A 96,468-nucleotide genomic window follows, 5' to 3' on the forward strand; every position below is an offset into this window, starting at 1 on the left:
CCTCGCGATGGACACCTTTGCCTTCGGCTCGTGGTTCCGACTACTACGGCCCACAGCGGATTTTCACCGCCTAGTTAGCGCCCATGCCGGGCGCACAACCAAAACGGACCGACGCCTGAACAGGTCTCGGTCCGTCTCTATACGTTTAGTCTTTCTGATCGGTTACCGGTGCGGGTTTCTTGGCCCGTGGCCGCCGTTTGCGGTTGTGCCGGGGTTTGTTCGTCGGCTGATCCGCTTTAGCAGTCGCCGGTTGTGTCCCCTTACCCTTAGTCGACTTTGCCTTGGATTTAGCCGTCGTCTTCGCCTTTGGTGCGGCCTTAGGCTGCCCCTTTTCCTTGCTGCTGGAACGGCGGTGATGCTGGTTAACTTCCATAATCACGGGCAGAATAACCGGCCGTCTGTGCGTCTGTTCAAACAGGTAATGGCTCAGATGTTCCCGAACATCTTGTTTCAGGTGACCCCAGTCGAATTCCTTGTTATCCAAGTTATTTTGGACCGCCTTACGGATAATCTGGCCACTTTCCTGCATCAAATCTTTGTTGGCTTTAACGTAGACAAAGCCCCGCGACGTAATCTTGGGTTCGGCCACAATCTGTTTCTTCTTACGGTCAATCGTTACCACGGCGATAAAGATCCCATCGTCGGCCAAGACCTTTCGATCGCGTAAGACGATGTTCCCGATATCACCGACACCGATCCCATCGATCATGGTATCACTGACATCGATGCCTTCGCCCAGTCCCATGGTGCCCTTGGCGTAGGTCAACACGTCGCCCTTGGCCAAAATGAAGATGTGGTCGGCAGGCATGCCCAGTTCCATTGCGGCATTGGCATGGGCGTTTAACAAGCGATATTCCCCTTGAATTGGCACGAGATATTTCGGCTTCAACAGGTTCAACATGAGCTGTAGATCGCGCTTGTAGGCGTGACCTGAGGAGTTCATCTCGTCAGAAATGGCCTTGACCTCGCCACCGGCCCGGTAGACCATATCCCGCGTTTGAGCAACAGTCGTATCCATGGCGTGTGAGGGAGTCGTCGTAATGTAGACCAGATCGCCGGGTTGAATGTTCAGCGTCTTCTCTTGCTTGTTGGCCATCCGTTGAATGGACTTGATGGGTTCGCCCATCTTACCCGTCTGTAAAATAACCGTCTCGGCTGGCGTCAAACTATCCAGTTGTTCTGGCGTAACCAGCAGGTCATCGTCAAAAGACAGTTTTCCCAGCTTCATCGCCGTGTTGACAATTTTTTCCAGGTCTTGTCCCGTCAGGCAAACCTTACGGCCCGTCTTCTGTGCAGCGTCAAAAACCTGTTGAATTCGTAAAATATTCGAGGCGACACAGGCCACAACGACCCGGCCATCACGATAGTTAAACGTCTCCTCGATGGATTCAGCAATCGCCTGTTCGGACGCGTTCATGTTCGGATTCTCGGCGTTGGCTGAATCACTCAGCAAGGCCAATACGCCGGCCTGACCAATGGCCCCCAACCGGGCATAGTCCGTTTGGTACCCAGGCTTGGCCGTTTGATCGAACTTAAAGTCCCCGGTATAAACGATCTGACCCTCATCCGTCTTTAAATCAATCCCCAGCGATTCGGGAATTGAGTGGGTCGTTGAGAAGAAGGAAACGACCACGTCACCGAAGTCAATTTCCGTCTTTTCATCAACCACGTGAAAATCATCGTAATTCTTAACCTTAGGCTCGTCAGCGACGTTCAGCTTGGCCAACGCAATCGTCATTTCGGACCCGAATACTGGAACGTTGAATTCACTCAAGAAATAGGGCAAAGCGCCAATGGCATCGGCATGGCCGTGGGTCAAGAAGACCGCCACAATCCGATCCTTATTCTCACGGAGGTAACTCCAATCTGGAATCACCACATCAATTCCCAACAGTTCATTTTCCGGGTACTTTAACCCACAATCTAAAATATAAATACTACCATTAACGTCAACCGCATACATGTTTTTTCCGTTCTCGCGGACACCACCGAACGGCACAATCTTTATCTTCGCACTCATAAGTTCACCTCAAGTATCTTCACTAGTTTTAAGTTAATCACTGATCACAACCGACCAGTCTTTTCTTATAGGTATCGCTACCTAGATTCGTCCATGATTAAACTTACACCAGTGTAGCATACTTTGGACAATTACTGAACTATGAAGGTACGCCGCATAAAAAAAGTCCATCTCCCCTAAAGGAAATGGACTCGCAGGTGCGGCGAATTAACGACGCAGGCCTAAGCTCTTGATTAATTCACGGTAACGTTGAACATCAGTCTTCCGTAAGTAAGCCAACAGGTTACGACGGTGACCAATCTTCTTCATCAAACCACGTTGGGAATGGAAATCCTTACGGTGATTTTGCATGTGCACGTTGATTTCGTTGATATCAGCGGTCAAAACAGCAACTTGGACTTCAGTAGAACCCGTGTCGCCTTCGTGACGTGCGTATTGCTTGATGATTTCGTTCTTCTTTTCTGGACTAATAGCCATGGTAAATGTACCACCCTTCATATAAGTGCCCTAAACTGAGTAAGCCGACGGTGGTGGTCGCACCAACTAAGTTAAGGGTTTGTGCTTTTGCACAGTTACCTATCATACTGAACTCCCGGCAAAATAGCAAGTTTTTCTTCACAATTACCTATCAAGTAAAAATGCTTTACATTTATCGCGTGAAAGTATTGCATTCGGTCGGTGGGTTCTGTATAATTACATACGTTGAAATTAAGATTTCCGGTACAGGAATTCTCATTCGGAGGTGAAATTTTCATGCCAATTATCAAATCAGCAATCGAACGTGCCAAGACCAACGTTAAGGCCAACGAACGTAACTCAGCACAATTAAGCACGATGCGGACTGCCGTTAAGCGTTTTGAACAAGCTAAGACGGCCGGTGCCGACAATGCGGAAGAATTATACCGTTTAGCTAGTGCTGCTGTTGACCGTGCCGCTTCCAAGGGCTTGATCAAGAAGAACAAGGCTTCCCGTGACAAGTCACGGATGGCTGCACGTTTAGCTAAGTAATCAATTAATCAATCAGATTAGATGATGCAATTCAGGGGGTCGACCAATCATGGTCGACCCCCTTTTTTGTGCATTTAAGCGGTTTGACCACCGGCAAACTGCGTCATAAATAACGAAAACAACATTTCTGGTTCCATGGACGTGGACTTCATCTGCTTTTCCACCTGGAATAAACCTAAGTATGCCTGATTCAGATCGGTTAACCGAAAACGGCGTTGCGATTGCAGGGCCAACTTGATCCGGTACGGATGCACCTTCAGTAGGCTGGCCAGTTTTCCCTGACTATAGCCTTGCTTGGCCAAGACCTTGGTCTGGATTAGCAGGCGGAATTGGCCCTGCAAGATGGCATTAATCTTTAAGGGTTCTTCCTTAGCGAGTAACAGCTCACGATACAACGTGACGGCCTTAGCCGTGTCCTTGGCCAAAACCTGATTAACCAGGTCAAAGACGTTTTGGGTCAAGGTTTGCGCGACCAGCCCCGTCACCGCATCCGGTTGAATGGTCTTTTGCGGATAGGCAAAGAGCTCCAGCTTCGGGAGTTCCGCCATCATCAAGGTTAGATCCGCATCGGTTCGTTGAATCAGCGCGTTCAGGGCGGCGGGGGCCATCGTATAACCCTCTTGCTTGAGCTGTGCCGTCACAAATTGCCGAACGTCGCTCTCGGAGAAGTGGCCAATGTCGATGGTCGTAGCCACCTTTTTCAGCTGCTTAGAGACCTTCTTACGGCCATCCAGCTTCTCATAGGGCGCGAAGAAGACCAGTACCGTACTCTCCATCGGCGCACCCAGATAGGTCTGCAGGCTTCCCACATCGTGCTCAACCTTCTGTTTCTTGGTTTCGCCCGTCAGAAATTGGGGATTGTCGATGCAGACCACCCGTCGTTCTCCGAAGAACGGCGCCGCCATGGCATCGTCTAGCGCTACGGCTAAGGGCACCGTATCCATATCGTAGCTGGCATAGTTCATGGTCTGCTCCTCTGCCGGAACGGTGGCCTTAAACGCTGCCTTGAGCCGCCGTTGGAGGTAATCCGCCTGCCCCATAATCAGGTAGACCGGGTCAAGTTGTCCGCCCGTGGCTAAAGTTTTTAAAAGTTCGTTAATCGTCACGCTTTATTCCCCTTTTAATTTAGTCTGCCAGCTACCGTGGTCCCCCACATACACGTAGCGAATCATCCCACTGGTCTGTGTGCTGATTGCCGGCACCTTTGCGGCTTGAAGTGTCGCTAAGGTCTCTGCGTGCGGGTGACCATACCGGTTCTGCCGACCGGCCGAGATTATCGCCCAGTGCGGCTGTAGCTGCTGAATGAAGGCCGGTGCGCTGGCCGTCTTACTCCCGTGATGTCCTAATTTTAACACGTCCGTTCGGAGCTGTGGGTGATCGGCCAAGATTTTCTGCTCGCCGGCCCGATCGAGATCCCCCATGAATAGGAAGTTCAGCCCACCAAAGTCCCCTTGCAGCGCCAACGAATTAGCATTTTCCGCCGGCGCCGCCTCATAGGGGTGGCGCACCGTGAGTGGCACCGAACTGCCCACCTGGATGGGTTGCACCACCGTGGGCCAACGACTCTGCCGAATTAACCGTTGCCACTGTGGCTCACGTTCCATCCCCGCCGGAACGAGAAGTCGTTTAACCCGCAATTCCTTGAGAAACGCCGGTAAGTCACCGATGTGATCGGCATCGTGGTGGGTAAGATACAGGTCATCCACGTGGTCAATCCCCCGACTACGGAGATAATTAATGTTGGTATAGGTCGCGCCATAGCTCGGTGGCACGGCGGGTACCCATTTGGGCTGGGGCAGGGCCAAGCGACCTCCAGTATCAATCAGTGAGACGCGACGATTAAACGGTGTCCGCAACAAGATGCTATCACCTTGTCCCACATCGAAGTAGGCGACCTCCCCGTGGAGCGGGGCATGTATCAGGCCGTAGACGAGTCCATAGCTGGCCAAGAGTCCCACCAGCCAACGTTTACGCTGCGTTGGCGGCCGACGGAACATCCACCAACTAGCGGCGATCCATAGCCAACAAACCCACCACCAGGGCTTACCGAAGCTGACGTTACCAGGCAACTCGGCTAGCCTGGCCAAGAGCCCGTCCAGACCGCCCAGTAATTGCGCACTCCCCCGACTGAGCGCGGGTAGCCAAGGAAAACTAACCACCCCCATTAGCGTGAGTGGCAGCATGACCAGCGGAAACAACGGGACCAAGAGCACATTGGCCAAAATCGTCAACGTATGCCACTGAAAAATACCACTAAGCAGACTCGGCAGGCCCAGCAAGGTAAGCCCGATCTGACGCCACCAGCCCGATTCACCCGCTAGTAAAACCAGTCCCAGTGACAAACCGTAGCTCAATTGGCTTCCCAGCTCAAAGAGCAAGCCGGGATTCACGAGCAGACCGACCATCAGGGCCCCGGCCCAAGCATCCAGACCGGTAACCCTAAGCCGCAGCTTATGACCACCCAGTTGAAAGCCGCGCATGAGACACGCCCGAAGAACGCCGCTCCCACCACCGGCTAAGATCAAATAACCTGGCAATCCTAGGAGTAGCCCCCATTCCCAGTGCTCGCGTTGCACGCGTAAATGCACACACAGCCACTCCACTACGGTGAGTAGCAGGGCCACGTGCAACCCCGAGATGGAGAAGAGATGCAACAGGCCCAGCGTCTTCATTCCCTGAAGTTCCTGGGCGGCTTCTACCGACCTACTCCCGGGTAACAGCCCCAGGGCGTACACGCGTAACGCGCCCGGTAGTCGTTCACAGTATCGAATGAGCCGAACCCGCCACCCGTGCCACCAATCACCAAACCAGGTCAGTGGCGTGGTTGACGCTACCGCTTGCCGATTGAGGTGGCTGACCTTGAGCGTCTTGGTAATTCCGCGATGGGCCCAGTAATCAGCCGCTTCAAATTGATTAAAGTTTGTCGCTGGCAAAATCCCCGTCTGTTGACCGGTGAGCTGCCAGACTTGTGGTCGTCGCAGTTGCCGCAAACGGTGTAATTCCGTGGCCGACTTAGCCCAGCCATGAACCAGCAGGGGCTCGCCAGTCACCTGGTTCTTCGCCACCAACGAATAGCCGGCCCCGCGAAAGGTAAACGCATCGGGACGAAAGCGTAGGCTCAAGGTTACGGTCGTTGACTGAAATGGTGAAATCCGGCGGTGCACCACTTGCTGATGCCGCCACCCCAAATACCCACCGCCCGCCATCAATACCCCTAGCGTTATTAGCAAAGTTGCCCAATGCCGGAGTGCCACCACCCGACTGAGGGTCAGAAGCAGGAGTACCCCGCCGGCAACCGGATGACCACCTAGACTGACACTCAGAGCGGCCAGGGATAAGGCCACGAATAACCAACGATTTGTCACTAATCGTGCTTGGGTTGGTCAAAGGACAACTGCGTCAGCAACTGCGGATCGACCTGGACTTGATTCAACGTCACGTGTTTCAAGGCAATCAGCTTCTGGGCGTACGGGTCATTATGGTAATTTCGCATGTAAGTAATCTTACGGATTCCCGCCTGCAACAACATCTTCGTACACTGTAGACACGGGAAATCCGTCACGTAGATCTCCGCACCGTCTGTCGCCTCGCCAAACTTTGCGCACTGTAAAATAGCGTTCATTTCGGCATGAATTGTCCGCACGCAGTGACCATCCACGAGGTAACAGCCCTCGTCTAAACAGTGGTCATCCCCCGACACTGAACCGTTGTAACCGGCCGCAATGATCCGTTTATCCCGCACTAACGTCGCACCGACCGAGAGTCGATTACAGGTACTCCGGGTCGAAATCACCAACGCCTGAAGCATAAAATATTGATCCCAAGGAATTCGTTCTCGCTGCATCGTAAAGTCCCCATTTCATCTTTTTTCGATGCGGTCAGCCGACCACACCTTCACGCTAATAAGCTTACACCTACGTCATCGATTTAACGATACCCTTTTTCAAGTCGACAATCGCCCCCGCTCTAGGTCGTCAATTGATCCTGCAAATTAGCAACCGTCTTCTCGCCAAAGCCCGGCACCTGGGCCAAATCCTTCACCGTTTGAAAAGAGCCGTGGGCCGTCCGATAATCGACAATCTTCTGGGCCTTCTTCTCGCCGACGCCCGTGAGTTGTTGGAGATCCGCTACCGTCGCCGTATTCAGGTTAACCACGGTCGTCTGATCACCACTCTTCGCCGTGCCACTACTTGCTCCCGCCTTGCCCGTGGCAGTCGCTACCGAGCTACTGGCCGACGCCGCGGGGTGCTCCCCCTTTTGAGGAATGGTTAATTGCTGTTGATCCGTCAACCGACTGGCCAAATTCACCTGTTGGCGATCCGCTTTAGCCGTCAATCCACCGGCCGCCTTAATCGCATCGGCAACGCGCATCTCCGCGGCAAACTGGTAGAGTCCCGGATGCGCCACCGCCCCCTGCACGTCCACAAAGACACGCGTATCGTGGTGACTGACCTGACTCGCCAAACTGGCCCCCGTGGTCGACGACTGACTGACCTGCCTCTGAGCGGTCGGTTGCGGCGGTACCGCCACGGGTAAGGTCGTCGGCGCCGGTCGACTCAGGATAAGGCCACCCCACACGACTAATCCGACCACCAGCAGGCCGCCCGCCCCCAATATCACTTGATATCGGCGGGACAATCCGCACCACCACGTCATCACCTGTTGCATGTTATCTACCCCCTTTAAGCCTAACTCCGCAAACAATTGCCCAATAATTTTTGAAACGACAAAAAATTCCCCTTTTCTCAAAGAGGAATCTCGATTTAATGTGTTTTTAGGTAGTGAACCGCGTCGTTAAAGGACTTGACCGGTACGACCTTCATATTCGGTGCGTACTTCTTTGCCGTGGCCTTCGCCAACTGATAATTGGTCTGATGGTGTTCCTCATATTTGAGTAAAAGCTTCGAGGGCTTGACGTACGGTGCAAAAAAGACCGTAGCACCGGCACGCTTGGCCGCGATAATCTTCTTATCGATGCCCCCAATCTCGCCAACATCCCCATTGGCGTCAATGGTTCCCGTTCCGGCCACTTTCTTGCCGCGACGTAGATTCTGTCCCGTCACTTGCGTGTAGATCTGGAGGCTAAACATCAGCCCACCGGACGGACCGCCAATGTTGCCGGCGTCAACCGTAACCTTGGGCTGCGCCTTAACCTTGACGTTATCGGTCAGGGTAATCCCAATGCCCGCCTTCTTCGTCGGCAAGCGCATTAACTTCTGCGTTGCGGTGTGTGTCTTCCCGTTATGTCGGTAAGTGATGGTCGCTTTAGAGCCCACCTTTTGACGCTGAATGTACCGTTGGTAGCCGGTCATCGCGTTGAAATGGTGGCCATTGACCCGCGTCACCGTATCGCCAACCTTCAACTGGTGAGCAAACGGCGACTTGGCGTCCACACTCAGCACGTAGATACCGAGATACTGACGGCTCACAGACTTGTGGGCCGCCTTGTACGCCGTATAAATGGATTCATTAATGGCACTCTGCATATAAAAATCCTGAACCTTGTCGTAGGTCGCATTACTCTGGCCACCCGTGACCTCATCAACACTTTCAATGCTGTAGTAGGAATTTAACTTGGCATACAAATAGGTTGCCGGACGGGCCTGCGCCAGGGCCACCGAGGTAATCATATACTTACCGCTATTTTTATCTGGATGTCCCGGCATTTTCACAAATGTTTTCAGATTATCGGCCTCGCCCGGTCCCTCAATGTACTTGGGCAACGGCAGAAAGAAAAAGGCCAGCACGGCCAAGGCCGCAATCGCTGTGCCAATCACCTGCCACCACTGTTTGCGCGTTAGTTTCCACATGGCTTAATCACGCTCCAATCGCTCACGAAGGCCCTGCGCCACGGCGGGGGGAACCAACTGCGACAGATCACCGCCAAATTGGGCGACTTCCTTGAGCAGACTGGAGGAAACGAACTGGTATTTGGGCGCCGCCATTAGACAAACGGTGTCAATCTGATCGTCTAACGCCCGATTCATCCCGGCAATGCCCTGTTCAAATTCAAAGTCCGTCCCGTTGCGCAGACCGCGAACCAGCACGGTGGCATGAATCGACCGCATAAAGTCCACCGTGAGCCCCGTTTCAACCTGCACGGAAACATTGGGCAAGTCCCGCGTCCCAGCCTCTATAAAGGCCACCCGCTCGCTGGCCGTGAAGACGCCACGCTTCGACGTGTTCTGCCCCACCGCTACCACCAGGTGATCGAAGAGTCGACTGGCCCGTTGGATGAGATCCAAGTGGCCGTTGGTTAAGGGGTCAAAGCTCCCCGGAAAAACCGCAATGGTCATACACGTTCACTTCCCAACGCATAAATCGTCAGCTCCGTAATCCCGTAATCACGACGCTCCACCAGGTCAAATCCCGGTAAATCATCCGGTAATTGGGCGTGCTGGTCCGTCTCACAAATCACGCGTGCATTGGGCGCCAACAGTTTCAGCTCCCGTAGCGTCGCCATTTGATCGGCAATCTTCTGTAAGGCATAGGGCGGGTCAAAAAAGACCAGATTGAATTGATCGCCGCGACTCGCCAACGCCTTAATGGCTTGATTGGCATCGCGTTTCAAGATTTCGAAACGCTCCGGCGCCTTGGTCACGGCCACGTTATCTTTAATCGTCTTGATGGCCGCATACTGCTTATCAATGAGGACCGCCTGTGAGATTCCTCGCGAGACGGCTTCAATGCTCAGTCCACCCGAACCAGCAAACAGGTCCAGACTACGCCCACCATCGAAATACGGCCCAATAATATTGAATAACGCTTCTTTAACCTTATCCGTTGTCGGCCGCGTGGCCATGCCGGGAACCGCCTTTAACCGCCGGCCACCAAAATCACCTGCTACAATTCTCATTTCTCATCATCCTTTGCCGCCGCCATCTCTTCGGCGACACCGTTAAAAGTTTCGTTAATTGCTGGTCGCTGTGACGCCACGACCCGTTTCACGAAGCGCAAATGGTTCAATTGTTCCGTCAACGCCGGCACATCTTCGCGATTAACGTACAGCACCACGTAACGCATCTTTTTGGAGACATACATCACGGTACCATAGCGTTTTAGCTGCCGCGTTTGTTTCAGACTATACGTATACACGACCAGACTTTGGCGTGCTTGGATTTCAAATGCCATCGCTGTAACCTCCTCGTTCTAATGCGTGACCCGGTAACGTTTCTGCCGGACACTAATATTCATGACAACCCCCATCACGAGGGCTAACGTCCAGGTACTCGACCCCCCGTAACTAATGAACGGGAACGTCACCCCGGTAATGGGCAGTAAACCCAGGACGCCCCCTAGATTAAAGAGCGTCTGCACCGTCAAGTAGGTCGCCGCCCCATAACAGATCAGCGTATCGTACCCGGAATGACTGCGAATTCCCACCAATACCGTTCGACTGATGATCAAGAACAGCAAACTAATCACCGCTAGGGCTGTAATCAGGCCCAACTCTTCGGCCAGAATCGCCATGATAAAATCGGTGTTGGGTTCGGGCAGGTACCCCGTTTTTTGGATACTATTGCCCCAGCCAACCCCAAAGATCCCCCCATTACTTAAGGCGTAATAGGAATTGACCAGTTGTTGCCCAACGCCTTGTGAGTGTTTAAAGGGGTCTACAAACGCCACCACCCGTTGCAACTGGTAATTATTCTTCGCAAATCCCAGTTCAGAGACCTTGATGGCCAGCGGAAAGATAATCCCAATCACAACGACTATGGCCCCCAGGAAGTAGGTAATCGCACGTTTCCAGTTGAATCCGCTCGACAGCAGCATCACAAACACAATGCTGGCATTGATGGTCGCCCCGCCTAAATCGGGTTGGATTAGAATCAATCCAATTAAAACAGCACTGATTAACACCGGCCGCAACATGACCGCCCACCATCCCTCAAGGGCGATGGCGTCTTGACGACGATCAATGACGTGGGCTAACCAGACAATCAGATAAAATTTGACAAACTCCGCGGGTTGAATGCTCATTGGCCCCAGGCGAATCCATCCGGCCGCCCCGTTGATGGTTTTCCCAATTACCAACAGGAACAGCAGGGACGCTACCGCTAGAATGCTGGCATACTTTAAAACCTTCTTGTCACGGAGTTTATTTAGATTCATCAGAACCATAAAGGTGTAGATGGCCAGTCCTAGAAGAACATACATCAGTTGCTTGACCAAATAGCTACCGGGACTCCCCCCATTTTGCGTTCCAATATCGGCACTGGCGGAGTACACCATGACGATACCAAAGATGCTTAAGATTAAGTACGGCACAAATAGCCAATAGTCTAAATATTTTAACTTTCGCATACGGTTCACTCGCTCCAAGTCTACCGTCCGTAAACGGTAATCGAATGTTTACATTATAGCATAGCTTCCGGTTAAGAATATATAAAACTAGGTTGACCGCACCACCCAATCACACCGGCCCTTCTAACCATCCCCATCAAAAAAGTCGGTAATTGACGTGAATTCTCACGCCAACTACCGACTCAAATTAAGTTAAAGTTTAGAAATTACTTCCGTGCAGCGGTCTTCCGCTTCTTGGCAGCCTTTTCCCGTTCGCTGGTGTTCAGAATTTGCTTCCGCAGACGAACGTGTTCTGGTGTGATTTCACAGTATTCATCTTCGTTGATGAATTCCAGTGATTCTTCCAGAGACATCTTCAATGGCGTCTTAACCTTGGCAATATCTTCAGAACCGGCGGCCCGGACGTTAGTTTGGTTCCGGCCACGGGTGATGTTAACGGAGATATCGTTGTCCCGGCTGTTTTGGCCGATGATCATGCCTTCGTACACTTCAGTCCCAGCTTCGGTGAAGATGGTCCCACGGTCTTGAACGGCCATGATGGCATACGTCGTCACCTTACCAGAGTTGATGGAAACCAAGGTCCCGTTGTGACGACCAGGGTTCCAGTTCTTGATGACTGGCAGGTACTTGGAGAAGGTATGGTTCATGATCCCATAACCACGCGTTAAGGATAAGAATTCGGTTGAGTAACCGATCAACCCACGTGATGGGGCCAAGAAAGTCAAACGAGTTTGACCGTTACCTACGGCTTCCATGTTCTTCATTTCACCCTTCCGTTGGGAAAGCGTGTCAATGATAGAACCGGTGTATTCGTCAGGCGTGTCGATCTGAACGGATTCGAATGGTTCGCAACGCACGTTATCGATCGTTCTGTAGATAACTTCTGGACGAGAAGCTTGTAATTCGTAACCTTCACGCCGCATCGTTTCGATCAGGATGGACAAGTGAAGTTCACCACGACCAGAAACGATCCAAGCACCAGGGTTATCGGTGTCGTCAACCCGTAAGGAAACGTCGGTATGGAGTTCACGCTTCAGGCGTTCTTCCAATTGACGAGAGGTCACGAACTTCCCTTCACGACCAGCAAATGGTGAGTCGTTGGTCCGGAAAGTCATTTGCAGCGTTGGTTCGTCAATCCGCAAGATTGGAAGTGGTTCCAGGGTATCAGGCGCAACCACCGTTTCACCAACGTTGATTTCATCCATCCCGGAAACGGCAATCAGGTCACCAGCTTGGGCTTCCTTGATTTCCAACCGCTTCAAACCGAAGTAACCAAATAACTTGGTTACCCGGAAGTTTTGCTTAGAGCCATCCAGCTTCATAACGGTAACGCTATCGCCGACCTTAACCTTCCCACGGAAGATCCGGCCAATCCCGATCCGACCAACGAAGTCGTTGTAATCCAACATGGCAACTTGGAACTGTAAGGGTTCGTCCGTGTTGTCGATTGGGGCTGGGATGTGCTTAATGATCGTGTCAAAGACAGGCTTCATGGTGTGTTCTTGCGTGTCTAATTCTGGATCGTAGCTAGACGTCCCGTTCATTGCTGAAGCGTAAACCACTGGGAAGTCCAATTGGTCTTCGTCAGCACCTAATTCGATGAAGAGGTCCAAGACTTCATCAACGACCTCGGAAGGACGGGCGCCTTCACGGTCAACCTTGTTGATGACCACAATAGGGGTCAAATGTTGGTCCAAAGCCTTCTTCAAAACGAAACGGGTTTGGGGCATCGTGCCTTCGTAAGCATCGACAACCAGCAAAACGCCGTCAACCATGCGCATGATCCGTTCAACTTCACCACCGAAATCAGCATGTCCTGGGGTATCCAAGATGTTGATTTGCTTGTCGCCGTAACGCACAGCAGTGTTCTTGGACAGGATCGTAATTCCCCGTTCCTTTTCGATCGCGTTAGTATCCATGGCGCGGTCGCCAATGGACGTGTGTTCGTCTAACGTATCGGATTGTTTAAGCATTTCGTTAACCAGGGTCGTTTTCCCGTGGTCAACGTGGGCAATGATGGCAATGTTACGGATATCATCTCTGAATTTCAAGTGTATTTCTTCCTTTCGTGCTTGTTGAATTAGATGGATCACGGCATGCTTACGTCGTCAGTAAGTACGCTTATTGTAGCGTGATTGATTAATAAAGTCCATCTGTACCGACCGGCCGCATAAAAAAACTGTGACCGTGTCACAGTGAGACGTCATCTTCTTCAATTTGGAGAATATCACGTTGCGCTTGTTCCGTCGCTACTAGTACAAGGTTAGATGATAGCATATTGAGCGGCTGGCCGTCAATGGTTGAGACCCGAACACCCAAAAAGTTTAGCATAACTTGCCCGGCCGCAATGTCCCATGGCTTTAAGTATGAGATGTAGCCGAGGGTCTTCCCTAATAAAACATTGATCATTTCGATTCCGGCGCTACCGTAAATCCGCATCCCCGCACTGTCGTGAACAATCTTCTGCATGTGCGCCACATCATGCACCACCAATGGCGCGCTGGCACCAATCAGGCCATCAGCCAACGCCAAATTAGCCGGTGCACTGAGGCGCTGATCATTCGCCCAGACGCCATTAACTGCCGGGCCACCAGCGTACAAGACATCGTTCATGACATCATAGATAAAGCCCAGTTGTCCTTGACCATCCTGATAAATCCCGATCATCATCGCAAAATTATCGTGCTGTTTGACAAAATTCATGGTGCCATCGATTGGGTCCACAATCCAAACCCGGCCGTCCAAGCTGGTGAGTTGATCGCCAAAGCCTTCTTCACCTAAAACCTTCGCTGTGGGATCTAACTGTCGAATCCCTTCAATTAGAAATTGTTCATTGCTCTTGTCAATGTTGGTCACTAAATCCTTGCGACTGGACTTTTCACTGACCGTCATGGGACCCGCCATCTTGGCAATGACCTGTCGCCGTCCTTCGCGTAATAATGAAGAAACATCTCGTACTACCTGTTGCCAATCTTCTGCCATCGCTTAACGACCACCCTTCATTTTAATCCGACCGCCCTGTTCACGAGCCAGCTTCACCGTGCGATAGATGCTGTAGCCGGACGCCTGTTCAAACTCGCGACCTAATTGTTTTTCCTCGAACTTCTGTGGCACGACCTGCTGAAACGCACGGTATGCCGCTAGTAAAACGTCCGCCATAACGCCCTGATTCAGTTCATAGGCATCTTCCACGCGTTGATAAAGCGTGGTGACGGCCACGATGTCTGCGGTCGACCAATCGGCCTGCAATGGATATTCATAGTTACTTGATGATTGTGTCACGCGTTATTTTCCCTCCGTTTGTTGTGCTTCAATCGTTGTAATTTGCTCACGAACCGCCGCAATCTGACCGGCATAGGCTTGTTGTTCGTCTTCAGACAAGACCAGATTCGTTAAATGCCGGACGCCCTGATCGCCCACCAATACGGGTGACGCCGCCGCAAAGGCCGGATCTTCCTCGTGAATGTTGGTGACGGCGGCAATCACCGGCTGATGTGACAGCGTCGCGTGGAGTAGGCGAATGATCGCTAAGTGCCGTAGTGTCGCTTGTTGTTCGGCCGCTTCTCGCGTCAGCCACGTGCTCATCTTGTCCAAGTCGTCAGCATCAAAACCAGCATCGGCGTTGGCTAAGTACATGAGAAGTGGTGCGGGGCCGACATAGGTCCGACTCCACGCGATAATCGGCGACTGCGCTGTGCCAACCACCGTCGCTTGGATCATCGTCGCCCCAACGCCTAGTCGTTCGGCCAATCGGTACGTCAGTAGCCGGGTCAGTGGATACGTCCCCAGGCCCCAGATCTGACTGGCGGGTAACCCAGAGAATTTCCACGCAAAGTAGGTTAAAATCGCATCCTGCTTGCCGGAGAAGATCAGTTGGCCATTGAAGCCGTTCTCCACAATTCGTTTCATCAATAATCGCAGTTCCGCCACCATGCTCGCGACGGGCGTCTCCACCGTCTCACGGTCGAGCACCATCAGCCAAGTAGCCTGACCATAGTCGGCCGCAGTGCCTACCCGAATCGTCAGGCGCGGGCACAGAGCACTCGCCACAACCAATGGCTGATAGCGTGGCGCATCGTCCGTTGTATTCGGCATCACCACGCAATCGAGCGGCAGGTCAGTCACCAGTAGTTGATGTAACAGCTGACTCGCCTGATCAAAATTTCCCTGAATTAATAACGTTGGTTTCATGGGTAACCCTCCTTTTACCAAAACAATGGGGTATTTCCGCTGCCACAAGCACACCCAATTCACCGCGCACAGGGCGTCTTCCGACACATTTTCCCGGCGATAGTCCTGTCTGACCACCGCCAATTCCCGTTAAAAATAACCACATAATCCCATTATAAGTGAACCCTGTCGGATAGCAAGTTAGAACTCCCGCGACATAAAAAAGGTGACGCCAACTGGCATCACCTTTTTCAATCAAATTAGAGTTGTCGCAAGTCGCCTTAGACGTGGGTTGGGAACCCTAACGCAATGTCTGCGGTTTCTTGGATTGGTTCGTTTAACGTTGGATGTGGGTGAATCGTCAATGCGACGTCTTCTACATTTAACCCACCGTTGACAATCAAGGATAATTCCCCGGTCATCGTGCTGACTTCTGGGCCAACCGCTTGAGCACCGACGATGTTCTTGTTGTCATCATCCGTGTAGACGAAGCGAACGAACCCTTCAGGCGCATCCAGTGAAACGGCCCGGGCATTCCCGGCAAATGGGAACTTCGCCGTCTTGACCTTGATTCCCTTATCCTTGGCTTCGGCTTGGGTGTAGCCCACCGTTGCCAATTCGGGATCGGCGAAACATACGGCCGGCACACTCAACCAATCGTTGGCGGTCTTCTTACCGGCAATAGCACCAGCGGCCGTCTTGGCTTCAGCAAAGGCCTTGTGAGCCAATGCGGCACCAGGAACCACGTCACCTACGGCCCAGATGTGTTCCGAAGCCGTCCGACCTTGGTTATCGACTTCGATTTGACCATGGTCGTTCAACTTAACCTTGGTGTATTCCAAGCCCAAGTCGTCCGTATTTGGCTTCCGGCCAACCGTGACCATGCAGTAGTCCGCCTTGATCGTGGTTTCTTTGCCATCTACAGCGTAAGTAACATCGACACTGTTGTCATCTTGCTTCGAACTCTTAGCCATGGCGCTGGTAATGACGTCAACACCCTTCTTCTTCAAGTTCTTCAGCACAACGGAGACCATATCCTTTTCAAAGTTAGGCAGAATGGATGGCGTTCCTTCAATGATCGTGACGTGTGCACCCAGACTAGCGTATGCGCCCGCTAATTCGGTTCCCACGTAACCACCACCGATGACGACGAATTCTTTAGGAATTTCTGGTAAGTTGAGCCCACCGGTCGAGTCAATGACCCGGCCTTCAAACTTGAATCCAGGAATTTCGATTGGGTGGCTCCCCGTCGAAATAATAATGTTATTGTATTCGAAGGTTTGACCCGTATCCGTCGACATGAATTGCTTTTCACCGGTTGGCATGACCCGTAGCTGGGTATCGCTCAAGAAGACCGCTTCACCATTGACCACGTCAACGTGATGCTTCTTCATCAGCATCTTAACGCCACTGGTCATCCGATCAACAACCTTCTTTTGTTTCCAGTCCTGGGTCTTCTTGAAGTCGATCTCAGCCGAACTCGTCGAAATCCCGTAAGTGGACCCATCCTTGGCTTGTTCTAACCGGTGACCCGCTTGGATCAACGCTTTGGAAGGCACACAACCAACGTTCAGGCAGACACCGCCCAGCGTATCGGATTTTTCAACCAAAGTTACTTTTTGGCCTAATTCAGAAGCCCGAATTGCGGCAACATAGCCACCGGGGCCGGCACCAATGATGACGGTATCCTTTTTTTCAACATCTGCCATATTTCTGTCATCCTTCCATTAAGAGCATTTCTGGATCATGAAGCAATGCTTTCATTTCGTTTAAGATATTTTGAGCCAAGGCCCCGTCGATTAAACGGTGATCGTAACTCATGGAGAGCTTCAGCATCCGACCAACGACGATGTCACCATCTTCGTTGACGTAAGGTGCCTTTTCAATCCGGCCAACCCCCAGAATGGCCACTTCAGGTTGGTTAATGACTGGCGTGAACCAGCCGCCACCAATGGACCCAACGTTACTGATGGTAATGGACCCACCGGCCATGGATGCTGGCGACAACTTGTTATCGTAAGCGGCTTGGGTGTTTTCACTAATTTCCTTAGCGATTTCAAACATTCCCTTGGAGTCCGCATTCTTGATGTTTGGCACGTACAGACCGTGGTCCGTGTTCGTGGCAATCCCAATGTTGTAGTAGTGCTTCGTGACAATCTCTTGGGTCGTGTCGTCAATAGAAGCATTCAATTCTGGGAAGTCCTTCATAACAGCGACTAACGCCTTAACGATGTATGGTAAGAAGGTTAAGTGAATGCCCTTGTCGGCAGCGGCTTGCTTGTACTTCTTCCGGTTAGCCATCAAAGCTGAAACTTCAACTTCGTCAAACGAGGTAACATGTGGCGCAATGTCCTTGGAAGTCCGCATACTCTTGGCGATAATCTTCCGCATTGGCGACATTGGTTCGCGAGTTTCCAGTTCTGGCCGATCCGCGTTCCAAGGCTTGATTGCTTGACCCGTTGCTTTAGCGGCAGCTGGGGCAGCCGGAGCAGCCTTTTCAGCAGCTGGGGCAGCGGCACCATTGAAGTTATCAATATCAGCCTTCAAGACTTGGCCGTGGTTCCCGGTTGGCGCTACCTGGGTAATATCAACACCCTTGTCCCGGGCATACTGCCGAACCGATGGCATCGCCATGACTAACTTGTTCGGGTCAGCGGCAGCAGGCACACCGGTTGGCGCAGCAACTGGTGCTGGTGCGGCGGCTTCCGGTGCAGCGGCAGGTTCCGGTGCAGCTTCTTCAGCAGGTGCAGCATCGCCGCCCTTGCCTAAGTCAGGTGGTGTATCTGAGCCATCGTCAATCACAATCAATGGGTCACCGATCTCTACGGTATCCCCTTCTTGTGCGACAATCTTTGAAATCGTACCATCAACGGGTGATGGCAATTCTGAAACAGACTTATCGTTTTGGATTTCGACTAACGTGTCGTCTTCCTTAACGGCGTCTCCTTCTTTAACAAGCCATGAAGAAATTTCACCTTCAGCCATTCCTTCACCAAGCTCAGGGAGTTTGAACGTATAAGCCATGGGAAAACTTCCTTTCTTTCATTTAATGCAGGATGTTCCCACATCGATTTTTATCTTTTAAATAGAGCGGTTACATTTTAGTAATTAACGATTTCACGTACCTTGGCTTCGATGTCATCGGCATTTGGAATCCAGTCGTTTTCGGCTTGGGCAAATGGATAAACGCTATCCGGTGCCGCAACCCGACCGATAGGAGCATCCAAGGACATAATCTTTTCTTCGGCAATGTCGGAAGCCACAACGGCACCAACACCGGCCATCCGTTGTGCTTCTTGAACAACGACAACCTTGTGTGTCTTGTCGATGGAAGCAAAGATGGTATCCGTATCAATTGGTGACAGTGAACGCAGGTCAATCACTTCAGCTGAGATGTTGTCCTTAGCCAAAGCATCCGCAGCCGTCAGAGATTCGTTGACTTCGGCACTGTAGGCCACAATCGTAACATCGGTTCCTTCGCGAACCACTTTAGCGGAATCTAGCGGAACCGTGTACTTTTCGTCAGGAACTTCATCCTTCATTGACCGGTAAAGCTTCAGATTTTCCATGAATAAGACAGGATCGTCACTCTCTACCGCAGAGATGATTAAGCCCTTCGCATCGTATGGATTGGCTGGGGTTACAACCCGCAGACCTGGGGTGCTCGTGAAGTAGTTTTCCAAGTTATCGGCATGCATTTCGGCGGTATGCGTCCCACCACCAAATGGTGTCCGCACCGTAACTGGGAAGTTTTTCTGACCACCGAACCGGTAGTGGTCCCGTGCTAATTGGCCAACAATCCCATCCATCGCTTCGAACGTGAAGCCCATGAATTGGATTTCTGGAATTGGCCGCCAACCAGTCAGTGATAACCCGATAGCTAACCCTAAAATCCCGGATTCGGCCAATGGGGTATCGAAGACCCGGTCTTCACCATACTTGTCTTGCAGCCCAACCGTGGTCCGGAAGACACCACCGTTTTTCCCGACATCTTCACCGAAGATCAAAGTCTTGGGATCATCGTTTAAGACTTGATCCAGACCAGAAGTGATCGCTTTAATATACGTCATTTTAGCCATGATTACTTCGACTCCTTTGCTTCGAATTCTGCAATTTGCTTCTTAACCGCTGGAGTAGGAACATTGTAAGTCCACTTCAGGAAGTCGGAAACCTTTTGTGCTGGTGCAGCTTCTGCTTCCTTCATTGCTTCCTTAAATTCGTCTTTGTATTCGTCGACTAACTTATCTTCTTGATCTTGTGACCAAACGCCCTTGTCCGTTAAGACTTTCCGCATCCGAATCAGTGGATCGGCATCGAACCAAGGCTTTTCTTCTTCCTTCGTCCGGTAACGAGAAGGATCATCACCCGCCGAAGAGTGAGCACCATAACGGTAGGTTAAGGTTTCGATCACGACTGGACCGTTACCAGCAACAGCGAATTCACGGGCAGCTTTAGACACTTCGTGAACCGCCACAATGTCCATCCCGTCAACTTGAACGGAAGGAACCCCCATGGCAACCGCCTTTTGTGCCAAGGTTTCGGCACCGGTTTGCTTGTAACGTGGCACGGAAATAGCCCAACCATTGTTTTGAACAAAGAAGACGGCTGGTGCTTGGAAGGCACTGGTGAAGTTAACCCCTTCATACCAGTCCCCTTGTGAGGTCCCACCATCACCGGTGTAGACAAAGGCAACGCGGTCTTCATCTTTATTCTTCTTGATTCCCAGTGCAACGCCGGCAGTTTCAACGTACTGGGCACCGATAATAATTTGTGGGAAAAGCATGTTTGGATTTTCATGTTGGTTTCCTTGAACGTGGCCTTTAGACCATAAGAAACCTTTAGCAACAGTTGTACCGTGTTGAATCATTTGTGGTAAATCACGGTAAGCAGGTAACAGGAAGTCTTGATCCTTAAACGCAGTCACACTTCCCATTTCACTGGCTTCCTCACCGGCAGTTGGAGCATAGAAACCGAGGCGACCCTGACGGGAGAAGTTCATTGTTTGTTCGTGTAACGTACGCTCCCAAACCATTTTCTTCATGAAGTCGACAAGTTGGTCATCTGAATATTTCGCCAACGTGTCTGGATCTACGACCTTCCCTTCCCGGTCAATGACTTGCACCGGGTGCTTGTATGGGTCGGCCATCGTAGCTTTGATTTTGGCAAAGTCTACAATCTGTTTGCTTCCATTAGCCATAAGTAACACTTTCCTTTCACTTGATATGAAATTGTTAACAAGAGTGAGTTAACGTTGCGTTTCCTGACTACACCCCTAAAGTACCATTTTTTCACAACCGTTGCAAGCCCTTTCATTAACGTAAATAAAGGTTTAGTGCGAAATCTTTGACTATGCTTGTGATTATCAGCTTTCGCCTTTTTTAATGTATAGAAAACGTTTTCTTTCATTTCATTTTGTTTCGATGATATGTTAAAATGGTGATTAGTTATGAATAATTTGCGGAGGTAATGCTCTTGTTTCTCATGAAAGATATTGTCAGAGATGGCGATCCCGTACTGCGTAAGGAAGCGGCAGAAGTCACTTTTCCCTTGTCTGCAGAGGATCAACAGCTCGCTAAGGACTTAATGGAATACCTAGTGGTCTCCCAGGACCCTGAGCAGTGTAAAAAGTATGGGTTGCGGGCCGGTGTCGGACTGGCTGCACCCCAAGTTGGCGTCTCGAAGAAGATGGCCTCTGTCCTGGTCCCACCAGCAGAAGAAAACGGCAAGTCACCGTTCACCGATGTCATTATCAACCCCGTCATCGTGTCCGAATCCGTTCAACTGGGTGCCCTCACTGAGGGTGAAGGTTGTCTGTCCGTGGACAAGGATGTCCCTGGCTTCGTTCCCCGCCACGATCGGATCACGTTACGTTATTACGACGTTACGGGTGAAAAGCACCAGATCCGCCTCAAGAACTACCCCGCAATCGTGTGCCAACACGAGATTGACCACTTACACGGGACGTTGTTCTACGATCATATCGATAAAGATCAACCGTTCAGTCGAGCCGAAGATACGATTATGATTGAGTAATCACTTGCAAAAAACGAGTTGCTTTCACAATTTCTGCGAAAGCAACTCGTTTTTTCTTTACATATTTCGTTTACTTGACGACTGGATCGCCCAATTTTTTCAAATCCCTTAGGTATTCCACCGTTGACTCGTTCATCAGGTAGGCCACGTCTAAGTGAAGTTCCCCCGTGTAGACCCAGATATCGCTGACCACAAAGGCCGACCCCGTGACCACGGACTTGATGTCGTGATCGGCACTGAAGCTGGCCAACGCCCGATTAAACGCCTGTTCCAGCTCGGGTAAACGCCGCTCCGTATCCAAACCAGCCGGAAAACTGTATTCAAACGACATCACACCGCGCCCCCAGACATCGGCGACCGTCTCCGCCGCCTCAATCTGACACTCGGGTTCGGTCAGCACATCTTCGTTCACTAACCGCTGGAGGGCCGCTTTGACTGCCACATCCGTCTCGTCTTGGGCAGAACGCCGAACAATCCGGGTGGCCCGTTGAACGATGGTGCGGTGAATCATTTCATATATCACGATGGCAATGATAATCCCAATGATGATCTCTACTATTAATGCCATGGCGTCTCCTCCGTTCACTTTGCGTTACGTTAATCATAGCATGTTTTGTCGTCCAGTGGTAATTCTATACAATCGCCTGAAACTATGCTAAAATTGTGCTAATTGTTGTGTAAGCAACCCGCAGTTCGGATGGACCAATGACACGCCGCGAATCTGACGTGTTAAATTATTTTGTTAAAGGAGTTTTGTCAGTGATTTATAAAGTTTATTACCAAAACGATAAAAAGCGGAATCCTAAGCGCGAGGATACCCATTCTCTTTACTTGGAAGCGGACACCGAAGTTGAAGCTCGGGCCCAAGTAGAGGCACACACGGAACACAATATCGAATTCATTGAAGCGATTGAGGGCAACACGCTCGCTTATGAACAACAGAATCCGAATTACAAGTTAACGGAGTTTAATGAATGAACAAGTTAAACGTCAAAAATAACGAGACCGCTATCTTTGGCGTGGGTGGACTTGGTGAAATCGGGAAGAACACCTATGGCATCCAGTTTCAGGACGAAATTATCCTGATCGATGCCGGGATTAAATTTCCGGAAGACGAATTGTTAGGGATCGACTATGTCATCCCCGATTATCAATACCTCGTCGAGAACCAGGCCAAGATCAAAGCGCTAGTGATCACCCACGGCCACGAAGATCATATTGGCGGTATCCCGTATTTGCTAAAGGCCCTAAACGTCCCAGTGTATGCTGGCCCGCTGGCCTTGGCCCTGATTAAGAACAAGCTTGAAGAACACGGATTACTTAAATCGACTGAACTACACGCAATTGACGATGATACTGTGCTTAAATTCCGGAAGATGAGCATCACCTTCTTCCGGACGACCCACTCAATTCCCGATACTTTGGGGGTTGCGGTTCATACACCAGTCGGCACGATTGTGGAAACTGGGGACTATAAGTTCGACTTAACCCCCGTGACCAACCAGCCGCCTGATCTTCAGAAGATGGCCAAACTCGGCGAAGAAGGCGTCCTCTGCCTGATGTCAGACAGTACCAACGCCGAGCGGCCAATTTGGACCAAATCCGAAAAATGGGTGGGTAAATCCATTCGAAAGATTTTCGACCAAGTTGAAGGCCGGGTCATCTTTGCCACGTTTGCTTCCAACATCTCACGTATCGAGACGGCTTGTGAAGTTGCGTTGGCGCACGGCCGAAAGATTGCCGTCTTTGGCCGCTCAATGGAAGCTGCTATCGTCAACGGTCGTGAACTGGGCTATTTGAACATTCCTGACGACGCGTTAGTGGATGCCAATGCCATTCGTTCCCTCCCCGCTGAAAAAGTGATGATTCTTTGTACCGGGTCGCAAGGCGAACCCATGGCCGCCCTTTCACGGATTGCCAACGGGACTCACCGTCAAATTTCGATTCAACCCGGCGACACCGTAGTCTTCTCCAGTAACCCAATTCCTGGGAACACGATTTCCGTGAACCGGGTAATCAACGAACTGGAAGAAGCCGGTGCCAACGTCATCCATGGCAAGGTCAACAATATCCATACCTCTGGTCACGGTGGTCAAGAAGAACAGAAGCTGATGCTCCGGCTGATGCAACCGAAGTTCTTCATGCCGATTCACGGGGAATACCGGATGTTGAAGATTCACACCGAATTGGCCGAACAGTGTGGCGTGCCTCTGGATCACAGCTTCATCCTCCAAAATGGGGATGTGTTGGCTCTGACGCAGGACTCCGCACGGGTAGCGGGTCACTTTACCGCCGGCGATGTTTACATCGACGGTTCTGGTATCGGTGATATCGGTAACGTGGTCTTACGTGACCGTCAACTCCTGTCCGAAGAAGGTTTAGTCGTGGTCGTGGCCACGATCGATCTGAAGAACCAAGAGATCAAGGCTGGTCCCGATTTACTCTCTCGTGGATTCGTCTACATGCGTGAATCCGGCGAGCTCTTAAATGAGGGTCGGCGGCGCGTCTTCCAGACGATCCGGCGGGCCATGCGTAATCCTAAGGCCACTGAAGCCTCGATTCGTAACGCCGTCATTGATGACCTCCAGAACTTCCTCTTTGCAAAGACGGAACGTCACCCAATGATCTTACCCATGTTTATTATGACGAAGTAACCTTGATTGAAGGGATGCTGTTAGGGCATCCCTTTTGTCTTGCTCTTTTTTCAGTAAATCTTACAACTCGGGAAAGTTCCGCTAGAATCACTAGGCAGTTTCCTTGATTTCGTTTATAATGGTGAGGATTAATAATTGAGAGGAGAAGTATGGTGAGTGTCCAGTTCTATATCATCTTAAACGAGCACGCGGGAAGTGGTCGTGCCAAGGACTTGTGGCCCGAGATTAAGCAACAACTCGACGACGCCCAAGTCTCCTACCAGCTCGCCATTTCAGAATACGCCAACCATGCGATTCTTTTAAGCGAGCAATTTGCCAAACAATTACCAGACGCCGCCCATCAAAACTGGGTCGTCCTCGCTGTCGGTGGCGACGGTACCCTTCACGAAGCCATCAACGGCCTCACCAAACAACCACGCACCTACCCCATCCCGGTTGCCTACCTGCCGATCGGTTCTGGCAACGACTTCGCCCGTGGCGCGGGGATGGCGCTCAAGTGGCAGGAAGCCCTCAAGCAAGTGATTCAGTGTACCCACGCAACGACCTACGATATTGGGAGTTATAACGAAACCATTAAGCAGGAACGCGGGGTCTTCACCAACAATCTGGGGATTGGCTTTGACGCCGCTATTATTTCGCAGGCTAATCAATCCAAGGCCAAGGTGTGGCTCAACAAGCACCACATGGGTAAGCTCTCTTACCTCGCATCAGCGCTAGATGTTTATTACAATCAGACGGGGTTCACACTGACCGTCCACGTGGGTAATCAGCGTGACATCTACCCCAACGCCTTTCTGGTCACGACGACCAATCACCCCTACTTCGGTGGTGGCGTAGGTATCGTCCCCAACGCCACCATTACCGATCATCAGCTCCATTTGGTGGTGATTGAGAAGCCCAACTTCTTCAAGCTCATGTGGCTGGCCCTACGGCTCGTATTTAAGCGTCATTTGACGTCTAAGGCCGTTCACTACTATCAGGCATCAAGTGTCCACCTGACCGTTCCAGCCATCGAATACGGCCAATTAGACGGCGAAGAGATGGGTGGACGCTTCTTCGACGTCTACGTCGGGGTCAAGCAGTACCCGTTTTGGTTTGATGTGACGATTTAGTTTTCTGAAACTGACAGACAAAAAGATCGCGTTACGACAAGTTTTCTTGTGGTAACGCGATCTTTTTTTAAATTAGCAATGTAAACTGAACGTTCAAACGTACCGATCTACGGCCAACTATCCCGGCTTAAGTTGGTCGCCGGACACGGGGCGCGTCCCCACATTTGGTGACTGCGTCAATCAAAAAAGCCCCACCGTCACACAGACGATAGGACTTGTCGATGATCAACCATCGACGGTTTATGCTAATCTTCAGAAGCATCCATTGCTTCCAGAATCATGTCTAGCTGAGCGCACTTATTACTGAGGTAGTTCATTTCCTCACCATACCGCGGTTCAATCTGTACGGTTTCACTAGTACTTTGAACAGTTGCGGATTCCTTTTCTTTCAACGTGGCTAGCTGTGAATTAGCCTGCCGATACTCTTCCAGAATCTCTACCCGATTACTCATCACTACACAACTCCTTTAACAAAAATAGTTTTTAATTCCCGTTTTCTCAAACGACTAAAAGGAATCATACCACTTGCGAAAGGATTTGTTAACGATTATCTTAAACTTTTTCAACGAATTTCATAAAATTCTGGTCTGCAACCGATTACTTAACCGTCCCGGCAAAGGAAGGCATGAAATACTTGCTGATTTGGTGAACTTGCACGTTTTGCCCAGGCGTCGGCGCATCAACAAATTGATTGTTACCTAAGTAGATTGCATCATGGTAAGTCGCCCCTTTGGACCCCCAAAAGAGAATATCGCCCGGTTTAGCCGAACCAACGGAATGGGTCGAAACGTAGGCTTCTTGCGATACCGTGTTGTGTGGTAAACTGACGCCCATTGCGTTCTTGTAGACGTAAGCGACCAGACCGGAACAATCCATGCCACTCAGCGAGGCACCGCCCCAAACATAAGGGATATTGGCGGAGGCTAACTTCAGTGCCAACCCCGTCACGGAACCACTGGTTAACCCGGCGGTATTCGTGGTCTTCTTCACGCTGCTACTGGACGTGGCCACGGAAGAGCTGGCAGAACTGGTACTGCTAGATGCAGCTGCCTGCTTCTTAACGGCCGATTGCGTCGTGGTCTTGATCCGCTTGGTCGTCGTTGTAGCCGTCGCATTTTGACGACTTGATTGTTTCTGTGCTTGACTAGTGCTGCTACTCGTCACGGCACTAGCAGAAGACGTGGTCGTCGCAGCCGACTGCGTACTGGATTGACGAACTGGTTGCGCTACGCGACTAGACGTCGTTGCTGCGGCACGAGACTGGCGCTTGGGCTGGGTGACTTGGCTGGTACTCGTCACGGCACTGGCACTCGTACTGCTACTTGAAGGCGTTGCTACGGATGAGCTGCTAGCCACTGACGTCTCACGTGAAGCGACTGATGATTGACTCGTCGACTTCGCGAAGCTGGCCCGGGACGTTGACGTCGTCGCGTTCGTATGATTATCCTTCGTCACGCTACTGCTCGTTGCTGCTGAGCTTGTGGTGGTCGTTGCTTGTTGTGTCGTCTTGCTGGAAGTTGTCGCCGACGTCCCAGCCACCGCACTCTGCTTTTGTTGCTGCTTACTTGCGGCGGCCTGTTGTTGTGCCACAATCTGGGCCTGAACGGCGTTGGCCTTCTGCGTCGATTGCCGAGTCGCACTACTGGTCGTTCCCGTTGACGCCTGTGCGCCAGTCGTTGTCTTGGCCGTGCTTCCCCGCGGAATCGTCAACTGTTGTCCGACGCTCAAGACGTCCCCACTCATGTGATTGGCCTGTTGCAATTGCGCAACGGACAAATGATACTGTTGAGCTAAGTCCCACAGGGTATCGCCGGACTTAACGGTGTATGTTTGCGCCGTCTTAGCGGACCGGACCTGTAACTTTTGACCAACAAAGATTAAATCAGTTTTACTGTCAATTGAATTTTGTGCTTCCAGGTCATCGATTGAGACCCCAAGTTTTTGTGAAAGTTCCCAAACGGTATCGCCCTGCTTGACTTGAATACTGTCGGCATTAGCCGTAATGGTCGCACCAGCCGCCAGAGCACCCATGGCGCCAACGACCCCGACCAACGCTTTTGTTTTTCGTTGTCCTGTACTCATTTTCAACAACACGTCCTTTTATGACTTTTTTCAAACGTAAGCGAACGAGAAATCTAGCTAACTCAGCCAGTCGTTCATAGTAAATACGAATCACAAACTAATATTACCACACGTTTTCCCTGTTTCTTGTGAAATATTAAGAAAATCATAACAGATTTTTAAGGTTAAACATCCGTTCGCATTTCAAAGATTCAATAAGCTTTATGTGTATGAAAGCACCGCCACACGAGCATTAAGCGGTTACACTAAAGCGAACGAACGTTCAAATTCGGTAAACAATCACTGCTATCGCTCAGCTTGAAGCGGTCAACTAATGCGGCCCATGAAAGCAGTTGCAGTCTACAAGTTGTGCCCGATAACGCTTTCTGTAGGCTACAATTAGCCAGAATCACGGAAAGTTTGTGAAATCAAAATAATGTGCACAAAAAAAACGGGGAAATTCCCCGTTAGTTAGTAATCCCGCCGTTCTGACCCCTTTTAGTTGAAGAGTCCTTGGAAGAACGCCACGACTTTATGCCAGATTTGAACTAAGAAATTCTCTGCTTTTTTGGCATCCGCACTGTTGGCAAAGTCTTTCACATTTGCCATTTTGTTACCGATACTGTTGGCCAAATTACTGGCCACGTTGGTGACATTGGTCACATAAGTTTTGCTGGTCGATACCGGTGCTTGCTGCACTTTGCTCAGTGCCACCGCAATATTCGTGATCTGCGTTTGGCTGGTCTTGCCATCAATCCCCTGCTTAGCCAAAGCCTTCTGCAGCATGGCTTCGATGTCGGCCTTAGTCGCTAAGTCATCCCCGTTCTGTCGTTGCTTCGCGAGATCGGACGAGACTGACCCGACGGCGGACATCAATTTGCCCGGATACTTCTTATCATTATTGTTATTATCGATCGCCGGTTGGGTGGCATCCAAGACGCCATTCGCCGCTTGCGTATTCTCCGCGTTCAACGTCAATCCGTCGGCGGCCAACGCCTTATACACACCCGTCAACGCCGATTCGCCAGAGACTGACTTGTCGGCCGTCACGGTGATGATCACATCCTTCACCCCGGCCATTGTTGCGACCATGGCGTACTGCTGCGAAGTGACTTCCGTAATATTATTACTACCATTATAGTCCGCGATGTTCACCTTAACACCGGTTCCTGGATCGGCGGGTGCTAGGGCCACCGAACTAATCATGCTGGCATCGGTGGTTCCGGCTGAATTCAAATACTTGGCGTAGTCGCTCCCCGTGGCCGTCAAGGCACTGTAATTGGACTTAACGCCCAGCGCTGACGCCACACTGTCCTTATCTTCACTAGCTAGGCCTGCCCCATAGACCACGTAAGCCTTGGACAATGCCTTGGTTTGAACCGTGCTCCCACTGGTGGCAGAACTACTTGTCTCGCTCGTGTCGGTCGCTGTCGTATCGGCATAACCGCTAATCCGACCACCGATTCCCACGACCAGAGCGGCCGCAGCTAAGCTCAAAATAAGTCGCTTTAATTTCATTGTCTGCACTCTCTTTTCACTTGAATTTAACTTCTCCCGTGAAATCAGTATAGCACGTGAAAACCTCGGGAAGCCAAGTTCAACGTGACCTTAGAGAATTCTTCAGACTTGGCGCTATTGCCAGAAACGCCGTGCGCCCGCGTATTCTGGAGCAAACGCAGACTTTGCCATACTGGTTTCTTCGACCTTCCCGCCCGGCTTCGGTGCATGGAGAATCTGGCCGGCACCTGCATAGAGGCCGACGTGATGAACGGCGCCCGTGCCGTGTTCCGTGGCAAAGAAAACCAAATCGCCGGCCGTCAACTCTTCCGGGGCAACCGGGTAACCATTGGCAAACTGATCCTGAGCATCCCGAGGAACCGGAATTCCCAGGGCGCGGTGTAATGCATAGACGAAGCCCGAACAGTCAAAACCGGCTGGGGTCAATCCCCCCCACAGGTAAGGCGTCTCAATGAATTGACGACCCAGGGCCAAAATGCGATCGCCATCATCCACACCACTGATCCCAAGTTTAGCCGCAGCTGCTGGAATTTGCCCCACACCCAAAGGCGTCACGACTTGAATCCAGTCACTGTCCTGACTCGTCGTGGTCAGAATCGTCCCCATGGGTAACTCCAGGACGGGCTGCTGATTCACATCCAGTAAGGTCGTTGACGGCTGCACTAACCGCACCGTCGTTGTTGGGTATTCGAGTTCGGCATCGCTTGTGGTGAGCTGCCCCATCGGAATCCAACCGGGATAGCCCCGACGTTCAGCTCGATTGGACTGCCGCGTCACAAAGACGTGGGCCCAGTCGCCCTCTTGCCGGTCCAAAATCACCCGGTCATTGAACAGCGCTTCCGTGACGATACTATTGTTATCGGCTAAGCGTTGCCGATCCGTTGGCTGAAGTGCTGCCACCCAAGCCGCTAAATCGCCGTTCTTCAAGTACGTTTGATCAGTCTTTGTGGCTGCCGTCGGTGCGGACCACACCAATGCCGTGGGAACCTTAATCCGTCGAATCTCCATTAAAACCGCCTCCAGTTTCTTTACCCCAATCTTACCAATAATTTGACCAACTTACTAGATTGTTCTGAATTTCTTCATGGTTCACAACTTAATGCTTAGGGAACGAGAACGCCAGCTACGTTCCGAATTTTTGGTCGACACCGTCTCCTATCTATAAAAAGCCACGCTAGTTGCGGAAGCCTAGCGTGGCTGGAAGACGACATATTATAGTAGAAATGAAACCCTTTTACTGTAAATCAAGGTAGGCTTGGACAACGTGATCCACGGTAAAGCCAGCCGACTTAACGACGGTCGCCCCGTTACCACTCGCCCCAAACCGTTCCTGGGTCAACGCCACGCCATCTAGGCCAACGTAACGGTACCAACTCGCCCCGCTAGCCATTTCAACGGCAACGCGCCGTCGTAAGTGCTTGGGCAAGACCTGTTCTTGATAGGCAGCGGTTTGGGTGCTGAATTTTTCAAAACTTGGTAGGGACACCACGCGAACATCATGGCCCAATTCGGCCAAGCGTTGCTGGGCATCCACCGCCAACTTCACTTCAGACCCGGAGGCCATCAGAATCCCTTCCGCCTCATGTTGTGCCTCGGTCACGACGTATCCCCCACGCTTAACGCCACGACGTACCTTAGCCGCCGCCTTTGGCAGGGTCGGTAGGCCTTGACGCGTCAACACGATGGCCGTGGGATGATCCGTAGCCGCAATGGCTTGTTCCCACGCGGCCACGGTTTCGTTCCCATCGGCTGGCCGGTAAACGGTCAGTCCTGGAATCGACCGCAAGGCGGCTAACTGTTCAACGGGTTCGTGCGTAGGACCATCCTCACCAACCGCCAATGAATCGTGGGTGAAGACGTAAATCACTGGGAGCTTTTGCAGTGCGGCCAACCGGATTGCCGGCTTCATGTAATCGGAGAAGACGAAGAAGGTCGACCCATAGACCCGGGTGCCCCCGTGCAGCGCAATCCCGTTCATAGCCGCCGCCTCGGCGAACTCGCGAACCCCGAACCAGAGATTCTTACCGGTCGGATTGTCCCGGCTAAACCGATCTTCGCCCTGAACATTGGTCTTGTTGGAGCTAAACAGGTCCGCCGAACCGCCCCAAAGATTCGGGCAAGCCGCGCTCAACTGCTGGAGAATCTCGTGGCCACTAGCCCGTGAAGCCAAGGCGTCTTTCTTGTAGTAGGTCGGCAGGCTAGCCGTGTAATCGGCGGGAAGGGTTTGACTAATCCCCTGAGCGAATTGTGCCGCCAGCACGGGTTCTGCGGCGGAGTAACGTGCCACCAGATTCGACCATTCTTGATGGCTAGCCCAACCACGAGACTTCACGGTACTCTGGAACCGGTCACTGACCGCCGTTGGGACCGTAAAGGGATCGTTGTGCCAATTGTAAAATTCCCGGGTGGCTGCGAGGTCGACATCGTTTAACGGCGCGCCGTGCACCTTGTTGGTTCCCTGATGGGGGCTCCCCGCACCGATCACCGTCTTAACCTCGATCAAGGTTGGCCCCGCCTGGTTGTTCTTAGCGGTATTAATCGCATCATCGATGGCCGTTAAATCATTGCCATCCGCAACCCGGAGATAGTTCCAACCGTAGCTTTCAAACCGACCGGCAACGTCATCATGACAAGCATTGGCCAGCGGCCCGTCGAGCGACACATCATTTGAATCATATAACACAATCAGTTTATTTAATTTTAATTGGCCGGCAAGACTGGCAGACTCTGCTGCCACCCCTTCCATCAGATCGCCATCGCCACAAATCGCGTAAGTATAGTGATCAACGACATTAAAGGCGTTGCGATTATAAGTAGCGCCTAGATGCATTTCTGCCATGGCCATCCCCACGGCCATACCAATACCTTGGCCCAAAGGCCCCGTTGTCGCGTCTACCCCTGGTGTAACCCCGTACTCCGGATGACCGGGCGTCTTACTCCCCATTTGTCTGAAATTCATCAGGTCATTCTTGCTCAACGCGAAACCGCTCAAATGAAGGAGGCTGTACAGCATCGCCGACCCATGTCCCGCGGAAAGGACGAAACGATCACGGTTAAACCATTGCGGAAAAGAGGGATCAATCCGCAAGTGCCGTGAAAAGAGGACGTAGGCCATTGGCGATACCCCTAGTGGCAATCCCGGATGACCCGACCGTGCCCGGGAAATCATATCCATACTGAGCATCCGCACTGCCGTCACGGCCTGCGTATCAACCTCATCAAAATCTGCTTTTTTTACGACCTGTTCATTCAACATTGTAAAATAACCTCACTTTGAGCGACCGGACCATTCACGATCGCAAGTTTTGATTGGCACATGCATACGTTGATTTAATCGATATCGTCAACGGCATCTCCTTGACTTTTCTAAGTATACCAATTCAACTGAAATAATGCAACCATTCTTTAGAAAGTTATTCTATCAACGTTTATGTTGGACAGATACCTGTATTGGTAAATATACCGATTCATTGATGTTGCAACCGGTTGTCTCAAAAGTGCAAAAAAAAGCAATCTTTTCCGAAAAATTCGGCAAAGATTGCTAACTTAATGATCACTTTCAGAAAATTACTTTTGGCTTGCGGCGATGATGTCCGCATACGTTGGGATCGATGGCATCGCCCCTAAACCTTGCACCGTCAAAGAACTTGCCCGTTGTGCAAAGGTTAAGGCAGATTCAATATTGCTCAAATCAGGCTTTAACTGGGAACTGAGGGCCCCGATGAACGTGTCCCCGGCAGCGGTCGTATCAACGGCCTTTACCTTAAATGCCGGAACGAACCCGGATTCCTTTTCCGTGGCGTAGTATGCCCCTTTACTCCCAACGGTAATAATCAGGTTCTTGACGCCCATTTCCCGGAATTTAGCGGCGTTAGCGTCCATGGAAGCCCGATCCGTCACTTCAATCCCCGTTAAGTCGGCACTTTCGGTTTCGTTAGGCACGACCAAATCGGTCACCTTTAACAGCGCAGGATCGATCTTAGCTGCGGGAGCAGGATTCAAAATCGTCGTGACGTTGTGCTTCTTAGCCACTGTAAAGGCAGTCAATGCTGCGGCCTGTGGCGTTTCAAATTGCGTAATTAAAAAGTCGGTCTTGGCAATGGCGTCTTCATCCGCAATGACCTCATCTTCCTTGATCTGCTGGTTTGAGCCACCGTAGACCAGGATACTGTTTTGGCCTTCTTCATCCAACAGAATGAAGGCAGAACCGGTTCCGACCGTCTTATCGGTCACAATAGCGCTCGTGTCAATCTTATCTACTTGCAGCGATTCCACCATGAAACGGCCAGCATCATCATTGCCGACCTTACCGATGAACTGGGTCTCCGCACCGGCACGCGCTGCGGCAACCGCTTGGTTTGCACCCTTCCCACCAGCGGCACTACTCTTGTTTTCAGTTGACAGCGTTTCGCCTGGTAACGGCATCCGGGGAACCCGTAAGGTTGTATCCACGTTGAGACTTCCAAGAACAGTTACTTTGTTTGCCATAATAAACTTCCACTCCTTAACCATTTATCCGTTCGTAAAACGTTTTACGTATTACCGACACGCCCGGTAACCCGTTTCAGATTACTCCTAGCGTATCATGTTTCGAAAAGGCTTACAAGTAAAACTTGAACTTTTTTTCAGCTAATTTTAAAATCTTGTTGGCTTATTTACGTATTACCGCGGCCGTACTCTCTCGTTGGCGTAACTCAACGGGCAATTCGACCGTCTGCGGGGCCAGTTGTCGCTTTTGAATTCGATTAATCAACAATGTGGTGGCCTGCTCTCCCATGGTGACCACCGGCTGATGGACCGTACTGAGCTTCGGCACCACGTAATCATCGAGATCAATGTCATCATAGCCCAGTACCGAGATATCTTCCGGCACACGAATTCCCCGTTCGTGGAGTCCACGAATCAGGCCCAACGCCATCTCATCGTTGACGGCAAAGACGGCCGTTGGTGCCTGTTGAATCACGGCATCCGTGGCTTGATAGCCGCCCAATTTAGTCATTGGGGAAATGATGAAGGCTTCCTCGGGAAGGGTCACCCCAACCTGAGACAAATGGTGTTTAAAGCCTTCCAACCGCACCACCAGATTATCCGTGGGATCGGCCGGCATAATCACCGCAATCTTCCGGTGCCCCAGTGACAGTAAGTGCTCGGCCGCCAGCTTGCCTCCGCGTTGATCATTGATTCGCACACTATCCAGGCTGGGCCCGCCATTTTGATCGATCAGTAGATACGGAATTCCATTCTTCTTCAGGATATTATCAATATCTTTAACCGTAATCGAAGAACTGGCAATGATCAAACCGTCCACTGCCCGTTTAATTAACTCCTGTAAGTAGTAGCCTTCCAGGTCTTCATCGTAATTCGCCCCAAAAATCAGCGGGATAAAGTGCCGGTCACGGCTGGTCGCCTGCACCCCTTTGATAAACATGCTGAAGAACGGGTTGCCTAAGTTCGGCACAATCACCCCAATTGTCTGGGCCGACCGCATAATCAGGTTGCGGGCATTGAAGTCCGGCACGTAGCCCATCTCTTCTTGGAGCTGATGCACGCGGGTCCGCGTATCAATGCTAAACCGCTCGCCCTTTCCATTTAAAATCTGCGAAACCGTGGTGACGGAAACGCCGGCGGCTTCTGCCAGGTCTCGAATCGTTACTTTCCGTGTCATAGCACCCTCCACACCAATCTATCAAATCTCGACGAAATTGCCGTCCCCCCCGTATTCAACTGGGAGACCACAACCACTTGCATTAATTATACCCTATCCGCACCGTCAGTTGCTGAACAATTTTAGTTATTTTTTCAGTTGGTATTCGTTATTATTAAATTTATCAAACGGCAAACCGCGTCAAACGGGCCCCTGAGCGCCCAAGATTCGGAAACGCCGGCCAAATACACGAAAAAGACCAGTCAAGAGTGGGCCAAATGGTGGTTAGCTGGTGAGCATTAAGGCTGATCCTCGAATAATCCCGGGTTTGGATTGTTTGATGATCCGTTTTAAGCGAAACCGGCTGCCATTTGGCCCACGTTTCAGCAAATTATATGCGAAGACATCAAGCGTCTGGCGGCCGCAATACACGAAAAAGACCAGTAACACCGCAGTCCGGTGTCTTCACTGGTCTTTCCCCACGCTAAGCTTTTAAAATTTTATCAATCGCTTGTAATTCTTCAGCGTCAAATTCCAAATTCTGAACGGCCTTGACGTTTTCATATAAATGTTCTGGTTTGGAAGCACCCGTAATCACACTGGTAATCACTGGGTTGTGGAGCAACCAGGCTAAGGCCATGTGCGACAACTTTTGGCCGCGACTGTGAGCAATCTTGTTCAAGCCCTGCAGCTTCTGCAGCATCTTGTCACGTCCCGCGTCCAGGATGAATTCACTCGACCAATGAATGTCGACGTCTTCCGGAATGCCATCCAGGTATTTGTCCGTCAACAGACCCTCACACAATGGTCCGTAGGCAATCGCCCCGGCGTTGTTCTTCTTTAACATGTCGAACAAGCCATCATCATTGGCCGTCTGGTTCAACATGTTGTAGGATACCTGATCCACCACAAACGGCGTATGCAGGTCCTTGAAGATCTTAATCATCGCTTCGGCTTGGGGTGCCGTGTAGTTCGAAATGCCCACGTAGAGGGTCTTTCCTTGCCGCACCATGTCATCCAACGCCACGGCCGTTTCCTCCGGTGACGTTTCAGCATCGTAACGGTGGCTGTAAAAGATATCCACGTAGTCGAGACCCATGCACTTGAGTGAACGGTCGAGTGATGCCATGAGGGCCTTACGTGAGCTCATTTGGCCGTAAGGGCCGGGCCACATGTGGAAACCCGCCTTACTACTAATGACCAATTCGTCACGGTAGGGCTTTAATTCACGGTCTAACACTTCACCAAAAAGCCGCTCTGCTTCGTAGGACCCTGGCCCATAGTTGGCGGCCAAGTCAAAGCTAAAGATCCCGGCATCAAACGCCTTTAAGATAATGTCGCGGGTATCGCCGTAATTGGCGTGTTCCCCATATTTATGCCACATCCCAAAGGAAATTGCTGGTAATTGAAACCCAGTATTTCCGGCACGCCGCACTGGAATTTTTTCATAACGATGTTCATCTGCTAAATACATTTGCCACATTCCTTCCCTTTATGCCTAACGACCAGTATAAAGGAATTGGTGTGGACCAGTCAAGTTTTGCCTTACACGTGTTGCACGTCATCGCTCAGTTTAACAGCCTGTGAGACGTGGCCGCCGGTGGCATTGAGTAACTTTTTGGCTTCCGCGATGGTTCCCTTGGTCTCAATCAGGACAATAGCCAATGGCACGTTGTTGCCAGCGCGATCGAGTGCCCGTTCCGCCGCTAATGTGGACGTTTGGGTCGCTTCCGCAATGATCTTTTTGGCCCGCTCGAAGGTCTTCCCGTTAGTCGGAACCACGTTAATCATCAAGTTCTGGTAAACTTTTCCGGACTTTACCATGATGCCCGTTGACAGCATGTTCAACACCATCTTCTCGGCGGTTCCGGCCTTCAGGAGCGTGGCACCCGTAATGACCTCGGGGCCCACGACCGGCGTGATTGGATAATCGGCTAACTGAGCCAGCGGACTATCCTCGATGCAAGAAAACCCAATACCCGTCGCCCCTTGTGCCTGCGCAAACTTCAATGCGGCTACGGTATACGGCGTCTGACCAGAAGCGGCACTGGCAACAACCACGTCGTTTTCGGTTAACTGAACGGCAGCCAAGTCGTCGCGCGCCAGATCCGGTGAATCTTCAACGGAAGGTAACGTATGGGTCAACGCCTCGTTACCGCCGGCAATTAGGCCAAACGTCTGCTGCTCCGTCAACCCATAGGTCGGTTGTAACTCGGTCGCATCAATCACTCCCAGGCGACCAGACGTGCCGGCCCCGACATAGATTAGCCGCCCCCCCTGATCAAACTTGGGATAGGCAGCATCGATTGCCGCCGCAATCTGAGGCAACTGCTTTTGTACCGCTCGGGCTACCCGATGGTCTTCACGGTTAATCGTCCCAACCATTTCCAACGTCGATTCGCGGTCAATATGCGTTGACCGATGATTTCTCTGTTCTGTCAGTAAGTCTTCAAATTGCATGGTGTTGGCCTCCAACTTTCATTAGACTTGTCAAGTTATGTATTCGCTTTCATCGTGACTACTTTAGGTATAACATGTTTCATGCCGAATTTCAATTGTGAATATTAATCGGCTAATATTCACGGAAATTTTCCTAGTCTTCCGACTGACCCCATGAAGTCACGCTTTTTTCGCGAAAACCACGCCCAGCCGCTCCCCCGATTGCCCCGGTTTTCATCATTTCTGAAACGACAGCAAAGGGCCTCCCAAAGCCAGACCCGGTGTCTGCCTCTAGGAAGCCCTCTTCAAACTTTTTTACTTTTCAACACGCATCCATTGGTACCCACGACTCATACCGGCCGGATTCCAAACATAACCCGTGACCTTCGAATTCCACATTTCAACCGTGGCGGGTTGATACAGTGGGATAACGCCTTGTTGGGTCATCAACCGCTTCTCGGCATTAACCAAATCGGTGTACCGAGCCGATGGCTTATTGGCGTCCTGATTCTCGGAACGTTTCAAATAGTCATCGTACTTCGCGTCGGAGAAGCCCCCGTTATTGTTGGTGTTCCCGGTACTCATCAACGATAAGAAGTTGATTGGATCGGCAAAGTCCGCGCCCCAGTTGGACAGGACCAGATCAAAGTTACCGCTATTGGAACGACTCAACCGCGTCTTGTATGGCAACGTATTCAGTGTCACCTTCACGTTGGGTAACTTTTGCAAATCGGCTTGAATGTCCTGAGCGACCGTCTTGGTCACACTGGTATCGTCAGCCATCAACGTCAAGTTCAGTTCTTTCGTGCCACTGGCCTTTAAGCCGGCCTTCATCAATTGCTTGGCCTGCTTCAAATCGTAGGTCACGCCACTCTTAACGTACGCATCCTTGGCGAAGTCCGCCTTGGTCTTGGGGTTCTGCGTTAAGTTTTGTGAGACAAAGCCTAACGGTGCCTTTGAACCATCCCGTAGCACATTTTTGGCTAACTGTTGCTTGTTAATTGCCATGGACAGTGCCTGACGAACCTTCAAGTTCCGTAAGGCCTTCACCCGTTTTTGGTTCATTTGCATGTAGTAAGTCGATCCGCCAACAAAGGTCTTCATCCCCTTGTTGTTCTTCAGATTGGCCACCTGCGTGCCGTCTAAAGTCGTTGCGTCCAACTTCTTTTGTTGATAAAGGTTCAATCCCGTTGACGGATCGACAACCACTTGGAAGTTGATCTTTTTCAACGTAATCTTCTTTTTATCCCAGAACTTGGTGTTCTTAACCAATTGCCAATTCTGATCGGTCCCCTGCCACTTGGTCATGACAAACGGACCATCGTAGGCCGTCTTCTCGCTGGAATGACCGTAGCTCTTACCATACTTGTCCACGACACTCTGTTCCTGTGGGAAGAAGGTTGGGAACGCCAGCAACAGCTTAAAGTAGGCGACGGGCTTACTCAACGTGACTTCTAACTTGTACTTGCCCACGGCCTTAACGCCCAATTGGCTAGGCGCCAGCTTACCGTTCTGGACTTGACTGTAGTTCTTAATCCCCGCCATCAGATAGGCATATTCTGCCGCCGTCTTGGGGTTAACGGTCCGTTGCCAGGAATAAACGTAATCCTTGGCCGTAACCGTCTTTCCGTCATTCCAGCGGTTGTCGTGCCGGAGATTAAAGACGTAGGTTTTCCCATCATTGCTGACCGTGGTCTTGGTTGCCATGGCGTTGATCAGCTTCTCATTTTTACCTAAACGATACAATCCCTCTTGCGTATGATACAACTGCGTTAGACTGGTTGAATCCGCCGCCTTGGACACATCCAAGGTGGTTACCTCGGACTTCGTCGACAGCTTAACCTCTTGATCCGCCGCCAACTTGCCCGACTGACTCGATGTCGACGATTTACCGCAAGCGGCTAAACCACCCACAACCAACGCCGCAACGCCCAGCAAGATGCCAAAATGTTTTCCTCTCAAGTGACTCGCTCCTTTACCTAAAAACTGACTAGTCAATACCGAACGACAACGCGAACCAAAAGCCCGGACGACGTTAACCGTCCGGCTTTCGATCGCTGTTCGTTCCCCTCTTTTGCTGATTCAGCATGACACAAAATAAGAACCATCACCAGCGTGACGGCTCTCGTCGTTTACTGCTTATGTTGCTTCAACGCCTTGTGGAAGAGGGAATCCACCGGCTCTTGATGATAGATTAAGTCCATCGCCTTGCCGAATAGTTCACCGACCGACAATACCACAAATTTATCACTCTTTTTCTCGTCTGGCAACTGAATCGAATCGGTGAAAACTACCTTTTCCAGTGGCGACTCATCGATCCGTTCCGTGGCTTGCCCGGATAAGACGGCATGCGTTGCGCAGGCGTAAACGTCCGCGGCGCCAGCGGCCTTTAATGCCCTGGCAGAAACCGTGATCCGGAGGGCCGTGTCAATGATGTCATCGACCAGAATGGCGCGCTTGCCCTTCACATCCCCAATGACGGCATCGGGATGCGCGGTATTCTCAGCATCATCCCGGTTGTCAATAATCGCAATCGGGGCGCCCAATAGTTCGGCCAACCGCCGCGCCCGGCTAACACCGGCATGATCAGGCGCCACCACGACAAAATTATCGTCCGCCATCTCGGGATTGTCTTCAAAGTAACTGGCCAGCAACCGATCGCTTTGCAAATGGTCAACCGGAATATCGAAGAAGCCTTGCAGTTGAGCCGCATGCAGGTCTAATGCAATCACCCGATTGACACCGTCCATCTGTAAGAGCGACGCCACGAGTTTGGCCGTAATCGGTTCCCGTGAACGTGCCTTACGATCGGCCCGTGAATATCCATAGTAGGGAATCACCACGTTAATCTTCTCAGCACTCGCCCGCCGCGCGGCATCGACCATGATTAACAATTCCATCAGATTGGTATTGACCGGATCAGAGACCGATTGGATGATGAACAATTGGTCACCCCGAATGCTTTCATCGATACTAATCTGAATCTCGCCATCGCTAAAGTGCTTGATTGTCGCCTTACCTAAGGCAACACCAGCGGCCTGTGCAATCTTTTCCGCAAGTGGCTGGTTCGAATTCAGTGCAAAAACTTTCATTCTGCCAGCTTCGACATGTTCTGCCATAACAGCCTCCCAGTGGGTTTCCCCAAATTCGTTTTTCGTTTAAGGTGCGCACTTTGGTCACGGTCCCGGCTTCACGACAAGGTTCCCCGTCAGACCGTCACCAAAGCTCCCGCCACGTTGTCTAGTTTACTGTTTACATTATCGCAATCTTTGCTTGGAAACGCAATGATTCACGCCGGACTTTTAGTGACTTGCCATGAATTTTTCTGGCGTAATGCCCTGCATGCCAATCATCGGGTCAATCTGGCGACTGAGCACCAGCTCCGGTGTTAAGCGATAGTTAGCCGGTTCGGTGGGCGCTTCAGGGTCTGCTGATGGCGTTTGCGTCGTCTCTCCCGACGCCGCCACCGTTTTCTCATCTTTCACCGGCTGCGCTTCGGAAGTTGCTGTGGGATCCACCTTCACGGGGGCATCCGGGGCCAAGACCCCCTGAATGCGCATGGTCAGGGTCGTTCGTCGATTAACGGACAAGTTCGTCACGCAGGTGGTAAACGCATTCGGTTCGCCTAGTAGAATCAGCATATCCGCGGCCCGCGTGACCGCCGTGTACAACAGGTTACGTTGTAGCATCCGGTTGTACTGTCCCACCATCGGCAGAATGACCATCTTAAATTCCGACCCCTGCGATTTATGAATCGACATGCAATAGGCCAAAGTTAACCGATTCCAGTCATTTCGCGAATAGGTCACTTCGGTCTGCTCGAAGGCAATCGTTAGTTGATCCGCCTTAAGCTTCTTGTCCTTGGCACTCAGATCAATTCCAGTAATGGTGCCAATATCGCCGTTAAAGACGTTATTTTCCGGGCTGTTCACCAGGTGGAGAACCTTATCACCAATCCGAAATTTCTGATTGCGAAATTCAACTTCCTTGGTCCGCTCAGATTTCCGTGGATTCAGGATATCCTGTAGGACCACGTTGAGCCGATCAATCCCCGCCGTTCCCCGATACATTGGGGCGAGCACCTGAATATCACTTGCCGTGAACCCCTTGGCGTGGGCCTTGGCGACGATCTGATCAATCACATTTGCCACCTGATTGGCGTGACAGGGAATGAACGACCGGTCGGGTTGATTCTGCGTAAAGTCCGCCGGTAGCTGTCCATTCTTGATGGCGTGGGCCAGCGGAATGATCGATGACCCATCCCCCTGCCGGTAAATGGTATCCAGTTGAATCTTCTGGAGCTGATCGCTGGCTAAGAGATCGTGGAAAACCTGTCCCGGTCCCACCGAGGGCAACTGATCCTTATCGCCCACGAGAATCACCTGCATCCCTACCGGCACGGCCCGTAACAGCGTCTTCATCAGGTAAACATCGACCATTGACGTTTCATCAATGATCAATAGGCCACCCTCCAGATCCTTGGTCGCCGCGGCGTCTAGGTCCTCTTCACGCCCCGTTAACCCCAGCAACCGGTGAATTGTACTGGCCGGCAACCCGGTAGATTCGCTCATCCGTTTAGCCGCACGGCCAGTCGGCGCGGCCAGTAGCACGGGAAAGGGCTTCTCCTTGTATTCATTGATGTCCAATGAGACCTCGTGGAGTCGCGCATAGAGATTGACCAAGCCGCGAATAATCGTCGTTTTCCCGGTCCCTGGCCCCCCGGTCAGCAACATGATCTTGGCCTTAACCGCGGCGGTCAGTGCGGTCGTCTGGGACTCATCGTAAACGATGTCCGCCTGCTTCTCCACGATCCGGATCTGCTTGGAAATGGCCTCATCGCTGAATTTCTGCTCATCGTCGCCCCCCTGTAGCAGGCGCTGTAAATGCTCGGCAATCTGCCATTCCGCATCGTACAACGACTTTAGGTAAATTCGCTGATCGTCACCGACCACCTTTTGCTGTTTGGCGAGTTCCAACAACTGATCGGCAATATCTTGCGGATTCAACCGCACATTGCGTGCATTTTCCAGGAGACTCAAGGTATTCGCCAACAGCGGCTTGGCCGTCGTGTAGGTGTCCCCATTTGCCACCGACAAATCGGTCAACGTCTGAAGGAGTCCGGCGCGCAAACGTTCGGGACGATCCGCGGCATAGCCCAGCTGGGTGGCAATCTGGTCGGCCCGTTTGAAGCTGACCCCCGTGATGTCTTCGGCCAGTTGATAAGGATTATCATGAATAACGTCGAGGGTCTTCGCCTCGTAACGGTTATAAATCGCCGCGGCCAACGTACTCCCAAAACCGTAGCCATTTAGCCCAATAATGATCTGTTCCATCCCATTGTTGGTCTGTAATTGGCTCACCAGCGTGGCCACCACCTTGGCGGATAGCCCGAGTGGGGTCAAAACGTCACTGTCATCCAGAATCTTTTCAATCGCATTGGTGCCCAGTTGATCGACAATCTTGGTCGCCGTTTTCTTCCCCAGGCCCGGGAAGTCGTCGCCACTCAAATAGGCAATGACGCCGCTACGGGAGGTTGGCGTTTCGTTTTGATAGTTATCCGCCTGAAATTGCACCCCGTACTTGGGATGTTCGACCTTTTTGCCGGTAAAGCGATAGGTCACGTCGTCCTTCACATCGGCAAAGTTCCCGGTCACTACGATCTCGTCTTCGTGCCAGTCTAGACTGGTTTCGGATACCTTGACTAACATGACCTTGTAAAAACTATCCTGGCTGGCAAAGAAGACCGCGCTGACGGTGCCGACCACGTAATCGGCCTGATCATGACGGTCCGCCGCAAATAAGTCCAGTGATTCGGTTGCCATCTGCTTGTCTCCTCCCTACTGCTCCGGCGTATCCGGTTGGCCCTTTTGGGTCTGAATAAACCGTTCGATATCGGCTAGCTTCTTCTGACCCTTCTCAAAATAAGCGGGATCTAACGTCTGCGCCGCCTTGAAATACGGTCCATAGTTCTCACCCTGAACCATCGCAACCAATCCACGGTCAAAGTTAGCCCGTCCATTGTTCGCGTCCAACTGCAGTACTTGGTCGTAGTACTGGGCGGCCTGGGCCATGTTTCCGAGCGCTAAAAGGTTCTCCGCCACGACCTGTAAGGTTGCGACATCCTTGGGTTGACTGCCCAAGGCCGTTAATCCAAAGACCAACGCACGTTTATGGTCACCGCTAGCCATATAGCTCTGCGCCATCATCAGGTAACCGGCGCCCTTCAGTTGTGCACCGAGTTGGTCAAACTGGGCAATGGCTTTCGTGTAGTCCTGCGCCGCGTAATAGACGTTACCCAGGCCGTAATGTAATTTCTCCACCGTTGCCGGTTGCGCGGCAAATAATCCCAGTGCCTTCATCAGTAATTCCTCAGCCTGCGCAAAGGAGTTGAGATCCACCAAGACCGTTGCTAATTCGTAATAGGCATCCGCGTCGCCGGGGTGCCCGTCAATTCGCTGTACCAATTCATGAACCATTTGTTCAGAGCGTTGTTTGTCTTGCTCGCGACCTTGCCCTGTCTGTTGTGCCGTCATTTCTCTAATCACCTTATCTTCTAAATCGTATCGGTCGGCGTTGCTGTCGCCGTTAAGAAGCTCGTATCGTTCCAATCCCGGAGTTCGAAATTCCGGCCGCCATCCGTCGTTTCCAATACCGTGACACTGGTATTGCGCAGGCCACCGCGTTTCCGCAGATCCGGGAGTGGTGTCCCCAACAAGGCGTTAATCTCGGCGTTCAGCGCGGCCCCGTGGCTCACCACCAACACATTGGCTTGCGGTTGCGGATTTGCCGCGACAATAGCTTGAATCCCCGGCGTCATTCGATCAATGACCTCTTGGAAGGTTTCCCCGCCAACCCGGCTCGTCTCATACTGATCGGGATGATTACGAAAGGCATCTAATTCGGCTGGGAATTGCTGCTTCACATCGTCAAAGGCCATCCCTTCCAACTTACCCAGATGAAATTCCTCCAGCCGACTCATCAGGGTCAAGGGCACGTGTTGGTGCAGTTCCTTCACCACGTGTTGGGCCGTAATCCGGGCTCTGCGAATGGGGCTCGAATAAGCGTGCTGAAAACGCGTATGACGCAGGAAACGACCCACTTGAACCATTTGCTGGTAGCTTTCGGTTAACAGCTCAGAATCGCCACCAGCTCCTTGAAACCGGCCCTCTAAATTCCACTGTGTCTTCCCATGGCGTACAAAGTATAATTTCAAAGCGCGGTGCCTGCCTTTCTTTTTTCAGGATTAATCGTTCATGAACAACTGCTCCCACGGCCGCACAAACCAGCGGCGACCGGGAGAAACAGCCATATCACCTTATTATGCCAGTTTTTCCTTATTTTTCAAAGAAACAACTGCGAAAAATCCCAAAAACCCGCTAACGAGGACGACCTCATTAACGGGTAAGTATTGCAATCTAAAGGTTGAAAATTCACGAACACGCTCCAGTCCCCAGCTGACAAGGCTTATCGCCATAAAATTAATCATCAACGACCACCTGCGTCAGTCAGAGATTCCGGCGCTGTCACGGCTACCTACATCTCTGGCTGCCTCCGGTTACAATAGTTGAAATCGACTAAATGTGCGGGGACATCGCTGGAGTGGCAACGTTCTGCCAGTTTAATTGGCTACATCTCATGTAGCCGTGAGTGAGTCAAATTTGGTCTCAGCCGTGGGAGTTTCCAAGTGATTTTGCTTGGAAACTGGCGACTTTGAGACGTGAATTTCCGGCTCAAAGCGAGGGAAAAGACAGCACTTTGGCTTTTCCCGATCCTTTCCACAGCGATCCAGACCAAATTTGACGAACGGTAAGGCGGCCAGTACGCGACGATCATATTATCATGGTTGTTATCCTTGTCACACCAGGAATCCTAGCTGCGTTCTATCTTTCAACTTTTAGGTTGCGTTTATTTAAGTCGTCAAAGATTAGGCGTTGAAACCTGGTGGCGTGATTAAATCCGCCACCCAAGCCTAAATCAACTGTAATTCGCGGTCCTTGTTGTAAGCGGCGTCGATGATGGCACTGCCCAAGCACTCGTCACCATTGTAGAAGACAACGGCCTGACCCGGTGTAATCGCACGGGCGGGATCGTCGAACTCTACCGTGACCTGCTGGCCATCTTCGCTCAGATGAACCGTCACGCCGGTGTCCTTTTGCCGGTAACGGAACTTCGCCGTGCAGTGGAAGTCACTGCCGCGATCAATCGTGTTCACCCAGTGAATGTCGGAAGCCGACAGATGGGTCGCGTAGAGGTGCGGGTTGTGATACCCCTTCCCCACGTACAGGATGTTCTTCGTCAGGTCCTTACCGATCACAAACCATGGCTCGTTGTCCTCGCCGTCGCCACCGATACCCAGACCACGACGCTGACCGATCGTGTAGTACATCAGGCCGGCGTGATCACCCTTGATCTCGCCGTCAACGGTCATCATCTTGCCGGGCTTGGCAGGCAAGTACGTGTTCAAGAAGTCCTTGAAGTGGCCCTTCTCACCGATAAAGCAGATACCCATGGAATCCTTCTTATCAGCGGTTGCCAAACCAGCGTTCTTCGCAATCTCACGGACCTGGGGCTTAACCAGATCACCGATTGGGAACATCACGCGATCCAACTGCTCCTTGGAGAGCTGACTCAGGAAGTACGTCTGATCCTTATTCTGATCAACGGCCCGCATCAAGTGGGCATCACCGTTCTCATCACGCGTCAACTGCGCGTAGTGGCCGGTTGCAATGTAGTCCGCACCCAACTCTAAGGCATAGTCCAAGAACGCCTTAAACTTGATTTCCTTGTTGCAAATCACGTCGGGGTTGGGCGTCCGGCCCTTCTTGTACTCGTCCAAGAAGTACGTGAACACGCGGTCCCAATACTCCTTTTCAAAGTTAACCGAGTAGTAAGGAATCCCAATCTCTGAGGCAACCTTGGCTACATCCTTGTAATCTTCCGTGGCGGTACAAACACCATTCTCGTCCGTATCGTCCCAATTCTTCATGAAGACGCCGATCACATCATAACCCTGCTGCTTAAGCCGCAAAGCCACGACGGAAGAATCGACACCGCCACTCATACCAACGACAACTCGCGTTTGGCTGTTGTCCTGCATGGTATCACCATCATTTCATTCAGATTCTGGAGAATCTACGATTTGAAGGTCGCATAAATCCAGTATTGCCTAGTTTACCTATTTTACCGGTGATTTGCAAGCCTGGCGTTTCCTTTCAGAAAACAGGAGGCAAGCCGCCCACCGCGAGTAGCGAGTTGCCTTACCTACCAAAAAAGACTTACCGCCACCCGCAATTACTGGTGAACGATAAGTCTGTCACACATTAAGCCTTTTTTTGAATAATCTCACGGTCAATCAGGTTCTGCAAGATAAAGTGATACTGTTCCACATTACCCTTGGCGTGCGTCCCCTTGAAAATATTGATCCGGCGATTACCGGAGGCGTTGGTTGTCGACATCTTAAAGCCGCTGAGATCCTTCGCAACCACCACCCGCAACATTTGATTCCGGTTGTACGGCGACGTTGGGTCTACCGACCGTTCCAACGTGTAGTTGCCGGCGTTGGAGAGTTGGAACCCCACGTCCTTCAAGGCATAGGACTTCACTTTTGGATTCAATTCGTAAATATCCGGGTCGCCATCAACTTGCATTTGCTTTTCGAATAACATCCTACTTCACCTCACTGTGCTTCTTATTTAGTCGCTTGACGATGGCCGTCACGTTCTTGATGAACGCGTCGATCTCGTCACTGGTCGTCTGTTGGCCAAAGGATAGCCGAATGGACTCCGCGATCCGGGGACTCTTTTCGCCAAACATCGCCGTTAAGACGTGGGACGGTTCAATGGAACCGGCCGTGCAGGCGGAACCACCGGAAACGGCAATCCCAGCCAGGTCCAAATTGGTCTGCATCACGTACGTGGAGATCCCCTTGATCCAAATGTTCAGGACGTGATCGAGGTTTTCCCCCTCCAGCGACCCATTGACCGCAAAGTCCACGCCATTGGCAGTCAGGCCCTGAACGACCTGTTCCTTGAAGCCGTGGAAGCGGGCCCGCTTTTCGGCCTTGACCTCCGGCGTCAGGAGTTCGGCAGCCTTGGCAAAACCAGCGATAGCCGGGACATTTTCCGTGCCGGCACGGCGCTTTTCCTCCTGGTCGCCCCCCTTAATCAGGCTAGGGAAGTTGATGCCCTCACGTTTGTAAAGAAATCCGATCATCTTGGGACCGTTAATCTTGTGGGCCGACGTCGAGAGCATATCGATATGGTCGCGCTGAACATCAATATCCAGCAGGCCATACGTCTGCACGGCATCCGTGTGGAACCAGGCCTGATGATCCTTCAAGATCTCACCAATCTCGTGAATCGGCATCCGGCTCCCCACTTCGTTGTTGCCCATCATGATCGTCACGAGGATCGTATCGTCTCGCAGTGCGGCCTTGAAGTCATCCAGGCTGATCCGCCCGTGTTCGTCGACCGGCAGATAGGTCACGTCAAACCCCTGTTCTTCGAGGGCGTGGAGCGGTTTTAGGACCGCCTCATGTTCAATCGCCGTGGTAATAATGTGCTTGCCCAAAGACTGCCGGGCATGGGCAGTCTGCGTAATGGCCGTGTTATCGCCCTCACTACCGCCACTGGTAAAAATAATTTCCTCGTCACTGGCCGCGTTGATACTGTTGGCAATGACCTGCCGGCTGTTTTCCATCACGGTGTGGGCTTGCCGGCCCAGGCCATACAGCGTGGAGGCATTTCCGTACACGTTGGCCATTTTGTCGGTCATCTCCGCCAAGACCTCTGGGGCCATTGGCGTCGTCGCGGCGTTATCCAGGTAAATTTCCTGAACGGCGTGACTGTTATCAATATGAATCTCTTTCACCCTAAAAACCTCCTGAACGGCCGAGTTAGTCTTGTGCGGCTAACAGGGCTAATAACATCTGTGCAGAACGGTGTCCCGCATCAATAATAAAATCATCAAAGTTAACACCGGAATCGTTGTCGGCATTATCGGACATCGCCCGCACCACGACATAAGGCACCTCAAATTGGTGGGCAACCTGACCGACTGCGGCCCCTTCCATTTCACCGGATAAGGCATCCGGGAAGTGACCCATGATGGCCTTGATTGTTTCTGGGCTATTCAAGAATTGATCACCAGAGACGATCAAGCCCAGCTTCGTCGTCAAACCGGTATCGGCCGCGGCGGCCACAATCTTTTCGCCCCATTCCTTCGAAGCGGTAAACCGAGCCGGTTGTTGAGGTAATTGACCGTATGCGTAACCAAAGGCCCGGGCATCGGCATCGTGGTAGGCCGTTTCCGTCGAGACCACGACATCCCCAATGTTCAGATCGGGCGCCAAGGCACCGGCAGAACCAGAGTTAATCACCAGATCCACGTTGAACTGGGTAATCAGTAAAGCAGTCGTTAAACCAGCCTCAACTTTACCAATCCCGGAACGAACCAGCACAACGGCTTGACCACTAATGGTTCCTTCGTAAAATTCAAGACCGTGGATGTCGGTGGTCTTAGCGTCTTGTAACGCATCGTGTAGTTCCTTGATTTCTTCTTCCATGGCGCAAAGAATTCCAAATGTCATGTGGGTTGTCGCTCCTTAAAATTTTTAAAATTGCTGAAAATACCAGTGGTCAGCCGCCTAGTCACGCCCGCCACTCAACGACTCTCAGCTAAATTAGTGCACAAAAAACAAAATTAGATAGACTACGATTATCAGGGCACTTAACCAAAAAATCGCCCAATTGAGGCGATGACCCAGCCGCTTTTGTTTCACTTCAGTTGGGCTGACCCGCTGATCCATGGGTGGTTCTTCGGTCGGTTCGTTGCCCTTGGGATTGCCGTGTTTTCGCGCATATTCCTTTTCGACTTGAACCCGTTTGCGGTCGCGCTCCTGAAAGTCCTTTTCAGCCTGCTCTTGTTCCCGCCGATAATCCGCTCTGGTCTTGGGCGGTTCGTTATGATCTTGCCAATCATCGTTCATTGCTGTCACCTACTTCTGCAATAGCCAGTAATAGATGGCCGTAATCGTCTTGGCGTCATTAATCTCGCCGCTCGCAATCATGGCCTGTGCTTCCTGCTTCGTGACCGTCAAAAGCTCCAAGTTTTCGCCGCGGTCACGGGGTAACTTCGTCGTCACGGGTTTTAAATCCGTAGCCAGAAACAATGTCATATATTCGTCGGAGAATCCTACGCTAGAGTAAAATCCAGTAATTCGTTTTAACTGACCCGGTTGGTAGCGGATCTCTTCGTTCAACTCGCGAATCACCGCGTGTTCGACGTTATCGGCATCCCGGCTGTCTAGCTTGCCAGCTGGAATCTCCAATGTCGCAGCGGCGATAGGTGCCCGCCATTGCCGTTCCAAAATCATCTTATGATCGTCGGTTAACGCTAGAATCCCCACGGCTCCCGCGTGCCGCACAATCTCTCTGGTCGCGGTATCGCCGTTGGGTAGCCGAACACTCTGTCGTTCTAATTTCACAATCACACCGTCATAGAGTTCCTCGGTGGATTCAACGTGTTCTTCTAAATCCATGTTAAACCTCCTCCGTGGTCCCCGTGACAACGGGCGTCACCTTAGCTGCCTGTGGCCCACGAATCCCTTGGACAATCACGAATTGCACGGTTTGGCCGGGTTCCAGCTTACGAAAGCCTTCGCCTTCACCGATAATGCCCGTGTAGTACACGAAGACATCTTCACCTTCTGGCGTGGTAATAAATCCAAAACCGCGTTGTTCACTGTAACTCTTTACTTTTCCGGTTAACATGGTATTCCCTCCCATACATAGTTCGAATTATACTCGCTTGACCGGTCGACCGCAAACGCGGGGGCTTGACCGTCGCGGATCACCGGCTCGTCCTGCAAAAAGGCGTGCTGTCCGGCCCTCACGCTTGGGTGAGGCTGGGCAGCACGCCTTAAATTTTAGCTTAGCTTAATGTGATCAAGACGACCGACTACTTCTCGTCAAAACCTTCCGTTGCCGTTTCGGGGAAGTTTTCCCGAACGATAGCGGCACAACGGGCACAGAAGTGAGGATAATCAGCATCGCTGCCGACATCTTCCTTGGTCAACCGGCAACGATCGCAGACCTCACCGGCAGCGGCGGTTACCTTCACGGCCAGGTGGTCAAAGGTCAACGCATCGGCTGGCGCTTGATCTAAGGCAGCAAAGTCTAGGCCGGAAACCAGCAAGATTTGTTGAACATTGATGTCCAGCTTATCCAACAGCGTCTTGGTCTGGTCGTCAACGTACAAGTCGAGGTGGGCTTCAGCGGCCTTCCCAATCAGCTTGGCATCCCGTGCTTCTTCCAACGCCTTCAAGACGTGGCTCCGCAACTTCATGAAGTGATCCCAAGCAGAATTTTCACCGCTATCTGCCACTTCATTGGCATCGTCCATGTCCAATACCTTTGGCATTTCGGCCAATTGAACGAAGTCTTCGGGTTCCTTCAAGAAGCCCCAGAGTTCTTCGGCCGTGTGTGGCAGGATTGGCGTGATGAGCTTGGTCAGACTAACGGCAATCTGATAGAAGACCGTTTGCATCGAGCGACGGGCCTTGCTGTCGGCGGCATCGATGTACAGAATGTCCTTGGCAAAGTCCAGGTAGAAGGCGGATAGGTCCGTCACGACAAAGTTGATCAATTCCTTGTAAATGTTCAGGAAGTCGAAGTTGTCGTAGTGGGCTTCCACACTCTTCGTAAATGCGTTGAGCTTGTAGAGCATGTGACGATCCACGGATGCTAATTGGTCAAAGGCCACGGCATCGGTCTTCGGATCGAAATCACTGGTGTTGGCCAACAAGTAACGCATGGTGTTCCGCAGCTTCTTGTAGCTGTCGGAAATCTTCACGAAGCCTTCAGTGGTGACCCGCACATCGGCTGAGGAATCCACGGAAGTGACCCAGAGGCGGACGATGTCGGCCCCCATCTTCTTGATGATTTCGTCCGGCGCAATTGTATTACCCAGTGACTTGGACATCTTGTGACCGTCTTTATCCAACGTAAACCCTTGGGAAACGACCTGCTTGTACGGTGCCTTGCCGGTGGCGGCAACGCTTGTGATCAGACTAGAGTTGAACCAACCACGGTACTGGTCGGACCCTTCCAGGTAAAGGTCGGCCGGGAAGTCCAGGTAATCGCGTTCGGCCAGCACCCCTTGGTGAGACGAACCGGAGTCGAACCAAACATCCATGATGTCGGTTTCCTTAGTGAACTCACCGTGAGGCGAATGTTCACTGGTAAAGCCTTCGGGCAACAGGTCCTTGGCTTCGCGTTTGAACCAGATGTTGGAGCCATACTTGCCGAATAGATCGGCCACGTGATCGACCGTCTCCGGCGTGATGATGGCTTCTCCGTCTTCACCATAGAAGATAGGCAGCGGTACACCCCAGACCCGTTGACGAGAAATAACCCAGTCGCCCCGGTCCTTAATCATGTTGGCCAAACGCCGTTGACCCCAGTCAGGTTGGAACTTCACGTCCTTCAACGTGGCTAGAATTTCATCACGAATCTTGTCCACGGATGCGAACCACTGTGGCGTTGCCCGGAAGATAACGGGCTTCTTGGTCCGCCAGTCAAAGGGATAACTGTGTTCGTAAGGCATGTACTTCAACAGCGCGTTGGCTGCCTTCAACTTGTCCAAGGCAATCTGGTTGGCATCGTCGTAGAAGACGCCATCGAAATCAGGACCGGCCTCGGCCGTCATGTAGCCTTGGTCGTTGACTGGTACGATGACGGGTAAATTGTACAACTTACCGACGTTAAAGTCGTCTTCCCCTAAACCGGGCGCGGTGTGCACCAGTCCGGTCCCAGAGTCGGTGGTGACGAAATCGCCCAACATCACGACCAGCTTCCGGTCGGCGATGAAGGGGTGTTGGGCAATAATGTTGTCCATGTCTTGCCCCATCACGGTCTTCAGCACTTTGACATCTTTCCAGCCAAAACGTTCGGCGTTCTCGGCCACTAATTCGTTGGCCAGGACAAACTTACGGTCTTCACCGGCGGGTTGAACGACGGCGTATTCGATACCGGCATCAATGGTAATCCCTTCAGAACCCGGAATGGTCCACGGCGTCGTGGTCCAAACCACCAGGTAGGTGTCGTCGTCTAGGACGCCCTTGCCGTCAATGACTTTTTCACCGTAAAAGGCGGATGGTGATGTCACATCGTGGTATTCCACTTCGGCTTCAGCCATTGCGGATTCGGAAGACCATGACCAGTACACAGGCTTCTTCCCCTTGTAGATCAGGCCACGCTTGGCCATTTCGCCAAAGACACGGACCTCGGCAGCTTCAAACTCTGGCTTCAACGTCAGGTACGGGTTGTCCCATTCGGCAGAAACACCCAACCGTTTGAAACCGTCACGCTGCAAGTTGACTTGCTTTAACGCATACTCGCGGCAAAGATCCCGGAAGTCAGCGGTCGACATCTTCTTCCGGTCGTAACCGGCCTTCGTCAATTGTTGTTCGATGGGCAGACCATGGGTATCCCAACCCGGAACGTAAGGTGCCCGGTAACCACTCATGGACTTGTAACGGACGATAATGTCCTTAGAAACCTTGTTCAGCGCATGGCCCATGTGAATGGGACCATTGGCATATGGCGGGCCATCGTGCAGAATAAACGTTGGCTTCCCCTCATTTAATTTTTGACGGGCTTCGTAAATCTTGTTTTCAGCCCAGACTTTTTGCCGTTCGACTTCTTTTACTGGCAAATTGCCACGCATTTTAAATTTGGTTTTACCCAAGTTTAACGTGTCTTTCACTCGCATACCGTCATTTCCTCCTTTATTTTACTGTCCTCACGGTTGGTGAACCGGTGAGCTCAAGCCGCTTCTGGCCTCAGCTCACCGGTCAACCGCACCGGATTTATCATCTATATTGTATTATCTTTCGCCTTACCGGGCAGTCCGCTAGACGCTGGAACGCCGTGGCCACGACTTGAAGCCACACAAGAACCGTGAGTCTTCAAGCTCGGGCTTATGCTAAGCTGACAGAAAAACACTGTCAACTAAGCATAACGACACGGCTGAGCATCTAGCGGACCGCCCTCACGGCTTAAACTGCGGTTATCATCCGCCACGATTGATCCCAGTTCAACTTAAACTTAACCAGACCAGCTCATCGAACCAGCGGCATCTCGACCGCCTACACAATCAGCTAGATACGACTGCAGCAGCCACTAACCTTAGACATACAAAAAACGACCTCGCCGCAAGGGACGAAATCGTTCGTGGTACCACCCAAATTCAGAAGACGGTTGACACCGTCTTCCCTCAACACACCGTATCGGGGTGTTCCGCCGTCGCTTACTGTTGGTTCAGCCACGGGACTTGGAGAATGATACCCACTAAACAGGTCGGATGTTAGCCTTCCACTATCGCTAACTCGCTGGTACCCTCTGCTTTAGTCGGCGGATTTCTCTGCCTTTTTATTTATTATCTTGGTCAAAATGCGGTTGATCGTTATCTGGGAAAATCACAACGGTCTCGCCATTATCATCATTCGTATCCGTCACCGGTGCTTCTTCCACTGGCGTTTCCGTCACGGGCGCTACCGGTTGTGGTTGCGATGCATCTGAGTTTACGCCTTGGGCCGGGTCGTTGTCAAGCCGGTCGCCGACGACCTTCTTGATTTCCTCGTAACTCGACATGGACCCTTCCTTCAACAGGCTGTCCCAGTCGTTGGACTTCACGACCTCCAACTGACTTTCCAGCATGACTTGCAGGCGTTGACGGAAGACCCGCGTACTCTTCTTCAAGTCATCGGTTTCGACGGCCAGCTTCTTGGCCCGTTTGGAAGCCTCATCCATGATCTGATTGCCCTTGTTCGTGGCCTCAGAAACAATATCAGAGCTTTGCTTCTGCGCCTCTCTGATAATGATTTCGGATTCCTTTTGAGAGTTGGCCTTCACTTTATCCGCCGCTTCTTGTGCCACCAGAATGGATTGGTTCAAGGAGTCCTTCAAGTCGTTAAAATACTTGAGTTTCTCGTTAGCTGCATCTAATTGTTCTTCTAACTCTTTGTTGTGGTTCAACGTAATTTGATAATCCTTAATCACTTGATCCAAGAAGTCGTTGACCTCATCAACGTTGTAACCACGCATCTTCGTGCCAAACTCTTTATTATGAATGTCTAATGGACTCAGTACCATTGTGTTCCCTCCGCATCTATTTCTTCAACACCGCTAGGGTGACCCGAATTTTTTCCTTTTTCGTCCGACCGGCAACCTCATCCAATCGAACCCGGCCAAATCCGCGTACGGACACAATGTCCGCAACGTCGAGTTCGTAATCCGGTTTGAGCGTTTCCGTCCAATTAACCCGCACGTGATTGCCCTCGATGAGTGCCTTCGCGCGGTGTCGCGACAAATGAAACCCGGTCCCCACGATGTTATCTAACCGTAGCGATGATAGGGTTGCCGATTCGGCCTCCCACTCATCGATTGGCTGAATCAACGCGGCAAAGTCACTGACGACTAATCGAGCCTTGACGCGGCCGATGTGATCGACCTGACTCGTTAAGTAGTCCGCCATGCCGGCTTCCGTGACCACTTGCCACACCTCGCCGTCAGTCAAAATGTCCCCTAAGATTTCTCTTTCAATCCCTGATCCCAGTAAGGTTCCGAGAATTTGGCTGTGGTGCAACGTGGCGAATTTCACCGGATAGTCCACCCGCAGTAAGGCTAAATCAAAGTCCTGAGGTTCGGGTTCATAGTAATCTGGGAAAAACAGCGCCCGTTGCATCTCCGCCAGCTGATGTCCCCCGCTGAATTGAACTTTCACATCGGCGCGGTGGGCCAACGTGGTGGCAATGTATACTTGCCGTGGGTTCAAGAAATGCGTGAGGACGGGCCGATATTCATCGGCCACCTGTTGGAGCCAGCCCCCAACGGCATCAATGAAGGATGCCTCGTCGGGCCGGAAATGTTGCATCACGTTCTCATCCACGTCTCAAGCCTCCCCTCGACGGATTAAACCAGCAGATTCAAAACAATGTATTGCAAGTATTGTAGCCCGTATTGGACTAAGGATAGGACGATAATGGCCACAACCGGGCCGAAACCTAAGGGTCCTACCGAAATGAAATTGAAGTAACTTAGAAATGGTTCGACCAGTCGACCAATTAATTGGCCCAATTTGGACTGGTAAGCCCCCGGTAACCAGCTCATTAACGCATAGACCACAATTAACAGGATGTATGCACTAACGGCCCAGCTGAGGACTTGAAAAATAAGATTCACTATCGTTAACAAGGCGTCGCTCCTTTACTTCGTAAACTGCGTTCCTAAATTAGCTGCGACGTCTCCGCTAACTTCAAAGTTATGCGGGGTGCACAGAAAGATCTGTTCACCAATCCGCTTAATTTCGCCGCCCACTGCAAATGCTGTTCCGTTAAGAAAATCCACAATCCGTTGCGCTTGAGTCTCGTCAACCCGAGCAAAGTTCACGATGACGGCATCGCCGCCCGTGAGTTGCTTGGCAATTGACTTGGCATCGGAGTAGATTCGCGGCTCACAAATGGCAATGTGGCTAGCATTGGGTTTTGCATTGCGCATGGCAACCACCTTTCGACTATCAACCGGCCGATTAGGGGGAGCTGGCGTTGGTTTCGCTACCGGAGCTGATTCAGGTTCCTGATAGTCTTCGTCATAATCATCGTTCACACCGAAAAATTTGCTAAGACTAAACTTCTCCGCCATGGTTGGCCACTCCTCTCATAACGATTCCTACCAGAATGGGATTACTTGCGCCGCCGCTTAAAGAATGGTGGCGTATCCTCACCCTTATTGCTGTCGTCAGCCGCATTATCACTGTTCGAGCTTGGGTTGAAAATGTTGAAATCTGGCTTGTCGACGCCCGCAAATTCATCACGGGATGAACTTGGTTTCGGTTCTGGGCGGTGAGCGGGTTCGCGAATGTCCCAATTGCCGAATGGATCCTTGTCGGTATCCTGCGTGGCTTGCTTGGTCGTGGCTTCGGCGTTCGTCGACTGACTGGCTTCACGCCGGGCAACGCGACTGTGTTGGGCTGCTTCACGTTCTTCTTTTTTCTTGTCGATTCCCGTGGCAATCACGGTGACTCGAACCTCATCGCCGAGTTCTTCGTCAATGGACGTCCCAAAGATAATGTTGACATCGCTGGTAGCAGCATCGGAAACAATCTGTGAAGCGGCTTGGGCTTCAAACAGGGACAGGTCCGGCCCACCCGTGATGTTCAGCAAGACTTGTTCGGCACCATCGATGGAAACTTCCAGCAACGGTGAGGAAATTGCCTTCTTGGTGGCATCTTCCGTCCGGTTTTCGCCGTTGGCAGACCCAATTCCCATTAAGGCAGCGCCCTGATCCTTCATGACGGTCTTCACATCGGCAAAGTCCAAGTTCACGTAGCCTGGGCTCGTGATCAGATCAGAAATCCCTTGAACCCCTTGACGTAGAACATTATCGGCTTCTTGGAAGGCTTCCATCATCGGCGTCTTCTTGTCGACAATTTCTAATAAACGGTTGTTGGCAATGACGATCAGCGTATCCACGCTTTCCTTCATTGCGGCAACCCCTTCAGCGGCAAACCGTGCCCGCCGGGGGCCTTCAAAACTAAATGGTCGGGTGACAACCCCAACCGTCAGTGCGCCGCTATCCTTGGCAATCTTAGCCACGATTGGGGCAGCCCCGTTACCGGTTCCCCCGCCCATGCCGGCGGTCACAAAGACCATGTCGGCACCGTCTAAGGCTTCCGTAATCTGTTCTTCGCTTTCTTCGGCCGCCTTGGCCCCCACTTCTGGGTTGGCCCCGGCACCGAGACCCTTGGTCAGCTTCGGCCCAAGTTGAATCTTGGTTTCAGCCTTTGAGGCTTCGAGGGCCTGAACATCGGTGTTGGCCACGATAAATTCGACACCCTTGACATCTTCGGTGATCATTCGGTTGACGGCGTTGTTACCCCCGCCTCCGACACCGATAACTTTGATATTCGCGCCGTGATTTTGCGCTGAATCTAGTGAGTATTCCATATTTGTGTATTCCTCCATCTCGCGTTAGTCGAAGAAGTCGCTAAAGAACTTCCGGAACCCGTCAGTTCGCTTTTTCTTTTGTTTTGGTTGTTTGGCCTTCGGCGTCTGAGCAGATTGGTTTGCCGCGTTATTCGCTGCCTCTTGTGCAGCCTCACGGGACCGAATCTCATCAGTTTCATCGGCTAGTTGGGTGGAGCCCGTCAAAGCACTCTTAATGAGCAAGTCAATCTCACTCAATCCCCCAAAGTATTTCACTAAAGCCAAGGCCAGCGTGAACGATGGGTGCCGAAGCCCCATTTGATCGGGCACGTAGACCCGTACGTTCGTCCCAAACGCATCCGTCGCCAAGTCAGTGATGCCTGGTAGTGCCGCGACACCACCGGTCAACACAATACCCCCCGGTAATTCTAAGGCTTGGACCTTGTCTAGGTTTGACCGTAATCGCTGGAAAATCTGATCGAGTCGCGCTTCAATGATTTCAGCTAAGTATTTTTCCGAAATCGGCGTTGGTTGGCTTTGACCAACAACGTCAACTGGAAATTCATCTTCGTCGCTTGCCTGCGTTGAGTCAGCGTAACCGTAATCACGCTTTAACTTCTCCGCACTGTCCAAAGACGTGTTCAGGACCACCGAAATATCCTTGGTGATGAACTGACCACCCTCCTGGTCGACATCAATGTATTTTAACTGATGATCGTGAATCACCGCGGCCGTCGACTGACCCCCGCCGAGATCCACCAAAATGGTCCCAAAATCTTGTTCACCATCGTTCATGACCATCATACCTTGAGCCATCGGGTTAATAACTGTTCCGCGCAGGTTAAGACCGGCCTGTTCCACAGCTTTGCGGGTATTGTGCATGATCGTCTTTGGTCCGGTAAACAGCGTCCCGTGAATCTCGAGGCGCACGCCCACCATGCCGCGGGGATCTTTAATCCCGTCAAAACCATCGACCACAAATTCGTCGGCTAAGATGTCAACGACCTCGCGTTCCGGTGGCAAGCTCTGAATCAAGGCAGCATTGGCCACCGTCTGAACGTCACGTCCGGTAATTTCGCGAGACTGATCGTCAATGGCAATCATCCCGCTACATGGTTCAATTTTTAACATATTTGCGGGAATTCCCACAATCACATCGTGAATTTCGATGCTGGCCTTCTCTTCGGCTTGTCGAACGGCGCGCTGAATCGCTTCAGCTGCCTTGTCAATATCCACGATTACGCCGCGGCTGACACCATTCGAACGTTCGTTTCCCACACCAATAACGTTCATTTGCCCTTTAACATTCTCAGCAACAATGACTTTTATTGAGGTGGTTCCTATATCGAGACCAACGTACATCCCTGAATTATCCATAGAAAAAGGAACCTCCTAAGTTAATCTAATATCAACACTGCATGAATTCGCTTTTTCCCCTAATTATTTTTCAGTTTACCACATTTACTAGGGGTTGAAAAAGCCTAATTGACGCTTTTTCACCGTTGCAATCAAAATGAATTATTTTGTAAAGGGGTACGAGTACGCCCCAACCTCCAAATTGACCACACCTTTTTGCTTCATCTTCGCCGCAATCCCGGGGTAATACGCCATTTTATGGGCAAAAGTTGGGATGCTGGCGTAGACTTCGTTCCCATCATTCATGAACAGATGAACCCGATTGGGATTGTCTTTATTCGGCGCATCATGAATTTCACTGATATTGCGCTTAATCTCCGAATCCAGCTGTGCATATTGCAAAATCATGCGGTGGAGCGTTTTTGCATTTTTAAAGCTGCCGTACACCGGCGTGCCACTCTTAGGTTGCGTGACCGATTGTTCACTAACAATACCATTTTCCAAGACCTCATAGTAACGATTCTGCTTCATCACGTAACCCGCAGTTGCGTATTCGGTCACCCGAACCGTGGCCTGATTGGGCCGTTTGAAGTGAATGGTCACCTTTTTCAGCCGTGAATTTCGCTGTGGGGCCCGTTGTTCCAAGCGTTGCGTATGCCCCAGTAGCTTAAAGATTGAATCACCCGGCCGTAACTGGATGGCCTGCTGAACCCGCTGGGCACTCAGCGCTTGGGTCCCGCGCACCGTTACGGATTGCAGATGACTGAGTGGCGAGATCAGGTAGACCATCGCCGCAATGACCACCGCAAAGCTGGTCAATAGGATCGTTAATCGACGGATCAGCTTCCGGTTACGCTGGTGCTTGAGTCGGGGAAGCTTGTCCCCAATTCGTTTGGCTTGATGAATCCATTTGGGTGCTTTAGCTTGCTTCCGCTGAGCCGCGGCCTTTCGCTGGTAGTTCTCCCAGGGCGTTAACGTTTCTTGTTGCTTCTTGTCGTTGCGGTTCAACCGAAACTTCACAGCCGCACACCTCCCACTTACTGGATTAGCGCGCTAGTCACGCTTGAGTGAAAGAACCACGTCCAAGACCCGGTCCGCGGCGTCGGGCACTCCCAATTGCTTGGAAGCGGACGCCATATCTTGCCGTAAAGCATCATCGGTCATTAACTGGTCCGCCTTGGTTACCAGCGTCTCTCCAGTCAGATCGGCTTCCTTGATGATCTCGGCGGCCCCCACGTTGGCTAACGAGCGGGCGTTCTTAGTCTGATGATCGGCCGTCACATAGGGACTCGGAATCAGGATGGATGGAATTCCATCAGCCGTGATTTCGGCAATGCTTGTGGCCCCGGCACGACCCACAATGGCCGCCACCTTCGGCAATACCTCTGGCATATTGGGAATGTAGGGTTTCACCACCACGTTGTCGCCAATGGTGGTGCCCTTGAGCTGTTCCATCACGCCATCATAACGTTTCTGCCCGGTGACAAAGACCACCTGATAGTCCCGCTGGCTAAAGGCTGGCATTGCCGCCACCGTTGCCGCGTTGATCTTCAATGCGCCTTGTGAGCCCCCAAAGATGAGTAACGTCGGCACATCATCCTTCAGATGATACGATTGCCAACTGAAGTCACTGACCACCTCGGCGGCCTCCTGGGCACGTGGATTCCCGGTCTTCACCATTTTGCTAGCGGGGAGTTGATCCAGCGCCGCATCGAAGACGTAGGCGATCCGGTCAACGTAACGGCTGAGAAACCGGTTAGTCACGCCCACCACACTATTTTGCTCATGGATCATCGTGGGGACGTGCAACCGACTGGCCGCGTAGACCACGGCCCCAGAGACGTAGCCACCGGTACCGACGACCACGTCAGGCTTGAAGTCTTTAATCATCCGTTTGGTCTCGTGAACACTCTTCATGAAAAGATAGAGCGTCTTGAAATTATCCAAGGACAAGGACCGTTTAAACCCCTGAATCTTCGTTGATTTAAAGGGAATGCCCTTAGCTGGTACAATGCTGCTTTCCAATCCCCGCTCGGAACCCACATAGAGCACCTGAGCGTCGGGATCGCGTTTCTTTAAGGCTTTAATAAGGGCCAGTGCCGGGTAAATATGCCCACCGGTACCGCCACCCGATACGATTAGTCGCATTTATTTTTCCTCCTGCTTACCCGTCAGCTTCTCCACGGCCTTGATAAAGCGATCGCCGCGGACCTCAAAGTTCGGATATTGATCCCAACTGGCATTGGCGGGCGACAAGAGAATGATGTCACCTGGATCGCTCAGTTGATAAGCTACCGGCACACCGGCTTCGGCATTCTCAACCATCTTGATGGTCTGAACGCCCGCCTGCTTAGCGGCGTCCTCCAGTAGCTTGGCTGTCTGACCAAAGAGCACGATGGCCTTGACGTGAGCCTTTAACGACGGGACCAGCTTCTCAAAGGTATACCCGCGATCCAAGCCCCCGGCCAGTAAAATGACCGGTGCCTTGAAGCCCTTTAAGGCCATTTCAGTGGCTTCCATATCGGTCGCCTTGGAATCGTTGTAGTATTGACGACCCTCGGCTTCCAACACGTACTGTGTCCGGTGACGAACGCCACCGAAGCTCTTTAAGACGCTGACAATGGCTGCGGTGCTGACACCCTTGATTTTAGCTACCGCAATCGCAGCCAAGGCGTTCTCAACGTTGTGATCACCAGGCACCTTAATCTCGCTGGCGGCCATAATCTTTTCACCACGGAAATAAAGCTCCCCATCAACTTCATAAGCCCCATCCTGCGACTGATTTAGCCGGGAAAATGGCACGACCTTAGCGGCTGATTGTTGACTGAGCTCCCGCCATTCGGGATTATCAAAGTTGACAACAAAGTAATCATCCGCCGTCTGATTGGCGGTAATCTTCATCTTGGCGGCCACATAGTTGGCCCGTGTCTTGTGATAATCCAAGTGATTCGAGAAGATATTGGTCAAGACCGCAATGTGGGGATGAAAGGTCGTGGTCCCCACGAGCATGAAGCTAGAGACTTCCAGCACCAACGTGTCGTCAGCCGTCACTTCTTGGGCAACCTTGCTGGCGGGAATCCCAATGTTTCCGGCATACACTGCCCGGCCAGCCGTCCGGTCATGATCCAACATCTTTTGGATCATGGTCGTCGTCGTGGTCTTCCCGTTACTGCCCGTTACCGCCACCAATTCGGCCTCGGCCACTTCGCTGGTTAGTTCCATCTCAGTAATGATGGGCAACTTTAGGGCTAGTGCCCGCTTCACAACGGGAACATCGTACGGAATTCCGGGATTCTTCACCATCAAATCGTAACCAGCATCCAGCAGATCCGGCGTCTGTTGGCCCAAGATCACCTTGAACCCGGCCGCTTCCAGCTCCTGAGCATCCTGATTCTTTTCCAGTGGTTGGACATCGCTAACGGTGACCTCAGCCCCCAAACGCTTTAATAATTTGGCCGCATTGGTTCCGCTCTTGGCCAAACCCAAGACCAAAACCTTTTTCCCTGCATATGTCGTGATCTGCTTCATAACACCGTTCGCTCTCCATTCGTTTCATGTTACTGATTTATTTTCACTATCACTTAATTGTCGCATGCCCGCGGTCGGTCACCCACCCATCACGTCACTCAACCGGTGAGACTATCTCGATTCCAAAAACCGACCATTCGGGCCTTAAATTTGGCACTACCTCTAGTTTATCAGGTTAGCCGACTTATCTCACTAAATCTGCCAAAATCTACACGAAATCTTCGATATTCAGCCCGTTCACCCGAAAATTAACGACCCTAAAAAAGGACTAGCCCCGCCCTAACGAGCAAGCTAGCCCATTAGTCGTCCGTCAATTGTTACTTAGCAAGAATCGTCCACACACCCGTTAACGCGGTAATTAAACCAATTCCCCAGAAGGTTAAGTCAATTTTCCATTCGCTCCAACCCTTCATTTCGAAGTGGTGGTGAATCGGACTCATCAGGAAGATTCGTTTACCCGTTAACTTGAATGAGGCAACTTGCAACATAACACTCGCCGTCTCAATCACAAAGATCAACCCAATCCACAGCAACGATAGTTCATGATGCAACAGGATGGAAACAGCCGCTAACGCGCCACCTAATGCCAACGAACCGGTGTCACCCATGAAAATCTTAGCGGGCTTGTGATTAAAGATGAGAAAACCGAGCAGACTGCCGACTACGGCAAAACAAAAGATAGCAATGTTTAATTGATGCTGTTGGTAGGCCACGATGCCGTAGGCCGTAAAGGCGATGCTGGCTAACCCACTGACCAGGCCGTCCAGTCCATCGGTCAAGTTCACGGCATTCGAGAACCCTACCAACCAAATGATAATGAAGACGGCGTACCAGCCACTCATGTGCCAATCGCCCAGTCCTGGGACGTGTAGCGCCATCGGCAATTGTTCGTGAGTGTACACCCAAAATAGAATCAACGCCCCGACAATTTGACCAAGGAGCTTCTGCCAAGCCTTTAGCCCTTCATTCTGACGGTGGAACAGCTTGATACTGTCATCCCACATCCCCAGTGCGCCGTACAACACCAGAATAAATAACAAAATCCAGGTCGTCGACAGGACGTGATGGGGCGCCAACGCCCAGCTCGTAACCAGAGTCATCACCACAATCGCGATAATGTAGAGCAAGCCCCCCATCGTCGGTGTTCCAGACTTCTTCTCGTGCCACGTTGGTCCCTCTTCACGAATCATCTGGCCTTCATGGCGCGCTCTAAAGTAGCGAATTAATGATGGCATAAAAGCCACGGTAATTATAAAACCACCCAGTAAGGGTAAACCAACATTCATCATTCTCTTTCTCAATCCTCGTTCTTATTTATTTTGTTTCAGTGTGACCGTTAACGTTGCGCCCGAGCCAACGGTGGTGCCGGCCTTGACGCTTTGCTTCGTCACGTAGCCATCACCCACGACCGCCAACTTAAGGTCCTCAATCTGAGCTAATTTTACCACATCACCCTTCGACCAGCCGGTTAAACTTGGCAGGGCAACCGTGCCCCCCGTACTCAAGAAGACTCGTTGATTCTGATACAGGGTGGTGCCGGCAGAAACGGATTGTTTGGTGACCTTCTGGCCGCTCCCCAACGTTGTGACGGTGGCACCGGCCTTACTCAACGCCGCAGACGCCGCAGTCAGCGACTTCCCGGTGACATCCGGCATCTTCGCCATCTTGGTCGTCTTGGCCTCGGTGTCCTCCTGAAGGGCCCGGGCCATGACCGGCTTCATGATCGAAGCCAGTAACTGCGTGGCGGTCTTACTGCCGAGGTGCGGCTGCTTCATGGTAATGTACATGACGTACTTCGGATTGCTAGCGGGTACCATGGCGGCCACGGAATAGAGGTAGTTGTCATCGCCCGACAGGTACCCCTTTCCGTTACTGACCTGAGCCGTCCCGGTCTTAACCGCAACGCGCTCACCACTCATCTTATAGTCACTCCCAATACCATAACTCTTATAGACGACATCTTCCATATGTTTCCGGACGGATTTCGCCGTGGCTGCTGAAATGGGATTACCCATGACTTTTGGTGAATACTGTTTGACCGTCTTATTGGTGTTTGGATCGGTAACCTTACTAATGACGTAGGGCTTCATCATTTTACCATTGTTGCTGACGGCCGTCAGGGCTTGGAGCATCTGGAAAACGGTGACCTGAATCCCTTGTCCAAACGCCGTGTCCGCCTGTTCAATTGGCCGCTGGAAGGCAATGCTTCCGCTCAGCTCACCGGGTAACCCCGAATTGGTACTCTTGAGGAAGCGGAAGCGATCAATGTACTTCTTCCAGGTCTTGGCGCCCATCTGTTGTTCCAAATGGGCCATGGCCACGTTACTAGACAACGCAAACCCTTTATTGTAGGTAATCGTTCCCCAACCAGACGTGTTCCAGTCAGGAACCGTTTGATTGCCAATCGCATACTTCCCGGATTGGTAGGTCGCGTTTCCGTTGTAGTTACCACTATCAATTGAGGAGGCCAGCGTAAAGACCTTCATGGTGGACCCTGGCTCGTAAGCATCTTGAACCAACGTGTCCCGCCAAATCTGATCGATGCCCTTCTTGGTCGTTGCGTTGAACGTCGGCCGTTGGGTGGCCGCCAAAATTGCCCCGGTCTTCGCGTTCATGAGTACCGCGTTCATCGAATTGGCTTTCACCTGACTCTGCACGCTACTCATTTCCGTTTCTAACAGGGTTTGCAGCCGTGTGTCCAGCGTGGTGTAGACGTTATCACCGTTTTTAGCCTTCTTCGACTTCTGCTGGGTTCCCGGTAACTGATAGCCGTACATATCCTTCTTAATCTTCTGCGACCCGTTTGTCCCGGTCAGTTGCTTATTAAAGGCCTGTTCAATCCCCATGGACCCGGTCAGCGTCGTCTGCCCATCACTGGTGGTCTTGGACTGGGCCAGCCCAATCAAGTGCGACGCAAACGTCCCGTTGGGGTACAGGCGAGATTCCTGCTGTATGAAGTTGACCCCACTGAGGTGTTCATTTTGAATCTTCTGCTTGGTGGTCAACGAGATATTCTGGCCAGCCGTCCCGAATTCAACCTGAAAGGGATTGCCTGTGCTGGGGTTGAGGATCTTTAGGGCCTTTTTACGACTAATTGGCAGATATTTTGCCAGCACCGTCGCAATCTTTTCCTTGTTCGTCGCATAGAGTTTTTGGCCGTCCACGCTCTTCTGCCGCTTATCTAACACAACATAGAGTGAGTAGACACTGGTGTCCTCGGCAATCGCCTGCCCGTTGGCATCATAAATCGTGCCCCGTTTGGCCTTCAAGGTTTCGTTCGCCGTATAGAGCTTCTGGGCGGAAGCACTCAGGTTGACGTTTTGAACCTTTTTCCCAATGGAAATATACGAAAAGCGACCAACGATGAGGATAAAAACCGCAATGAAAAGGAAAAACAGAAACTGGCCAACGTACTTCCGGTTCCTGCGGGGTTGCTTATTCATCATTTGTCGCTTATTAGGATCCTTCATTATTTGTTAACATTCCTTATACGGTCATTCTGAAGAGATAGACCTTGCTTTTTAGCAATTTTATCAAGTCGACTCCGACTCTGCAACTCATTTATTTGTTGTTGTTTGTTGGTATTACGATTGGTGTAGGTGGTCACGGCGCTGTTGATACTCTGGAGCTCATGTTGCGTATTGCTCAACGAAATTTTGGTGGACACAACACAGACCATCAACACGGCCAAAACTAAGCCGCACACGGTCATCAAGCACTTTTCAAATTTAGAAACGGGTAGCTTCTGGCTATTGGGACTGCCTTGAGGTTGAACCTCAGGCTGCGCTTGCCGTTGCGGTTGTTCTATGTTGGGGCGTTGTTGGGGTTCCTGTGTGAGCGGAACGGCTTCAGCTAAATTATTTTGCGCCATAATCGATCATCTTCCTATGTCAATATTTAGTGATTATTAGACTATTTAACTTTTTCTAAAACGCGAAGCTTGGCACTGTGGGCCCGGTGATTAGCGGCTAACTCTTCTTCCGAAGGCGTAATGGGTTTGCGGTTAACGAGCTTGTAATCCGGTTGCAAGTTGTCCGGAATCACCGGAATCCCGTGGGGAAGTTCTGGTAACGATGAACGTTCACGGAACATGGTCTTCACTAACCGATCTTCCAATGATTGGAAGGTAATCACGCTCACCCGTCCGTGTAAGGCCAACAGGTCAATTGCCTGTTCCAGGGAGTCCTCTAAGGCCCCCAGTTCGTCGTTTACGGCGATTCGAATCGCCTGAAAGACCTTCTTAGCAGGGTGTCCACCGTGGCGGCGTGCCGCTGCGGGAATCCCCTCTTTAATAATATCGACCAACTGACCCGTGGTGTCGATGGGGGCCGTTGCTCGATGACGTTCAATGGCCCGAGCGATGGGCTTGGCAAACTTCTCTTCACCGTAACGATGGAAGATGCGCATCAAGTCGTTAAAGTCCCACTCGTTAACCACGATCCACGCGGTCAACTTTGCACTTTGATCCATCCGCATATCTAAGGGTGCGTCGTGTTGGTAGCTAAATCCCCGATCGGCTTCGTCAAATTGGGGCGAAGAAACACCGAGGTCGTAAAGAATGCCATCGACCTCGGTGATGTTCCGGGCGTTGAGTTCTTCTTTGATTTGGCGGAAGTTGCTCTTGATAAAAGTCAACTTTCCGGCATCAATGTATTTTTTTAAATGTTCTTGATTATAAGTAATTGCGGTCTGATCTTGGTCAAACGCGTAAAGGTGGCCAGTCGTTAACTGTTCTAAGATGTGTTGGCTGTGGCCGCCACCACCGAGAGTGCAGTCAACGTAGATGCCTGTTGGCTTAATGGCTAACCCCGCCACTGCTTCGTTTAACAGAACCGTTACATGATGAAAGTCTTCCATGAACACTCTCCCTTCCTGAGTTACATCCCAAAGTCGATTAAATTTTCGGCAATATCGTCGAAATCTTCTTCGGCGGCGGTGGAAAATTGCGTCCACCGTTCTTGACTCCAAATTTCAAAGCGGTTCGCCACGCCCACGATGACACACTGTTTGGTCAACGCGGCGTGCTCTTGTAAAGACTTGGGCAAGTTGATTCGGCCCTGTTTGTCCAACTCACACTCCGTGGCTGCGGAGTAGAAGAAACGGACAAATGCCCGGGCATCCTTACGATTAACTGGCAAGGCTTTCAATTTTTCTTGCAGGGCTGACCACTCGGACATGGGGTAGCCGAATAAACACCCATCCATGCCGCGGGTCACCACAAATTGTTCGCCTAGCTGCTCCCGAAATTTTGCGGGAATAATGAGCCGGCCCTTGGTATCGATTGAATGTTCAAATTCGCCCATGAACATGGCCATTACCCCCTATTTGTAACTATTGTCAAGTTTACCACATGCCCCCACTTTCTACCACAACGTTTCCGAATTTTTATAAATTTCCCCACAAAGCCTAAAAAAGCCGCGGCGAACATTTGTTCACCGCGGCTGAAAGCCCTTCATATTTCACCAAAAAACCGGTTCAATAATCAAAATTATTAATATTTATGCATTAACTAACTAATTACAAGTAAAAAGCAACTCACAAAGCCCAGCAACCAATACAGGTCCGTTAACCGCCAAAAGGTCTTGAAGAAACTGGGATACAAAATCTCATGGTTCCGAATTACTTGCATCAAAGTGACCACGATCCCAATCACCATCCAGCCAATCACTAACCATGGCATGATGGTCCCGGCCCCCGCTGGAATCAAGATGAGCGCGCACAATAAGAAGAGTGGTGCCATCAGATCCCAAGTGCTCAGCCAAGCCGGCCAACGTCGCCGTAGCAAGCCCTTGGCGCCACGGATAAGCAAGAACCCAATCGCCAGTATGGCCAGTTGCCCGCCTGGCGATGTCCAAAACATCATGTTACTTCCCCCCACTGCTAGTCTTCGTTATATTATAGAGATTTCGTGAGGGAGTTGCAATCGCGTTTTGTAACAACTCCTTGACAAGTTGGCCGAACCTGTTGCATTTCCACCGGTGCCACGGTAAACTAGTTGAGTAAATTGGACGTAAAGAGGTGGCTATTCACGTATGGAAAAGAAAAAGAAATCAACATTTCAAAAGATTCTCAACGTTTTTGTTTGGATTATGATCATTGCAACGATTGGGTCACTTGTTTTCGGTGCCCTCACCGTCTTTATGAACTAAATCACACTTACAAGGTAGATTGCACGATAGCTTAAGTACTGTGCGCATCTGCCTTTTAATTTTGCATAATATCCACATAGCGTGGTCTTGCTCTCATTCTGTCAGTTAATGGCTCTTTTAATCATGCGGTCCCCTCTCCCGTTGAACAATAAGTCAAGTCAACTAATTAACCTGAGACTGACGGCGCAAAAACTAGCTCAATTTTCAGCTCACCCGCAATTACGGCCGCGGACAGTCACCCATAACCTATATCGCTAACGGTGAAGCGTCTTAAAAATCCGATGAATCGTCATAACGTGCTCCTCAATCATTAGACTTCTCGTCTAACTCTTGGGGAGCACGTCAACGTTCATCGGATTTTTTAGTGACAACGTGTTAAGGCCGCCAACTGTTGATCAACGGCTTGACGACTAGGTACCGTCTTGTCGACCAGTTCCAGCAGCTGCCGGCTGGTCTCGGTCACCATCGTTTCCAAACGACTCGTCGTTAATGTCGCATACACATTTAGCAACATCTGTAAGCTTTGAAAGTCTGCTCGCCACTGCACATCTCGTTGTGGATTAGCCAACAACGTCAGCGTTAAGCGCTGAATATTCTGAATAGTTTGCGCACGGGTCCGGCGCTTACGCCGGCACTGTCGTACGATTGGCAAGCTCACTAGTCCAAGAAGAATGATGAGCTCACAAACGGCTTTGATCCAATTGGTCCACATCCCCAATGCCATCGAAAAAGCCTCCCCCCCATTTAGTTAATAGGATACACCCATTAACCGTATTCGCCAACAATTTCGACGTTCAGGAGGAGACTTAGTTAGGTAACTTACTGCGTAAAAGGACGTCCAATCAATCCCACAACTAGTCAGAGGTCTCTGGCTGGTCAGTCGGCTTATCCGGTTGTTTATAGACCTGACGCGGCTTGCTGCCCTCTTGGGGACCAATATAACCACGCTGCTCCAGATCATCCATGATCCGCGCTGCTCGATTATACCCGATGCGGAAACGCCGTTGTAACAGCGATGTGCTAGCCTTCTGCTGCTCCACGACGAATTTCAGGGCATCATCGAACAGTTCATCATCACTGTCACCGGCCTCTTCTTGCTGGATTTCCTCATCACTCACCATCATGTCCTCATCGTAATCGGCCGTCTGCTGTTGCTTGATGAAGTCCACCACGTTGGCGACATCCTCATCCGGAATAAAGGCGCCCTGAACACGAACGGGCGAGTTAGCATCTACGGGTTGGTAGAGCATATCCCCACGTCCCAGAAGCTTTTCTGCCCCGTTGGTATCCAGAATTGTGCGTGAATCAATCCCACTGGACACGGCAAAGGCAATCCGAGACGGCACATTGGCCTTAATCAGACCGGTGATGACGTCAACGGATGGGCGCTGCGTGGCCAGAATCATGTGAACACCGGCGGCACGACCCATCTGGGCCAATCGGATAATCGCATCTTCAACTTCACTAGAAACCGTCATCATCAAGTCGGCCAATTCATCGACGACCACCACAATGTAGGGTAAGGTCGGCCGCGCCTGGTCATCCTCGGCGTTAGCCTTCTGTACAAAGGCGTTGTATCCGGAGATCTTTCGTTGCCCAAACTGTGAAAACAGCTCGTAGCGCCGTTCCATTTCGGCGACAACCTTATGTAGCGCTCGGGCCGCCTTCTTGGGTTCCGAAACGACCGGTGTCAGCAAATGCGGAATCCCATTGTAGACGCTTAATTCAACCTTCTTCGGATCAATCAACATGAGCTTGACCTGATCGGGTCGGGCGTTCATTAAAATACTGGTAATAATGCCATTGATGGCCACGGACTTACCACTCCCGGTCGCACCGGCAATCAGTAAATGGGGCATCTTGGTCAAATCCATGCTGACGACCTGCCCCGTCACGTTGCGTCCCAGTGGTACTTGTAACGGTTTATTGGGGTGTGGCGGCTGGGCCTCCACCACATCACGAAAGGCCACGGTGGAGACCTCCTTGTTGGGAACTTCAATCCCAATTAACGACTTGCCGGGAATCGGCGCTTGAATCCGAATGCCCTTGGCCGCTAACGCCAGTGCCAAATCATCGGCCAAATTCACAATTCGGGATACCTTGACCCCGATGGCTGGATGAAGTTCATACTCCGTCACGGAAGGTCCCAGACTGACGTTCTTGACTTCGGCATCGACGCCAAAACTGTCGAGCGTTTGCTTGAGAATCTTCGTGTTGGCATCAATCGCGTTCACTTCGTCGGTCTGATCGGTCGGCGGTACCTGTTTGAGCAGATCGGCCGTCGGTAATTGATAGTTCGGATCGACCGGCGTGCTGTTAACCAGCGCCGCATCAGCATCCTCAGCCGGTTCCGTTGTCGCGGCGGCGTGACTTGACGCCTTGGGCTGTTCATTTGCTGCCACCGTAATGTGGTAACTGGGCTCCTGACTAGCTGGCTTGGCCGTGGCCACGGGGTCCGGTAAGTCTTTGTCATCCGGATCAAGCGGGGTTACTGACTTCGTCGCCTTCACGGGTTTGGCCGTCTCACGCTTAGCACGCAGGTCCTTGGCCTTTTCATTTCCCCGCTTCAGGGCATCACCACTGGCTTGGACGCCGTGATGCAGCGTCTGCCCGATGGTCTGTACCCAGTGTTGAATCGTCGCAAACGGGATCTGGAAGAAGACAATGACGCCCCCCAACATGAGTAGCCAGGCCGCGACTTGAGCGCCCACCAGCGCGATTAACCACGCCACAATGCTGAGCTCAAAGGCCCCTATGGCCCCACCACCCAGCTGAGCAGTCAGCCCACCACTCCAGAAGTCGGCGAGACCGGCCTGCCAAGTGGTTGCCAAAAACTGACTGTGCTGATCGATTTCAATAAAGTGATTGGCCGTAATCCACAGGAGCCAGCCCCCGTAGATCAGGCCGCCCCCGATCCAATAATGACGGGCCAATTGCGGTAACACCCCGGTCACGGCTAGGGCGGCCCCTAGCGCACCAATCAAGACGAGACCGAATTGGTAGGTGTCGCCAATCACGAGCCGAATTAAATTGGCCCATAACGTTCCCAGCAGGCCAAGATTAAAGAGTCCCAGCGCGGCTAGAGCCAAAAGCACGAGGCCAATCACGTTACTGGTATAGGGAAACGGCTGCTTTTTCGTCGTCCGCCGTTTCGTTGGTTTGCGTTTAGTTGGCCGCCGTCGCGATGTTTTTCGTTTCGTAGCCAAGAAGCGGCCCCCTTTCATAGATCATGTCAAAAATTATTTCAGCTTATCGTGTGGGTACTGATGGACCCGTTCGAGATTAGGAAATTGCTGTTGCCGTAACACTTCATAGATGACAATCGCGGCCGAATTCGATAAGTTCAACGCCCGAATGTGTCGGTCATCTTGCGGGATTCGAATACATTTCTCGGCGTTCTTACGCATGAAGGGTTCGGGTAATCCCGTCGTTTCTTTGCCGAATAAGAAGTAATGGTCATTATCATTCAGACTGTAATCGGGTTCCGTATAGTCCTGATCGGCGAATTTAGACACTAAGTACAGTTGGGTAGGGTCCGGAATCGACGCTAAAAATTCTGGCAAGTTTTCGTGGTACCGGACATCCACCTTGTCCCAGTAGTCCAGACCCGCCCGCTTCAAATGGGCATCATCCACTGAAAAGCCCAGTGGTTTGATGAGGTCGAGGATCGTGTCCGTGCCGGCGCAGGTCCGGGCAATATTTCCCGTATTCGCTGGAAATAGGGGTTCAAATAGTGCGATATGGTTAGTCATGTTCTCTTCTCCGTTCTGTCTATCAAACATTCGTTCTGTCCCATTATTATAGCCATTCTGATTGGCTTTTGACAAGCCCACTTTCACGTCAAACCAGGGCAACACGGTTCTCTGCGATGTGGTTTTCACGTCACCCTGACGCCCCAGTGTTAGGCACCGTCTCCGCCTGAAGTGCAGAAAAAAAGCAGTTCCTCGGTGTGGGCACGGCGAGGAGCTGCTTTAGTGAAGTGCTACTTGTCAGCCGCTAACAGTTCTCACTGATATCGACCGCCAAACGATTTCTCATTGGTAAATATAACACCGCTTTGTCAGGTTCGCAAGCCCTATGCCTAAGATTCATTAACGTTTTACTCAATTCACTTGCGTCCTTAACAAGGTGACATCGACCGTAATATGGTCAAATGGATGGGCCCGGACCGCCGCTAATTGGGCGTCATCGGCCCCCCAATGCATGGGGGTCATCAGCATCAGATCGGCAAACAAGTCCGCTGGCACCGGAACCTGATAACGAATCCGCTGCGCCGTGGCATCGGGATAATGTTGCTTGAATAGCCCCAACACGTTGCCGTTGTCGTAGGTTGCGTGGGCGCTACCGGCTGGGAAGATGGCCTGCCGTAATTCAATCAGATAGTCCGCGTTGGGAATCACCTTCAGTAACTGGCCTCCTGGCGCCATCACCCGATTAAATTCCTTGTAGGCGGATGGCGAAAAGAGATCCAGGACCGTCGTGAACGCACCATCGCTAAAGGGCATCTGGGCCAAATCGGCCACGCAGAAGAATGCGGGACTGCCCAGTTGCGTCGCCAGATTGATTCCCGGCTTGGATAAGTCAAAGCCAATGGCCGTGTCCCGGTTGTCGCGGCGCTGGAGAACGTCCGCTAACGGGGTCCCCTCCCCACACCCAACGTCTAAGATTGTTTGGGGACTCGCCGGCATTTGGGCGGCAAACTCAGCGGTAATTCCGGCGAATAGGCCGGCCTGAAGCATGCGGCGGCGCGCGGCCAACATGTCGTTATCGTATTCGCTGGCTACCGCGCGCTGCATGAAGTACAGGGTGCCCTTCTTGGACAGATCCACGTTGTGCCCCTGCGGACAGACGAGGCTGTGACCCGCAACATGATCGTACGGGGCCAGGCAGACCGGACAGCGAAATAAGTTTACGTGTGCGGTCAGAAAGGCAGCCGCTTCATCAATTTTTTTCATCAGTTGGTTCTCCTTGTTCAGTCACGGGTGCGGGCGTCTCGTCGTAACCGCCCACAAATTGGCGGTACCAGCGAAAGCTCTCGGTAGCGATCACGCGAATCACGGCGTATCCGGGGATTCCCAGAACCACGCCGAGAACGCCAAAGGCTTTCCCGGAGATCAGTAAAATAAAAATAATCGTTAACGGGTGAATCTTTAATGAGCTTCCTAAAACCAGTGGCGAGATGAAGCGACCTTCCAGTGTCTGTTCGACAATGAAAACGATCAGTACCTTCACCAGCATCCACGGCGAGATAAAGGCCGCGACCACCACGGCCGGAACCATAGCCAAGAATGAACCCAGGTAAGGCACCAGATTCAAGACACCGGCCACGATGCCCAGTAGTAAGGCAAACCGCAAGCCAACAATCAAGAAACCAACGTAGAAGAGAATCGCCACGATAAAGGCCACGATTAACTGGCCCCGCACATAATTACTGACTTGACGATTCATTTCAACCAAGAGGTGCTTCGCCGATTCACGGTGCTTAACGGGTAAAATCTTGGCTAAATAATCCGGCAACTGGTGACCGTCACGCAATAAGTAGAAGAGAATGAACGGTGCTGTGATGACGCCTACCGCGATGGAAACCACCCGACCCACGATATTGCCGACGGAGCTGACCGTACTCTGCGCAAAGCCAGAAATTACCGAAGACGAGCTATCGGACAACTGCTGGTTAAACTGATCCAATTGGGCTTTGAGCCCACTCAGACGGTCGTCTTGAAGCCACATGGACACGGTGTTGGTCACATCGTGCCAATACTGGGGCCACTCGGCGATTAAGGTCATCAGTTGCCGCTGAACCATGGGGATCAGACTGCCAATTCCCCACACGATCAGGAGTGCCACGATGACGAACAGGCTCAGGATGGACCACGTTCGCCCCACGTGGCGTTTTTCCAATAAATCCACCAGCGGATTTAGTAAATAATAGCCGACACCGGCTAAAATAATCGGAAGTCCTACGATTTGCCAGACCAAAACGAGCGGTGTCGCAAGCCATGGGACTTTACTTAGGACTAGTAAAATGAGTAAAATAAGAAGGGTGATAGTTAGTAAAGCGACCAATCGATTATTGACCACCCAGTTCCAGAACCAGGAACGTGATTTGTGCGTATCTGCTTTCAATAGCTTCCCTCCCGTTGATAGCGTGCGTATATTGTACCATATCGTTAGCTTCATTGACGACTATCTAAGTTGAGAAAGGATTGACGATTTTGCTGTTAGTTGAACCGTTATTAGAAAATTATCCACAACTCCCCACCGCTATTGAGGCCGGCGCCAAGCGCGTTGCCCTCGCCGACAACCTCGCTGTCGGTGGCACGACCATTAGCAAGGGCGTCATGGGCGAAGCCGTCCGTTACGCCCACGAGCATCAGGTTACCTTAGACGTCGTGATTGCCCCCCGCGGTGGTCACAGCCCCTACAATGACGTCGAGATTAAGATGATGGAAGCCGATCTCTTAGAGGCCCAGCAGTTGGGGGTGGACGGCGCCATCTTCGGGGCCCTCACCCTACAACACCAGCTCGATCACGAAGCGTTAAGTCTGCTCATTGCTGCCGCTGGTGGCATGACATTAACCTTCAGTACCGCCTTCGACCAGATTCGTCCTCAGGATCGGGGCGTCGCGGTCGATTGGTTGGCCAACCAAGGCTTTGACCACGTCTTAAGTACCGGTCTCGCCAATGAAGATCGGCTGGAAGACTGGACAATGACCAAACGTCTGACTGATTCGGTTGGTCTGATGCTCGTTCCTGCTGGCGTTGCCGCACACGATGTTCAACAAGTGGCTAAGCAGCTGGGAACTCAGTTACTTTATGGTAAGAAAGTATTGGCACTCTAAATTTAAAGGGACCTCATCGGAGTATCTTCTCCGGTGAGGCCCCTTTTTTCATGAACGCCCATCAATCCTCGAGTTGCCGTATGCAACTATTTTCAGAATCGATTTTTCTAAAAATAGCTTCAGGGAGGCTACACTTTCCCATTCAAATTCAAGTCTTTATAAGTTAATGTCAGTTAACAAGTTCTCCCACTTTTTGGTAATCGCTACTTCTGAATAAGTCTTCGCTATTTGTAAGCTATTCAACTTGTAGTTGTGTTGCCGTTCCGGATCACTAAAGTATTCTCGTGCACGCTGATATAAAAGCTCAAGCTTATCTCGCTCAACTAAATTACCATTGACCCCATCCTTAACCATCTCATTTGGGCCATAATTAATGTCGTAACTAATCACAGGCACACCATAACTTAGAGCTTCCAAAACTGTCAGTGAAAATCCTTCTTCTTTACTTGTCACCATTTCTAAAGATGCCTGCGCATATTCCCTGGATAGATCAGAGACGAACCCGCGAAAGAAGACATGCCTTTCCAAGTTGTGCTTATCTACATAATCTCGAAGTTTTTGTTCCTCAACGCGACTTCCAAAGCCAAATAAATGTAATTCAACGTCGGGAAATTCAGTAACTAATCTTTCCACCACTTGAATCTGATGAAGAACTTGCTTTTCTTGAGAAAAACGGGCAACACCAATGATCCGATGTGCCTTCTTTTCAAAAAGATTAACCTTAGCCTTTCGTACGTAACCTACCGGAATAACAGCAATCGGTGGTAACTGGTCAAAACGAGCAAGTAAGTCTCTTTTTTGAAGTTCTGTAGAGACAATAAATCTGTTGAATTTTTCAGGTTGAGTTAAAGGTACACGGTAAGGACTTTTCAAAGGTGATTCCAGAACATTATCTTGATCGCGAGTATGTGTACTATGAAAAACAGCACATACCGTTACAGAACTAGCAGTATTGGCCATTGCCTGTCCGATATAGCCATTCTTATCGCAGAAGTAAATGTCTCCTGCCATAAAAAGACTATCGAAAAAGAAAGTTTGTAGTTCCATTTCTGTATCAAAAAACCAGTCACGCTTTCGAAAATCACGTAGGATTATCCGCTTTAGTACCGTTCGATCATTAACTTCCTGATACATCTTTTCTATTTTAATTTGACCCTGACGATTAAAAAACACTTCACTTTGCACCCGCTGCTGTTCTTTCAAAAACTTTGATTGACTGAGGAAGCCGCGAGAATCATAGATATCACGTTGCACCTTCTTATGATCACAGTCAAAGTAGTTGATATAAATAGGCCATTGATAATCTTGCCCAGTAAAGTGTGCATACATAATGAACCGTTCATGTTCGTCAAAAACCCGTACGTCAGGCGCAATATCTACAAACTCCACTCGAAAATGGCAAACATCCTGCCAAAAATGTATCCAATCGACTGATGCTTCACATTGATCTGTAGTGGTTTCTTGGAAATAATCATATAATGTAAAACATTTACCTTGAAGTCCAAATTTCTCCGCATTTTCATGAATTCTAGGATTGTACTTGGTATACAAACACTTTGCAGGCCATCCTTGAGCTGCAAATAAACCGATACGATTTACCTGTGCCTTTTCAATGCCAGTTAACTGACTATTAAAGTATGCCCCAACAAAATAATTCATTTCACAATCCTCCTTAAATTTCCCACGGATATTTACCGTCTTTATCTTTTCTTGTGTGTTTCATCATGTATTCAGTTTGCTTATCCATACGTTTACGTGTTTTTTTCTTATTATGCCAACGAACAATCAGCACGACAATTCCTAAAACAATGTAAATCGAAAGTCTAAGGAACATCTGAACTGATTTATAAGCAAAGAAGCTTGCAAGAATTATCATTACCAAACCCTCCTTAAAGTGTCTAATATTTGCCAACGGCGATCTCTATATTCTCCTACCAACGAGAACTACACCTGCTGAATCACTCACTTTTTAAAAATTTCATTTAATTCAATCAATCTTTGGATACAAACAGCCATATCACTCTGCAACTGATTATTGTCGAAAGAGGCGATAAAAATATTTCATTACTTTGTATGACCAAAGATGACATAGCTATGACGTAGTTTTGCAATCTACTTCTATGTATAAGAGTTCCCCCAGTCTGACCCGAAGGGAACCCATCTGAGCGTTAATGATCCACACCCATTTTAAAGATCTGTTCCAAACTCAACCTATTTTCTACATACCGTCCTCGTCTTCATCCTTTTTCCGACGTTTCCCGCCGAGGAACCACCATGATCCACCAGCCGCTGCCGCAAGCGCCGCCAAAATCGATCCCCAAAGGGTCAGATCATTGCCATCTTTTTGACTAGTCTGACTGCTATCTGCAGCGTCACCTGTCACGGTATCACCGTCACCAGCAGTTTTCGCGGTGGCTGTTTTATCCTTTTCATCTCTATCAGATGAACTATCCTCTGATACTGAATCATTAACCGGTGTCGTATTGGCCAAATCGGTGACAACGGGCTGCGCACTACCTATAGAACCATCCATGTTACTTAATGGCACTGCACTGCCTACGCGTCCAGTCGAATCAAGTTGACTAGTTGATCCTCCGCCTGAACCTGCATGAGATCCACTATTATTGGACTCACTGTCAGCTTCCGTACCACCAGTACCTCCGCTACCGGAACCCGAGTTGCCATTAGATCCTGCATCACTATTAGTATTGGAATCTGAGTCGTCTTCAGAACCACTTTCCGATTCGGATCCACTGTCGGGTTCCGAATCACTATCGGAATCCGAATCACCGTCTGACTCTGAGCCACTGTCAGAATCCGAGTCGCTGTCGGAATCTGAATCGCCGTCTGAGCCCGAATCGCTGTCCGAGTCGGAGTCGCTGTCGGAATCAGAATCACTATCAGAGTTGGAGTCACTATCGGAGTCCGAATCGCTGTCTGAGTCAGAATCACCGTCTGAGCCCGAATCGCTGTCGGAGTCCGAGTCACTATCCGAATCGGAGTCACTGTCTGAGTCAGAATCGCTATCTGAGTCCGAATCACTGTCGGAATCTGAGTCACTATCCGAATCAGAATCACCGTCTGAGCCCGAATCGCTGTCGGAGTCCGAGTCACTATCCGAATCGGAGTCACTGTCTGAGTCAGAATCGCTATCTGAATCCGAATCACTGTCGGAATCGGAGTCGCTATCAGAGTCGGAATCGCTATCAGAATCTGAGTCACTGTCAGAATCAGAGTCACTGTCTGAGCCTGAGTCACTATCCGAATCGGAGTCGCTATCAGAGTCGGAATCGCTATCAGAATCGGAATCACTGTCGGAGTCCGAGTCACTATCCGAGTCCGAATCGCTATCAGAATCTGAGTCACTATCCGAATCTGAATCACCTTCAGCCGCAATTGCGAGCTCTGCGTAGCTTAGAGCATCATTAGCAGCAGTGGCTGCTTTATCTTTTGCAGCCTTTGCGGCAGAAGCAGCCGATTGTGCTTGTGATGCATATTCCTTAGCAGCTGCATTATCTCCAGCAGCTTCAGCAGACTTGGCATTGCTGTAGTTGTCAGCGGCTGTTGAAGCTGCGGCAGAAGCATCGGAAGCTGCAGTAGAAGCCATCGTTGCAGCTGAGTTTGCCTGTTCCGCGTATGACGCCGCACTTGAGTTATTCAAAGCATATTGATCTGCAACGTTAGCATATGAGCTAGCAACGGATGCATAGTCCCCAGCAACCACCGCAGCATCAGCTGCTTCTGATGCTGCAGACTCAGCATCTCCAGAAGTTACACCATTAACGGTTAATAGGCCAGCACCTAAAGTTGTTGTAGAACCATCCGAGGTGATTTTTAAGAAGTAGTATCCCGCTTGAGTGGTCTTAACGTCTGACAAACTCAACGTAGCGTTCGTTGCACCATCAATTGCAGTCTGTGTACCATTTTCCGTGCTTGCATAATACCACTGATAAGTTGCCGAGTCAGAACCTGATCCAGAACCCGTTGCCGGTGACCATTCTAGGTCGCTACCGGCGTCAACGGCTTGATCATTTAACCCACTACCAACAGTCACCGTCTTACTTGCCGTGTAAACTGTTCCGTCTGAATTCGTAATAGTGGCTGTAATAACTGTTGTACCCTTTGCATCCTTTACCGTTGACAAGGTTCCAGAAGAGTCAATCGTTGCAACCGCAGTATTACTACTTGTCCAAGTCACATTTCCAGTTGCATTCGTTGGATTAGTTGTTGCCGTGTAGTTCGTGACATCGTTAGTAAAGACATAGTCATCCCCAACAATATCTAATCCAGTTGCCGGAATTTCGCTATCATAAACAACAACTTCAGCTAAATTACTATTCAAGGTTGTAATAAGTCCAAACGAGGACTCCAACTGGAATATTAATGATCCTGTAAAGTCATCGTTCAGTTCAACAGTCAGAGTAGAAGACATCGTGGTCGTGGTAATGAACCCACCAGATTTATCATTACTATTCGCTGACTTTAAATAGTTGTTCGACACAGCTTTTTTCACTGTCATCCACGAACCGTTAACTTGAACATACCAAGCTCCAGATGATAAGAAATTTCCCAACCCTGAAACCTTAGAAGTTGCCGTCAACGTGATAGTGCTCCCGGAAACTGTCGTAGTTAACGCAGCTGGCTGCTGGCTATAACCGGAACTGGTCGTAATCCCCCAAATTGATGTGGCATTGCCTGAAGGTTTACTTTGATAAGTTCCCAAGTCATTCGAATAATTTACAGCGTTGCTTGCTGCAAGCGTTGACTCAGCCGCAGCTGAAGAAGCTGCTGTTGCATAGGAAGACGCGTCCATCATTGAGACATCTGCTGACGAGGCATACTGGCTAGCCTCTATAAAGTTCCCTGCACTGACCGCTGCGGAAGCTAAAGCCATGTAGCTTGTAGCGGCCGTTGCAGCTTCGTCACCGTATGCAGCAGCTAATAATGCTGACTGGGCATAATAAGCTGTATCTGCAACATAAGATGACCCTAGACTAGTATTAGTCTTCATGGCTGAAGCTAATGAATTGGCCACAGATGACGCTGTACTGGCTTCTAAAGCAGCTGCTGAGGTGATTGAACTAGCCGAAGATGCCAGTACGATCGTATTATCCTGTTGTGCTTCGACAATAATCTTGGTAGCCGAACTTGCTGCACTTGACGCTGCTGCTAATGCATCCTTGGCATAGGCTAAGTTGGTAACCGCCTGATCGTACATCATTTGCGCAGTATCGGCATCACCTTCTGCTGCAGCTGCGGCCGCAGTTGAAGCGGCACTTGACGCAACTGCCGCTTGTGCTTGCGCTTCCGCAGCCGCAGAAACTGCACTTTCATAATATTCAGTTGCCCCAGAGTTAAAATCTACTGCCGAAGAATAAGCATTTGTGGCATCATTAGCGTGTGAGCCAGCCACTGCAGCTAGGCTAGCTGCTTCACTGGCTGTACTTGCAGCTAAAGTTGCATAGCTCGAAGCTAAATAGTCCGTAGCTTTGGCTTTTTCAAGTGCCGTATTGACATTATCCAGTGCCTCACTGGCGGCCGTACTAGCAAGGACATTGTACGAGCTTGCAGTTGAGGCGGCTGAAGCGGCTTCCAACGCATATGAGCTTGCAGCTGAATAATCCTTATTCATTTCATATACGGCAGCATTGCTATATGCCGTGCTAGCCGCAAGAGCAGCACTTGTTGCGTTGGAAGCATTTTCCATAGCCGTAGATGCTTGGCTCTTAGCTGTATTAACGTAGGACTCTGCCGCTGGAACATCGTCCAGATTGCTGGCAACCTCGTAAGCATTTGAAATGGCGCTACTTGCTGCCGATGCTGCAGCATTCGCAGCATCAGCGAATCCAGCTGCTAAACTGGCAGAACTAGATGATTGATCGGTATAATTCCCATTTGCATCCGTAACGATAACCGTCAGAACATTTGAAGCGGCTGTAAATGCTGTCGTCCCAATTTGTAATGGGTAAGATTTTTTTCCAGACACAACCGCCTGAAAGTAGTAGGTTCCGGCAGTATTCAACGTCATCGAATTCGTCGTTGTTGTATTCTTCCCAGTCGTTTGCATGAATTGCGACCAATTTTTGCCGTCAGTCGAATAATACCAAGTATAGGTCTGCGTACCCGTTAAACTATATAAATAGATACCACTAGTTAAGTTAGAAATCGTGGTCGTCACGGTCAAGTTATCGCCAACAGACATCGTATTCTTATCGGTGGTTGTCACCAACGTTCCACCGTCCGCGGCAGACTGTTGGCCTGAAACATCCGTATCAAACTCTTTAGCAAATGTTGCAGCCGTTTCCGCCTCTTCTGCAGCCTGTAAGGCAATAACGGCAGCACTTGATGCCACTTTAGCGTATGACGTGGCATCTTGTGCATTTGACGCACTCAGCGCATTACTTGCAGCTGTAGCGGCCTCAGCAGCAGCTGAAGCCGCTGTCGCAGCAGCACTTGATGCGGTGCTAGCATAGACGACTGATTGATCGCCTTGATATTGTGCCGCATCACTTGCAGCAGAATTAGCTATCGTTGCGGAAGATGCCGCCGTAGTGGCCGAGACAGCAGCCGTACTGGCAATATGATCTACTGCCAATGAGGTAGCTTCCGTGGCATTATTTGCTGCCTTACTGGCATTATCCGTTGCCGTGGCTAAATCAATAGCAGCGTCGCTAGCCAAGCTATTCGCAGTTGATAGGGCGCCCATGGCTACCACATATTCTGTATCATCAGTTGCTGTGGCGGCAGCAGCAGCGGCACTATTGGCAATAGTCAGAGCTTGCGAAGCTTTGACTGCAGCCTCACTCAAGGTTTCTGCAGCACTGGAGGCTGCAATCGCTGCGCTATTAGCCGCTGAATAAGCAGCTAAAGTTTCTGCATTATTTTTATCATATTGTGTTGCTGTGTACGCACTATTAGCAGCAACAGCAGCGGCTGAAGCCAAATCCGATGCCGTACTTGCCGCAGAGTAAACATTTACGTTGGCGCTGCTGACCAAATTGACGATTTGCTGTGTTGCCGCGTTACGTGCCGCAGTTGCCGCTGAAACAGCGACTGAAGCATAGGAGCTCAACTCTCCCGAATAAGAACTAGCCATAGACAATGCATTCACATATGCTATTGTGTTTGCCCCTACGTCACCAGCGGCATTTCCAGAAGAAATATCAATCGATGCCTGAGAATACATTGCTGCCAAGCTATTGTAGTGTTCAACAAAGTCATAAGATTCTTGAGCTTGCTGATAAGCGCTCTGTGCCGCACTAGTTGCAGCGGTCACATCCGTAGCGTTCAAACTCTCTACAACTTCTGCATAGCTACTGGCCGCACTCGCAGCCGAAGAAGCCGTTGCCAGATCAACTGCTGCGGCAGAATTTTCCGATGCCGTGCTATCATTGGTCGTTGAAGTTGAGACATTAACACTTTCAGCCGCTGGCGTGACCACAGATTTCTTAGTTGTTGCGACAGTGGCAACTGTCTTGCTAACCTCAGTAGTTAAGGTCACATCAACGTTAGCTGAAGTTGCCAGGCTGGCTGCTACTGAAGATGAATTGCTGGCAGCACTGGAAGCACTGGTTGCTTCAGCTACTGTTGCCGATGATGTCGCTGTAGACGTTACCGTGGCAGAACTAGTCGTAGAGTCACTTGTCGATGACTTTTCACTATCTGCACTTGATGAAGCTGATTCTGAATTATTATTGGCAGCAACAGTTGCCTCTGCGGCGGTAGAATCGGCTACTGAAGAACCACTAGTAGAATCCACTGAGCTCTCTGAACTGTCGTTCGATGAACTATCGCTTGATGAACTAAGCTTTACTTCATTTGCTGCCGAGCTTGCCACACTTGCTGCCGATGAAACCGTTGCTACATCACCGTTGGTTTCGCTCTGACTCGTCTTATCTGCACTTGCAGTTAGCGAGCCAGCACCTAAAAGCGAAAATGACGCCAAAGCAGCGAAAACCCAAGTCTTCCCTACCTTGTACATCTTATACCGCAATTTAGGGTCGCCGTTAAAAGCTTTATTCCGCATGAACTTCACTTTTAATCGTCCTCCTTAAGTTATCTGCAAAACTTTCAATTGCAGGTACGCCTCCCAAAAATCATCGTACTTGCAACTTTATCTGTTACATATAGGTATTCGAATCTATTATTTTTGAAAAAGAATCGTATATACAAAAGCATGTTGCCTATAAACGACTTCTTGATGGTGCTATTTTATCACAAAATTTATTATATGACCGTTTTAAAGAAATATTTATTATTGGTCTATCTGTGAAAACGAAAAAAAAGAGAAAAACGTTCATCAGATAACATAAAATCTTAATATTCATAATTTGATTGACCATAGCTAATTAATGTGGTTAAAAAGCTTATTATCTGATACAATCAGTCTATAAACGCCTTGATACCAGCAATAATCCCGGATATGTAAAATAGAATTAAAAACAAGAAAATTGTATGCGATTACAATCATAAACATATAATTTCAAGTTAGTTGTTTTTTTTAACTTCGATTATTATATTTTGATTAGAAAAAGTTGTCTACCGTATAAACTTGAGCTGTCTTTTGGAGGCCATATTCAACTCAATATCGCAAGAATTATCTCTCAAAATCTTCAAACATTTTCTTTTTTTCATTAGCATTTTGTCACAGATTGATAGTTATGTAACCGTTCGTGATTCCTGAATTTAATTTTTTGCCTTTCTACTGTTCTTCACATCTATCATTTTTGCTCTAGTCCTAGTCATACCACGTTTTAACACCCCATTTTCTAACTACCGTTAGTCTTCAGACTTCATTTAATGATTTCTATTTTTTTTTGTAATAGACATCATTTCTATAAACTTATCTAACAAACCCTATTAATCACCACCAATTATCAATCAGTCCATTTCAACAGCTGTAACAAGAAATAAATGCAGCTTGTTATTCAAACCAAATATCTGAATTCATTATTTCTGATCTTTTATAGAGATTTATTATCAATTGCTACTAAATAGTTCATAGTTTGTAGTAGAATATAAAGAAAAGGGGGATTCGTACCATGCCTACCACAATCAATGGGGTTACTTTTTTTCAAAATAAATTAACAGCAACACGTTCGCATCGCAATCGACTGTTAACTTTTAATCAAGACTTTGCTGACTTACTAACTCAACATCACATTTACACAACCGCTCGAAAACGAGCAACACATCGAATTTCACTTAATTCTTTAGTTCGCGTACCATTAAAATTACAGATCGAACCCTACAGCATGTTTCTTGTTGGTCAACAGCTCTTTTCAATGGGTGCTTTTAGTTCATCGAACAGCGTCCTTCCGGTTAATTCAATTGTCGGCAGATACTCCTCCATCGCAACAAAAGTGAGTCGCATGCAAGGTAGCCATCCCACTGATCGCTTCACAACATCCATGTTGACATATGACACGCGAGTTAGCGCTTTTAACGATTACCTTACTGAAACCGGCAAGTCCTTTGATCATGTGCCAAACCCCATTCCAAATGGTGGTCCGATTATCATCGGTAACGACGTATGGATTGGCCAAGACGTTCGTTTTGCCCCCACTGGCATTACAGTTGGCGATGGTGCAGTTGTTGCCGGCGGTGCATTAGTCACTAAAAATGTCCCACCCTATGCCATCGTTGGCGGCGTTCCTGCTCGTGTTATTAAATATCGTTTCCCCCGTGACATTATTGAAAAGCTTCTGAAACTTAAATGGTGGCAATATGGTTTTGCTGACTTTCATGGCATTTCTCCGGATGCCGAGATTGAGGACTTTATTTATCAGCTTAGCGATTTGATTGCTGCTGACAAATTGCACCCGTTTGCACCAGAATCCGTCACATTTGAGAATTTTGCAAAAACCAACAATCTTCAGCAGCCTGAGACGGTCAGTCCTGACACCGAAGATCACGATATTTGACTGAATAGCGAGGTTTTATCTCCCACAAAATATGAGTATCCCAGAAAAGAAGGTCACCTACCCGACTGAGTCGATAGGTGACCTTCTTTTCTGGTTAATAAATATTCTTCTTATAGTTAACGTTCAGACTGTGTAGTCATTACATGTCCCGCATGATAAACAACCTTGATTTGTCGGTTGCTTAGAACATAGCTTGCCAATCTTTGGGGACGTTGCCAGCTGATCCCCGCAAGCGCAAGCGCTGCCGCATCCATCCGTGTACTTTTAATCCCCTTCTGATTGGCTGGTAATACATTGGGCCCGGTCTCCCAAACACCCATCACCTCGGGCGTAATATATCCTGATGCGGCCGCATTTCCGCCGACTTTACCACCACCCAAGTTAGGAATACCTAATGCGTGACCAATTTCTCGAATTAGAACGGCCTCCCGATTATCCAAATCTTCCGTTTTTGTGAATCCTTTGGAGATCCAGTTAGCTGGAAAAAATTCTATTCCCGTACCGTCATAGTGCTGACCACCAATGTACTTTGCCTGCGTCTTACCATCATGAATAACTTCGTCACTGACTCGTGCCGTCTTGACAACTTGTACAACCCGCCGACCAGCGACTTGATTCCAAAAATTGGCTGCATCAGTAACCATTGGTGTCGTCATCAATTTCGACTCGTTATACAATTGGAGAACGCCATCGCTTCCCATAAAATTACTAATATTCTTGCCAGCTTGATGGTAGGTGTACCGTGTAGCCACTGCATCTAAGCCCGTGTTTCCCGTATACCTGGTTCCATGTGTGAGCGTTGTCAGCTGTTTGAGCGTTTTCTTTGTATATATCTTCTGATTAACTTGTCCCTCAGAAGTACTGTAGGGCTTTGTATGTTGATAATATCGCGAATTTCCAAACATCAGGATATGCATCCGCGTCATTCCAACAGATACTCCCGCAATCACCAATGCTAAGATTGCAAAGAACCCTAACCTTTTAATTAGTTTCACCACATTCTCCCCCTATGAAATTGTTGATTTCAGTATACCGTTGTTATAAGTCACCGTTGCCTGAGGATCCGTCAATACCCAGTTGGCGAGCTTTCGGGGATGTTGCCAGCTCAGGCCGGCCAATGCAAGCGCCGCACCATCGACAACCGTACTGTGCACACCATACTCATTTTGACGTGGTGATTTTGCAAAGCCCACCGACCATGGGCCCATAAACTCTGTCGTGGCCAGCTTATCATTTATGGCATTATTTCCAAACGGTCCCCCACCCAAATGAGGAATTCCTAGCACATGTCCAATCTCATGAATTAAAACAGCCTCTTGCCAGTTATTCTGATTTTCTGGTGATAGATGGGAAATGTGCCAGTTATCTGGATAAAATACAATTCCACGACCGTTATACGTTTGTCCCCCTAATACACGTCGCGGTGTTTGACCATCACAAATCACCTCATCACTCAGATAATGTTTCTCAACAACTTCCACAATCAGTTCACCCGCTAATAAATTCCAATATTTTGCAGCAGCCTTAACCATTGCTGTCGTCATAAATGTTGACGCATTATAAAGATGTAAAATACCATCTCGACCAACGACACTGGGTAAATTTTTTTTAGCCATTCGATAAACATGCTTACTTGCAACCTCATCCAGACTCGTATTACCACTATATTGATCACCGTGCGTAATGCTTGTCAAAGTTTCAATCTCTGACTGACTGTACAGCCCCAACTGGATTGTTCCCTGAGCATAGGCTTTTGTTCGCTGATAGTAGCTGTGATTAGGCCCTGCAATAATTCTGCGCATAATCTTAAAAATAAGGTATCCCAGCAAAATCACGCCTAAGATTACAGCCATCCATATTTCCCCAGACTGACGCATAGCCCCCTCCTCTATCGAAAAACCGCCAAGCATAAATTGTCTTTGGCGGTTTCGATTCATCATTAACCTGCGTTATTCAGCAACTTTAACTGAGGTCAAACTCTCAAAATAATCCAGCAACTTCTGCCACTGATCAAACACCGCATCTTCAGAGTAACGTTTAGCATTCTCATAGGCTGCTTCGCTGTAGTCCTGTAACAGTTGTTGATCGCCCAACAACTTAATCAAGGCATCGGCCAATTGTTGCGGCTGACCATTTTCGGTTAAAATTCCCGTTTGACCGTCCTGAATAATATCACTTGGACCGTATTTAACATCGTTTGCGACCATTGGGACCCCGTGTGATTGGGCCTCCAATAAGGTTAGTGAGAAGCCCTCGGCACGACTTGGTAATACGCCGACTTGGGCCCGATCGTAGACCGTACCAATGTCATGCGTATAGCCCTTGAAACTCACCACATCTGTCAAACCAGCGTCGACGACCTGTTGCTTGAACTTTTTCTCAATATCGCCATTCGCATAGCCCCACAGTTCCAGACGGGCATCCGGAAACTTCTGATGGACCTGTGCAAAGGCTTCGATCGAATGATTTTGCTGTTTTTCTGGTGCCAACCGCGCCACGTGAACAATGAGATTCTTTTGTCGTTGCTCAAAACTCTGATGCTTAGCCGCAATTTTCTCGTCGGTCACATAGCCAACTGGAATCGTAAAGGCCGGAATCGCTGAGCCAAAACGATCAGCCACATCTTGCGACTGTTCTGGCGTCGCCGAAATGACGGCATCCCACTTTCCCCAGTTGTTTAGCGCATTCGTATAGTTATTATTAAGCGGAGAATGCAACATATCACTCGGATCGCTGACGTGATCGTTGTGCAGATGGAGCACCTTAAACGCCGGCGTCTCCATATGGAACAGGCCCCAATCGCATTCAACCGTCCGATCACAGATAAAGACATTCCCCGTTGTCTGACGATTCAACTCATCGTAAAAGAAGCGGGTCAACGCATTCATCCCAGTAAAGACCCAGTTGCTTTGCTTATAGTTGAAGACGCGCCAGGACAAACAATCCTTCCCAGCTCGATTCAGGTAATGGTTTTTCTCGATGTGGGCTTGCCCATCCGGTCCAAAGTACTGCTCCTGGGTAATCTTGCCTTCCCAATCAAAGAACTGTTCCAGACTCTTGAACCCCCGAACATCCCACCAGACCATCTTAACCGTACGGCCATTGACATCGAAATACTGAACGTTACTGATCTCGTCGCTATTCTTACGGAAATAAAGAATCATAATCATCTTGCCCTGCGCAAAGACCTGTAGCTGATTATCCTTACGCGTGGTCGTCGTATTAGCGGGCAACGAGAAGTCGCTGAGCGTGAACGGTTGCCCCACCACGTCGCCACTATCACAGAAAAATTCGAACAAGTTGACAAAATTGGCACGTGAAATGCCGGCCTGCTTCAAAATGTTGGTCAATTCCATTGAGAAAACCCGCGTGACGATTTTTGCCGGGACTTGGTGCTTATTAAATAGCCGTAATCGATTAATCTCAGCCTGTTCAATCCCAGATTTTGAATATTGCATATTATCATTTAAGAAATAATACATTCTGCCACCATCCCTCTCTAAACCGTTACGTTCGCCTTAAGCTCTTTTTGCCACCGATTCCAAACCTTCCGCCGGGTCCATTGCGTATGGGCAATGTCGTATGCCGCATCGCTAAAGGCTGCCAACTGCGCATCATCGGTCAACAAGCCCACAATCTTTTCGGCCATTGCCAGTGTTTGACCTGAATCAATCAAGTAGCCATCTTTGCCATCTGTAATCAACTCTGTGGGTCCATAATTGAACTTATAGCTCACGACCGGAATTCCGTGAATCAAGGCTTCCATCATGGCTAATGGACTACCATCCGCCACCGAGGTATTAATGAGTACCTGATAGTGATCATAGGCAGCTTGTAAGTCCGGAACATAATCCTTAAAGACCACGCTTCCCGCCAATTTCAGGCTGTCAACCAATTGCTTCATTTCAGTCACGTACTTGGGATCACCATAGCCATAGAGCGTGAAGGTCGCATCCGGAACCCGATCCTTCACCAAAGCAAACAAGCGTAACTGCTGATCGATTTGCTTATCTTGACCAATTCGACCCACGTAAAGTAGGCTGTGCGGCTGACGTTGGTTAGGGGCGATTCTTTCCGTACGTTCCTTACTCAAAGGGATCGTCGTTACCGCTGGCATCGCAAAAATTCGGGCCTTAGGAAACCGTGTGGCCAAATGATCCGCCTGCTGCTGCGTTGCCGTAATAAACCCATCGAAGTGACTAAAATGCTCAAAGGCCGGTTCCAAGAAACCATCGAGATTCGCGTGAATGGGATCATTGGGGTTGACGGCATGGTTGATCGGAATATAGATATACTTGTGAGACGCCTCATTCAGGGCCAACAACGGCTTAACGCCGGTTCCCGGACGATCAACAATGAAAGTCGTCTGATCGGTATCACGATTACTCAGTTCATTAAGGAAGAACGTGAAGAGGTCGTCCGTATTCTGGAAGAACCGGTCACCCTCACCCCGATAATCCTTCAAAATAATTCGGGACAGCAGTGGCTTACCCGCGGTATCTTGCGCATAATATTCTTCCAAGGCCGTTCGCCCGGTCGGCGTGTAGTACCGTTGCGAGATTAGCTGGCCATTCTGACCGAAATATTGGGTCGCGGACTTAAAGCCCCGCCAATCCCAAAGATCAGTACCGATCCGGTTGCCTTGCGGGTCAAAGAACTCCTGATAGAAGACGCGCCCGATGGTTCCCGGGATAAACCCAACATTTTCAACCAATCGATCGCCATCGGCCACGCCACTAAAGTTAGCCCCCACGGTAATTTCGTATTCAATTGGAATGTTCAGATCCTCCGTCGTCACCTTAACGGCTGGCAGGTCCGTTGCCTCTTGGAAATAATCAAACATATTAACCACTTGACCATCCGTCACGCCAAAATCCGTGATGGTGCGATGCAGCAGTCGGTCATAGATCTTCGTAACAATCTTAGCCGGTGTCTTGTAGTGGTTGAATAGCTTCACCCGGTTCATGGCCGTATGCTCAACACTCGAATTCTTCTGTAGAATGTATTCGTTAATAAAATAGTACACAGCACAGCACTCCCATTCCTCTTGTTTAGACACCATGACTCTCTGTGTCAGTGATCACCGGAGCTAACAGCAATCATGTCATCACATTTTATAATTATACCTAATTTCTTTTATAATTAAAACTACTTGCTCCTCAAAAGAAAAAATCATTTAATCGGATTATTTAGACTTTGAACCAAATTTTCCCACTTCTGCCTAGTTTTCGTCGGCGAATAGGCCTGGACCAAGCGTTGCGCATTTCCCATGAATGTTCGCTGCAAATTCAGGTCTGACAGGTATTCTCGCATCTTTTGATAGAGCTGTTCCTGATCGTTCACGGGTACCAGGAACCCATTTTCACCGTCATGAATCATTTCATTCGGCCCGTAGCGAATATCGTAGCCGATGACCGGAACGCCATAGCTGAGCTCCTCCACCGTCGACAGTGAAAAGCCTTCCTCCACACTCGTCATCAGCGCCAACGAGGCTTGTTGATACTCCTGTGTCAGGTCCTTTTGGAAGCCGCGGAGAAACACATGATCCTTCAGGTGATGCTCATCAATATACTGCTGCAATTCTTTTTGAATCTTCTGTCCATATCCCAGCATGTGTAACTGAATTTTAGGGAATTCGGGCAACAATCGTGCGATCGCCTTAACCTGATGTAGTAACTGCTTCTCCGGCGAATAGCGAGCGACACTAATAATGCGATACGGGTCGCGCCGCATCACATCTACCGGATGCGGCGTGGCAAAGCCCACAGGAATTGCAGAGATTGGCGGGAGATTTTGATAACGGGCCAAGAGATCATCGCGTTGTTGTTCCGTAGACACCACAATCCCGTTAAACCGTTCGGGATGCGCCAGAATATAGTCATAAATCCCGTGTTTGAGTTCCCCCGTCACGATGTCCTGTCCCACGCGGACGTGCGTACTGTGAAATACGGGACAAATCTTGATGTCGGGTCGCGTCTTGACCAGTGATGGCGCCATCTGCCCGTTGCGGTCGGTAAAGAAGATATCCGTTGGTCGCGCGAGCTCATCAAAGAAGAACGTGCGCAGTTCGGCCTCATCGTTAAAGAAGTAATCGCGTTGCTGATAGTCTTTCAACGTGATTTCACGCAGAACCGTTTTCCCGTTGACCTGTTCAAATTGCTTAATCAGCTTAACTTGTCGGTCTGGATTGTAGTAGAGCTCGGTCCCGGTAACCCCCTTCTCGGCTAACAGACTTGTTCGACTGAGAAAGCCGCGGCTATCGTACACCTCACGCCGAATCTTATGGTGGTACTGATCAAAGTAGTTAATATAATCCACCCGGGTATCGTCCTTATCTAAGAAATGGGCATACATCAAAAATAGCCCATTCTCGTTGTCTACCCGGACATCCTGGGTATTCTCAACGTCGCGTAGGTGATAGTGACAGGTCTTCTCCCAGTAATGACGCCAATCAAAGTGCCGAACATCAGCGTACCGTTGACTCTCCTGAAAATAGTCGTACATCGAATAGCCGACGCCCTGAAAGCCAAATTTTTTTAAATGCTCATGTAACCGCGAACCATAGGACAAATACAACAAGGTTGCTGGCATCCCCGCCGTTTGAAACAACTGCATGCGATTAAACTGGGCCTTTTCAATCCCGGTAACCGCCGACCCCAAACTCGTATCGACAAAGTAATTCACGACATCCTCACCTCTTTGTGCAAGCCTGCTCTTTCAATCCCGACCTCAAACTAAGGCGGATTGATGAAAGCACTTGCATTTTTCTATACTTTTAATTTAAGCTAAATCGGATTGGCAAGCAACTAATCCACCTTCAAAAATAGCATCCCCGATTCCCGGTTAAGTGGGCTTACAAACCACAGGCTGAAAGTTCGCAAATCCGGCCGCATTCCCAGCTAACAAGGGTTGTGGCCATTGGGCGAATCATCGATGACCACCCGCCAAGACTCACTTAAAAAGCGCATAAAAAAATCTCTGGTTGATGGACGACATCAAACCAGAGACTTAGTTAGCATTATTATTGTCGGTGAAAAACGAATCCTCAAAGCGTGTAGCCAACCACGCTACGACAGAACTTCCCGGACGATCACATTCGCCATATCCGCCGGTAATGGCGCATAGCAGGTGACCCACCGTTGATCGAACGGCTGGTAAAAGGACAACCGCGCGCAATGTAACGCCTGCCGGTGAATCCACGGATTGGTCTGCGTCCCGTAGAGCCAGTCCCCTAACAAGGGATGGCCGATAGATGCACAGTGGACGCGAATCTGATGAGTCCGCCCCGTATGTAACTTGACGGCTAACAGGCTGGCCGTTCGTGACTGAGCCACTACCCGCAGTGAGGTCTTAGCTGGTCGGCCATCCGGGCGCACCATCCGTTTGATAAAGGACCCTGGCGCCCGCCCGATCGGGGCCGTGACCGTTTGCTGCCGCGGCGTAACCCTTCCCGTGGCGACGGCAATATAGCGTTTATCCAACTGCCCCATCTTGAGTTGCTTGTCCAGAATCGAATGCGCGAAGTGGTGCTTGGCAAAGAGTACGGCGCCACTGGTCTCCCGATCCAAACGCGTCACGATGTGAGTCACCGTGCTCGGGGCCTGAATCGTGATGAGATGTCCCTTGACCCGGTTGGCCAACGTATCATCCGGATAGAGATGCGAGGGTACCGAGGCCATGCCGGCCGTCTTATTCACCACCAAGAAGTGGGCATCCTCGTACAGGATGTCTAGCGGTGCGTATGAGACCGCGACGTTGGCATTTACTGGTTCGGGGGGCAACTGCAAGCCCACCGTTTGACCAGGCTGCGCCATGGCAATGACGCGGACCTCCACCCCATCAAGGGTGACGACCCCGCCGTGAAATTTCACTTGTTTCAAGAACGTCCGGGTTACCCCGTGATCCATCAACACCGTCCGCACGTGCATGGGCGCCGTGCCCGTAACCTGCCAGGAAAAGTCGGTCATCCGTTCTGCCTCCTGATGAAGGAAGATTCCACCCGTTGCCAAAAATGGGTGTGCCGATACTCGGCAAACGAAATGCGTTGTTGGGCAATCTGGTAATTGATGGCTTTAATCGGCCGGCCTTCAATACTGAGTTGATCGCACATCAAGACGTTGTTCGCCGAACTGGCCGGTTCCACGCGAATCCATTCGTCCGCCGGAATAATCAGTGGCGATCCCAGCGTTCGGAAGACCAGATTGTTGATCGAGGCAATCTCCGCCATTTGAATCGCATCGAATTGCGGGCTCAGCACCGCCCCCCCAACGGCCTTATTATAGGCCGTTGATCCGGTTGGCGTGGAGATACACAGGCCATCCCCCCGAAAACTTTCGAAGAATTCGCCCTTGATGTAGACGTCGGCCACCATCGTTCCCGACACCTTCTTGATGGTCGATTCGTTTAGCGCCAAAGCCCGATCCGAATGGGTTCCATCGGCGTAGTCCACCTTAATCGTCAACAGCGGATAACTCACACTCTGTCCGTTATCTTGGACCAGACTATCAATTAACTCTTGAACCTCATAATCCCGCCAATCCGTGTAAAATCCCAGATGGCCGGTATGAATCCCCACAAAACGGACCCGGTCCAACCGATCGTTGTAGTGGTGAAAGGCTGATAACAGCGTGCCATCGCCGCCGACCGTAATGACAATGTCGGGGTCCAGACTGTCGAGGATAATCCCGGCTGCCGTTAATCCTTTTTTTAAGGCCGTCGCAACCTTCACTGAGGCTTGGCCGTTGTTGCCATAAATGGAAACCTTCATTGCGTCAATCTTCCTTACTTTGAGGAGCGTTTGGCGCATCCCCACTCGCCCCGTTTTGCGGCGTGTAGTGTTGCGCTTCCTGAATCTCTTCTCGAATTTCGGACATTTCCGTGTCCAACTTGAAGGCGGCCTCCGCCGCGCGCTGAAGTCGTGCACTCAGTTCCGTCGGGAAGTCTCCTTGATACTTATAATTCAACGAATGCTCAATCGTTGCCCAGAAGTTCATGGCCAATGTTCGCACCTGAATTTCTGCTAAAATTTTCTTTTCACCCGTGACCAACTGTACCGGATACTCAATCACAATGTGGTATGAGCGGTAGCCACTAGGCTTTTCATTATGAATATAATCCCGTTCCTCGAGAATCGTGAGGTCCGTGCGTTGCCGGAGGAGATCGACAACTTGATAAATATCCTCAACAAATTGGCACATGATTCGTAGTCCCGCAATGTCTTGCATATCCTGTTCCAAACGCTCCTCGGCCACGTGCCGCCGGGTCATCTTTTCGACGATACTCGGTACCGGTTTGACCCGACCCGTGACAAATTCAATGGGCGGTCGCTGATTGCGATTCTCAAATTGTTTTCGAATGCCACGGAGCTTGACTTTCAGCTCACTGACGGCTTGTTGATAGGGCAATAAAAATTGATCCCAGTTTGCTATCATGACGACTATCCCCCAACCTTAATTACACAGCTTACCTTTGAATTTTACCATACCTCAGGCGGAAGCGAGACTAATTACCTCCTATCTGACCGCGAAATTTGAAAGTTGGGGTAAGTTTGCTTTTCACGAGGCGTTTAGCTTTACCTGGCCGCAAAAATGTTGCATGATTAGGTTGCGTTTTAAACGAACGGGGCTACCAACAAACAAACGTTTGGATTGCTATTTTTTGAATTTTTGCTAAAGTAGTGCTATTGTTACTTTTTGTTTGGTGACCCTTGCTGATTACCAACAGGATAGATATTAGGAGGAAGCAATGTGTTAGAAGTCTATTTGTTCGTCAACCCTCTGGGTGCGCGTTGTATGCGCTCAGAACAGAATATTATGCGGTTGGCTGACCATTTAAATAGCAAGGTGTCGTTTCAATTCGTCCCGCTGCTAAATCAACAAATTATTGAACAGGCTCTGCCAGAGCGGCACAGTTTGGCGCAACGTAATGCTTACTTCAACGTTTATTATCAGGCAATTCTCGCCTACAAGGCGGCGCTCTTTCAGGGTAAGCGTAAGGGACGGAAATTCCTACTCGACATGCAGACGGCTGTCGTCAACAACCATCAGCAGTTCTCTCAAGAACTGGCGGTTGAGGTGGCCAAGGACTGCCAGTTAGACCTCGACATGTTTACCGAAGACTGCGATTCTGATTTGGCGAAACAAGCCTTTCAGACGGATCAGAAAATGGCCGCAGAGATGAAGATCCAACAATCCTCATCGGCGGTTATCTTCAATTGCGATGTTTCTCAATGTGGGTTACTGCTCAACGATGTCACCTATGATTCCCTGTGTGACGTTTGTGAAAGTCAGGGCGTTGCGACGCGAGAAATGTTAATGGGTGAACCTAATTATGCGCAAAACAACCAACCCAATTCAACAGCTACCGGGACCTTAGCTCCCCATTTGCGGGTATTATAAATCGTTTTACATCCGGATCTGAGCAGATATGCTCGGGTCTTTTTTTGCGGTCGCAAAATTTATGGTTCCCCTAAAAATCCGGCCATAAATCCCCCCAATGCTACACGAATATGGTATGATTGACCCAACTATTTTTAGCCCAAAGGGGAACGTTTATGACAACTGCTATCGTTACAGATACCGCTGCTTACCTCACTGCCGATCAGATCGCCCAATACCCCATTACGGTGCTCCCGATCACGGTCATTCTCGGGGGGCAGCAATATCCCGAATCCGACCTAAGCTTGCAAACCTTCTACGATTACCTAAAAACCGATCAGGAATTGCCCACCACGGCCCAAGTCTCCCTGGGACAGATCGAGGAAGCCTACGATCGTCTGGCCAGTCAAGGCGTGGACGAAATCATCTCTATTCACCTATCCAGTGGGATTACCTCGTTCATGAGCAACCTGCGTATGTTCTGCGAAACGTATACCAAGGCCAAAATTTATCCCGTTGACTCACTGGTGGCCAGCGCTGGCGAAGCGAACCTCTGCCAATTAGCGGGCAAGCTCATCATGGCCGGACAGACTGCCGCCGAAATCGTACCACAATTACTAGCCCTCCGCGATACGCAACACGTTTACTTCGCGGTCGACAACCTCAGTCACCTTGCACGAACCGGTCGATTGACTAATCGCTCAGCCATGATCGGAAATCTCCTGAACATCAAGCCGCTCCTGACCTTCAATGCGGCGGGCCAAATCATTGCCATCGACAAGGAGCGAACGATGCGGCGGGCTTTTGGTTTCATCACGGCACACCTCAAGGCCGACCTCCAACAAGTCGACTACCCGGTGCACGCCACCGTCATTGACGCCAATAACGAAGAGACGGCCCTTCGCTGGCAACAAGCTCTTCAGTCCCAATTTTCAGCGCTACGGGTATCTCGTAGTGCATTGGGTCCCGCCATTAGCGTCCACACCGGCGAGAAAACCATGGGCGTGTTCTGGCAACGCGATTGGCAATCCGTACCAGACTAATTAAAAAGAGTTGAAAGTTCATGAACACGCTCCAGTCCCCAGCTGGTAAGGCTTATCGCCATTAAATTAGTCATCAACGACCACCTGCGGCTACGATAGTTGAAATCTACTAAATGTGGGATAACAATCGCTGGATTGGCAACGTTCTGCCAGTTTATTGGATACATCTCATGTAGCCGTGAGTGAGTCAAATTTGGTCTCAGCTGTGGGATTTACCAAGCGATTTTTCTTGGTAAATGGCGTCTTTGAGACGCGGGCTGACGGCTCAAAGCGAGGGAAAAGACAGCACTTTGGCTTTTCCCGA

The 96,468-nt window shown here is 50.4% G+C and carries 84 protein-coding genes; 10 read left to right on the plus strand and 74 right to left on the minus strand.

Features of this window, described 5'->3' with window-relative positions:
- Positions 1 to 145: 145 nt before the first annotated feature.
- Complete coding sequence (locus HEQ50_RS04620; protein ID WP_168899356.1) at positions 146 to 2,020, minus strand: ribonuclease J; 1,875 nt, start codon at positions 2,018 to 2,020, stop codon at positions 146 to 148.
- A gap of 207 nt (positions 2,021 to 2,227) precedes the next feature.
- Positions 2,228 to 2,497, minus strand: coding sequence for a 30S ribosomal protein S15 (gene rpsO / locus HEQ50_RS04625; protein WP_057733828.1), 270 nt, complete (start codon positions 2,495 to 2,497; stop codon positions 2,228 to 2,230).
- A gap of 276 nt (positions 2,498 to 2,773) precedes the next feature.
- On the opposite strand from rpsO, the gene rpsT reads away from it, so the two are divergent.
- Positions 2,774 to 3,028, plus strand: a complete 255-nt coding sequence (gene rpsT, locus HEQ50_RS04630; protein WP_168899357.1) for a 30S ribosomal protein S20 — start codon at positions 2,774 to 2,776, stop codon at positions 3,026 to 3,028.
- A gap of 74 nt (positions 3,029 to 3,102) precedes the next feature.
- Here the strand turns inward: rpsT and holA are convergent, their stop codons facing one another.
- From holA to pdhA, 17 genes are all read right to left on the minus strand, one after another.
- A complete protein-coding gene (holA, locus tag HEQ50_RS04635) occupies positions 3,103 to 4,134 on the minus strand; it encodes a DNA polymerase III subunit delta (RefSeq protein ID WP_168899358.1) in 1,032 nt (343 codons plus the stop codon).
- A gap of 3 nt (positions 4,135 to 4,137) precedes the next feature.
- On the minus strand, positions 4,138 to 6,393 hold the full coding sequence (locus HEQ50_RS04640) for a DNA internalization-related competence protein ComEC/Rec2 (RefSeq protein ID WP_168899359.1): 2,256 nt from the start codon (positions 6,391 to 6,393) through the stop codon (positions 4,138 to 4,140).
- Positions 6,393 to 6,872 (minus strand): ComE operon protein 2, encoded by a 480-nt coding sequence (locus HEQ50_RS04645; RefSeq protein WP_168899360.1) that lies wholly within the window; start codon positions 6,870 to 6,872, stop codon positions 6,393 to 6,395. Before HEQ50_RS04645 ends, HEQ50_RS04640 begins: the two co-directional genes overlap by 1 nt.
- A 122-nt stretch (positions 6,873 to 6,994) precedes the next feature.
- Positions 6,995 to 7,696 carry a ComEA family DNA-binding protein gene (locus HEQ50_RS04650; RefSeq protein WP_168899361.1) on the minus strand — a complete coding sequence of 234 codons (702 nt, stop codon included), beginning with the start codon at positions 7,694 to 7,696 and terminating at the stop codon, positions 6,995 to 6,997.
- A gap of 95 nt (positions 7,697 to 7,791) precedes the next feature.
- Complete coding sequence (locus HEQ50_RS04655) at positions 7,792 to 8,838, minus strand: SepM family pheromone-processing serine protease (RefSeq protein ID WP_168899362.1); 1,047 nt, start codon at positions 8,836 to 8,838, stop codon at positions 7,792 to 7,794.
- A 3-nt stretch (positions 8,839 to 8,841) separates the two neighbouring features.
- On the minus strand, positions 8,842 to 9,324 hold the full coding sequence (gene coaD, locus HEQ50_RS04660) for a pantetheine-phosphate adenylyltransferase (RefSeq protein ID WP_168899363.1): 483 nt from the start codon (positions 9,322 to 9,324) through the stop codon (positions 8,842 to 8,844).
- Entirely contained in the window at positions 9,321 to 9,884 is a 564-nt protein-coding gene (gene rsmD, locus HEQ50_RS04665; RefSeq protein WP_168899364.1) for a 16S rRNA (guanine(966)-N(2))-methyltransferase RsmD, read from the minus strand. Before rsmD ends, coaD begins: the two co-directional genes overlap by 4 nt.
- Entirely contained in the window at positions 9,881 to 10,159 is a 279-nt protein-coding gene (locus HEQ50_RS04670) for a YlbG family protein (RefSeq protein ID WP_168899365.1), read from the minus strand. Before HEQ50_RS04670 ends, rsmD begins: the two co-directional genes overlap by 4 nt.
- 18 nt (positions 10,160 to 10,177) lie before the next feature.
- Positions 10,178 to 11,332 (minus strand): FtsW/RodA/SpoVE family cell cycle protein, encoded by a 1,155-nt coding sequence (locus HEQ50_RS04675; protein WP_168899366.1) that lies wholly within the window; start codon positions 11,330 to 11,332, stop codon positions 10,178 to 10,180.
- Between the two features lie 206 nt (positions 11,333 to 11,538).
- Complete coding sequence (gene typA, locus HEQ50_RS04680) at positions 11,539 to 13,383, minus strand: translational GTPase TypA (protein WP_168899367.1); 1,845 nt, start codon at positions 13,381 to 13,383, stop codon at positions 11,539 to 11,541.
- A gap of 139 nt (positions 13,384 to 13,522) precedes the next feature.
- On the minus strand, positions 13,523 to 14,314 hold the full coding sequence (locus tag HEQ50_RS04685) for an inositol monophosphatase family protein (RefSeq protein WP_168899368.1): 792 nt from the start codon (positions 14,312 to 14,314) through the stop codon (positions 13,523 to 13,525).
- 3 nt (positions 14,315 to 14,317) lie between these two features.
- Entirely contained in the window at positions 14,318 to 14,614 is a 297-nt protein-coding gene (locus tag HEQ50_RS04690) for a UPF0223 family protein (RefSeq protein WP_168899369.1), read from the minus strand.
- A gap of 3 nt (positions 14,615 to 14,617) precedes the next feature.
- A complete protein-coding gene (locus HEQ50_RS04695) occupies positions 14,618 to 15,523 on the minus strand; it encodes a lactate dehydrogenase (protein WP_168899370.1) in 906 nt (301 codons plus the stop codon).
- Positions 15,524 to 15,783: 260 nt separating this feature from the next.
- Positions 15,784 to 17,211, minus strand: a complete 1,428-nt coding sequence (lpdA, locus tag HEQ50_RS04700) for a dihydrolipoyl dehydrogenase (RefSeq protein ID WP_168899371.1) — start codon at positions 17,209 to 17,211, stop codon at positions 15,784 to 15,786.
- Between the two features lie 7 nt (positions 17,212 to 17,218).
- Complete coding sequence (locus tag HEQ50_RS04705; RefSeq protein ID WP_168899372.1) at positions 17,219 to 18,526, minus strand: 2-oxo acid dehydrogenase subunit E2; 1,308 nt, start codon at positions 18,524 to 18,526, stop codon at positions 17,219 to 17,221.
- Between the two features lie 77 nt (positions 18,527 to 18,603).
- Entirely contained in the window at positions 18,604 to 19,581 is a 978-nt protein-coding gene (locus tag HEQ50_RS04710; protein ID WP_168899373.1) for an alpha-ketoacid dehydrogenase subunit beta, read from the minus strand.
- A 2-nt stretch (positions 19,582 to 19,583) separates the two neighbouring features.
- On the minus strand, positions 19,584 to 20,699 hold the full coding sequence (pdhA, locus tag HEQ50_RS04715) for a pyruvate dehydrogenase (acetyl-transferring) E1 component subunit alpha (protein WP_168899374.1): 1,116 nt from the start codon (positions 20,697 to 20,699) through the stop codon (positions 19,584 to 19,586).
- 275 nt (positions 20,700 to 20,974) lie between these two features.
- Here pdhA and def point away from each other — a divergent pair, with 275 nt between their 5' ends.
- Positions 20,975 to 21,535 carry a peptide deformylase gene (gene def, locus HEQ50_RS04720; protein ID WP_168899375.1) on the plus strand — a complete coding sequence of 187 codons (561 nt, stop codon included), beginning with the start codon at positions 20,975 to 20,977 and terminating at the stop codon, positions 21,533 to 21,535.
- 70 nt (positions 21,536 to 21,605) lie between these two features.
- On the opposite strand, the gene HEQ50_RS04725 is transcribed toward def, so the two are convergent.
- A complete protein-coding gene (locus tag HEQ50_RS04725; RefSeq protein ID WP_168899376.1) occupies positions 21,606 to 22,103 on the minus strand; it encodes a hypothetical protein in 498 nt (165 codons plus the stop codon).
- A gap of 191 nt (positions 22,104 to 22,294) precedes the next feature.
- Between HEQ50_RS04725 and HEQ50_RS04730 the strand changes: the two genes are divergently transcribed.
- The 3 genes from HEQ50_RS04730 (at position 22,295) to HEQ50_RS04740 (ending at position 25,301) form a co-directional block, all read left to right on the plus strand.
- Positions 22,295 to 22,513 carry a DNA-directed RNA polymerase subunit epsilon gene (locus HEQ50_RS04730; protein WP_168899377.1) on the plus strand — a complete coding sequence of 73 codons (219 nt, stop codon included), beginning with the start codon at positions 22,295 to 22,297 and terminating at the stop codon, positions 22,511 to 22,513.
- The gene (gene rnjA / locus HEQ50_RS04735) at positions 22,510 to 24,189 is read left to right on the plus strand and encodes a ribonuclease J1 (RefSeq protein WP_168899378.1); all 1,680 of its coding nucleotides are present in this window, start codon (positions 22,510 to 22,512) and stop codon (positions 24,187 to 24,189) included. The genes HEQ50_RS04730 and rnjA overlap by 4 nt, the downstream gene beginning before the upstream one ends.
- A gap of 149 nt (positions 24,190 to 24,338) precedes the next feature.
- Entirely contained in the window at positions 24,339 to 25,301 is a 963-nt protein-coding gene (locus HEQ50_RS04740; RefSeq protein WP_211089203.1) for a diacylglycerol kinase family protein, read from the plus strand.
- Between the two features lie 245 nt (positions 25,302 to 25,546).
- Here HEQ50_RS04740 and HEQ50_RS04745 read toward each other — a convergent pair whose 3' ends face one another.
- The 38 genes from HEQ50_RS04745 to HEQ50_RS04930 all read right to left on the minus strand — a co-directional run bounded on the left by HEQ50_RS04745 (position 25,547) and on the right by HEQ50_RS04930 (position 67,694).
- Positions 25,547 to 25,753, minus strand: a complete 207-nt coding sequence (locus HEQ50_RS04745) for a hypothetical protein (RefSeq protein ID WP_125700055.1) — start codon at positions 25,751 to 25,753, stop codon at positions 25,547 to 25,549.
- 145 nt (positions 25,754 to 25,898) lie between these two features.
- Positions 25,899 to 27,383 carry a LysM peptidoglycan-binding domain-containing protein gene (locus tag HEQ50_RS04750; protein ID WP_232842677.1) on the minus strand — a complete coding sequence of 495 codons (1,485 nt, stop codon included), beginning with the start codon at positions 27,381 to 27,383 and terminating at the stop codon, positions 25,899 to 25,901.
- Positions 27,384 to 27,860: 477 nt separating this feature from the next.
- Complete coding sequence (locus tag HEQ50_RS04755; protein ID WP_168899379.1) at positions 27,861 to 28,880, minus strand: DUF1002 domain-containing protein; 1,020 nt, start codon at positions 28,878 to 28,880, stop codon at positions 27,861 to 27,863.
- A 114-nt stretch (positions 28,881 to 28,994) separates the two neighbouring features.
- Positions 28,995 to 29,888: a C40 family peptidase gene (locus HEQ50_RS04760; protein ID WP_168899380.1), complete on the minus strand. Its 894-nt coding sequence runs from the start codon at positions 29,886 to 29,888 to the stop codon at positions 28,995 to 28,997.
- 226 nt (positions 29,889 to 30,114) lie between these two features.
- On the minus strand, positions 30,115 to 32,136 hold the full coding sequence (gene tkt / locus HEQ50_RS04765) for a transketolase (RefSeq protein WP_168899381.1): 2,022 nt from the start codon (positions 32,134 to 32,136) through the stop codon (positions 30,115 to 30,117).
- Between the two features lie 311 nt (positions 32,137 to 32,447).
- Positions 32,448 to 33,368 carry a ribokinase gene (gene rbsK / locus HEQ50_RS04770; RefSeq protein ID WP_168899382.1) on the minus strand — a complete coding sequence of 307 codons (921 nt, stop codon included), beginning with the start codon at positions 33,366 to 33,368 and terminating at the stop codon, positions 32,448 to 32,450.
- 163 nt (positions 33,369 to 33,531) lie between these two features.
- Positions 33,532 to 34,545: a ribose utilization transcriptional repressor RbsR gene (gene rbsR, locus HEQ50_RS04775; RefSeq protein ID WP_168899383.1), complete on the minus strand. Its 1,014-nt coding sequence runs from the start codon at positions 34,543 to 34,545 to the stop codon at positions 33,532 to 33,534.
- A gap of 463 nt (positions 34,546 to 35,008) precedes the next feature.
- Positions 35,009 to 35,998, minus strand: a complete 990-nt coding sequence (locus HEQ50_RS04780) for an aldo/keto reductase (protein ID WP_168899384.1) — start codon at positions 35,996 to 35,998, stop codon at positions 35,009 to 35,011.
- A gap of 71 nt (positions 35,999 to 36,069) precedes the next feature.
- Positions 36,070 to 36,984 carry an N-acetylmuramic acid 6-phosphate etherase gene (gene murQ / locus HEQ50_RS04785; RefSeq protein WP_168899385.1) on the minus strand — a complete coding sequence of 305 codons (915 nt, stop codon included), beginning with the start codon at positions 36,982 to 36,984 and terminating at the stop codon, positions 36,070 to 36,072.
- Positions 36,985 to 37,278: 294 nt separating this feature from the next.
- A complete protein-coding gene (locus HEQ50_RS04790; RefSeq protein WP_168899386.1) occupies positions 37,279 to 38,925 on the minus strand; it encodes a peptide ABC transporter substrate-binding protein in 1,647 nt (548 codons plus the stop codon).
- Between the two features lie 170 nt (positions 38,926 to 39,095).
- The gene (locus tag HEQ50_RS04795; RefSeq protein WP_168899387.1) at positions 39,096 to 40,082 is read right to left on the minus strand and encodes a ribose-phosphate diphosphokinase; all 987 of its coding nucleotides are present in this window, start codon (positions 40,080 to 40,082) and stop codon (positions 39,096 to 39,098) included.
- Positions 40,083 to 40,265: 183 nt separating this feature from the next.
- Positions 40,266 to 42,785, minus strand: coding sequence for an ATP-dependent RecD-like DNA helicase (locus HEQ50_RS04800; protein ID WP_168899388.1), 2,520 nt, complete (start codon positions 42,783 to 42,785; stop codon positions 40,266 to 40,268).
- A 15-nt stretch (positions 42,786 to 42,800) separates the two neighbouring features.
- Positions 42,801 to 43,496 carry a tetratricopeptide repeat protein gene (locus HEQ50_RS04805; RefSeq protein ID WP_168899389.1) on the minus strand — a complete coding sequence of 232 codons (696 nt, stop codon included), beginning with the start codon at positions 43,494 to 43,496 and terminating at the stop codon, positions 42,801 to 42,803.
- Positions 43,497 to 43,516: 20 nt separating this feature from the next.
- Positions 43,517 to 44,176: a histidine phosphatase family protein gene (locus HEQ50_RS04810; RefSeq protein ID WP_168899390.1), complete on the minus strand. Its 660-nt coding sequence runs from the start codon at positions 44,174 to 44,176 to the stop codon at positions 43,517 to 43,519.
- 105 nt (positions 44,177 to 44,281) lie between these two features.
- Complete coding sequence (locus HEQ50_RS04815) at positions 44,282 to 44,449, minus strand: hypothetical protein (RefSeq protein WP_168899391.1); 168 nt, start codon at positions 44,447 to 44,449, stop codon at positions 44,282 to 44,284.
- Positions 44,450 to 44,932: 483 nt separating this feature from the next.
- A complete protein-coding gene (gene mnmA / locus HEQ50_RS04820) occupies positions 44,933 to 46,060 on the minus strand; it encodes a tRNA 2-thiouridine(34) synthase MnmA (RefSeq protein ID WP_168899392.1) in 1,128 nt (375 codons plus the stop codon).
- A gap of 223 nt (positions 46,061 to 46,283) precedes the next feature.
- Positions 46,284 to 46,628, minus strand: a complete 345-nt coding sequence (locus tag HEQ50_RS04825) for a DUF1831 domain-containing protein (protein WP_168899393.1) — start codon at positions 46,626 to 46,628, stop codon at positions 46,284 to 46,286.
- Between the two features lies 1 nt (position 46,629).
- Positions 46,630 to 47,760, minus strand: a complete 1,131-nt coding sequence (locus HEQ50_RS04830) for a cysteine desulfurase family protein (protein WP_232842682.1) — start codon at positions 47,758 to 47,760, stop codon at positions 46,630 to 46,632.
- Between the two features lie 97 nt (positions 47,761 to 47,857).
- Positions 47,858 to 48,550, minus strand: a complete 693-nt coding sequence (locus HEQ50_RS04835; RefSeq protein ID WP_168899395.1) for a 5'-methylthioadenosine/adenosylhomocysteine nucleosidase — start codon at positions 48,548 to 48,550, stop codon at positions 47,858 to 47,860.
- Positions 48,551 to 48,643: 93 nt separating this feature from the next.
- Positions 48,644 to 48,949: a hypothetical protein gene (locus HEQ50_RS04840; RefSeq protein WP_168899396.1), complete on the minus strand. Its 306-nt coding sequence runs from the start codon at positions 48,947 to 48,949 to the stop codon at positions 48,644 to 48,646.
- 9 nt (positions 48,950 to 48,958) lie between these two features.
- A complete protein-coding gene (locus tag HEQ50_RS04845) occupies positions 48,959 to 49,501 on the minus strand; it encodes an NUDIX hydrolase (protein WP_168899397.1) in 543 nt (180 codons plus the stop codon).
- Between the two features lies 1 nt (position 49,502).
- The gene (locus HEQ50_RS04850; protein ID WP_168899398.1) at positions 49,503 to 49,733 is read right to left on the minus strand and encodes a cold-shock protein; all 231 of its coding nucleotides are present in this window, start codon (positions 49,731 to 49,733) and stop codon (positions 49,503 to 49,505) included.
- Between the two features lie 187 nt (positions 49,734 to 49,920).
- The gene (ileS, locus tag HEQ50_RS04855; RefSeq protein WP_168899399.1) at positions 49,921 to 52,734 is read right to left on the minus strand and encodes an isoleucine--tRNA ligase; all 2,814 of its coding nucleotides are present in this window, start codon (positions 52,732 to 52,734) and stop codon (positions 49,921 to 49,923) included.
- A gap of 659 nt (positions 52,735 to 53,393) precedes the next feature.
- Entirely contained in the window at positions 53,394 to 54,116 is a 723-nt protein-coding gene (locus tag HEQ50_RS04860) for a DivIVA domain-containing protein (protein WP_168899400.1), read from the minus strand.
- 16 nt (positions 54,117 to 54,132) lie between these two features.
- Positions 54,133 to 54,912, minus strand: coding sequence for an RNA-binding protein (locus HEQ50_RS04865; protein WP_168899401.1), 780 nt, complete (start codon positions 54,910 to 54,912; stop codon positions 54,133 to 54,135).
- Positions 54,913 to 54,935: 23 nt separating this feature from the next.
- Positions 54,936 to 55,217: a YggT family protein gene (locus tag HEQ50_RS04870; RefSeq protein WP_168899402.1), complete on the minus strand. Its 282-nt coding sequence runs from the start codon at positions 55,215 to 55,217 to the stop codon at positions 54,936 to 54,938.
- A 12-nt stretch (positions 55,218 to 55,229) separates the two neighbouring features.
- Positions 55,230 to 55,664, minus strand: coding sequence for a cell division protein SepF (locus HEQ50_RS04875; protein WP_168899403.1), 435 nt, complete (start codon positions 55,662 to 55,664; stop codon positions 55,230 to 55,232).
- Positions 55,665 to 55,705: 41 nt separating this feature from the next.
- The gene (gene ftsZ, locus HEQ50_RS04880; protein ID WP_168899404.1) at positions 55,706 to 56,968 is read right to left on the minus strand and encodes a cell division protein FtsZ; all 1,263 of its coding nucleotides are present in this window, start codon (positions 56,966 to 56,968) and stop codon (positions 55,706 to 55,708) included.
- 24 nt (positions 56,969 to 56,992) lie between these two features.
- A complete protein-coding gene (ftsA, locus tag HEQ50_RS04885) occupies positions 56,993 to 58,324 on the minus strand; it encodes a cell division protein FtsA (RefSeq protein WP_168899405.1) in 1,332 nt (443 codons plus the stop codon).
- Between the two features lie 141 nt (positions 58,325 to 58,465).
- Positions 58,466 to 59,323: a cell division protein FtsQ/DivIB gene (locus HEQ50_RS04890; protein ID WP_168899406.1), complete on the minus strand. Its 858-nt coding sequence runs from the start codon at positions 59,321 to 59,323 to the stop codon at positions 58,466 to 58,468.
- A gap of 33 nt (positions 59,324 to 59,356) precedes the next feature.
- Complete coding sequence (murG, locus tag HEQ50_RS04895) at positions 59,357 to 60,451, minus strand: undecaprenyldiphospho-muramoylpentapeptide beta-N-acetylglucosaminyltransferase (RefSeq protein ID WP_168899407.1); 1,095 nt, start codon at positions 60,449 to 60,451, stop codon at positions 59,357 to 59,359.
- Positions 60,452 to 61,831 (minus strand): UDP-N-acetylmuramoyl-L-alanine--D-glutamate ligase, encoded by a 1,380-nt coding sequence (gene murD, locus HEQ50_RS04900; protein WP_168899408.1) that lies wholly within the window; start codon positions 61,829 to 61,831, stop codon positions 60,452 to 60,454. It lies immediately after the preceding gene.
- A gap of 317 nt (positions 61,832 to 62,148) precedes the next feature.
- Positions 62,149 to 63,120 carry a phospho-N-acetylmuramoyl-pentapeptide-transferase gene (gene mraY / locus HEQ50_RS04905; protein WP_168899409.1) on the minus strand — a complete coding sequence of 324 codons (972 nt, stop codon included), beginning with the start codon at positions 63,118 to 63,120 and terminating at the stop codon, positions 62,149 to 62,151.
- Between the two features lie 21 nt (positions 63,121 to 63,141).
- Positions 63,142 to 65,301, minus strand: a complete 2,160-nt coding sequence (locus HEQ50_RS04910; RefSeq protein WP_168899410.1) for a penicillin-binding transpeptidase domain-containing protein — start codon at positions 65,299 to 65,301, stop codon at positions 63,142 to 63,144.
- Positions 65,301 to 65,702 (minus strand): cell division protein FtsL, encoded by a 402-nt coding sequence (ftsL, locus tag HEQ50_RS04915; RefSeq protein ID WP_168899411.1) that lies wholly within the window; start codon positions 65,700 to 65,702, stop codon positions 65,301 to 65,303. Before ftsL ends, HEQ50_RS04910 begins: the two co-directional genes overlap by 1 nt.
- Before the next feature lie 41 nt (positions 65,703 to 65,743).
- Complete coding sequence (rsmH, locus tag HEQ50_RS04920) at positions 65,744 to 66,688, minus strand: 16S rRNA (cytosine(1402)-N(4))-methyltransferase RsmH (RefSeq protein WP_168899412.1); 945 nt, start codon at positions 66,686 to 66,688, stop codon at positions 65,744 to 65,746.
- 20 nt (positions 66,689 to 66,708) lie between these two features.
- Positions 66,709 to 67,140: a division/cell wall cluster transcriptional repressor MraZ gene (mraZ, locus tag HEQ50_RS04925; protein ID WP_168899413.1), complete on the minus strand. Its 432-nt coding sequence runs from the start codon at positions 67,138 to 67,140 to the stop codon at positions 66,709 to 66,711.
- Positions 67,141 to 67,340: 200 nt separating this feature from the next.
- Positions 67,341 to 67,694 (minus strand): DUF3397 family protein, encoded by a 354-nt coding sequence (locus HEQ50_RS04930; protein WP_168899414.1) that lies wholly within the window; start codon positions 67,692 to 67,694, stop codon positions 67,341 to 67,343.
- A gap of 169 nt (positions 67,695 to 67,863) precedes the next feature.
- Between HEQ50_RS04930 and HEQ50_RS04935 the strand changes: the two genes are divergently transcribed.
- Positions 67,864 to 67,980 carry a DUF4044 domain-containing protein gene (locus HEQ50_RS04935; protein ID WP_083478135.1) on the plus strand — a complete coding sequence of 39 codons (117 nt, stop codon included), beginning with the start codon at positions 67,864 to 67,866 and terminating at the stop codon, positions 67,978 to 67,980.
- A 361-nt stretch (positions 67,981 to 68,341) separates the two neighbouring features.
- Here the strand turns inward: HEQ50_RS04935 and HEQ50_RS04940 are convergent, their stop codons facing one another.
- From HEQ50_RS04940 to HEQ50_RS04960, 5 genes are all read right to left on the minus strand, one after another.
- The gene (locus tag HEQ50_RS04940; RefSeq protein WP_168899415.1) at positions 68,342 to 68,704 is read right to left on the minus strand and encodes a hypothetical protein; all 363 of its coding nucleotides are present in this window, start codon (positions 68,702 to 68,704) and stop codon (positions 68,342 to 68,344) included.
- A gap of 130 nt (positions 68,705 to 68,834) precedes the next feature.
- Entirely contained in the window at positions 68,835 to 71,186 is a 2,352-nt protein-coding gene (locus tag HEQ50_RS04945; RefSeq protein WP_168899416.1) for a DNA translocase FtsK, read from the minus strand.
- 33 nt (positions 71,187 to 71,219) lie between these two features.
- Positions 71,220 to 71,732 carry a tRNA (cytidine(34)-2'-O)-methyltransferase gene (locus HEQ50_RS04950; protein WP_168899417.1) on the minus strand — a complete coding sequence of 171 codons (513 nt, stop codon included), beginning with the start codon at positions 71,730 to 71,732 and terminating at the stop codon, positions 71,220 to 71,222.
- A 351-nt stretch (positions 71,733 to 72,083) separates the two neighbouring features.
- Positions 72,084 to 72,935 carry a methyltransferase domain-containing protein gene (locus HEQ50_RS04955; protein ID WP_168899418.1) on the minus strand — a complete coding sequence of 284 codons (852 nt, stop codon included), beginning with the start codon at positions 72,933 to 72,935 and terminating at the stop codon, positions 72,084 to 72,086.
- Entirely contained in the window at positions 72,922 to 74,106 is a 1,185-nt protein-coding gene (locus HEQ50_RS04960; protein ID WP_232842678.1) for an AI-2E family transporter, read from the minus strand. Before HEQ50_RS04960 ends, HEQ50_RS04955 begins: the two co-directional genes overlap by 14 nt.
- An 89-nt stretch (positions 74,107 to 74,195) precedes the next feature.
- Between HEQ50_RS04960 and HEQ50_RS04965 the strand changes: the two genes are divergently transcribed.
- A complete protein-coding gene (locus HEQ50_RS04965; RefSeq protein ID WP_168899420.1) occupies positions 74,196 to 74,822 on the plus strand; it encodes a copper homeostasis protein CutC in 627 nt (208 codons plus the stop codon).
- A 156-nt stretch (positions 74,823 to 74,978) separates the two neighbouring features.
- Here the strand turns inward: HEQ50_RS04965 and HEQ50_RS04970 are convergent, their stop codons facing one another.
- The 3 genes from HEQ50_RS04970 to HEQ50_RS04980 all read right to left on the minus strand — a co-directional run bounded on the left by HEQ50_RS04970 (position 74,979) and on the right by HEQ50_RS04980 (position 82,848).
- Positions 74,979 to 76,481 carry a glycosyltransferase gene (locus HEQ50_RS04970; RefSeq protein ID WP_168899421.1) on the minus strand — a complete coding sequence of 501 codons (1,503 nt, stop codon included), beginning with the start codon at positions 76,479 to 76,481 and terminating at the stop codon, positions 74,979 to 74,981.
- A 13-nt stretch (positions 76,482 to 76,494) separates the two neighbouring features.
- Positions 76,495 to 76,698, minus strand: coding sequence for a hypothetical protein (locus HEQ50_RS04975; RefSeq protein WP_168899422.1), 204 nt, complete (start codon positions 76,696 to 76,698; stop codon positions 76,495 to 76,497).
- Positions 76,699 to 77,040: 342 nt separating this feature from the next.
- Positions 77,041 to 82,848 (minus strand): KxYKxGKxW signal peptide domain-containing protein, encoded by a 5,808-nt coding sequence (locus HEQ50_RS04980; RefSeq protein ID WP_211089211.1) that lies wholly within the window; start codon positions 82,846 to 82,848, stop codon positions 77,041 to 77,043.
- 1,015 nt (positions 82,849 to 83,863) lie between these two features.
- On the opposite strand from HEQ50_RS04980, the gene HEQ50_RS12950 reads away from it, so the two are divergent.
- The gene (locus tag HEQ50_RS12950) at positions 83,864 to 84,745 is read left to right on the plus strand and encodes a CatB-related O-acetyltransferase (protein WP_211089204.1); all 882 of its coding nucleotides are present in this window, start codon (positions 83,864 to 83,866) and stop codon (positions 84,743 to 84,745) included.
- Positions 84,746 to 84,861: 116 nt separating this feature from the next.
- Here the strand turns inward: HEQ50_RS12950 and HEQ50_RS04990 are convergent, their stop codons facing one another.
- From HEQ50_RS04990 to HEQ50_RS05025, 8 genes are all read right to left on the minus strand, one after another.
- Entirely contained in the window at positions 84,862 to 85,740 is an 879-nt protein-coding gene (locus HEQ50_RS04990) for a hypothetical protein (RefSeq protein ID WP_334427169.1), read from the minus strand.
- 12 nt (positions 85,741 to 85,752) lie between these two features.
- Entirely contained in the window at positions 85,753 to 86,598 is an 846-nt protein-coding gene (locus HEQ50_RS04995; RefSeq protein WP_232842680.1) for a hypothetical protein, read from the minus strand.
- 96 nt (positions 86,599 to 86,694) lie between these two features.
- On the minus strand, positions 86,695 to 88,227 hold the full coding sequence (locus tag HEQ50_RS05000) for a glycosyltransferase (protein WP_168899425.1): 1,533 nt from the start codon (positions 88,225 to 88,227) through the stop codon (positions 86,695 to 86,697).
- Positions 88,228 to 88,244: 17 nt separating this feature from the next.
- Positions 88,245 to 89,771 carry a glycosyltransferase gene (locus HEQ50_RS05005; protein WP_168899426.1) on the minus strand — a complete coding sequence of 509 codons (1,527 nt, stop codon included), beginning with the start codon at positions 89,769 to 89,771 and terminating at the stop codon, positions 88,245 to 88,247.
- A gap of 146 nt (positions 89,772 to 89,917) precedes the next feature.
- Entirely contained in the window at positions 89,918 to 91,429 is a 1,512-nt protein-coding gene (locus tag HEQ50_RS05010; protein WP_168899427.1) for a glycosyltransferase, read from the minus strand.
- 383 nt (positions 91,430 to 91,812) lie between these two features.
- Positions 91,813 to 92,712, minus strand: a complete 900-nt coding sequence (locus HEQ50_RS05015) for an RluA family pseudouridine synthase (protein WP_168899428.1) — start codon at positions 92,710 to 92,712, stop codon at positions 91,813 to 91,815.
- On the minus strand, positions 92,709 to 93,512 hold the full coding sequence (locus HEQ50_RS05020; RefSeq protein WP_168899429.1) for an NAD kinase: 804 nt from the start codon (positions 93,510 to 93,512) through the stop codon (positions 92,709 to 92,711). The genes HEQ50_RS05015 and HEQ50_RS05020 overlap by 4 nt, the downstream gene beginning before the upstream one ends.
- A 4-nt stretch (positions 93,513 to 93,516) precedes the next feature.
- On the minus strand, positions 93,517 to 94,176 hold the full coding sequence (locus HEQ50_RS05025; protein ID WP_168899430.1) for a GTP pyrophosphokinase family protein: 660 nt from the start codon (positions 94,174 to 94,176) through the stop codon (positions 93,517 to 93,519).
- A gap of 315 nt (positions 94,177 to 94,491) precedes the next feature.
- On the opposite strand from HEQ50_RS05025, the gene HEQ50_RS05030 reads away from it, so the two are divergent.
- Together HEQ50_RS05030 and HEQ50_RS05035 are read left to right on the plus strand one after the other, a co-directional pair.
- Positions 94,492 to 95,142: a DsbA family protein gene (locus HEQ50_RS05030; RefSeq protein ID WP_168899431.1), complete on the plus strand. Its 651-nt coding sequence runs from the start codon at positions 94,492 to 94,494 to the stop codon at positions 95,140 to 95,142.
- 155 nt (positions 95,143 to 95,297) lie between these two features.
- Entirely contained in the window at positions 95,298 to 96,164 is an 867-nt protein-coding gene (locus tag HEQ50_RS05035; protein WP_168899432.1) for a DegV family protein, read from the plus strand.
- The last annotated feature ends 304 nt before the right edge of the window (positions 96,165 to 96,468 follow it).

The organism is Lactobacillus sp. HBUAS51381 (genome assembly GCF_012641095.1).
Taxonomy (GTDB): domain Bacteria; phylum Bacillota; class Bacilli; order Lactobacillales; family Lactobacillaceae; genus Levilactobacillus.

Coding starts and splice junctions, on each gene's coding strand:
- rpsO (WP_057733828.1), bottom strand. CDS start 2,497: ATGGCTATTAGTCCAGAAAAGAAGAACGAAATCATCAAGCAATACGCA.
- HEQ50_RS04995 (WP_232842680.1), bottom strand. CDS start 86,598: ATGGCTGTAATCTTAGGCGTGATTTTGCTGGGATACCTTATTTTTAAG.
- ftsL (WP_168899411.1), bottom strand. CDS start 65,702: ATGGCGCAAAATAATTTAGCTGAAGCCGTTCCGCTCACACAGGAACCC.
- HEQ50_RS04710 (WP_168899373.1), bottom strand. CDS start 19,581: ATGGCTAAAATGACGTATATTAAAGCGATCACTTCTGGTCTGGATCAA.
- HEQ50_RS05035 (WP_168899432.1), top strand. CDS start 95,298: ATGACAACTGCTATCGTTACAGATACCGCTGCTTACCTCACTGCCGAT.
- HEQ50_RS04685 (WP_168899368.1), bottom strand. CDS start 14,314: ATGGCAGAAGATTGGCAACAGGTAGTACGAGATGTTTCTTCATTATTA.
- HEQ50_RS04840 (WP_168899396.1), bottom strand. CDS start 48,949: ATGAACGATGATTGGCAAGATCATAACGAACCGCCCAAGACCAGAGCG.
- HEQ50_RS04845 (WP_168899397.1), bottom strand. CDS start 49,501: ATGGATTTAGAAGAACACGTTGAATCCACCGAGGAACTCTATGACGGT.
- HEQ50_RS04875 (WP_168899403.1), bottom strand. CDS start 55,664: ATGGCGGAGAAGTTTAGTCTTAGCAAATTTTTCGGTGTGAACGATGAT.
- HEQ50_RS04755 (WP_168899379.1), bottom strand. CDS start 28,880: ATGAAATTAAAGCGACTTATTTTGAGCTTAGCTGCGGCCGCTCTGGTC.
- HEQ50_RS04650 (WP_168899361.1), bottom strand. CDS start 7,696: ATGCAACAGGTGATGACGTGGTGGTGCGGATTGTCCCGCCGATATCAA.
- HEQ50_RS04740 (WP_211089203.1), top strand. CDS start 24,339: ATGGTGAGTGTCCAGTTCTATATCATCTTAAACGAGCACGCGGGAAGT.
- pdhA (WP_168899374.1), bottom strand. CDS start 20,699: ATGGCTAATGGAAGCAAACAGATTGTAGACTTTGCCAAAATCAAAGCT.
- HEQ50_RS04780 (WP_168899384.1), bottom strand. CDS start 35,998: ATGTATTTAGCAGATGAACATCGTTATGAAAAAATTCCAGTGCGGCGT.
- HEQ50_RS04705 (WP_168899372.1), bottom strand. CDS start 18,526: ATGGCTTATACGTTCAAACTCCCTGAGCTTGGTGAAGGAATGGCTGAA.
- HEQ50_RS04825 (WP_168899393.1), bottom strand. CDS start 46,628: ATGTTATTCGAAAAGCAAATGCAAGTTGATGGCGACCCGGATATTTAC.
- rbsR (WP_168899383.1), bottom strand. CDS start 34,545: ATGACACGGAAAGTAACGATTCGAGACCTGGCAGAAGCCGCCGGCGTT.
- murG (WP_168899407.1), bottom strand. CDS start 60,451: ATGCGACTAATCGTATCGGGTGGCGGTACCGGTGGGCATATTTACCCG.
- HEQ50_RS05000 (WP_168899425.1), bottom strand. CDS start 88,227: ATGTATTATTTCTTAAATGATAATATGCAATATTCAAAATCTGGGATT.
- HEQ50_RS04620 (WP_168899356.1), bottom strand. CDS start 2,020: ATGAGTGCGAAGATAAAGATTGTGCCGTTCGGTGGTGTCCGCGAGAAC.
- HEQ50_RS04805 (WP_168899389.1), bottom strand. CDS start 43,496: ATGACGGCACAACAGACAGGGCAAGGTCGCGAGCAAGACAAACAACGC.
- murQ (WP_168899385.1), bottom strand. CDS start 36,984: ATGCAATTTGAAGACTTACTGACAGAACAGAGAAATCATCGGTCAACG.
- HEQ50_RS04750 (WP_232842677.1), bottom strand. CDS start 27,383: ATGAGTACAGGACAACGAAAAACAAAAGCGTTGGTCGGGGTCGTTGGC.
- rpsT (WP_168899357.1), top strand. CDS start 2,774: ATGCCAATTATCAAATCAGCAATCGAACGTGCCAAGACCAACGTTAAG.
- HEQ50_RS04950 (WP_168899417.1), bottom strand. CDS start 71,732: ATGACTAACCATATCGCACTATTTGAACCCCTATTTCCAGCGAATACG.
- HEQ50_RS04725 (WP_168899376.1), bottom strand. CDS start 22,103: ATGGCATTAATAGTAGAGATCATCATTGGGATTATCATTGCCATCGTG.
- HEQ50_RS04760 (WP_168899380.1), bottom strand. CDS start 29,888: ATGGAGATTCGACGGATTAAGGTTCCCACGGCATTGGTGTGGTCCGCA.
- HEQ50_RS04795 (WP_168899387.1), bottom strand. CDS start 40,082: ATGGCAGAACATGTCGAAGCTGGCAGAATGAAAGTTTTTGCACTGAAT.
- HEQ50_RS04850 (WP_168899398.1), bottom strand. CDS start 49,733: ATGTTAACCGGAAAAGTAAAGAGTTACAGTGAACAACGCGGTTTTGGA.
- ftsZ (WP_168899404.1), bottom strand. CDS start 56,968: ATGGAATACTCACTAGATTCAGCGCAAAATCACGGCGCGAATATCAAA.
- mraY (WP_168899409.1), bottom strand. CDS start 63,120: ATGATGAATGTTGGTTTACCCTTACTGGGTGGTTTTATAATTACCGTG.
- mraZ (WP_168899413.1), bottom strand. CDS start 67,140: ATGTTCATGGGCGAATTTGAACATTCAATCGATACCAAGGGCCGGCTC.
- HEQ50_RS12950 (WP_211089204.1), top strand. CDS start 83,864: ATGCCTACCACAATCAATGGGGTTACTTTTTTTCAAAATAAATTAACA.
- HEQ50_RS04860 (WP_168899400.1), bottom strand. CDS start 54,116: ATGGTACTGAGTCCATTAGACATTCATAATAAAGAGTTTGGCACGAAG.
- HEQ50_RS04970 (WP_168899421.1), bottom strand. CDS start 76,481: ATGAATTATTTTGTTGGGGCATACTTTAATAGTCAGTTAACTGGCATT.
- ileS (WP_168899399.1), bottom strand. CDS start 52,734: ATGCGAGTGAAAGACACGTTAAACTTGGGTAAAACCAAATTTAAAATG.
- HEQ50_RS05025 (WP_168899430.1), bottom strand. CDS start 94,176: ATGATAGCAAACTGGGATCAATTTTTATTGCCCTATCAACAAGCCGTC.
- tkt (WP_168899381.1), bottom strand. CDS start 32,136: ATGTTGAATGAACAGGTCGTAAAAAAAGCAGATTTTGATGAGGTTGAT.
- HEQ50_RS04955 (WP_168899418.1), bottom strand. CDS start 72,935: ATGAAAAAAATTGATGAAGCGGCTGCCTTTCTGACCGCACACGTAAAC.
- HEQ50_RS05020 (WP_168899429.1), bottom strand. CDS start 93,512: ATGAAGGTTTCCATTTATGGCAACAACGGCCAAGCCTCAGTGAAGGTT.
- HEQ50_RS04935 (WP_083478135.1), top strand. CDS start 67,864: ATGGAAAAGAAAAAGAAATCAACATTTCAAAAGATTCTCAACGTTTTT.
- mnmA (WP_168899392.1), bottom strand. CDS start 46,060: ATGCAGGACAACAGCCAAACGCGAGTTGTCGTTGGTATGAGTGGCGGT.
- HEQ50_RS04830 (WP_232842682.1), bottom strand. CDS start 47,760: ATGGCCCCAGAGGTCTTGGCGGAGATGACCGACAAAATGGCCAACGTG.
- HEQ50_RS04670 (WP_168899365.1), bottom strand. CDS start 10,159: ATGGCATTTGAAATCCAAGCACGCCAAAGTCTGGTCGTGTATACGTAT.
- HEQ50_RS04675 (WP_168899366.1), bottom strand. CDS start 11,332: ATGCGAAAGTTAAAATATTTAGACTATTGGCTATTTGTGCCGTACTTA.
- HEQ50_RS04655 (WP_168899362.1), bottom strand. CDS start 8,838: ATGTGGAAACTAACGCGCAAACAGTGGTGGCAGGTGATTGGCACAGCG.
- HEQ50_RS04695 (WP_168899370.1), bottom strand. CDS start 15,523: ATGAAACCAACGTTATTAATTCAGGGAAATTTTGATCAGGCGAGTCAG.
- HEQ50_RS04745 (WP_125700055.1), bottom strand. CDS start 25,753: ATGAGTAATCGGGTAGAGATTCTGGAAGAGTATCGGCAGGCTAATTCA.
- HEQ50_RS04800 (WP_168899388.1), bottom strand. CDS start 42,785: ATGGCAACCGAATCACTGGACTTATTTGCGGCGGACCGTCATGATCAG.
- HEQ50_RS04930 (WP_168899414.1), bottom strand. CDS start 67,694: ATGATGTTTTGGACATCGCCAGGCGGGCAACTGGCCATACTGGCGATT.
- rbsK (WP_168899382.1), bottom strand. CDS start 33,368: ATGGCAAACAAAGTAACTGTTCTTGGAAGTCTCAACGTGGATACAACC.
- coaD (WP_168899363.1), bottom strand. CDS start 9,324: ATGACCATTGCGGTTTTTCCGGGGAGCTTTGACCCCTTAACCAACGGC.
- lpdA (WP_168899371.1), bottom strand. CDS start 17,211: ATGGCAGATGTTGAAAAAAAGGATACCGTCATCATTGGTGCCGGCCCC.
- rsmD (WP_168899364.1), bottom strand. CDS start 9,884: ATGAGAATTGTAGCAGGTGATTTTGGTGGCCGGCGGTTAAAGGCGGTT.
- HEQ50_RS04940 (WP_168899415.1), bottom strand. CDS start 68,704: ATGGCATTGGGGATGTGGACCAATTGGATCAAAGCCGTTTGTGAGCTC.
- rnjA (WP_168899378.1), top strand. CDS start 22,510: ATGAACAAGTTAAACGTCAAAAATAACGAGACCGCTATCTTTGGCGTG.
- rsmH (WP_168899412.1), bottom strand. CDS start 66,688: ATGGAAGACTTTCATCATGTAACGGTTCTGTTAAACGAAGCAGTGGCG.
- HEQ50_RS04975 (WP_168899422.1), bottom strand. CDS start 76,698: ATGATAATTCTTGCAAGCTTCTTTGCTTATAAATCAGTTCAGATGTTC.
- ftsA (WP_168899405.1), bottom strand. CDS start 58,324: ATGGATAATTCAGGGATGTACGTTGGTCTCGATATAGGAACCACCTCA.
- HEQ50_RS04910 (WP_168899410.1), bottom strand. CDS start 65,301: ATGAAGGATCCTAATAAGCGACAAATGATGAATAAGCAACCCCGCAGG.
- HEQ50_RS04835 (WP_168899395.1), bottom strand. CDS start 48,550: ATGACATTTGGAATTCTTTGCGCCATGGAAGAAGAAATCAAGGAACTA.
- HEQ50_RS04815 (WP_168899391.1), bottom strand. CDS start 44,449: ATGATTAATTTTATGGCGATAAGCCTTGTCAGCTGGGGACTGGAGCGT.
- HEQ50_RS05015 (WP_168899428.1), bottom strand. CDS start 92,712: ATGACCGACTTTTCCTGGCAGGTTACGGGCACGGCGCCCATGCACGTG.
- HEQ50_RS04980 (WP_211089211.1), bottom strand. CDS start 82,848: ATGCGGAATAAAGCTTTTAACGGCGACCCTAAATTGCGGTATAAGATG.
- HEQ50_RS04645 (WP_168899360.1), bottom strand. CDS start 6,872: ATGCAGCGAGAACGAATTCCTTGGGATCAATATTTTATGCTTCAGGCG.
- murD (WP_168899408.1), bottom strand. CDS start 61,831: ATGAAGCAGATCACGACATATGCAGGGAAAAAGGTTTTGGTCTTGGGT.